This is a genomic window from Cupriavidus laharis (assembly GCF_914271435.1).
GTDB classification, from domain to species: domain Bacteria; phylum Pseudomonadota; class Gammaproteobacteria; order Burkholderiales; family Burkholderiaceae; genus Cupriavidus; species Cupriavidus laharis.
In genome coordinates this window covers 56,334-168,604 of the sequence record NZ_CAJZAI010000006.1, presented here as the reverse complement: position 1 = coordinate 168,604, position 112,271 = coordinate 56,334, and the positions used below count along the sequence as shown (strand labels likewise).

Genomic DNA, 112,271 nt, shown 5'->3' with positions numbered 1-112,271 from the left:
TGGCCGGCCAGCTCCTGGTTTTCGTCCACATTCACTTTGACGAGCTTCCACTGGCCGCCGGCTTCCGCCTCGAGCTTCTCCAGCATCGGGCCAAGCGTGCGGCAGGGGCCGCACCACGGTGCCCAGAAATCCACGAGGACCGGAGCCTGGCGCGAGGCCTCGATCACTTCCAATTCAAAATTCTGCAGGGTGACATCGCTCATGGCGGCAGGCCTGGCGGGGCAGGCCTTGGAGTTCGGGAATACAGCAATTGTGAGGGCAAAGGCGCCAATTGCAACCGGGCTGTCCTACATCCGATGCGAGATTCGGGAAAGCCACCGATTGAAAATAGAACGATCGTTCGGTTATAGTCACTGACACCCGTACACACAGGTCGCCCAAGACCGCACAGGAGACTCTTCGATGCAGAACCCCGCTCGCCCGCATTTCCAGTTCTGGCCAAAGCGCGTGCCGACTTCGGTCGTGCTGCCGGAGACTTCGCTCTGGTACAACCTGGAGGTCTCCGCGCATCGCTATGCGGACAAGGCGGCCATTCGCTATTTCGGCAAGGCGATCACCTTCCGCGAACTGGAGGCGCAGGCCACGGCACTGGCGGGCTGGCTGCAGCAGAAGGCCGGTGTGAAGAAGGGCGACCGTGTGCTGCTGTACATGCAGAACTGCCCGCAGTTCATCATCAGCTATTACGCGATCCTGCGTGCGGACGCGGTGGTGGTGCCGGTCAACCCGATGAACCGTGTCGAAGAGTTCAAGCACTACGTCACCGACGCCGGCGCGCGCGTGGCCATCTGCACCGCGGACCTGGGTGCCGGTGTCGAGCAGGCGCTGTCCGAACTGGCGCCGGCAGATCGTCTGCAGCACCTGCTGGTGACGCAATATTCGGACGCGCTGCCGGCCACTCACGAGCACCCCGAAGACGCCCCGGCCGCCTGGCTGACCGCGCAACATCCGCTGCCGGCCGGCGCCACGGCGTGGGCCGAAGCGCTCGGCGCCGGCTTGCAGCCGGGGCCGCACACGGCCGGCCCCGACGACATGGCGGTGATGCCCTATACCTCCGGCACCACCGGCTTCCCGAAGGGCTGCATCCACACGCACCGCTCGGTGATGCACAACATCGTCGGCGGCTCGACCTGGTCGGGCAGCGGCGCGGAATCGGTGATCCTGTCAGTGCTGCCGCTGTTCCATGTCACCGGTATGCAGTACGGCATGAACGGCCCGATCTACAGCGGCGCCACGGTCGTGATGTTGCCGCGCTGGGACCGCGAGGTGGCCGGCCGCCTGATCTCGCGCTACCAGGTCACGCACTGGACCAATATCCCGACCATGGTGATCGACTTCCTGGCCAGCCCCAATCTGCCGGAGTTCGACCTGACCAGCCTGCGCTACATCGGCGGCGGCGGAGCGGCCATGCCGCAGGCCATTGCCGAGCGGCTGCGCGACCAGTTCGGGCTGAACTACCTGGAAGGCTACGGTTTGTCCGAGACCATGGCGCCGACGCACGGCAACCCTGCTGATCGTCCCAAGCTGCAATGCCTGGGCGTGCCGACCTTCAATACCGACGCGCGCGTGGTCGACCCGGTCACGCTCAAGGAACTGCCGCCCAACGAGGTGGGCGAGATCATCGTGTCCGGCCCGCAGGTGTTCAAGGGCTACTGGGGCAAGGAGGACGCCACGCGCGACGCCTTCATCGAGTTCGAGGGCAAGACCTTCTTCCGCACCGGCGACCTCGGGCGTATGGACGAAGAGGGCTACTACTTCATCACCGACCGCCTGAAGCGGATGATCAATGCGTCCGGCTTCAAGGTGTGGCCGGCCGAGGTGGAAAACCTGCTGTACAAGCACCCGGACGTGCAGGAAGCGTGCATCATCGGCACGCGCGACCCGTACCGCGGCGAGACCGTCAAGGCCGTGGTGGTGCTGCGCGCGCATGCCAGGGGCAAGACGAAGGCCGACGACATCATCGAATGGGCCAAGGAAAACATGGCCGCGTACAAGTATCCGCGCGTGGTGGAGTTCGTTGATGCGTTGCCCAAGTCCGGCACGGGCAAGGTGATGTGGCGCCAACTGCAGGAGACGGAAAACGCGCGCAACGCCGGCGCGCAAAAGCCTGCAGTGGCCTGAGGCGGCAGGATCGGCGCGCGGTCAGTGACCGCGCGCGCGCATGAGAATCTTCACGATCGACTTGTAGCTGCGCTCGCGCGCATGGCGCGTGGGCGTCACGCCTTCGCGGTCAGCCAGGTTGGCGTCGGCACCGGCGTCGATCAGCAGTTGCACGATTTCTTCGTAGCGCGTGCTGCCGTCGCCGAGGATCACCGCTTCCAGCAGGGCAGTCCAGCCTAGCTGGTTCACATGGTCGACGGCGATGCCCTTCTGCAGCAGCAGCTTCACCACTTCCACATTGCCATGCTGGCTTGCCGCGATCAGCGCGGTGCCGTCGTAGCGGTCCGTGCTTGCCAGGTCCGCGCCGTGCGACAGCATGAGCCGCACCACATCGACCTGGCCCGTTGCGGCCGCCAGCAGGAACGGACTGTTGAATTCCGCGTCCTTGCGGTTGACGTCTGCGCCGGCCAGGACCAGCGCCTTCGCGACCTCGCCGCGCCGGTTGTAGACCGCTGTCAGCAGCGCACTGCGGCCCCGTTCGTCGACGGCCTGCGCCGAGGCGCCGGCTGCCAGCAGGCGGCTGACCAGCTCCAGGTCACCCGCCGCGGCGGCAGTGATCAGGTTGCGGTCCAGGGCACTGATTCCCTCGGAACGGGGCGGCACGTGCGCGCTGTCGCCGCGCGTGCGTGAAGAACTGGCGCCATCCGTTGTCCCGGCGGGCCGTGCGGCCAGCGTCTGGCCACCCTGGCCGGCCAGCAATGCACCGCAGGTCAGCAACCCCATCAGTCCCAGCATTTCGGAAAGCGCCTGGCGGCGAGTGCGGACAAAGGGGCGCGTCATGGCGTTCGCTCCTGGGTCAGACGGTCTCGTGCGGGCTGGCCGGAGCGGGCAACGGCGCTTCATCGCCAGCGGGCCGTGGCGGATCGGCCGGCCCGCTATCGCTATCACTATGGCCGTGGACCGCATCGGCGGCATCATGGGCCTGGAGCTGGCGCCACAGGCGGCCAAGGTAGGGGTCGTCGACGCCGTTGGTGGCCAGGCCCAGCAGGGTCTGCTGCAGGTATTCGCGCGCTGGGCCATAGAGGCCGACGGCATGGCGCAGCCGCTCCACCACGCTGGCATCGGGCAGGCGCCCCGCGTAGCCCTCATGTTCGCGGTTCATGACGAAGGCGAGCGCGCGCTGCTCCGGGCCGCCGTAGCCGTCAGCCGTGCCGGTGCGGATGCGCAGCCAGCGCGGATGGTAGGCGCCTGTCAGCATCTCGCGGCGCCACAGCAGCCGGAATTCCTGTTCCACCATATGGCTCGGGATGCGGAACACCATGCCGTGGCAACAGCCGCCGCGGTCGAGGCCCAGCACCAGTCCCGGGTTGTCCCAGGTGCCGCGGTTGATGCGTGAGTACAGGTAGAAGCCGCGATGGTAGCCATGCACCGTAGCGCGCTGGCGCTCGGTATGCACCACCATCGGATTCCAGATCAGCGAGCCGTAGCCGAACACCCAGACATCGCCATGGAGCGCGCAGTCGTCCGGCCGGCTGGCCAGCGCATCGCGCAGGGATCGCTCGAAGGCTTCTTCAGGCAACAGGGCGGACGCGACCGGCGTGCTGCACAGCGAGGTGCGCAGCCGATCCGTTTCGAGGTCCTGTCGGGTGATGGCCATGTTGCCAGCATAATGCAAAGCGGGGCAACGGGCAGGGGCCGGAAGCGGCACGGCCGCCATATTTCGCCGCTGGCGGGCAAGGGTGTGGGCGCCAGGCAACGGTCGGACCGCAACGGCCAGCTTGTCGGCGATCAGGCCGGCGTGTGTTCGGGCTGGTTCGGACTGGCTCTGGCTGCCACCTTGTCCTTACAATGGCAGCATCATCCCGATCTTGGAGAACCGGCAATGGCGCGTACGCTTACGGTGGTGTTCGGCAGCGGCAAGGAGTTCGAATTCACGATCAGCCAGGCCGAACTGGCATCGATCGGCGAAGAGGCGGCGTGGCGCTGGTTCGACAAGGAATACACCGAGCTGGACTGCCAGGCTTCGAGCCCGGTCGGCAAGGTGCTCGTGATCGACAAGATCCTGAACGTGGCCAAATTCTCGGGAGAGTCGCGCTTTGCCGGCGATACCGCCTGGGCACAGGACTATGCCCGCCATGCGGCGCGCCTGCTGGACCGCGACAAGGTCCGCGTTGATGTCGGCAACGCCGCCATCGGGTTCTGAGGGCATCCGGCAGCAGAGCGGGCGGTGCCCGCTCCGGAGACGGCATCAGACGGCCAGCAGTTCCACTTCGAACAGCAGCGTGGCGTTGGGCGGAATCACGCCGCCGGCGCCGCGCGCACCATAGCCCAGGTCAGCCGGGATCACCAGGCGGCGCACGCCGCCGACCTTCATGCCCTGCACGCCTTCATCCCAGCCGCGGATGACATGGCCGGCGCCCAGCGGAAACACGAACGGATCGTTGCGGTCCTTGCTCGAATCGAACTTGCGGCCGGCCTGGCCGTTTTCGTACAGCCAGCCGGTGTAGTGCACGGTCACGTGCTTGCCGGCAACGGCTTCGGCGCCGGAGCCAACGGTGGTGTCTTCATACTGCAGGCCAGACGGGGTGGTTTGCATGGTGTTATTCCTTCCGGTTGGTGCAAAAAGATGCGGTTGGATCGGGGGAGCAGGGCAGTCCGGTACGCGGTACGCGGTGCGTAGTGCGGATACGAACTGCTCGGACTGCTCAGCTTGCGGCGCGCTGGAGCACGTCCAGCGTCAGTTGCACGTTGCGGTCGTCGTCGCTGACCCAGATTTCGCCGTCCTGGATCGTCACGGACAGGCGCATGGCGCGTTGCGTCAGCGCGGCCAGCGCGTCGACAGCGTCAGCCGGCACATTGTAGACCGTCACATTGCGCAGCTTGCCCGCCTTGCCGGCCATGCTCTTCCACCACTCGCGCGCGCTGGCGCCGCTGTAGGCATAGACCGTGACGCGATCCGAGCGGGCGGCCGCGCGCTTCAGGCGCGCTTCGTCGGGCTGGCCGAGTTCGACCCAGTGCTCGATGTCGCCGGTCAGCTTGCGGTCCCACAGGTCGGGTTCGTCAGGTTCGTCCAGGCCGCGTGTGAAGGCGAGGGTCTCGCTTGCCTCGCAGGCAAAGGCAAGCAGCCGGACCATCATGCGCGCGTCGTTCTCGGATGGATGCTGGGCGATGGTCAGCGTATGGCTGCCGTAGTAGGGCCGGTCCATGTCGGACACGGACAGTTCGGCTTTGAAAATGGTGGATTTAAGCGCCATGGGGAAAGGTGGGCGGCACGCGTCGTGCGACGCGAAAGGCCGCATCATACGTGATTCAGGTGGCCGACCACATATGACCGGCTCCGTCGCGCGCTGGCCGGCGCGTAGCCAGCCGGTCGGGGGTCAGCGCTTGCGGTATTCGCTGAGATAGAAGCGCAGCAGCGCCGACATCAGCACGGTTGCCAGGAAGGCTGCCGCCACCACCATCGCATTTCCCGCGGGGCTGTCCAGCTGGCCGGCGACCGTGAGCCGGAACAGCCAGGTTCCGACCGTCATGGCCAGGAACGGCAGCAGCAGCGCGCCGCGCCCATAGGTGCGCACAGCCCAGAGCGGGAAGCGCCGCAGGAAATCGCCGGGGATGGCGCACAGCAGGCAGGCACCGGACGCGGCCAGCGCAGCGGCCACGATGTCGCCGGAATGGATATCGATCATTGTCTGTCTCGCTATCGCCGGCACGCAGGACGCGACGCGCGGCAGGCAATTGTGGAAAAGCAAACCAGCAATTTTACAAAAGAATCCCGCTGCAAAGGTGATCGGATGCCGTCACGGGGCGGCCGACTCCGCGGGCGATGCCTCGACCGAGATCTGCAGGGTCACGTTGTCGCTCACCTCCGGCAGGAACCGCGTCATGCCGAAGGCACTACGCGCCAGCGTGGCGTGGAAGTCACCGCCGCAGACCTTGCGGCGAATGCCGAACAGCGAGATCTCGCCGCAACTGAAGCGATCGACCTCCAGCTGCAGCGGCCGTGTCGTACCGAGCAGGCTCAGTTCACCTTCCACCGCTACCAGCTTGCCGTTCTCGACGACAAAGCGGTCTGCCCGCAGCCTGGCCACGGGCGAATTGGCGGCATCCAGAAATTGTGGCGAGCGAAGCACGCCGTCGAGGCTGCGGTTGCCGGTATCGACCGATGCCGTTTCCACCGTGAAGTCGATGCCACCGGCGCCGGTGGCGGGGTCGTAGACGATCCGCCCGTCGATCTTGCCGAACCGTCCGCGTACCGTGGTGCGGTCGAAGTGGCTGGCGGCGAAGTAGACGGTTGTGTGCGTCGGGTCGACGGTGTACGAGACCGGGGCAGCGGCCGCCGCGCTGCCGACGGCGGCGAGCAGCCATGCAAGGCAAGGCAAGCGCATGGCCGGTCGCTCCTAGTTATGCACGAAGACCGGCAGCAGGAAGATGCCGACCACCGACAGGAAGCCGATCGTCCAGCACAGCGTACGCAGGGTAGCGCGGTCGGTCAGGTAGCAAACCGTGTAGAGCACGCGCGCGATGATGAAGACCACCGCCAGTTCGTTGATGCGTGCCTGGGGCGCCTGCAGGTACGTGGCCGTCAGCACCGCAGCGGCAAAGAACGGGAAGGCCTCGAAATGGTTGCGGTGCGCCATGTCGGCGCGGCGCGCGCGGCCGCTCTGGCGCTCCAGCCAGCCGCGCGGGTCATGGTTGTCGAAGGCCTTCCCGCCGGCCTTGGCAATGGCCACGGTCACGACGGGCAGGATGCCTGCCACGAGGACACACCAGAATGCGATCGGCATGGTTCCGTCCTTCCCTGAAGCTGAATTCTTCGCAGCGGCCGTGCCGCTGCCGTACGCCCAGCGTCAGGCTGCGACCACCCGGATGTCGACACCGGTCAGGCTGACTACCTGGCCGGCGCGAATCTTCGCAGTCTTGCGCGATTCGGGCTCGCCGTCCACCGAGACTTCGCCGGCTGCGACCAGCGCCTTGCCGGCGCCGCCGCTGTCGCACACGCCGGCCAGCTTGAGCAGGTCATTGAGCGCGATGAACTCGCGATCGAGCGGGAATGTGATGACCTGAACCTGGGGTTTTCCTGCCTTTGCCATCACTTGCCCCAGCTGTCCTTCAGCCCGACGATGCGGTTGAAGACCGGCTTGCCCGGCTGCGAATCGACGCGGTCGGCCACGAAGTAACCGTGGCGCTCGAACTGGAAGCGGTCTTCCGGCTTTGCGTTGCGCAGGCTCGGCTCCAGGTAGGCCGTGATCACCTTCTTCGAATCCGGGTTCAGCGCTTCCAGGAAGTTCTTGCCGCCGGCATCCGGGTTCGGGTCGTTGAACAGGCGGTCGTACAGGCACACTTCGCATTCGTAGGCCGCGGCGGCGCTGACCCAGTGGATCACGCCCTTGACCTTGACGCTGTCTGCGCCCGGGGTGCCGCTCTTGGTGTCGGGCAGGTAGCTGGCATGCACGGCCACGATGTTGCCGTCGGCATCCTTGTCCACGCCGGTGCACTCGATCACGTAGCCGTACTTCAGGCGCACCTTGTTGCCCGGGAACAGGCGGAAATAGCCCTTCGGCGGGTTCTCGTTGAAGTCCTCGCGCTCGATCCACAGCTCGCGCGAGATCGGGAACACGCGCTTGCCCAGCTCCGGCTTCTTCGGGTGGACGGGCGCCGAGCATTCCTCGGTCTGGCCTTCGGGGTAGTTGTCGAGGATCAGCTTGAGCGGGTCCAGCACAGCTACGCCGCGCGCGGCACGGGCGTCCAGGTCGTCGCGCACGGCGCCTTCAAGCGTGCTCATGTCGATCCAGCTGTCGGCCTTGGCCACGCCCACGCGGTCGCAGAACAGCTGGATCGATTCCGGCGTGTAGCCGCGGCGGCGGATACCGACGATGGTCGGCATGCGCGGATCGTCCCAGCCGTCCACGCGCTGCTCGTCCACAAGCTGCTTGAGCTTGCGCTTGCTGGTGATCGCGTAGGTCAGGTTCAGGCGCGCGAATTCATACTGGTGCGGCAGCGGGTCGCGGAACACGCCGCAATCGCGCAGGTGTTCGAGCACCCAGTCGTACAGTGGGCGGTTGTTCTCGAACTCCAGCGTGCACAGCGAATGCGTGATGTTCTCGATCGCATCCGAAATGCAGTGCGTGAAGTCGTACATCGGGTAGATGCACCACTTGTCGCCGGTGCGGTGGTGGTGCGCATGGCGGATGCGGTACAGCACCGGATCGCGCATCACGATGTTCGGCGCGGCCATGTCGATCTTCGCGCGCAGCACGTGCTGGCCGTCCTGGTACTTGCCGTCGCGCATGTCGCGGAACAGCTGCAGGTTTTCCTCGGCGCTGCGGTCGCGGAACGGCGACGGCTTGCCCGGCTCCGAGAAATTGCCGCGGTTGGCGGCGATCTGCTCGGCGCTCTGGCTGTCGATGTAGGCGGCGCCGCGCTCGATCAGCTTCTCGGCGAAGGCGTAGAGCTGGTCGAAGTAGTCGCTCGCGTAGTGCAGGTGCGGCTGGCCGCCCGGGATCCTGTTGTCCCAGGAGAAGCCCAGCCAGTGCACCGCGTCGATGATCGAGTCGACGTATTCGGTGTCTTCCTTGACCGGGTTGGTGTCGTCGAAGCGCAGGTGGCAGCGGCCGCCGTAGTCGCGCGCCAGGCCGAAGTTCAGGCAGATGCTCTTGGCGTGGCCGATATGCAGGTAGCCGTTCGGCTCCGGCGGAAAGCGGGTGATGACGGTCGGCAGCGGCTCGCCCTGGCTGTCCTGGCGGCCGGCGTAGGTGCCGGCGGCGAGGTCCTGGTCGATGATGCTTCGCAGAAAATTGGAAGCGGCGGGCGTGCTGTCGGTAGGCTTGTTGTCGTGGCTCATGGTGGCGCCGGCTGGCGGCTGGATGGACCGCTTGGTCTTCAGTGTTGCGTGGCGGATTGCCAATTCCGTGATTTTACCGTGCCAGCGGCGCCACTCGGCGGGAGCACGGCGGATTTGTGCCTGCTTTTGTGGCTGGCGTTGCCCGGCTGGCGTGGGCGGGCGTGATGGGGGCTACGGAAAGTGACGTCCGGGAGTAGCATGGAGGCCGAACGCTTACCGGCCGGCTGGCCTCGCGCCATCCGCCGCATTTCCCGGGGTTTGCCGCCATGACTGCCAGTCTCGATACCTCCACCGTTCCCGCCGCGCCCGCCAGTGTCGTCTCTGCCCTGTGGCAGGGTGCCGGGCTGCCTGCCGATGCACTGGGCCACCTTGATCTCACCGGCGCCGAGCCGGTGCTTCCGTCCAGCTTTGCCGTGGGCACGGCGGCGCAGGCCAGCCTGGCGGCCTCGGCCCTGGCTGCCGCGGCGCTATGGCAGCAGCGCACCGGCCGCTGGCAGCAGGTCGGCGTGGACATGCGCCACGCCATCACCGAGTTCCGCAGCGAGCGCTACCTGCGCGTGGACGGCGGCCCGGCACCGGAACTGTGGGACAAGATTGCCGGCGTCTACCGCTGCGGCGATGGCCGCTGGATCCGCCTGCATACCAATTTCCCGCACCATCGCGACGGCGTGCTGCGCCTGCTCGGCTGTGCCCACGACAAGGCCGCCGTGCAGGCGGGGCTAGGCAAGTGGGAGGCCGAGGCGTTCGAGGCCACGGCTTCCGATGCCGGACTGGTGGTCGCCGCCATGCGCAGCTTCGACGAATGGGACCGGCACCCGCAAGCCGAGGCACTGCGCGGCCTGCCGCCGGTGACACTGGAGCGGATCGGCGAAGCGCCGCCGCAACCCTTGCCCCCACTGTCTTCGGCCGAGGGTCGGCCGCTTTCCGGTGTCAGGGTCCTCGATTTCACGCGGATCATCGCCGGGCCAGTGGCCGGGCGCACGCTCGCGGCGCACGGCGCCGACGTGCTCCTGGTCACGGCAGCGCACCTTCCGTCGATTGCCCCACTGGTGATCGACACCGGCCGCGGCAAGCGCACCTGCCAGCTCGACCTGCGCGATCCCGACGACAAGCGCACGCTGCACAAGCTGCTGCACGGCGCTGATGTGATGGTCCAGGGCTACCGGCCTGGCGGGCTGGCAGAACTCGGCGTTGGCCCGGAGGCGGCGGTGCGTGCCCGTCCTGGCCTTGTCTATGTGTCGCTAAGTGCCTATGGCCATGTCGGGCCATGGTCGGGCAAACGGGGATTCGATTCGCTCGTGCAGACGGCCACGGGCTTCAACCATGCCGAGGCCCAGGCCGCCGGCGAAGATGTACCGCACCCGCTGCCGGCGCAGGTGCTCGACCACGCGGCCGGCTATCTGCTGGCGTTCGGCGCCATGGCTGCATTGCATCGGCGCGCCACGGAGGGTGGCAGCTGGCATGTGCGGGTGTCGCTGGCGCAGGTGGGGCAGTGGCTGAGGGGACTGGGACGCGTGCCGGCCGGATTGCAGGCCCCCGAGCAGAAAATCGATGACGTGGCCGACCTGCTGGAGGTGTTGCCGTCCGGCTTCGGCATGCTGACCGTGGTGCGCCATGCGGCGCAATTGTCCGGGACGCCAGCGCACTGGGCGCTGCCGTCGGAACCGCTAGGCACGCACGCGCCGGAGTGGCTGCCGCGAGGCTGATGCCGGATCAGGCTGCGCCAGTCAGCCGCGCCATCCAGTCGGCCATGTCGCGCTCAGTCTCATTGCCTTCGCGCTGCGCGGCGAGGATGCGCGAACGGTCCGCGGCCGGCCGGTTCTGGCTCAGCTTGAACTTGGCCTCGACGCGCACGGGCACCATGCGCAGGCCGACGATGGCCGCCAGCATCTTCTGCTGGAAGTCTTCCGGCAGGCCGCGCCATTGTTCGGCGTAGCCGGGCTCGTTGCGGCCGATCAGGCGTTTGAGCAGCGCGTCTTTTTCCCCGGCATCATGGACGGTGCTGACCTCCGCATACACGTGCACGGCGACGTAGTTCCAGGTCGGCACCGACAACTTCTGCTCGTACAGCGAAGGCGACACATAGCCGTGCGGGCCCTGGAACACCAGCAGCGCTTGCGGCGTCTGCTCGAGCCAGCGCCAGTGCGGGTTCGCGCGCGCGACGTGTCCTTCGATGCGCCAAGTCTGCCCATCGCGCTCAGCCACGACGGGAAGGTGCGTGGCGAACGGCTGGTTGTCCGCATTGTTGCCCGCCAGGGTCGCGAACGGGTAGCGGCGCATGACCTCGTCGATGATTTCGGGGTCGTCGCTGGAAAAGTGGGAGGGCGTGTACATGGGATCCGATCCTATTGGAGCGTGGTGATGGCGTGCGGGTCCATGGGGCGATCTTGCCGGGGATAGAGCCGGCGCTACAGCGTGACGGTACCGCGGCCGATTTCTATCACGCGGCCACCTACCCGGATGGCGCCCGCAGTGGTCACGGCAAGCCGCAGCGTACAGGGACGATCCACGGTGGCACCCTGGTCGACTTCGTATTCGGCCGGCAGCACATGCGCGTTGGCCAGCAGCCAGCCACCGAGATTGGCGCATGCGGACCCCGTGCCCGGGTCTTCCGCCACGCCACCACCTTGCTTGCTGAAGAAATACCGTGCGAGCACGCGTCCGGGCTGGGTCGGATCAAAGGCGAACACATAGGCGGTCTTGCGGCCCAGGCTGCTCTGCGGCCACTGGTCCAGGCGCGACGTATCCGGGCGAGCCCTTTGCACGGCATCCGTGCTGCGGACGGCCACCAGCAACTGGTCGGCACCGGTGTCGACCCACATCGGCGAGGTCAGCAGGTCGCGCGCTTCCAGGCCCAGCAGCGCCGCCATTTCCGCATCGGGCAGGTCAACCGCGGCCGTCTTGGGCGGGCCGGCGTGCGGAGCGGTGAAGATCCAGACGTCGCCGCTGGCCTCGACTGGCACGACTCCGGCCTTGAATTCGAGCGTCAGCCGGTTGCCACTTGTGGTCAGGTCGCGTACGACATGCGCCGTGCCGAGCGTGGGATGTCCTGCAAAGCGCATTTCGTAGCCGGGCGTGAAGATGCGAACCTGCGCATGCGCCCGGTCCGAAGGCAGGATGAAGGTGGTTTCGGACAGGTTGAACTGCAGCGCCAGCGCCTGCATGGTGGCGTCGTCCATGCCGCGGGCATCCTCGAAAACGCACAACGGGTTGCCGCCGAACGTGGATTCGGCGAAGACGTTGAGCAGGCGGAACGCGTAGGCAGTCATGGCGGCATCGGAAGGCAGGATCGTTCCACAGTGTAGCGACCTGCCATCGCGGTGCCATGGACAATTTCGCTGCCGATCGGCGGGCCAGTTCCCGTCGGCGGCGCCGGCTCAGTTCAGTGGCACTGCACCTCGATCACATCGATTCGTGTGCCGCGCCGGCCGGTGGCCGGCAGCGCGTAGTCGAGCCGGCAGGTGTCCTGCGCCGTCTTGCCCCAGCGGGCGGTCAGTTGTCCCTGGTCGGCCCTGAGGCCGCGGGCAACGATGCGGCCGCCTTGCCCCACCGTGCCGATATTCGCACCCTGGTCGTCCCGTACTTCGGCGCCAAACGGTAGCGGCTTGCCGTCGACCGTGCTGGTGCGGATCACCGCGGGTCGTCCGCGGTCGGCTGTCTCGAACCGGACCGCCACCACCGCGCCGGCTGTCGGCGCGACCTGCTGGAGGGTCGAATCGAGGTCGACGTTCACCGGCAGGCCCTTCGGGTCGATCTCGACCTGGTTCCGCGAGAACGGCACGAGTGCCGGCACGACGGCGCGTCCCCAGGGATCAACGCGCAAGCCGCTGCCGTTGACCAGCCGGGCGCCCGCCGCGTCGGCGGCCTCCACGATGGCCAGCGTCTCGCCCATCGTGGGCGTGAAGCTCACCCCGCCAGCGTATGCCACGATGCCGCCCGAGATGCCCGCCGATACCTGCGAATAGTTGCTGCCCTTGCCGGCACTTGCCGTCAATGCGGCCACGGGCGACAGATAGGCTGCGTTGGCTGCCAGGCTTGCGGCAGGCCGGCCACCGCTCGCATACCCGGCATTGACGCCATAGCTGAAGGCGTTGTCCACCCCGAGCGATCCGGTCACCGATTGCTGCAGGTTGACCGTTCCCGACGCGTCGCGCTCGATACCGGTCATAGCATACGGCGCATGCTGCCCCTTGCCCAGCGGGATACCGATATTCAGCATGATGCGGTTCTCCCAGCGCCTGCCCGACAGGCTGAACTGGCGCGAGGCCGCGACCCCATAGTTCAGCGACTTGTAGCTGTTGTTGTAGCCCAGCTGGAATTGCGTGTCCGTGCCGCCGCGGTTCCAGTAGCCCTGTACCGCGCCCGAAAGATAGAAGGATCCATATCCGGGGCGCAGCCTCTGGTTGAGCGTGAGCTGGAGCTGGCTACGCAGGATACCCCGCATCGCCGATTGCATGCCGCGCCGCTCAAGCTCGCGCAGGGTCATGGCGTCGGTCATGCCCAGGTAGCCGCTGCTCGAATAGCGGTAGGCTGCCACCGATACGTTCGTGCCGGTGGGCTCCACCAGCTTGCTGTAGCTGAGCCGCGCGCTGTATCCGTTCCGGTCCGGCTGCGTAGCCAGCCGCGTGCCGGCGTGAGTCAGGTCCGCACCGAATGCGCCGTACGCGGTATTGAGCGCTGCGCCGCCCACCGCCGCCAGGTAGCCTTCAGCCACCACAATGCCGCCGTAGCCGGTCACCATATTGGTGAATCCATGCTGCACCGTGGCCTGGAGCATGGCGGGACGGCCTTGCAGGCCTGCGTTGCGGTACTGGCCCGCCGTGACGCCATAGCGCGTGACGCCAGGGCGCAAGGCATTGACGGCGGCGGCATAAGGGACTCGCGAAACATGCACGCTGCCATCGGCTTCCGTCACCACCACTTCCAGGTCTCCGCCATAGCCGGTGGGATAAAGGTCGTCGATCTCGAACGGTCCGGCGGCAACCGTGGTTTCATAGATGAGGTTGCCGTTCTGGCGGACCTGTACGCGGGCGTTGCTGTTGGCGATGCCGTGCACGCGCGGCGCATAGCCGCGCTGCGATTCCGGCTGCATGCGGTCGTCGCTGGCGAGCTGCACGCCGCGGAAGCCGACGCTGTCGAACACGGTGCCGTCGGTGAATGCATCCCCCAGCACCAGCTGGCTGCGCAGCGAAATGACGGAGCGCTGCAGGCTTGTCTGCACGCTCTGGTACCTGGCCGTGCCTTGGTCGGAGCTGAGGCTGCCTTTGTGCCGGAAGCGCCAGGGCCCCGTATTGAAGCCGGCGCCGAGGCCAAGATAGCCCTGCGTGGCGGTATAGCCTGCCGTGCGAGTCTGGTAGACGCTGCCGTTGTACTGCACCGTTGCTGCCGTCACACCGTCGTTCCAATAGCGCGGATCCACATAGCCCCGAGCCTGCCGGGACAGCGCGGCCTGGGGCACGCTGACATCGAGCCGCTGTTCGCCGCTGTCGAAGCTCGCGGTGGCGCCATGGATGATGGCATGCAGTGGCACGCAGGCTTCGGGCATGCGGACTCTGGCTATCGTTTCCGGTGCGAGCCTGCCGAGATCGGCGCCGACCCGATCGAGCAACGCCTCGTCGAAGCAGGGCAATACCTCGCTGTCCTTTCCGGCGATCTCGCGCATTTGCACGTCAATCCGGCCCAGCCACGCCTGGTTGACGTAGAGCTCTGCGCGGTAACTGCCCGGCATCACCACATTGCCCTTGTTGAAGCGGCTGAAGTCGATGGGGCTTCCGCCAGGCTGGTGCAGGAACAGGTCGTTGAATTCCACCTCGGCTGCGGCACCCGCCTTGGGAGAGTCCGAGTTGGCAGCAAGCGCGCCTGCGCTGACCAGCATGATGACTACGGCACTGAGCGGCCGTATGCGGGGATAGGGTGGGTGCGCTGTTGTGTTCTGCATGGCTTGTGTGGCGCTGGAGGCTTGAGGCAAGACGCGTCCCTGCCGTCGGGCGGCATCTTCAGCGCGAATCGGGAGGGGTCGGGAGTGCCGGACTGCGCCTGCGCTTGATGGAGGGGCTATCGGGTGATAGCAGGCAGGCCCGGGCTGGCTTTACCGTCTATGGGGCCGCCGTGGTCGTTGATGGCCTGGTACCGGATGGTGGTGGCTTTGCCCGGATCCACTTTGCCGGCAAGCGGAAACGTAGTGGTCTTCCCTGGCGCCACCATGCCGCCGGCCTCGTTGGTGGCACTGTGCGCACCGTCCAGCAATTCCATGCTGGAGAACGAGACGTGATAGGCAGTCGGGTTGCTGGCTTCCAGCGCCAGTCCATGGTCGGATTTCACGATGCGCCATGCAATGCGGGCCGGCGCTTCGCCGGCATCGCCCTGAAGGCCCGCCGGACGGAAGAAGAGCTTGATGCGCGAACGAAAGGCAAGTTGCAGCTTGTTGGCGTCCATCTCCTCGGCGGTCGGCTTGGGCGGGATTTCGAGCACGCTGAGCCAGAAGACCGATTCCTTGTCGGCGGACAAGGGCTCGCCCGTGTAGTGGATGCGCAGCGTCTGTGCCTTTCCCGGGTCAATCCGCGCGATAGGCGGCGTCACCGTGAACGGTACGTCAATGCCGGCCGGGGGTGCCGCCGCGTCGCCCGTATCAAGCCATGCCTGAGTCAGTGCCGGGGATTTCCCTTCATTGCTGAGCTTGATGGTGGCTTCGCGATCCTCGGCGTTGACGATGACGCGTGTGCCGGCAATGACAACGGACGCGTACGCATGGGGGATAAGTGCCAGGGTCATCGCGCATGCGCTGGCGCGAAGGACCGTCCTGATCGATCGGTTCATGATGGGCGTGCAACACGCTGGGGCAGGGGCCGGGTGCCGCGACGGACGGCCGCTCACCCGGGTGCTGCATGCTTACTGATAGACGATGGTGTACATCACGCTGGAATTGGCTGCGCCGGCGGTGGCGGCGCCCGTCGCCACGTACTCGGCGTAGTACGGCAGCACCGCGGAGCCGGAGTCGATGGCGGCCGTCTTCGAGCCCTGCGAGGCTTCGTCAAAGCCCGCCTTGATCGATGTGAAGTCCGAGTTCAGCAGGCCGATCTGCACATTGCTTGCACCGCCTGCGTTGAGGTTGAGGCGGCCGGTTGCGGTATCGGTGGTCGGGCCGGGTTCGAAATAGGCCTTGACGGCGCCGGAGTTGGGCGTGCAGTCACTCAGCGAAATGTTGAAGGGCGTACGGCCGGCGGTCTGGCCAGCCGTGGCCAGGGTGGATGCCGACACCTTCGGCAGAGTGACCGTGAAGTCCTTGGATCCTGTGCCGTTGCCGTTGATGGTGCAGGTCTGTGCGGTGATGGTGCCGTTGAAGGTGATGGTGCCGTCGGCGGCAAATGCGGATGGGGCGGAGAAGGCGGAAACGGCAGCAATAGCGGCAATGGCCGCGCCAAGGAATTTCTGGTTCATTGTTCTCTGGAGGTCGATCAATATTTGTGGCGATATCCGGAGCCGGCCATGACATTTCGTCGACCGGCTTCGACGTTGTAACTCTTGCCGTGTGCGCACCGTGCAGCGAGTGAGCGGAAATATATCGATCGGCCTGAACCGGAAAAATGGCCGATTGCTTAATCTGATCCTATGGCGTTCAGGTCGTACAGATGTGTTTCGGACAGCAAACAAAATGGGCGCTTCCCGTTCAGGAAGCGCCCATTTCTTGCTGCAGGGGACGGTGGGTCAGTAGCCGACGGCCTGCCCGTCGCGCCGGCTGTCGCTGGCCGCGACGTAGCCGTGTTCCGGGTCGTCCGACAGGCGCCAGATGAACTGGCCCGAGCCAAAGTCCATGTAGGGGTCAGCTACGGACTTGAGCTGGTGGCCGCGTGCCTTCAGGCCCTCCACCGTTGCTGGATTCATGGTGCTCTCCACGTCCAGCGTGAAATCGCGGTTGACCTTCCACCGCGGCGCGCAGCATGCCGCCTGCGGCTGCTGCTTGTAGTCGAGCATGCGGACCACGGTCTGCAGGTGGCCCTGCGGCTGCATGTCGCCGCCCATCACGCCGAAGCTCATCACCGGCTGGCCGCCGCGTGTCAGGAACGCCGGGATGATGGTGTGGAACGGCCGCTTGCCGCCCGCCACCACGTTGGCGGACTTCGGATCCATCGAGAAACCCACGCCACGGTTCTGCAGGCTGATGCCGGTGTCCGGCACCACCACGCCCGAGCCGAAGCCCATGTAGTTGGACTGGATAAACGAGATCATCATGCCGTTCTCGTCGGCCGCGGTCAGGTAGATGGTGCCACCGACCTTGGGCATGCCGAAGCTGAAGTGCGTGGCGCGCTGCATATCGATCAGCTTGGCGCGGGACTTCAGGTAGGCCTCGTCGAGCATTTGCTCGGGCGTGACCTCCATGCTGCGCGGGTCGGCCACGTAGCGGTAGAGGTCGGCGAAAGCCAGCTTCATGGCCTCGATCTGCAGGTGCTGCGAATCCACCGAGTCGACCGGCAGCGCACCCACATCGAACTGGTCGAGGATCCCCAGCGCGATCAACGCGGCGATGCCCTGGCCGTTCGGCGGGATTTCATTCAGCTCGTACCCGCGATAGGACTTGCTGATCGGCTTGACCCAGTCGGGCCGGTAGTTGCGCAGGTCGTCCAGGGTCATGGCGCCGCCGCACTGCTTGCTGAAGGCAGCGATCTTTTCGGCAATCTCGCCCTCATAGTAGGCGCGGCCGCGCGTTGCGCCGATCTTGCGCAGCGTGTCGGCGGCGGCCTTCATCATGAACTTCTCGCCCACCAGCGGCGCGCGGCCGTTGGGCATGAACGTGTCGGCAAAGCCGGGCTGGTTCTTCAGTTCGGGGACAGCCGCAGCCCACTTGTGCGCGACCACGGGCGGCACCGCGTAGCCGCGCTCCGCGATCTCGACGGCGGGCTCCATCAAATCCGCGAACGGCAGCTTGCCGAAACGCTCGTGCAGTGCCGCCCAGCCGGCAACGACGCCCGGCACGGTGACCGCATCCCAGCCGCGCACCGGGCGATTGGCCAGGCCGTTGGCGTCGGCGCCGTACTTGCCGCGGAAATACTCGGGACTCCAGGCCGCCGGTGCCACGCCCGACGAATTCAGGCCATGCAACTCCTTGCCATCCCACAGGATGGCGAAGGCATCGCTGCCCAGTCCGCAGGACACGGGCTCGACGATGGTGATGGCCGCTGCCGCCGCAATCGCCGCATCCACGGCATTGCCGCCCTTGAGCAGCATGCGCAGGCCGGCCTGTGCTGCCAGCGGGTGCGAGGTCGACACGATGTTGCGCGCAAACAGCGGGATGCGCACGGAAGGGTAGGGGTTGGTCCAGTTGAAGTTCTGCATGGTCTTGTCCGGTGTGTCGTGGCAGCCGGTTTGATAAGGATAAGGGCCGGCTGCGGTATCACATTATTCTGCCGTGATCTTGCGATCCTTGATGAGCTTGCCCCAGCGGGCACTGTCCTTCTTCACCATCGCCGCGAACTGCGCCGGCGTGCCGCCGACCGGCTCCGCGCCCAGCTTGGCGAGGCGGTCCTTCACGTCCTGCGACTGGATGGCCTTGTTGAATTCGGCGTTAAGCCGGTTGACGATGTCGGCCGGCATGCTTTTCGGGCCGTAGATGCCGAACCAGGTGTCGGACTCGAAGCCGGGCAGGCCCGATTCGCTGGCCGTCGGGATTTCCGGCGCCAGCGGCGAGCGCTTCATGCTGGTCACGGCCAGCGCCTTGAGCTTGCCGTCCTTCACGTGCGGCAGGCCGGACACGATGCTGTCGAACAGCACCTGCACCTTGCCCGAGATCAGGTCCGGCACCGCGAGCGCTGTGCCACGGTACGGGATGTGCGTGATGAACACGCCGGCCTGGGCCTTGAATGCCTCGGCGGTCAGATGTACGACGGTGCCATTGCCGCTGGAGGCATAGTTCAGTTCGCCGGGATGCTTCTTCGCGTAGTCGATCAGTTCGCGCACGTTCCTGACAGGCAGGCTGTTGGGCACCACCAGCACGTTGGTGGCAATCGCAACCTCGCTGACCGGCGTGAAATCGGTCTCGGTGTTGTAAGGCAGGCGGGTATTGATGTACGGGCCGATCGAATGCGTGCTGGTCGTGGCGATCAGCAGCGTGTAGCCGTCCGGCGCGGCCTTGGCCGCCATGTCCGAGCCGATGGCGCCGCCGGCGCCTGGCCGGTTGTCCACCACGATCTGCTGGCCGATGTTGGCGCCCACCTTCTGGGCAATGGCGCGTGCCAGCAGGTCGGTAGCGCCGCTGGCAGGGAAGGGCACGATCAGGCGGATCGGCTTGCCGGGATAGTTGTCGGCCATGGCCGGCGTGGCGGCCAGGCAAAGGCCAGAGGCAAGGCCGAAGCCGAGCAGGCGCAGCCAGGATTTCATTCGGTTCTCCGGAATCGGGCGAATCAGGTCAGCGGAACAGCGTCAGGCCGGCAGACCGGGATGCGCGCGGCTTCGCGGGTGCCTGCGCATTATTATTCCGCGCCCGCTATCACAAAGAAAGCTAATATTTCTTTTCCTTGACACAAGTTTTTCTTGTGAGTCGCAGCCACCCGATGGCCATTTTCCTGGTGTCCCGATGAGCACAATCCGATTCCTGCGTACCTTTGTTGCCGTGGCCGAACATGGATCCTTCGCCGCCGCCGCTGGCTATGTGGCGCTGACGCAGGCAGCGGTGAGCCTGCAAATGCGTTCGCTGGAAACCGAGATGCGCCGCGAACTGTTCGACCGCAACGGTCGCGTCGCGGTCCTCAATGCCGACGGGCGCGAGCTGCTACCCCGCGCGCGCCGCCTGCTCGCGCTATATGACGAAATGCGCCTGCCGCCGGCGCAGCCCGAAGCCATGGCCGGCGCGGTGGCCGTGGGCGCGGTGGTGTCGGTGATGGGCGGCCTGTCGCATGTCGTGGCGCGCATGAAGCGCGCCTATCCTGCGCTGGAGGTCCGGCTGGTCGGGGCCAAGTCCATCGAGCTCACGGCGATGGTGGAGTCGGGCGAGCTCGATGCGGCCATCCTGGTCGAGGGCACGGTCCGGCTGCCTGGCATGCTGCGCTGGACGCCGCTCTACCAGGAACCGCTGGTCGCGATTGCGGCGCAGGGCAGCGCCGGCCACGATGCGCGCGAGGCGCTGGCGGCCAATCCTTACCTGCGTTTCGACCGCAGCCAGCGTACCGGGGTGCTGGTGGAGCGCGCGTTGCGGCGCGCACATCTGCGGGTCAATGAATTCCTGGAGCTGAACTCGATCGAGGCGCTCGTGGAACTGGTCCGGCAGGAGGTGGGGGTGACCGTGGCGCCGCTGCTGCAGCGCGCCGGCTGGCGCAACGACGCGGCGCTGCGCATCCTGCCGCTGCTGGTCAACGGCGAGCCGGTGATGCGGACCATCGGCATGCTGGAGCGGCGCGACCATGGCAGGGGACATGTGACCGGCGCGGTCAGGACTGCCTGCGCGGAGTTGTTTGGCGGCTGAGGCCCGGCACAGCAGGCGGTGCGGTCCAACAAAAAAGGGGGCGTCTCGCGACGCCCCCAGTCTTGTTTTGCGTTGCCGGCCAGCGGCCGGCGGTCTTGCCTTCTTACTCTTCCTGGAACGCTTCCTCGCGCTTGGCCTTGATCGACGGCATGGCCACGATCAGCACCAGCACCGCGGCGGCGATCAGCAGGCCGAGCGACAGCGGGCGAGTCACGAACACGCTGAAGTCACCACGCGACAGCAGCAGCGAGCGGCGGAAGTTCTCTTCCATCATCGGCCCCAGCACGAAGCCCAGCAGCAGCGGAGCCGGTTCGCACTTGAGCTTCAGGAACAGGTAGCCGACCACGCCGAAGGCCGCAGTCTGGAACACGTCGAAGGTGGTGTTCTGGACCGAATACACGCCGATGCAGCAGAACGTCAGGATGGCCGGGTACAGGTAGCGGTAGGGTACCTTCAGCAGCTTCACCCAGATGCCGATCAGCGGCAGGTTCAGCACGATCAGCATGAAGTTGCCGATCCACATCGAAGCGATCAGGCCCCAGAACAGCGCCGGGTTGCTCGACATCACCTGCGGGCCGGGCTGGATGTTGTGGATGGTCATCGCACCGACCATCAGCGCCATCACGGCGTTGGGCGGAATGCCCAGCGTCAGCAGCGGGATGAACGAGGTTTGGGCCGCGGCGTTGTTGGCCGATTCCGGACCAGCGACGCCTTCGATCGCGCCCTTGCCGAATTCATGCGCGTGCTTCGAGGTCTTCTTCTCCAGCGAGTAGGCCGCGAACGAGGCCAGCGACGCACCACCGCCCGGCAGGATGCCCAGCGCCGAGCCCAGCACCGTGCCACGCAGCACGGCCGGGATCATGCGCTTGAAATCTTCCTTGTTCGGGAACAGGTTGGTGATGTGGTCGGTGAAGGTTTCGCGGTTTTCCTTCTGCTCCAGGTTCGCGATGATTTCCGCGAAGCCGAACATGCCCATGGCCACCGAGACGAAGTTCAGCCCGTCGGTCAGTTCGGGCACGTCGAACGAGAAGCGCGCCGCGCCCGAGTTCACGTCGGTACCCACCAGGCCCAGCAGCAGGCCCAGCACGATCATGGCGATGGCCTTGACCAGCGAACCCGAAGCCAGCACCACGGCACCGATCAGGCCGAGCACCATCAGCGAGAAGTACTCGGAGGGACCGAACTTGAAGGCCAGTTCCGACAGCGGGGCGGCAAAGGCGGCCAGGATCAGCGTGGCCACGCAGCCGGCGAAGAACGAGCCCAGGCCGGCGGTGGCCAGTGCCACCCCCGCTCGCCCTCGTCTTGCCATCTGGTAGCCATCGATAGTGGTCACCACCGACGACGATTCACCGGGCAGGTTCACCAGGATGGCGGTGGTCGAGCCGCCGTACTGGGCGCCGTAGTAGATGCCGGCCAGCATGATCAGCGCGGCCACCGGCGGCAGCGTGTAGGTCACCGGCAGCAGCATGGCGATGGTCGCCAGCGGCCCCAGGCCCGGCAGCACGCCGATCAGTGTACCCAGCACGCAGCCCAGGAAGGCGTAGGCGAGGTTCTGGAAGGAGAGGGCGGTAGCGAAGCCCAGTCCCAGGTTAGAGAGTAGTTCCATGTTGGCGGCCTCCTTAGCTTGCCAGGAAAGCCGGCCACACCGGCATCTGCAGGTTGATGCCGTACACGAACGCGCCCAGGCTGATCAGCACGAGGATGATCGAGTTGAGGATGGCGCCTTTCCAGCTGAACTCGTGGCTCGCCATCGACGACACCAGCACCAGTACCAGCACCGACAGCACCATGCCCAGCGGCTTGAGCAGCAAGCCGAAGAGAATGACGGCGCCGAGGATCCACAGCAGCGTCTTGATGTCCCAGCGGGACAGCTGGTCTTCTTCTGCCTTGGATGACAGCGAACCCCACAACACCAGCGCGCCCAGCAGGGCGAGCACGATCCCGAGCCAGAACGGGAAGTATCCCGGCCCCATCTTGGCGGCAGTTCCCATGGAATAGCCGCGTGCGACCCAGGAAAAGCCGAATCCGACCAGGATGAACATCAGGCCGGAGGCAAAGTCCTTTTGGCTACGTATGCGCAAAATGATTCTCCTCGATAAGACTGCTTGAAATCTGCCGGGCGCCGGCTGTTGCGGTGCAAAAAAAATGCGCGCTTGGCCGGCCCTGTTTGTGGGCAGGGTGCAAGGTAAGGGGGCGACCTTTCAGCTACCTTTCAGATGTCTGCAAACTTGGTCATGCTGAGGGTATCCCCTAGTGAGATCGCGTTTAAAAGCTGCGAAGCGAGACTGGAGGCGGGTTGGCGGGGGATCGAAGGGGGCGCGGCGTACAGGCTGGCCGGGTGCTGCGCTATCATCAGGCAGGTTCTGCCCGGCGTCGCCGGGTGGCTGTGGCGGCACTGGCTGTAAGGTACCGAAAGGTAGAAAGGGCACCGATTGGAGAGCGTCGACCACGTCATCCTGATCGGCGCCGTCGTGATGTCGCTGGGCATCGTGGTGGGCGCCTTCTCCGCACGCGCGGGCGTGCCGTTCCTGCTCGTGTTCCTGGCGGTCGGCATGCTGGCCGGCGTCGATGGCCCGGGCGGCATCCGCTTCTCCAATACGTGGCTCAGCTTCCTGGTCGGCAACCTCGCGCTTGCCGTCATTCTGCTCGACGGCGGCCTGCGGACCAGCTATGCGACGTTCCGCGTGGCCTTGCGGCCTTCCCTGGCGCTGGCCACCGTGGGGGTCCTGGTGACGGCCGGACTGGTGGGCCTGTTCGCGGCGTGGATCCTGGGCATCGACTGGAAGCTCGGCCTGCTGCTGGGCGCCATCGTGGGCTCCACCGATGCTGCGGCCGTCTTTTCGCTGCTGCACAGCAGCGGTATCCGCCTGAAGGATCGCGTGGCGAGCGTGCTCGAAATTGAATCGGGCATCAACGATCCGATGGCCATCTTCTTGACGCTGACCTTGATGGAGTGGATCGCTTCGCCCGACGGGCTGACGCCGGTGGCGCTTGCCATGCGGCTGGCCGTGCAGTTCGGCGTCGGCGCGGCGCTGGGGCTCGGGCTGGGCTACTGCCTGGCCAATGTGCTCGAGCGCATCGAGGTGGCGGAAGGCCTGCACGCCATCCTGATCTGTTCCGGCGGCGCCATGATCTTTGCCATCACGCAGAGCCTGGACGGCAGCGGCTTCCTGGCGGTGTACCTGACCGGCATGCTGGTCGGCAACCGCGACCGGGCCGTGACTTCCGACACCATGCGCGCGATGGATGGCATGGCCTGGCTGGCCCAGTCGGCAATGTTCCTGCTGCTCGGCTTGCTGGTGGCGCCGCACCGGATCTGGGAAATCGCGCTGCCCGCGGTTGCCGTGGCCGCGTTCCTGATGGTGGTGGCCCGGCCGGTTGCCGTGTTCCTTGCCCTGCTGCCGTTCCGGCTGAGCGCGGGCGAGAAGGGCTTCATCGCCTGGATGGGGCTGCGCGGCGCGGTGCCCATCGTGCTGTCGCTGTTCCCGCTGCTGCGCGGATTGCCGGAGTCCGGCCTGATCTTCCGTGTGGCGTTTGCGGTGGTGCTGGCCAGCCTGCTGCTGCAGGGGACAACCGTGGCGCCGGCCGCGCGGCTGGCCCGCGTGCTGCGCCCGGGGTTTCCGGAGCCGCTCGCGCGCTCGCGGCTGCGCGGCACCCACGGCCCAGCGCTGGAGGTCATGCAGTTCAAGGTGGGAGCCAACGCGCCGGTCGAGAATGTACGGGCCGATCAACTGGAGATGCCGCCCAGATGCAGGCTGCTGACCGTGGCGCGCGACGATGCGCTGGCGCCGCATGGGCAGACCGTACTGCGTGCCGGAGACATTGTGTCGGTCCTGGCGCCGGCCACGGTGCTGCCCAGGCTTGCGGCGCTGTTCCAGGCGCCGGGGCCCGCCCCGGCGTGGGAGCAGGCGACGCACGATTTCCTGCTTTCCGGTGATGCGTTCCTGCGCGACATTGCGGCGCTCTACGGCGAGCGGGCACTGACGGCCGCCGAGTACCCGCTGACGCTCGCCGATGCCATGCAGGCCGCCTTTACGTCGCCGCCAGTGGAAGGCGACAGCGTCGAGATCGCCGGTCTGCGCCTGACCGCGGCGCGCATGGAAGGGCCGCGCATCGTCCAGGTCGGCCTGCTGCTGCCGCGCACCGAGAGCGCCACGGGCATCCGGCGCTGGGGCATCCGCCGGAAACGCCAGTCTTAGTCGACCTTCGCGCCCGATACGCGCACGATCTGCGCGTACTTCTTCAGCTCGCGCTGCACCAGCGCGCCGAACTGTTCGGGCGTGGTGGGGGCGGGCTGGGCGCCGATGCGGGCCAGCCGCGCCTTCATGTCTTCCGTCTTGAGGATGGCGACGATGTCGTGGTTGAGCCGGTCGACGATCTCGCGCGGCGTATTGGCCGGCGCGAACACGCCGAACCACGTGGAGATATCGAAGCCTTCCAGTCCCAGGCCCTTGCCGGCTTCGGCGATGGTCGGCAGTTCCGGGAAAGCCGTCGCGCGGCTTGCCGTGGTCACCGCGAACGCTTTCAGCTTGCCTGCCTTGATATTGGCGGAGGCCGAAGCCAGGTTGTCGAAGATCAGGTCGGTCTGGCCCGACAGCACCGACAACTGGGCCGGCGACGCGCCGTTGTACGGGATATGGACCATGCTGATCTTCGCCATGCTCTTGAACAGCTCGCCCGACAGGTGGCCGGCGCTGCCGTTGCCGCCGGACGCATAGTCCAGCTTGCCGGGATGCTTGCGCGCGTACTCGACGAGTTCGCGTACGCTGCTGATATGCAGCTCCGCAGCCTTGCCCGGGTGCATCACCAGCACGTTGGGGACATCCGCCACCAGCGTGATCGGCGCGAAATCCTTCACGGGGTCATACGGCATCTTGCTGAACAGCGTCGGGTTGATGGCATGCGTGGCCACCGCGCCCATGACGATGGTGTAGCCGTCGGCCGGCTGCTTCGCGACATAGTCCGCGCCAAGGTTGCCGCCGGCGCCAGGCTTGTTCTCGACCACGACCGGCTGGCCGAGGCTGTCGCGCAGTTTCTCGCCGATGGCGCGCGCGACGGTGTCCAGCGGGCCGCCGGCCGGGTAGGGCACCACGAATTTGACCGGCTTGGTCGGGTAGGCAGTGGCTGCATTGGCTGCAATAGCGGACGTGGCGGGAAGCATGGCCGCCAGCAGGGCGGTGGCGAGCAGTTTCTTCAGCATTGGAACTTCAGGGAATGGAGGGAATGGAAATGGGATGGCGGCGCCTCACCTTGCCCCGATGCCGCGCGCCATCATCACGGCGCACAGAGGCAGCAGGATCACCAGGTGCGCTTCGATCATGACCCAGCGGCGGGCTTTCTTCACCTCTGACGGGGGCGGGACGTAGTCCGGCAGCCTGCGGCTCTGCTTGCGCCAGCGCGCGATGGTGAAGGTCGGCGGCAGCGAGCACAGTGCGATGATGACGAACACGGCCATCTTCGCGTGGAACCAGGGGTTGTGCAGGTAGAAGTCCGCGCCCTTGGCGCCATAGAACAGGCGCAGCAGGCCGCTAGCCAGCACCGCCAGCGCGGACAGGAAGTAGACGCCGTCATAGACCGACAGGCGGCGCACCGTGGCCGGCGTGAGATCGGGGCGCAGCGCCACGGCCTCGGCGGCCATTAGTGTGATCAGGACGAAGATGGCAAGGAAGTGGAAGAAGGCCAGCAGGGCATCGGTCAGCATGGAATCTCCTGGTGGGCCCGACGGCGCGATATGCCGGGCCTGCCTCGTTCGGGGCGTCAGGCGCAGGCAGTGCGGGCCGTACGGAACAGCTTCGGGGGACGACTGAGCAACAACTGCATACTTGCGCCGGAACCGGCGCAAGTGGCTCTTATACCACGCCCTTGGCGCGCAGGGCGGCGATCTGTTCAGCGCTGTAGCCCAGCGTCTCGGCCAGCACCGTGTCGGTGTGCTCGCCCAGCAGCGGCGGATGCCGCAGCGCCTGGGGTGGCGTGGCGCTCATCTTGATCGGGCTGCCTACCAGCTTGACCTCGCCGGCGCTTGGGTGGGGCAGGTTCACGCGCAGGCCGCGCGCCTTGACCTGCTCGTCCTCGAAGACCTCGTCGAGCGAGTTGATCGGGCCGCACGGCACGCCGGCCGCTTCCAGGTCGCGGATCCACTGGGCGCGCGTGCGCGTGCGGACCATCTCGGCCAGGATCGGCACCAGCACGTCGCGGTTGGACACGCGCTGCGGGTTGGTGGCAAAGCGCGGGTCGTCGGCCAGTTCCGGCTGGCCGCCGTCGGTGACGAACTTGCGGAACTGCCCGTCATTGCCGACCGCGACGATCAGCCAGCCGTCGGCCGCCTGAAAGGTCTGGTAGGGCACGATGTTCGGGTGCGCATTGCCCCAGCGGCGGGGTGCCTGGCCGCTGGCCAGGTAGTTGGTGTTCATGTTGGCGAGCATCGCCACCTGCACGTCGAGCAGGGCCATGTCGATGTACTGGCCTTCGCCCGTGCGCTCGCGGTGCGCCAGCGCGGCCAGCACGGCGATGGTGGCGTACTGGCCGGTCATCAGGTCGGAAATGGCCACGCCGGCCTTCTGCGGACCGCCGCCCGGCAGGTCGTCGCGCTCGCCGGTCAGGCTCATGAAGCCGCCCATGCCCTGGATGATGAAGTCGTAGCCGGGCCGGGCCGCATACGGGCCACTCTGGCCAAAGCCGGTTACCGAGCAGTAGATGATGTCCGGCTTGACCGCCTTCAGCGATTCATAGTCCAGGCCGTACTTCTTCAACTGGCCGACCTTGTAGTTCTCCAGCACCACATCGCTCTGCGCGGCAAGCTCCCGCACGAGTTGCTGGCCCTCGGGCGAGGAGATGTCGCACGTCACCGAGCGCTTGTTGCGGTTCGCGGCGAGGTAATACGCGGCTTCCGCGGTGTCGCTGCCGTCGGAGGCCTTGAGCCAGGGCGGGCCCCAGGTGCGGGTGTCGTCCCCGGCGCCGGGCCGCTCGATCTTGATGACGTCGGCGCCGAAATCGGCAAGGTTCTGGGCGCACCATGGCCCGGCAAGGACGCGGGTCAGGTCGAGGACGCGGAGATGGCTTAAGGCTCCCATGGCAGTGAGGCAGTTCCGGATGCGGGGGTGTAAGGGGAGACGCCGAAGGCCGGCAGCGCGGCTGGCGTTGGACTGGCTGCACTGTACCACCGGGGCTCATGGACGGCGCTTTTGAGTGGCTTATGCGCCGCTTATCAACGCGGGATTTGGGCGATAACCGACCGCTCGCGCGACGCTGTGGCCGGCCGGCCAGCCATGCGCTCTTGGGGCTGGCTTGCCCGTATAATCAACGGTTTGCAAATCCAAAACTGATTCGTCGCGCCCTGCCTGCCGCGGGAAGCGTCCGCCATCCCATGAAAGTCTCAGACATTCGCAGCAAGTTCCTGCAGTTCTTCGAATCGAAGGGCCATACCGTGGTCCGCTCGTCCAGCCTAGTGCCGGCGAACGACCCGACGCTGCTGTTCACCAACTCCGGCATGGTGCAGTTCAAGGACGTGTTCCTGGGCACCGACAAGCGCCCGTACACCCGTGCCACCTCGGCGCAGCGCTCGGTGCGCGCCGGCGGCAAGCACAACGATCTCGAGAACGTGGGCTACACCGCCCGCCACCATACGTTCTTCGAGATGCTGGGCAACTTCTCGTTCGGCGACTACTTCAAGCGCGAAGCCATCCAGTACGCGTGGGAACTGCTGACCAAGGTCTACCAGCTGCCGGCGGACAAGCTGTGGGTGACGGTCTACGCCGAGGACGACGAAGCCTACGACATCTGGGCCAAGGAAGTCGGCGTGCCGGCCGAGCGCATCGTGCGCATCGGTGACAACAAGGGCGCGCGCTACGCCTCGGACAACTTCTGGCAGATGGCCGACACCGGCCCGTGCGGCCCGTGCTCGGAAATCTTCTACGACCATGGCCCGGACGTGTGGGGCGGCCCCCCGGGATCGCCCGAGGAAGATGGCGACCGCTACATCGAGGTGTGGAACCTCGTGTTCATGCAGTTCAACCGCGACGAGCAGGGCACCATGACGCCGCTGCCCAAGCCGTGCGTGGACACCGGCATGGGCCTGGAGCGCATTGCCGCGGTGCTGCAGCACGTGCACAGCAACTACGAGATCGACCTGTTCCAGGCGCTGATCAAGGCGGCCGGGCGTGAAACGCATTGCGACAACCTGAACCAGAACTCGCTGAAGGTCATCGCCGACCATATCCGCGCGTGCTCGTTCCTGATCGTCGACGGCGTGATCCCCGGCAACGAAGGCCGCGGCTACGTGCTGCGCCGCATTGTTCGCCGCGCCATCCGCCACGGCTACAAGCTGGGCCGGAAGACGCCGTTCTTCCACAAGCTGGTGGCGGACCTCGTCGCACAGATGGGCGAGGCGTACCCGGAACTGGCTGAAGCCCAGGGCCGCGTGACCGAAGTGCTGAAGGCCGAGGAAGAGCGCTTCTTCGAAACCATCGAGAACGGCATGTCGATCCTCGACGCCGCGCTGGCCGACCTGAAGCTCAAGGGCGGCAAGACGCTCGACGGCGAACTGGCCTTCAAGCTGCACGACACCTTCGGTTTCCCGCTGGACCTGACGCAGGACGTCTGCCGTGAGCAGGAAATCGCCGTTGACGAGGCCGCGTTCGACGCCGCCATGAACCGCCAGCGCGAGCAGGCCCGCGCCGCCGGCAAGTTCAAGATGGCCGCCGGCCTGGAGTACTCCGGCGACAAGACCGTGTTCCATGGCTACGAGAAGCTGGAACTGCCGCAGGCCAAGGTCACCGCGCTGTACGTGGACGGTGCCGCTGTCGACGCCATGCAGCCGGGCCAGACCGGCGTGGTGGTGCTCGACAACACCCCGTTCTACGCCGAGTCCGGCGGCCAGGCAGGCGACCAGGGCGTGCTGAAGGCTGGCAATGCCGTGTTCGCCGTGGCCGATACCACCAAGATCCAGGCCGAAGTGTTCGGCCACCAGGGTACGCTTGAAGGCGGCGCCCTGAAGGTCGGAGACGCCGTGCAGCCGCAAGTGGACGCACAGCGCCGCTCGCGCACCGTGCGCAACCACTCGGCCACCCACCTGATGCACAAGGCCCTGCGCGAAGTGCTGGGCAGCCACGTGCAGCAGAAGGGCTCGCTGGTCGATGCCGACAAGACCCGCTTCGACTTCTCGCACAACGCGCCGATGACGGACGAGCAGATCCGCCGCGTTGAAGAGATCGTCAACGCCGAGATCCTGCGCAACGAAGACACGCACGCCGAGATCATGCCGTTCGATGACGCGGTCAAGAGCGGCGCCATGGCGCTGTTCGGCGAAAAGTACGCCGACGACGTGCGCGTGCTGTCGATCGGTACCTCCAAGGAACTGTGCGGCGGCACCCACGTGCACCGTACCGGCGACATCGGCCTGTTCAAGATCGTGATGGAAGGCGGCGTGGCCGCCGGCATCCGCCGCGTGGAGGCGATCACCGGCGACAATGCGCTGCACTACCTGCAGAAGCTCGACGCCAGGCTGAACGAAGCCGCCGCCGCGCTGAAGGCCCAGCCTTCGGAACTGGTGCCGCGCATCGGCCAGGTGCAGGAGCAGGTCCGCGCGCTCGAGAAGGAGCTGGAGCGCCTGAAGAGCAAGCTGGCTTCCTCGCAGGGCGACGAACTGGCCGCGCAGGCGGTCGACGTAAAGGGCCTCAAGGTGCTGGCTGCCCAACTCGACGGCGCCGACGTGAAGACGCTGCGCGAGACCATGGACAAGCTCAAGGACAAGCTGCAGAGCGCGGCTATCGTGCTGGCTGCCGTGGCCGATGGCAGGGTCAGCCTGATCGCCGGCGTGACTGCCGATGCCACGGGCAAGGTCAAGGCTGGCGAGCTGGTCAACTTTGTCGCGCAGCAAGTGGGCGGCAAGGGTGGTGGCCGTCCTGATATGGCCCAGGCTGGCGGCACCGAGCCGGCCAAGCTGCCGCAGGCGCTGTCCGGCGTGGCGGAGTGGGTGTCGGCGAAGGTTTGAGTTTTTTCCGACCTTGACGAAAGGGCGCTTCGGCGCCCTTTATTCTTTATCCCCTACCCCTTTCCCTCCGAATCCCCCACCGCCTTATTCAAAAGCGTCGAGAGCAAGTCCACCGGCAACGGAAAAACGATCGTCGAACTCTTGTCCCCCGCGATCTGCGTCAGCGTCTGCATATACCGCAACTGCATGGCCTGAGGCTGCCGCGCCAGCATCTGCGCGGCTTCCAGCAGCTTCACTGAAGCCTGCAATTCACCTTCCGCATGGATGACCTTGGCGCGGCGTTCCCGCTCCGCCTCGGCCTGGCGCGCGATGGCCCGCACCATCGACTCGTTCAGGTCCACGTGCTTGATCTCCACGTTCGACACCTTGATGCCCCAGGCATCGGTCTGCGCGTCGAGCACCTTCTGGATGTCGAGGTTGAGCCGTTCGCGCTCGGCCAGCATCTCGTCCAACTCATGCTTGCCGAGCACGGCGCGCAGCGTGGTCTGCGCGAGCTGGCTGGTGGCCTCCAGGAAGTTGGCCACCTGGATGATGGCGCGTTCGGGATCGACCACGCGGAAGTAGACCACGGCGTTGACCTTGACCGACACGTTGTCGTGCGAGATCACGTCCTGCGGCGGCACGTCCATGACCACGGTGCGCAGGTCCACCCTGACCATCTGCTGTACGATCGGAATGATCAGCACCAGGCCCGGGCCCTTCACTTTCCAGAAGCGCCCCAGCATGAACACCACGCCGCGTTCGTATTCGCGCAGGACCCGGAACGCGGTGATGACGAGCAGGGCCAGCAGGAAGATCAAACCGCCGAAGCTGAATCCAAAGGCCATGGTCAGGCTCCCTCATGTTGGTTGGGGTGGTGGCGGGGCGATGTCGTGGTCTCTGGCTGGCTGGCCACGACATCCAGCAGCAGGCCCTGGCGCCCGGTGACAATGACCGGCGTGCCGCGTGCCAGCGGCCGGGCGCTGCGGACGCGCCACTGTTCCCCGCGGACCATGGCCCAGCCTTCGTCCCGCAGGTCGTCGAGCACTTCGCCGCGGCTGCCCACCAGCGTGTCGGCGCCGCTGACCACCGGCCGCTTGCGCGCGCGCAGCAGCAGCGCCGACATGCCGAACAGGAACAGCGCCGACATGGCCGACAGCGCGGCGATCAGCCCGATCGGCACGCCGAAGCCGGGCACGTCGGTATCGATCAGCATGACCGCGCCAAACGCGAACGCGACAATGCCGCCCACGCCGAGCGTGCCGAACGAGGGCAGGAACAACTCGGCCACCATGCAGCCGATGCCCAGCGCGATCAGCGCCAGCCCCGCATAGTTGACCGGCAGCATCTGCAGCGCGAACAACCCCAGCAGCAGGCAGATGGCACCGACCACGCCGGGCACGACCATGCCGGGCGTGGAGAACTCGAAGATCAGGCCGTAGATGCCGATCATCATCAGGATCAGCGCCACGCTCGGTTCGGTGATGACGGCCAGGAAGCGGCTGCGCCAGTCCGGCTCGAGCGTGACGACCGTGGCATGCCCGGTCTGCAGCACGCGCTCGACGCCGGCCGCCGTCACGCGCTTGCCGTTCACCTTGCGCAGCAGGTCCGGCAGGTCCGTGGCGACCACGTCCACCACATGCTGCGCCGCAGCTTCGGTTGCGGACAGGCTGACCGCTTCGCGCACCGCGCGCTCGGCCCATTCGGCATTGCGGCCGCGCAGCTGTGCCAGGCCGCGGATGTAGGCCGAGGCGTCGTGCATCTGCTTGCGCGCCATGGTGTCCTGTGCCGCCGGCTCGCTGGCGGGCGCCGAGGCCGGTGAGGCTTCGGGCTTCTGCGGTCCGCCTATGCCGATCTGCACGGGGCTGGCGGCGCCCAGGTTGGTGCCGGGCGCCATTGCGGCGATATGGCTCGCGTACAGGATGTAGGTGCCGGCGCTTGCGGCGCGCGCACCACCCGGGAAGACGTAGCTGGCCACGGGCACGGGCGAGGCCAGGATGGCCTGGATGATCTCGCGCATCGACAGGTCGAGCCCGCCGGGGGTGTCCATTTCCAGCACCACGAGCTGGGCACCGCCTTCGCGCGCGCGCTCCATGCTGCGCAGCACGAAGCCCGCGCTGGCCGGGCCGATGGCGCCCTTGAGCGGAATCACATAGACCGGGGCGGTGCCTGCTCCGGCACCGGCCGGCACAGAGGTGGCCGGGACGGCTGCCAGCACCGCGAGCGTGAAGCCGGCCAGCAGCAGTCCGCAATACAGCCATGGGTGCGCGAGGCGCGCAATGGCGAATCTCATCGCAAAGGGCGGGGCACAGGAAGTGCAGTGGTGACGCCACTTCCAGTGTAGGCGACCGGGCACATCCTGCACGCTCCCGGTGCCTGCGATGCTCAGGCCGCGGCGGGCAGCGGCGGGTTGCTGGCGGGCGCGTCGGGGGGCGGCAGCGCCTGGACGAGGGCCTCCAGCGCCGCGCTGGCCATGGCCGGATGCCAGGCCAGCAGCGTGCATACGCGCCCGGCCTCGCCAAGGCTGTGCAGGCTGATGGCGGGCAGGTCGCGGTACAGGCCAAGCACCGAACGGGGCACAATCGCGGCGCCGATGCCGGCCGCCGCGCAGGCCACGATGGCGTGATAGGAGTTCAGCTCCAGCACGCGCGGCGGCGATCCGCCGCCGGCCGCGTGCCACGCTTCGAGCCGCGCGCGATAGTTGCAGCCCGGCTCGAAGCCGAGCAGCGTGCCGGTCTCGAGGTCCGCCGCACTGCGGATCGGGCGGTGCCCGGCCCGCGCAATCACCACCAGCTCTTCCTCGAACGCGGGCCGTGATGCCAGCACGGGATTGCCGAGCGGCTCGGCGACGAACGCGCAGTCGGCCTCGAAACGCTCCAGCGCCTCCATGGCCTGCCGGGTCGGCAGCGTGACCAGTTCGAGCTGGACGTCCGGCCAGGCCTGGTGATAGGCCGCCAGCATCGCCGGCAGCCGGCTGGCCGCGGTACTTTCCATCGAGGCGATGCGCAGACGGCCGTGCGGCCGCGACGGCAGCACGGCGTGGCGCGCTTCTTCGGCGAGGCGCAGCATGCGGCACGCGTAGTCGAACAGCGTCTGGCCCGCCGGCGTCAGCACCATGCGTTTGCCGTCCCGCAGGAACAGCTCGACGCCGAGCGATTCCTCGAGCTGTCGGATGCGTGTGGTGACGTTGGACTGCACGCGGTGCAGTCGTTCGGCGGCGCGGGTGACGCCGCCTGCCTCCACCACCGTGCGGAAGATTTCGAGTGTGGCCAGATCCATGTCAGTTCCAGTCGGCAGTTTCAGATCATCTCCACCCAAGATGCATGGCATCTTAATTATTCATTTATAAGGATGATCGCTACGGCGTAGCATAGGTGAAACCACGCCGGTTCGCCACCGGCCGAGACGAAGAGGGAACCACGATATGCCGTACGTGAACGTCAGGATTACCCGGGAAGGCACAGCCGCCGAGCAGAAGGCCCGGCGGGAGCCGGGAGCATGGGCAATTGCGCTGGCCGGCCTCGCTTCGCTGGCCGTTGTGATGGGTATCGGTCGCTTCGCGTTCACGCCGCTACTGCCGATGATGCTGCACGATGGTACCGTCAACCTGCACGAGGGCGGCTGGCTGGCGACGCTGAACTACATCGGGTACTTCGTGGGAGCCGCCGCCTGCCTGTTCATCCGCCCGGAGCCGGCACGCATGGTGCGGCTGGGTCTCGTGGCGACGGTGTTGCTGACGCTTGGCATGGCGCTGCCCGGAGGCATGATGGCCTGGTCGCTCTGGCGCGCGGCCGCGGGCGTGGCCAGTGCTCTTGTGATGGTTTATACCGCGGGCTGGTGCATGCAGCGGCTCGCCGAGCTGGGCCAGCCGGCGCTGGGCGGGCTGATTTTCTGCGGCCCGGGCATCGGCATCGTGGCGACGGGCGTTTCGGCGTTCGCCATGGTCGGTGCCGGCTGGGATGCCGTGGCGGGCTGGCTTGTCTTCACCGTCATGGCCGCCGTGCTGGTGCTGGTGGTCTGGCGCGTTTTTGCGTCGGACGACGGCCCGGCCCGTTCAGACGCGCCCCGGCAGGAAGCGCAGCCTGACCAGGGCGTGCGGCTCGACGGCGAGGCGTGGGCGCTGACGCTCGCCTACGGCCTGGCGGGCTTCGGCTACATCATCACCGCGACTTTCCTGCCCGTGATTGCGCGGCAGGCGATGCCGGGCTCGGTCTGGGCCGACCTGTTCTGGCCGGTCTTTGGCGTTGGCGTGACGATCGGCGCCTTTCTCGCCACGCGCGTTGGCATGGCGCACGACAACCGCCGGCTGCTGACGTGGTCCTACGCCATGCAGGCGCTGGGTGTGGGCATCGCCGTGGTCTTCCCGACCGTAACGGGGTTTGCCGTCAGCAGCCTGCTCGCCGGGCTGCCGTTCACTGCACTGGTGTCCTTTGCCATGCGCGAGGCGCGCCGGTTATGGGGGCCGCAGGCACCGCGCCTGATGGGCCTGATGACGGCCTCCTATGGGTTCGGCCAGATCATCGGGCCGCCGCTGGCCACCGCGCTGGTGACGCGTTCGGGCGGCTTTGCGAGCTCGCTGGCTTGTGCCGCCGCAGCCCTGCTGGCTGGCGCCGTAATGTTTGCCTGGATGCGACGCACCTGGCCGATGCCGAACGCGCGGCAGACTGCGCTACAGTAACGCCTTCGCCGCCCCTTTGCGGACCCCAGATGTGAGAAGCCGGGACTGACACCGGCACCAGACACCGGGCGGCGCAGGAGCGACCCCATGTCTTTTTCCCTGCAACCGGCGCGTGCCACCGGTGCACCCAGCCCCGTCACGCCGCAAGAGCAGCTTGTCCGTGTGGACCTGGCAGCCGCCTACCGGCTATCGGCACTCCAGGGCTGGGATGACCTGATCTATACCCATATCTCGGCGACCGTTCCCGGCGAGCCGGACCATTTCCTGATCAATCCTTTCGGCTTTGCCTTCGAGGAAATCCGCGCGTCGGACCTCGTCAAGATCAATGGCCGCGGCGAGGTGGTCGGCGAGATCGTCCATCCGGTCAACGTGACCGGCTTCGCGCTGCATGCCGCCGTGCACGCGGCGCGCGCCGACGCCATGTGCGTCATGCACCTGCACAACACAGCGGGCATTGCGGTGTCCGCGCAAGCGGAAGGCCTGCTGCCGTTGTCCCAGCATGCCATGCGCTTCCATGGGCGCATGGCGTACCACGACTATGAAGGGTTGGCATTCACACCCGCCGAGGGTACGCGGCTGACGGCTTCGCTGGGCGCGCACCAGGCCATGCTGCTGCGCAACCACGGCACGCTGACTGTGGGGCGCACGGTTGCCGAGGCCTATGTGCTGATGGCGACGCTGATCAAGGCCTGCGAGATCCAGATCGGCGCGCAGGCGGGCGGGCGGCTGGTGCGGCCTGCGCCGGGCGTGGCGGACAAGGCGTCCGAGCAGCTCCATGACGATGGCGCCGTCGAAGGCGTACTGGAGTGGCCGGCGCTGCTGCGCAAACTCGATAGAATCGATCCTTCGTACCGGGACTGAAGCCCCCGACTCACAGACAAAGACAACACAAACAACACAAGGAGCCACGCATGCCGACTTTCCACGTAGAGATGTTTGAAGGCCGCACCGTCGAGCAGAAGCGCAAGTTCGTCGAAGAAGTGACACGCGTCACTTGCGAGACGCTGGGCTGTACCCCTTCGGCCGTCGACATCATCATCACCGACGTCAAGCGCGAGAACTGGGCCACCGGCGGCGAGCTGTGGGCCGACAAGAAGTAATCACGCCAGACGCACACCGCCAGACCAGCAGATGACCATGCAGCATTTCGCCTCGGACAACTACGCCGGCTTTTGCCCGGAATCGCTGAAGTACTTTCTGGAGGCCAACGGCACGGGCCACGAACAGGCCTATGGCGACGATTCCTGGACGCAGAAGGTCTGCGACCGGATCCGCGATCTGTTCCAGACCGATTGCGAAGTGTTCTTCGTCTTCAACGGCACCGCGGCCAATTCGCTGGCGCTGTCGGCACTGTGCCAGTCGTACCACTCGGTCATCTGCCACGAGCTCGCGCATATCGAGACCGACGAGTGCGGCGGGCCTGAATTCTTTTCCAACGGCTCGAAGCTGCTGACCGCGCCGGGCGAGAATGGCAAGCTCACGCCCGACGCGGTCGAGGCGCTGGTGACGCGGCGTTCGGACATCCACTACCCGAAGCCCAAGGTGGTGTCGCTGACGCAGTCCACCGAGGTCGGCACGGTCTATACGGTGGAAGAGGTGCGCGCGATTGCCGCGATCGCCAAGCGCCGGCAGCTTCGCGTGCACATGGACGGCGCGCGTTTCGCCAACGCGGTGGCCTCGCTGGGCGTGCATCCGTCCGAGATCACGTGGCGAGCCGGGGTGGACGTGCTGTGCTTCGGCGGCACCAAGAACGGCCTGCCGGTGGGCGAGGCGGTGGTCTTCTTCGACTGCCGCCTGGCCGAGGACTTCGCCTACCGCGTCAAGCAGGCCGGCCAGCTCGCGTCGAAGATGCGCTTTATCTCGGCACCATGGCTCGGGCTGCTGGAGAACGATGTCTGGCTGTCCAACGCGCGGCACGCCAATGCCATGGCGCAGCTGCTGCAGGCGCGTATTGCCGACATTCCCGGCGTGCGCATCATGTTCCCGACAGAATCCAATGCGGTGTTCGCCGAGCTGCCGCTGCCGGCGATCGAGGCGCTGCGCGCGAAGGGCTGGCGCTTCTATACCTTCATCGGCGCGGGCGGCTGCCGCTTCATGTGCGCGTGGGACCTGCAGCCGGAGACGGTCGAGGCCCTGGCGGCCGACATGCGAGCGGCCTGCGGCGCCTGCTGAAATATGCCGGCAGGCGTAAGATACCGGGCGGTAGCAGAACATAACGAGACACCCAGGAGCCTCCCATGCAATACCGATTCTGCCCGCAATGCGGCGCGCCGCTAGAGGTGCTCCCGTTGTCGGGGCGTGAACGCCACGCCTGCATCCAGCCGGAATGTGGCTTCGTGCACTGGAACAACCCGCTGCCCGTGCTCGCCGCAGTGGTCGAGTACGAAGGCAAGCTGCTGCTGGCGCGCAACGCGGCCTGGCCGCAGAAGATGTTCGCCCTCGTCACCGGCTTCCTGGAGCGTGACGAGACGCCGGAACTGGGTGTGGCGCGCGAACTGAAGGAGGAAACCAATCTCGATACCGAGGCCGTGTCGCTGATCGGCGTCTACGAGTTCATGCGCAAGAACGAGCTGATCATCGCCTACCACGTGCAGGCAAGCGGCAGCATCGCGCTGTCCGAGGAGCTGGCCGAATACAAGCTGGTGGCGCCCGAGGACATGCGCATCTGGTCGGCCGGCACCGGCTTCGCAGTAGCCGACTGGCTGCAGTCGCGCGGCTACCCCGTGCGCTTCTTCGACCGCCAGACCGGCGAGGACATCCCCGACCCGCGCCGGCCAAGTGACTTCAGCGTCCTGAGGGCTTCGCTACAATACCGGGTCTGAAGACTGAAAAAAGCAAGGAAGAGAGGAATGGAGTTCCAGAAAGAAGTGGATGCGCGCGGCCTGAACTGCCCGCTGCCGATCCTGCGTACCAAGAAGGCGCTGGCTGACATGGTCAGCGGCGAAGTGCTCAAGGTGCTGGCCACCGACCCGGGCGCTACGCGCGATTTCCAGGCCTTTGCCAAGCAGACCGGCAACGAGCTGCTGTCGCACCAGGAAATCGACAAGGTGTTCGTGTTCTACATGCGCCGGCGCTGATCGCCTCAGCCAGGCGTCCAGAGAGCAGAAAAGCCGCCCGATGGCGGCTTTTCTCATGGTTCTGCAGGAGACCTTCTGGTCAGGCCAACGTACCGTCGGCCAGGTAGGTGCCGCGCTGTTCCAGGTACTCGCGGAAGCCTGCGCCGACTTCGGGGTGCTTCAGCGCATATTCGACCGTTGCCTTCAGGTACCCGAGCTTGCTGCCGCAGTCATAGCGCGTGCCCTGGTAGCGGTAGGCCAGAACCTGCTCCTGGCCGAGCAGCGACTGGATCGCGTCGGTGAGCTGGAACTCGCCGCCGGCGCCGGGCTTGAGTTCGCGCAGGTGACTGAAGATGCGCGGCGTCAGGATGTAGCGGCCGACCACACCCAGGTTGGAGGGGGCATCCTCCGGCGCAGGCTTTTCGACGATGCCCGACATCTTGATCACGCCCTCTTCCCATTCGCGCCCGTCCACCACGCCATAGGACCTGGTCTGTTCCGGCGAGATTTCTTCCACGCCGAGCACCGAGCAGTTGTAGTGGTTGTAGATATCCACCATCTGCTTCATCACCGGCGGGGTGCCGTCGATCAGGTCGTCGGCCAGCATCACCGCGAACGGGCTCTCGCCGACCAGCTTGGCGGCGCACAGCACGGCATGGCCCAGGCCCAGTGCTTCCGGCTGGCGCACGTAGTAGCACTCCACGTTGGCTGGCTTGATCGAACGCACCACATCGAGCAGCGCCTGCTTGTTCTTGGCCTCCAGCTCCACTTCCAGTTCGAAGGCCTTGTCGAAATGATCCTCGATGGCGCGCTTGGAACGGCCAGTGACGAAGATCATCTCGGTAATGCCGGCGGCCATGGCTTCTTCCACCGCGTACTGGATCAGCGGCTTGTCGACCACTGGCAGCATTTCCTTGGGGCTGGCCTTGGTGGCCGGCAGAAAGCGGGTGCCCAGGCCCGCGACCGGGAAGACGGCCTTGGTAACGCGATTTTCCATGTCTGCTATTCCTTCGGATTCGATTTGTAACCCTGCCGGATACTGTGGGGGCCGTCTGTCAGGTTCCGTCCGACGCCAGCCGGGCGGAAACCGATATACCCACGGTAGTTCAGGCCGGCAGGCGCTGCAGTTGGTCCTGCAGCTTGGCCAGCGTCTGCTCGAAATCGGACAGGCGTTGGGTCTCCTGCGCCACCACGGCGGGCGGCGCCTTGGCGACAAAGCTCTCGTTCGACAGCTTGCCACGGCACTTGCCGATCTCACCGCCGATGCGCTCGATTTCCTTCGACAGGCGCGCACGTTCCGCGGCCACGTCGATCTCGATCTTGAGCAGCAGGTGGTTGCCGCCGACGATGGCCACCGGCGCGCCGGCGCCTTCGGTCTGCAAGGTGGCGTCGTCTTCGAAGACGCGCACCTCGGACAGCTTCGCCAGCGCCTGGATATGCGCGCTGGCCTCACGCAGGAAGGCGTTGTCGCCATGCGCATAGAGCGGGATGCGCTGCGCCGGCGAGATGTTCATTTCGCCGCGCAGGTTGCGGCAGGCATCCACCATGGCCTTGAGCTGCGCCACCCATTGCTCGGCGGCCTCATCGATCTTGGCCATGGCCGGGAGCGGGTACGCCTGCTGCGCGAGGCTTTCGCTGCCGTCGCCCTTGGCGCGTCCAGCCAGCGGCGCAACCTTCTGCCAGAGCTCTTCGGTGATGAACGGAATGATCGGGTGCGCCAGGCGCAATACCGTTTCCAGCACGCGCAGCAGCGTGCGGCGCGTGGCGCGCTGCTGGGCCTCGGTGCCGGTCTGGATCTGCACCTTGGCCAGCTCCAGGTACCAGTCGCAGTACTCGTCCCAGACGAACTTGTAGATTGCGTTGGCGATGTTGTCGAAGCGGTACTCGGCAAAGCCCTTCTCGACGTCGGCTTCCGCGCGCTGCAGCAGCGAGACGATCCAGCGGTCGGCCTGCGAGAAGTGCAGGTAGCCGTCCGGGCCGCAATCGTGGTTGCACGGGCCCATGCCGCAGTCATGGCCCTCGGTGTTCATCAGCACGAAGCGCGTCGCATTCCACAGCTTGTTGCAGAAATTGCGGTAGCCCTCGCAGCGGCCGGTGTCGAAGTTGATGTTGCGGCCGAGCGTCGCCAGCGAGGCGAACGTGAAGCGCAGCGCGTCGGCGCCGAAGGCGGGAATGCCCTCGGGGAATTCCTTCTTCGTCTTCTTCTCGATCTTGGGCGCGTCCTTCGGGCGGCGCAGGCCGGTGGTGCGCTTCTTCAGCAGCGTGTCGAGGTCGATGCCGTCGATCAGGTCCACCGGGTCCAGCGTGTTGCCCTCGGACTTGCTCATCTTCTTGCCTTCCGAATCGCGCACCAGGCCGTGCACGTAGACAGTATGGAAAGGCACCTTGCCGGTGAAGTGCTTGGTCATCATGACCATGCGCGCCACCCAGAAGAAGATGATGTCGTAGCCGGTGACCAGCACCGACGACGGCAGGAAGTGCTTGAGCTCGGGCGTTTCCTCCGGCCAGCCCAGCGAGGAGAAGGGCACCAGCGCCGACGAGAACCACGTGTCGAGCACGTCTTCTTCGCGGCGCAGCGCGCCGGTGCTGCCGGCGGCCTTCGCCTTGGCCAGGGCTTCTTCCTCTGTGCGGGCGACGAAGCAGTTGCCGGCATCGTCGTACCAGGCCGGGATCTGGTGGCCCCACCAGAGCTGGCGCGAGATGCACCAGTCCTGGATGTTGGCCAGCCACTGGTTGTAGGTGCTGATCCAGTTCTCGGGCACCAGCTTGATCTCGCCGCTCTGCACGGCTTCGAGCGCGACCTCGGCGATCGAGCGGCCGGGGTAGAAGGTGCCTTCCGGCGCCGGCTTGCTCATGGCGACGAACCACTGGTCGGTCAGCATCGGCTCGATCGCGCTGCCGGTGCGCTCGCTGCGCGGCGTCATCAGCTTGTGCTTCTTGACCTCGGCCAGCAGGCCTTGGGCGTCCAGGTCCATCACGATCTGCTTGCGGGCCTCGAAACGGTCCAGGCCGGCGTAGGCGGCGGGGGCATCGGCGACGATCTTCGCGTCGAGCGTCAGGATCGACAGCTGCGGCAGGTTGTGGCGCTGGCCGACGGCGTAGTCGTTGAAGTCATGGCCCGGCGTTACCTTGACCACGCCCGTGCCGAATTCGCGGTCGACGTATTCGTCGGCGATCACGGGGATCTGGCGGCCGGTCAGCGGCAGGTGCACCGACTTGCCGATCAGGTGCGCATAGCGTTCGTCTTCCGGGTGGACCATTACGGCGACATCGCCGAGCATGGTTTCCGGGCGCGTGGTGGCCACGGTCAGGTGCGTGAGGCCTGTCTTGGTGTCCGCTTCCACCAGCGGGTAGCGGATGTGCCACAGCGAACCTTCTTCCTCGACGCTTTCGACTTCCAGGTCCGACACGGCTGTGCCCAGCACCGGGTCCCAGTTCACCAGGCGCTTGCCGCGGTAGATCAGGCCCTGCTCATGCAGGCGCACGAACACCTCGGTGACCGCCTTCGACATGTCGGGCGACATCGTGAAGTACTCGCGGCTCCAGTCGATCGACGCGCCCATGCGGCGCACCTGGCGCGTGATGGTCGAGCCCGACTCTTCCTTCCAGGCCCAGACCTTCTCGGTGAACTTCTCGCGGCCGAGGTCGTGGCGCGACACGCGCTGGGCTTCGAGCTGGCGCTCCACCACGATCTGCGTGGCAATGCCCGCGTGGTCCGTGCCCGGCACCCACAGCGTGTTCGCGCCCGCCATGCGCGCATGGCGGGTCAGGCCATCCATGATGGTCTGGTTGAAGGCATGGCCCATGTGCAGCGTGCCGGTCACATTGGGCGGCGGCAGCTGGATAGCGAAATCGGGCCTGGCCGGGTCGAATGTCGGCTTGGCGATGCCGCGCTTCTCCCACTCTGGGCCCCATTTCGCCTCGATGGCGGCGGGTTCGAAGCTCTTGGCAAGGGATTGGTCTTGGGCGGTCATGCTGGGATGTCGATGTTTTGGCGTCGGGGCTGTCGCAGGCGGAGTGCTTCGGCCTGCGCCTGGCGCGGCCGTGGGTGCGTTGGGCCAGTAAAACCTCAAATTATACGGAACGTCGGGAGGCGGGGAGGAAATCGTTCGCTTCGCGGGGTGGCGGGTCGGTATAATTTGGGGTTTGGTTTTGGTTTGATGGGGTGTTGTGCCTGGCGGGCGCTGCTGTTTCGCCGGCGTAGCCGACGAGTCACTTTTTGTCCGAGCGACAAAAAGTAACCAAAAAACGCGTCGCCTGGCGGCTGGCCATCAACGGTGCGCTTCTTGTGTTCGAGAGGCTTTGGTCTCGCGATGCTCGACTATTGTTCCAGCCTGCTAACGCCCAGTGAGTCAGTGATAGTGCCTGGCGCCCAACGGCTTTTGAACGATCCCCAAGTTGGACTCGGGTACAGCGTTCCAACAAGGTCAGTGGTGGGACGCCTTCGGCTGCGCTGCGCGCACGTCCTGGTCGGTTGGCGAGGGGCATCAACGTTGCTGGCCTTCGGGGGCTCGTCAAATTCGCGCATGGTCATGCGCGCGGGGCATCGTCGCTGGGGCGCGGTTCGGGCTACGGCCTGTACTCAGACTACGACTCTGCGCGTAGCGCAGCCGAAGGCGATTACACGATATCGCTGGCAGCAGGGGCCACGGACAGTTTCGGGGCTCGTTCAATCAGCGCTGTATTCCTTCCGCGGTCGCGCACCACGCGGCAGGCAGCCGGAAACACTCTGAAGCTCATACCCGTACAACACCCTCAGCACACTACGATCAATATTCGCCCGCTAGGGCAAGCAAACGCGCTTTTTGGTTACTTTTTGTCGCTCGGACAAAAAGTGACTCGCCGGCTACGCCGGCGAAACAGCAGGCGCCCGCCAAGCACCCGACAAATCGAACCCATCAATGTCCGACCTGCTCGCCAACCTGAACGCCGAACAACTCGCCGCCGTCACGCTGCCTGACGAGCCGGCCCTGATCCTGGCCGGCGCGGGCAGCGGCAAGACGCGCGTGCTGACCACGCGCATTGCGTGGCTGATCCAGAACGGACGAGTGTCACCGGCGGGCATCCTGGCGGTGACCTTCACCAACAAGGCTGCCAAGGAGATGCAGACGCGCCTGTCGTCGATGCTGCCGATCAACACACGTGGCATGTGGATCGGCACCTTCCACGGCCTGTGCAACCGCATGCTGCGCGCCCATTTTCGCGATGCGGGCCTGCCGCAGACGTTTGCCATCCTCGACAGCCAGGACCAGCTCTCGGCCATCAAGCGCCTGCTGAAAGCGCTCAATGTCGACGACGAGAAGTACCCGGCCAAGAACCTGCAGTACTTCATCAACAACGCGAAGGAGCAGGGCCTGCGTCCAGCCGACGTGGAGGCCAACGACGACTTCAACCGCCGTTTCGTCGACCTGTACGCCGCCTACGACGAGCAGTGCCAGCGCGAGGGCGTGGTGGACTTCGCCGAACTCCTGCTGCGCTGCTATGAGTTGCTGCGCTACAACGACGCCATCCGCCAGCATTACCAGCACCGCTTCCGCCATGTGCTGGTGGACGAGTTCCAGGACACCAACGTGCTGCAGTACCAGTGGCTCAAGCTGCTGGCCGGTCATGGCACGCAGAACCCGGCGGCGGTGTTCGCGGTCGGCGACGACGACCAGAGCATTTACGCATTCCGTGGCGCGAACGTCGGCAATATGCGCGACTTCGAGCACGAGTTCCGCGTGCGCAAGCTGATCAAGCTCGAGCAGAACTACCGCTCGCACGGCCATATCCTCGATTCGGCCAACCTGCTGATCTCACACAACGCGCGCCGCCTGGGCAAGAACCTGCGCACCGATGCCGGCCACGGCGAGCCGGTGCGCGTGTTCCAGGCCGGCTCCGACGGGCAGGAGGCATCGTGGCTGGTCGAGGAGATCCGCGACCAGATAGCGCAGGGCATGAGCCGCTCGGAGATTGCCATCCTGTATCGCAGCAACGCGCAGTCGCGCGTGATCGAGCACGCGCTGTTCTCCGCCGGCATTGCCTACCGCGTGTATGGCGGCCTGCGCTTCTTCGAGCGCGCCGAAATCAAGCACGCGCTGGCCTACCTGCAACTGCTGGAGAACCCGCGCAACGATGCGGCCTTCGGCCGCGTGGTGAACTTCCCGGCGCGCGGCATCGGCGCGCGCTCGCTGGAGCAGCTCCAGGATGCCGCGCGCCAGTACAACTGCTCGCTGGCCGAGGCCGTGGCCTATGTGGCCGGCGCAGCGGGCAGCAAGCTGGCGGCGTTCGTCCGCCTGATTGAGCAGATGCGCGCGGAGTCGCGCCGCATGACGCTGGCCGAGGTGGTCGAGTACGTGACCAATACCAGCGGCCTGATCACGCATTACAGCGGCGAGAAGGAAGGCCAGGACCGCATCGAGAACTTGCAGGAACTGGTGACCGCGGCGCAGGCTTTTGTCACGGAAGAGGGCTACGGGCTCGAGGCGCTGGCCTCGGTGATCCCGGTCGGCTTCGAATCGCGCGCGGCGCAGGCCGTGCCGCAGCTCGCAGAGGGCGACCAGGCCCAGCAGGTGCTGGACCCGGAGGCCTTGCCGGTGGTGATGACCCCGCTGGTGGCTTTCCTCACGCACGCCTCGCTGGAGGCTGGCGACAACCAGGCGCAGGCGGGCCAGGACGCGGTGCAGATGATGACCGTGCACGCCGCCAAGGGCCTGGAGTTCAACGTGGTGTTCATCACCGGGCTGGAAGAGGGACTGTTCCCGCACGAGAACAGCGCGATGGAGCAGGACGGCCTTGAGGAAGAGCGCCGGCTGATGTACGTGGCGATCACGCGAGCGCGCGAGCGGCTGTACCTGTCGTTCGCGCAGAGCCGCGTGCTGCACGGCCAGATGCGCTACCACCTGCGCTCGCGCTTCTTCGAGGAACTGCCCGAGGGCGCGCTGAAGTGGCTGACGCCGCAGCAGCAGAGCTATGGCGGCGTCCGTCGCCAGGAACGCGACAGCGCATGGGGCCGAGACTGGTTCCGCAAGCCCGAGGACGTGCCGTATTCCGGCAACAAGCCGACCGGCGGCATGGACACCGGCAACGGCTATGCCGATGCCAAGCGCGAGGCCGGTACGGGCTTCCGCGTCGGCCAGCAGGTATTCCACAACAAGTTCGGCGAAGGCGTGATCAAGGCGCTCGAAGGCGATGGCGCGGATGCCCGCGCCCAGATCGACTTCAAGCGCCACGGCGCCAAGTGGCTCGCGCTCTCGGTGGCGAAGCTGGACCCGATCAACTGATCGGACCCGGCTTCGCAGGCCGGATCAGGGGAAGGCCGGCCGGACTTCGGCGGCCTTTTCCTCGGGCGTGTCGACGGTCTTCAGCGGGTTGATGAACAGCGCGGCCACCGCGCCCACGCCGAGCAGCGCCGCCGAGATCATGAACGGCACGTTGTAGCTGCCGGTGGTCTCGATCAGGTAGCCGAACGCCACCGGCGAGATCATGCCAGCCAGGCCGAAGCCCGTGTTCATCATGCCGCCCGCGGTGCCGGCGTACTTGCCGGCGATGTCGAGCGGCAGGCTCCACAGCACGGCGTTGGTCAGCTCCAGGAAGAAGAACGACAGCGACAGCAGGATCACCGCGTTGACGGCATCGGCCGTGTACGTCATCGGCACGATGAACATCAGCGAGCCGGCCAGCCCCACGAACAGGATCGCGCCGCGCGCCAGGCGCAGGTTGCCGGTGCGCTTGTAGATGCGGTCCGACAGTACGCCGCCGAGGGTGTCGCCGACCACGCCCGCCATCAGCGGTAGTGCGGTGAACAGGGCGAGCTGCTTCAGGTCGAAGCCGCGTGCCTCCTTCAGGTACGACGGCAGCCAGGTCAGGTAGACCCACAGCGACCAGCCGTAGCAGAAGTCCACGAACGTCACCAGCCACATGCGCCGGAACAGGCGTCGCCACGGCGTGGCGGCCTTGGCCGAGCGCTGGCATTCGCCGCGCCGGTAGCCGATTTCCTGCAGCTCCTGAGGCGTCACGCGCTTGTGCTCGTCGGGCGAGTCCTTGAACACGCCGGCGTAGAGCAGCGTCCAGCCGAGGCTGATTGCGCCCAGCACGATGAACGCCTCGCGCCAGCCGGAGGTCGCCACGATGGCGAGCACGATCGGCGGCGTGATCGCACCGCCCAGCCGGGCGAAGCTGTGCGTAATGCCCTGCGCGAAGCCACGCTCGGCCACCGGCATCCAGTACGTGAAGGCGCGCGTCGCCGTCGGGAACGCGCCGCCTTCGCCGATGCCCAGCACGAAGCGCAGCACCACCAGCATCAGCACGCTGCCCGCGAAGCCGGTCATCACGGTGGCCACGCCCCAGATCAGCGACAGCACGATCAGCACCTTCTTGGGCCCGAACTTGTCGGAGAGCCAGCCGCCGAGGATCTGCATGGCGGCATAAGGATAGGCAAAGGCCGAGAACACCAGGCCGAGTTGCGAAGACGTCAGTCCCATTTCTTCGCGGATCAGCGGGGCGGCGACCGAGATGTTGACGCGGTCGATATAGGCGATGAAATACATCAGGCACATGACGCCGAGGATCATATGCCGGGTCTTGATGCGTTGCTTCATACCACCTCCTTTGCGCGGCTGGCGCGCGTGGCGTTAACGGGGCGGCCGTCCGGCGCATCGGTCCATAGCCATGCACTCGGTTGGCCAGGGCGCGGCGTGTGCCGTGCTGCCCCGTCCTTGAGCAATCTGCTGTCTGTCGGGTTACCGGTTGAGTCTTGTCTCCTGTTCCGGTGCGATGTCGGTCGATGGTCTCCTTGGCGAGGGTTGCGGACCAGGACGCCGCAACGCGGATGTCCCGGGGAATCAGGGATTCAGGCGTTCAGGCGGGGTCGAGCAGCTTGAGCCGCTGCACCTTGCCGGACGGGCCGCGCGGCAACTCCGCGATGAAGCGGAATTCCTTCGGCGTCTTGTAGCGGCCCAGCTCGCGCAGGCAGTGCGCGCGCAGTGCGGCGTCATCGCAGGGCGTGGCGTCGCGCATGACGACGAACGCGACGATCTCCTGCCCGTAGGCGGGGTCCGGCACGCCGACTGCGGCCGCTTCGAGCACCGAGGGGTGGCGCAGCAGCGCCTCGTCGATCTCGCGCGGGGCGATGTTCTCGCCACCCTTGATGATCAGTTCCTTGGCGCGGCCCGTGATGTAGAAGTAGCCATCGGCATCGCGGTAGCCGAGATCGCCCGTGCGCAGCCAGCCGTCGTGCGTGAAGGCGTCGCGCGTGACGTCGGGCGCCTTGTAGTAGCCGGCCATCACGTTCTCGCCCTGCAGCACGATTTCGCCGATCTGCCCGTCGCGCAGAGGCTTGCCGTCGCGTCCGAGTACGCGCGCGCGCGTTCCCGAAGGGCGGCCGATGCTGCCGATGCGCCGGTGCTGCGGATCCAGCGGATTGCTGAACGCGGGCGCGGCGGTCTCGGTCATGCCCATGGTCTCGATCACGCCGATGCCGAACCGCTCCTCGAACGCGCGGTGGTGCTCGGGCGGCAGCGCGGCCGATGCCGAGCGGCAGAAGCGCACGCCTTCGGGGGCCTTGCCGTCCGGGTCGTTCAGCAGGTAGGCGATGATGGTCGGTACCACGTTGAGCCAGGTGCAGCCGTGGCGCGTGATGTCCTTCCAGAACGAGCTTGCGGAAAAGCGCATCGGCATCACGACCGATCCGCCGTGGACCAGTGGCGCGATCGCGGTCACGACGAGGCCGTTGATGTGATAAAGCGGCAGCGTCGCCAGCACGCGGTCGGCCGGGCCGAGGTCATGCTCGCGGCTGACGTTGGCGCCGTTCGTGGCGAGATTGTGGTGCGTGAGCAGGACGCCCTTGGGCGTACCTGTGGTACCCGACGTGTACATCAGCAGTGCCGGCGCATGGGGATCGGCGGGCGGTAGCGCGCTTGCATCCGGCCGCACCTTGGGCAATGCCGGCAGGCTCGCGGCATCGGGCGTGGTGACCACCACCGGCACGTCGAGGCCGGCTGCGCGCAACGCCTCGCGGATCGCGGCTTCGCCACCGGGCCAGGTGAAGATCAGCCGCGTGTCCGAATGCGACAGGATGTAGCGCAACTGCGCCGGCTGGCATAGCAGGTTGATCGGGTTGATGACCAGCCCGCACGCCATGGAGCCGAGCAGCAGGCGCGCCGTCTGTTCGCCGTTGGGCAGGTAGACCGACACCGTCTGACCGTTTTCCAGGCCGGCCGCCGCATAGTGTTGGCTGAGCGCGTCAGCGTCGGCGGCGAGTGAGCCGAACGTGAGCGCGTGGCCGCTGTCGGGCGCCAGCAGGTAGGGTTTGTCGGGCCATTGCACCGCTCGCGTTGCCATCAGCGTGGCCAGGCTCTCGAAGGCTTGGGGTTCCGCGCGCGCGTTCATTTGCCGACCCTCGCAAAGTAGTCGCCGAGCAGGTCGGCTTCGTCGGGCACGCGCTCGGCGATGGGCACCGCAATGCGCGTGATGTTCAGGTACTGGCGCCAGCCAAGGTTGTCCGAGAAGTTGTTGCCGCCCCAGGTGCCGCAGCCCATCGACAGCGAGAACGGCAGGCCATTGTCGAAATTTCCGCCCGTGGCGAAGCAGTGCGCTTGGTTGACGATCACGCGCGCCACCGGTAGTTCCAGCCCGAGCTGCAGTGCCTGGCGCGGGTTGGCCGTGTGCAGGCTGACCGAATGCCCGGCGCCCATGTAGTCATAGAGGCGCGCGACGCAATCGACTGCCGCAGCAAAGTCGGCGGCGCGGTACAGCGTCAGCACGGGCGAGAGTTTTTCGCCCGAGAACGGGAATTCGCTGCCCACGCCGGCTTCCTCGACCAGCAGCATGGTCGGCTGCTGGTCGCGCACGCGTTCGAGTCCGGCAAGCTCGGCAATGCGTCGTGCGCTCTGCCCCGTGGCCTTGCCGGCGAGCTTGCCGTCCTGCCACATCAGCGCCTGCAGCCGCGCTTTTTCCGTCGAAGTGAGCAGCACGCCACCAACCGCGGCCAGCGCCTTGAGCATGGGTTTGTAGGCCGCGTCGAGCACGACCAGGCTGTTTTCCGACGAGCAGCTCGTGGCGTTGTCGAAGGTCTTGGAGCGCACGATCTTCGCGGCGGCATCATCCGGTGCGGCGCTGGTGTCGATGATCGAGGCCACGTTGCCGGCGCCGACGCCGAATGCGGGTGTGCCGCAGGTGTAGGCCATGCGCACATTGGCCTGAGAGCCCGTGGCGACCACCAGATCGGCTTGCCGCATCAGCTCCGCCGTAGCCGTCTTCGAGACCGGCGCAGGCAGCATTTGCACAAGGTCCGCCGACAGGCCCGCCCGAGCAAATTCGGCGTGGATGAACGACAGCAGCAGCTCGCACGTGCCCTGGCCCTTCGGCGATGGCGCGACGATCACACTGTTGCCGCACTTGAGCGCGTTGAGGATCTTGTTGGCCGGCGTGGCCGCCGGGTTGGTGGACGGTGTGATGGCCGCCACCACGCCCACTGGGCGCGCGATCTCGGTGATGCCCGTTTCTGCATCCTGAGAGATCACACCTACCGTCTTGCGGCCGTGCAGGTCGCGCAGCAGCCCGAGCGTCTTGCGGTGGTTCTTGCGGATCTTGTCCTCGACATTGCCGAGCCCGGTGTCGGCCACGGCGCATTCCGCGAGCTGCCGGTTGCGCGCGGGCTCCATGATGGCCCACGCGGCCGCGGCCACGGCCGTGTCGATGGTGGCCTGGTCGGCCCGCGCGAACTCGCGCTGTGCCTGCCTGGCCCGCGCCACGATCACGGCAACGGTCTGCGCCGTCTGGTCGGGCTCGAACGCTGCCGCTTGGGGCAAATCGGGATTGTTGGACTGCCGGTGACGCAGTATTTGCACACTCATGGATCGACTCCGCGGTTTGGACAGTGGGGTCCGCGGCTTGTCGCGTGGCTCGCTACGCGATGGATGGCGCTGGCCCCGGATCGAATCTAGTGAAGCCGGCGGGGCAGCTCGTCCCAATTTGTGCGCTTTCGCGAGCGTGGAAACGGGGTGAAACGCAGAACGCAGTTTTCGGGACGTCTGGGCGTCCCGGAATCCTATAAATTGAATCCATGAGCAATCACTCGAACGCCGCCGCGGTGCGCGCCTTCCGCATCCTCGAGATCCTGTCCATGGCAGAAGGGCCGCTTTCGCTCGCGGCCATCGTGCAGGAGATCGGGCTGCCCAAGCAGACCGTGCACCGCCTCCTCAAGCAGCTCGAAAGCACCTGGCTGGTGTCGCGCACGGCGGGCAGCCGGTACTACGAGTGCTCGTCACGCGTGCGCCAGTTCGCGGTCAATGTGCTGATGCAGGCGGGGCCGGCGGCGGCGCGCCACGCGATCCTGCAGCAGCTCGTCGACAAGGTTGGCGAGACCTGCAACCTGACCATGCTGTCCGGCGACGATGTTGTCTATCTGGACCGTGTGGAAACGCAGTGGCCGCTGCGGATGCACCTGCAGCCGGGGTCGCGGGTGCCGCTGCATTGCTCGGCCAGCGGCAAATTGCTGCTCGCGTTCCTGCCGTGTGCGCAGCGGGAACGGGTGATTGCAAGTCTGCCGCTGCGGGCGCAGTCGGCGAATACCATTACCGATGTCGAGATACTGCGCTCGGAACTCGCCGAGACGCGCCGCCGCCGTCTGGGTGTCAACAACCAGGAAAACCTTCAGGGCATGATCGCAGTCGCGGTGCCGGTGATGCTCAACCGCAATCGCGCCTGTGCCGCGATTGCGGTGCAGGCGCCGCTGGCGCGGATGTCGATGGATCGGTTGTATGAGTTCGTGCCGGATTTGAGGGCGGCAGCGGAGGAGATGGGGAGGACGTTCGGGGAATGAAAGGGGGCTGAGCGATTGTTTGCTGCCCTCTCCTGCAAGCGAGAGAGGGGAACTAACAATCCGATATTCCGCCTTTGTGTCTGCCGCTCAGGTCGGTGTGCCCTGTTCCGCGGGAACGACGTTGAAGCAGCCGCGGTAGGTCGCGTAGAACGAGCAGTACAGGATGGCCAGCATCAGCAGCGAATACGGCGTGACCAGGAACGACAGCACGGTCTCTGCGCCGAACGCGCTGAAGATCGTTTCCAGGAAGAACGGGATCGCCACCAGCAGCACGGCGAACAGCAACACGTAGGTGAAGAAGGCCCCGCGGTTGCGCCAGCATGCGGTCCAGCTGAAGAACATTGCCTTGACGGGCGGCACGCCGTGCCACGCCGCCAGCAGCGGCGCGAACCAGAACATCATCGCGATGGGCGTGTAGAGCAGCGCGCCGATCAGCAGCGCGTAGTAGAGCTGGCGCACGGCCTCGGCCGTCAGCGTCTCTTCCTTCAGCAGGATCGGCAGCAGCGCGCTCATGTCCACCAGCGCGCCCGCGATCAGGCTCAGCAGGAATACCAGTGCCGCATAGATGCCGCCCAGCACCAGCAGGTTGCGCGTGGCTTCCTTGCCGTTGGTACGGAATCCGGCTAACAGCACGGTCGGCAGGACGCGCTTGTTCTGGATGACTTCGCGGCAGGCCGTCATGACGCCGACCGACAGGCCGGGCGTGACCACCAGCAGCGCGATGATGCCGATCAGCGGCACCACGATGGCCAGCTGCGCCGCGATCAGGTAGATGAACAGCAGCATCAGGAACGCGAGCGGATTCTTGCGGAACAGCCAGATGCCCTGGCGGAACCAGACGTAGCCTTCCTTGGCGGGAACTTCCAGTAGTTGCATACCAATCAGATCCAGGCAAGCGCGGCGGCGTCCGCTGTCATGGCAAGGCGCCGGCGCAGGATGCGTTCGAAATGGGTCGGATCATGCGGCTGGAGCATGTCGGCTTCGCGCGGCAGGTAGAAATCCCACAGGCGCGACACCCAGAAGCGCAGGGCGCCCGCACGCAGCATGTCGCGCCAATGCGCGGTTTCGGTGACGGTGAGCGGCCTGACCGCATGATATGCCCGCACCAAGGCCTGAGCACGAGCGTTGTCGAGCTCGCCGCTGGCCAGGTCGATGCACCAGTCGTTGACGGTTACGGCCAGGTCGAACAGCCACTTGTCGTTGCCGGCGAAGTAGAAATCGAAGAAGCCGCCCAGGCGGTGGTGGCCCTTGCCGTCTTCTTCGAACAGCGCGTTGTCGCGGAACAGGTCGCAGTGGCACGGGCCACCCTGCAGAGCCGCGTAGTCCGCGCTGCCGAAGAAGGCCGCCTGGTGCGCGATCTCCTGCTGCAGCAGCGTGCGCTGCTGCGCGTCGAGGAAGGGCACGATCTCCGCTTCGGTCTGCTGCCACCACGGCAGGCTGCGCAGGTTGGGCTGGCTGCGCGGATAGTCCTGGCCGGCCACGTGCATGCGCGCCAGCATGTCGCCGACCTGCGCGCAGTGCTCGGCATCCGGCGCCAGTTGCGAAGCGCCCGGCAGGCGCGTGACGATGGTGGCAGGCTTGCCCTTGAGCGCACGCAGGATCTCGCCGTCGCGCGCCGGGATCGGCGCGGGCACGGTGATGCCGCGCGCGGCAAGGTGTGCCATCAGGTGCAGGTAGTAGGGCAGCTGCGCGAACGTGAGCCGCTCGAAGATGGTCAGCACGTACTCGCGCGTGCGGCCATCCTGCTCCATGGTCAGAAAGAAATTGCTGTTCTCGATGCCGGAGGCGATGCCGCGCAATTCGCGGACTTCGCCAAGGTCGTAGTCAAGCAGCCAGCGGGCGATCTCGTCGTGCGAGACCGTGGTGAATACGGCCATACTCGTTGTGTGATGCGAAACGGAAAGCGGCGGCACAAAGGTGGCCGCCGCCGCGGCAATACTGCCGGAGGACCGGCGCGGCCCGGGCGTGCCCGGGGCCGTGGGTAGTCGGAATCAGAACTGCAGGTTGACCGAAGGCACGCGGTTGACGTCATGCTCGCGGATCTTGGGCGAGCTGTCTTCCGGCTTGCTCATCTGGTACTTGGTGCCGAACCCGGACTTTACCTGGATATCGGTGGCCCGGCCCTTGTCGCGGTATTCGCGCACCTGCGTGCCGTCGCGCTCGTTGAGCTGGAAGCTCGGCTGGCGCGGCTGGTTGATCTGCGACTTGGCGGCCGGGGCGATCGGCTGGTTGTTGATCCGGTTCAGTTCCTGCTGGGTGAGGGCGTTGCTTTCCTCGGCGGGTTGCGCCAGCGCCAGGCCGGGCAGGGCCAGCGCCAGCACGGCGGCGGCCAGGGCCAGGCGCGGCGTGCGGGCGGTTGCTGGCACTGCGCCAGCAGGCACGGCGAACCGGAGTGAGGGGGAGGTCATCTGGGGCTCCTGTGCGGCACAGCAGTCGATGCGGCTGCTGCGCGGCGGAATGCGGCGTTGGCTGCTACCCGGCGGCGCCGGGCTTGGCAAGCGGATACTTTCCATTCTAGCAATTCCTGCCGCGAACGGGCCGCTGCCGTGGCCTGTGGGGCACCCCGGCAACGCCGCGGCAAAAGGGCTCTCCAGCGCGTGACGCCGGTCTCCCTTGAACCCAGTCTTGTATTACAGATAGAACATTTCTTCCTTCGGCGGGATCGGCTTGTCGCCGCCGCGGCGCTCGTAGTACTCGTAGACGGCTTCCAGCACTTCATGCGGCTCGTCGACGATCTTCATCAGGTCGAGGTCGTGCTCGGCGATCAGGCCCATGGGCAGCAGCGTGAAGCGGAACCAGTCGAGCAGGCCCTTCCAGAAGCGGCTGCCGAACATCACCACGGGCACCGAACGCGACTTGCCGGTCTGCACCAGCGTCAGCACTTCGGCGAGTTCATCGAGCGTGCCGAAGCCGCCCGGCATGACGATGAAGGCATCGGAGTTCTTGACGAACGTGACCTTGCGCGTAAAGAAATGGCGGAACCGCATGGCAATGTCCTGGTACGGGTTGCCCTGCTGTTCGTGCGGCAGCTCGATATTGAGGCCGACGCTGGCCGACTTGCCGGCGTGCGCCCCCTTGTTGGCCGCTTCCATGATGCCGGGGCCGCCGCCCGAGATCACCGCAAAGCCGGCATCCGAGAATAGCCGCGCGATTTCGATTGTGCGCTGGTAATAGGGGGAATCTTCGCGCAGGCGAGCGCTGCCGTAGATCGAGACCGCCGGGCGGATCTCCGACAGGTACTCGGTGGCCTCGATGAACTCTGCCATAATCGTGAACATTTGCCACGAGGCGCGCGCCTTCTTCGCGGTTGCGCGGTCTTCGTCGGCCAGCGCACGCAGGCTGGGAATCATCTTGCGCGGGTTCGCGCGCGAACCCGCCGCGCCATCGGCCGGCGCTTGCGCGGGGTTGCCAGCGGCGGCGGCATCGGCCGCACGGGCGACGGCAGCCGCGTGTTCAGCAGCAGCTTCCGGCGGGGGTTGTACGGTATCGCCGGAGATATCGGAAACATCCGGGTCGGCAAGGGGGGCGGTCGAGGCACCGCCTGCTGCAGCACCAGTCAATTTAGAGTCCATGGGAATGTCGGATAGTCCAAAAACACTCTTGCTCGTCGATGGATCGAGCTATTTGTATCGCGCTTATCACGCGCTGCCGGACCTGAGGAATGGTGAGGGTCTGCCCACAGGGGCAATCTACGGCATGATCAACATGCTGCGCAAGCTGCGCAACGATTACCCGGCAGAGTATAGCGCCTGCGTGTTCGACGCCAAGGGCAAGACGTTCCGCGACGAACTGTATCCGGCCTACAAGGAGCACCGCCCGTCGATGCCGGAGGACCTGGCCCGGCAGATCGAGCCGATCCACGAAGCGGTGCGCGCGCTGGGCTGGCCGATTGTCGTGGTCGACGGTGTGGAAGCCGACGACGTGATCGGCACGCTGGCCCGGCAGGCCAGCGGGCAGGGCGTGCGCACGGTGGTCTCCACCGGCGACAAGGACCTGGCGCAGCTGGTCAATGACGACGTTACGCTGGTCAACACCATGAGCGGCGAAGTGCTCGACCCGGCCGGCGTGAACACCAAGTTCGGCGTGCCGCCCGAGCGCATTGTCGACTACCTGTCGCTGATCGGCGACGCGGTCGACAACGTTCCCGGCGTGCCCAAGGTGGGCCCCAAGACCGCCGTGAAATGGCTGGCCGAACATGGCACGCTCGACGCCATCATGGCGAACGCCGCCGGCATCAAGGGCGTGGTCGGCGAGAACCTGCGCAATACGCTGGACTGGCTGCCCAAGGCGCGCGAGCTGGTCACCGTCAAGACCGATTGCGACCTGAGCGCCGCGGTGGCGGATTTTCATTCGCTCAAGGAGGTTGGCGAGGACAAGGAAAAGCTGGTGGCCTTCTTCACGCGCTATGGCTTCAAGACCTGGCTGCGCGAACTGAGCGGCGAAAGCTTGCCCGACCCGCGCGCGCAGGCACGCGCGCGCGCCGCGGCAGTGCCCGCGCAGGGCGGGCTGTTCGACGCACCGGCAGCTACGCCGTCCGCGTCGGACGCTGATGCCGCGCCCGCGCAGGACGATACGGCGCCGACCGCAATCCGCTACGAGATGGTGACGACCGAGGCCGCACTCGAAGCGTGGATGCAGCGCATCGAAAGCGCGCCGCTGACGGCGATCGATACCGAGACCACGTCGCTCGATCCGATGCAGGCGCAGCTGGTCGGCATCTCGTTGTCCGTGGAGCCGGGCGAGGCCTGCTATATCCCGGTGGGACACCGCGGCCCGGATGTGGCTGGCATGGACAACCACGGCCAGCTGTCGCGCGAGGCAGTGCTGGCGCGCATGCGTGCATGGCTGGAAGACGAGAGCAAGCCCAAGCTCGGCCAGAACATCAAGTACGACATGCATGTGTTTGCCAACCATGGCGTGACCATGCGCGGCATCGCGCAGGACACCATGCTGGAGAGCTACGTGCTGGCCTCGCACCGCAACCACGGCATGGACAGCCTGGCGGAGCGCCTGCTGAGCCTGAAGACCATCACGTACGAGGAAGTCTGCGGCAAGGGCGCGAGCCAGATCGGCTTCGACCAGATCGACCTGGCGCGTGCAACCGAATATGCGGCCGAGGATGCCGACGTGACGCTGCGCCTGCATCGCAAGATGTTCCCGCAGGTGCAGGCCGCGCCGGGCCTGCGCCGCGTGTATGAGGAAATCGAGATCCCGGTGTCGGTGGTGCTGCAGAAGATCGAACGCAACGGCGTGCTGATCGATGCCGGGCGGCTGGCCGCACAGAGCGCCGAACTGGGCCAGCGCATGCTTGCGCTGGAGCAGGCCGCGTACGCCGCTGCGGGGCAGCCGTTCAACCTGGGCTCGCCCAAGCAGATCGGCGAGATCCTGTTCAACCAGATGAAGCTGCCGGTGGTCAAGAAGACCGCGAGCGGCGCGCCGTCGACCGACGAAGAGGTGCTGCAGAAGCTGGCCGAGGACTACCCGCTGCCCAAGCTGCTGCTGGACTACCGCGGCCTGTCCAAGCTCAAGTCCACGTACACGGACAAGCTGCCGAAGATGGTCAACCCGAACACCGGCCGCGTGCACACCAGCTACGGGCAGGCCACGGCGGTGACGGGCCGGCTGGCGTCAACGGACCCGAACCTGCAGAACATCCCCGTGCGCACGGAGGAAGGCCGGCGCATTCGCGAAGCGTTCATCGCGCCGCCGGGCAGCGTGATCGTGTCGGCCGACTATTCGCAGATCGAGCTGCGCATCATGGCCCACATATCGGGCGACGAGAACCTGCTGCGCGCGTTTGCCAATGGCGAGGACATCCACCGCGCCACCGCTTCCGAGATTTTCGGCGTGGAGCGCGAGGCCGTCAGCAGCGAGCAGCGCCGCTATGCCAAGGTGATCAACTTCGGCCTGATCTACGGCATGAGCGCGTTCGGGCTGGCCAGCAACCTGGGCATCGAGCGCGAGGCCGCCAAGCACTATATCGACCGCTATTTCATGCGCTACCCGGGCGTGGCGCACTACATGGAAGAGACGCGGCAGACAGCACGCAAACAGGGCTATGTCGAAACCGTGTTCGGCCGGCGCCTGTGGCTGCCGGACATCAACGGCGGCAGCGGCCCGCGCCGCCAGGCGGCTGAACGCGCGGCCATCAACGCGCCCATGCAGGGCACGGCTGCGGACCTGATCAAGCTGTCGATGATCGCGGTACAGGGCTGGCTGGAACGCGACCGGTTGCAGACGCGCCAGATCATGCAGGTGCACGATGAACTGGTGCTCGAAGTGCCGCAGGGTGAACTGGAGGCGGTCAAGGCCGGATTGCCCGAGCTGATGTGTTCGGTGGCGCAGTTGCGGGTGCCACTGGTTGCAGAAGTCGGCAGCGGTGCGAACTGGGAAGAAGCCCACTGAAGCCGCGTTGAGCACGCAATAAGAATACGGCCGGGGAGTACCCGGCCGTATTCCTTTGCATGCCTTTGAGGCCTTGGAAATACGACACCTGACGTATTCAATGAAGCGACCGCTGAATCGGTAATTGCCGTCTTGCCTGCGGTGTTGCGATGCAGCAAACTGGGGGCAAATGCCATTTGGCAAGCGTTTCTCAGCAATAAAAGCATCGGGTAGACCATGACCACAGGAGCAGACGGCAGGGCGCATCGCATCATCGTTGTCGGGGGCGGAGCAGGCGGACTGGAGCTGGTGACACGGCTGGGCGACAAGCTCGGCAAGAAGGGTGTCGCCGAGGTGGTGCTCGTGGACCGCTTGCCCACGCATATCTGGAAACCGCTGCTGCATGAAGTTGCCGCGGGCAGCATGGATCCCAATACGCATCAGCTCGAATATGCGGCGCAGGCGCGCTGGCACCACTTCGAGTTCCAGCAGGGCGAGCTGACCGGCATCGACCGCGCGCGCAAGACGATCTCGGTCGCGGCGTGCCTGGACCCGGACGGCGTGGAACTGCTGCCGGCGCGGGAGCTGCCGTACGACACGCTGGTGCTGGCCATCGGCTGCGTGACGCATTTCTTCGGCGTGCCCGGCGCGGCCGAGAACGCGATCGCGCTCGATACCGTCGCACAGGCCGAGCGCTTCCGCCGCCGGCTGATCGCGGCCTGCGTGCGTGCGCAGAACGGGCGCGGGCGTGTCGGCGAAGACGGCCGGCCGCGCGTGGACGTGGCCATCATCGGCGCCGGCGCGACCGGCGTGGAGCTGTCGGCTGAACTGCGCAACACCGCGCATGTGCTCAATGCCTACGGGCTGCACCAGCTCGATCCGCGCCGCGATGTGCGCATCCACGTGATCGAGGCCGGCCCGCGCATCCTGCCCGCGCTGTCCGAGCGGGTCTCGGCCGAGACCACCAAACTGCTGCGCAAGCTCGATGTCGACGTCTTCACCAGCGAGCGCGTGACCGAGGTGACGACCGAAGCGGTGCTGACCGCCAGCGGCAAGCGCATCGATGCTGACCTGACCGTGTGGGCGGCGGGCATCACGGCGCCGCCGGTGCTGGCGAAGCTGGGCCTGCCGGTCAGCCGCCAGGGCCAGATCCTGGTGGGCCCGACGCTGCAGAGCGAAGGGGACCCGGACATATTTGCCTTCGGCGATTGCGCAAGCTGCCCGTGGCCGGAAAAGCAGACCGCGGTGCCACCGCGTGCCCAGGCCGCGCACCAGCAGGCTACCTTCCTGTTCGAGGCGCTGCGCGCCCGGCTGGTCGGCAAGCCGCTGCCGGCATTCACGTTCAAGGATTTCGGCTCGCTGGTGTCGCTCGGGCATTTCAGCGCGGTGGGCAGCCTGATGGGCGGGTTGATCGGCGGCTCGATGTTTATCGAGGGACTGATGGCGCGCTTCATGTACACCTCGCTCTACCGCATGCACGTGCTGGCGCTGCACGGCGCGGTGGGTATGGGACTGGATACGGTGACGCACTGGCTGCGCAGCAAGACCAGCCCGCGCGTGAAACTGCACTGAGCGGCCCCTGCGTGAAGGCGGGTGCACGTGCCTGCATGTTTGCTTAGAATCGGCGGTTGGCGTCCCCGGCATCTGCCGGCGGGCGCCGTCCCGCAACGACCTGGAGACACGCATGCTGAAACCCGAAGTGGAGAGCCTGGTACCCGGGCAGACTTTCAATCGCCGCGGCTTCGTCAAGACTGCGCTGGGCTCGGCGTTCGCGGCGGCCGCGCTGCCGGTGATGGCGCAGGCGATCAAGACCGATTTCGCGGGCCTGACCGCCGGCGAGGTGACGATTCCGTCCGGCGGGTTTGGCATGCCGGCCTACCGCGCCATGCCGGAGGGCAAGAAGAGCCTGCCGGTGGTGCTGGTGGTGAGCGAAATCTTCGGCGTGCACGAATACATTGCGGACGTGTGCCGCCGCTTTGCCAAGCTCGGCTATCTTGCGATCGCGCCTGAGTTGTTCGCGCGCCAGGGCGACCCGCAGAGCTTCGGCACTATCCAGGAACTGCAGGCGAACATCATCTCCAAGGTTCCGGACGCACAGGTCATGGGCGATCTCGATGCCGCCGTCGCCTGGGCTGGCGCCAACGGCGGCGACCCGTCGCGGCTGGCCATTACCGGCTTTTGCTGGGGCGGGCGCATCACCTGGCTGTACGCGGCGCACAATGAGCGGCTGAAGGCAGCGGTGGCCTGGTACGGGCAACTCACCGGCGAGCCGACGCCGCTGAAGCCGAAGAACCCGCTGGACCTGGTCGGCGAACTCGACGCGCCGGTGCTTGGCCTGTATGGGGGCAAAGACACCGGCATCACCCAGGAACAGGTGGGAAAGATGAAGGCGGCACTGTCGGCGTCGTCCGATCCGGATGCCAAGGCATCCAGGCTGATCGTCTATCCGGATTCCGGTCATGCCTTCCATGCCGACTACCGCCCCAGCTACCGCGAAGCGGATGCCAGGGACGGCTGGAAGAAGTGCCTGGACTGGCTCAGGCAACACGGAGTCGCCTGACGGGTTCCGCCGGTGCCGCGGCAGGCGAGGATTGCAAAGTCAGCGCCGGAATACGTACAATGCGGCCTTCCAGTAGTTGCAACATTGTTGCGTTTGCCGTCCGCTTAGCGCCGGGCGGATCCGGCATGCCGCCGACGCGGCACGGCCGCCCCGGGAGCCCATCATCCACTCGACCCTTCTGTATATCCTGCTCGCCGCCACCATTTCCGGCGTGGGCAGCATTTTCGGCGCGGCGCTGCTGTCGCTGACAATGGCCTCGCGCGTGGTCGAGCGCATGGTCAGCTTCTCGGTCGGCGTGCTGCTGGCCACGGCCTTGCTCCACTCGTTGCCGGAGGCGTTCGAGTCCGGTGCCGATCCGCGTGCCTTGTTCGGCACGCTGCTGGCCGGCCTGCTGGGCTTCTTCCTGCTGGAAAAGATCTCGCTGCTGCGCCATTCGCACCACCACGAGGGCGATGGGCATCACCATCACCACGGCCATGACCGCGAAGAGGCCGGCCGCAGCGGCCTGACTATCTTGGTCGGCGACACCTTCCACAACTTTGCCGATGGCATCGTGATCGCGGCGGCCTTCCTGGCCGACCCGCGCATCGGCATCGTCACGGCGCTGGCCATCGCAGCCCACGAAATTCCGCAGGAAGTCGGGGATTTCATCGTGCTGCTCAACGCAGGGTTCTCGAAGGCGCGGGCCTTTGCGTTCAACCTGCTGTCGAGCGTCGCCGCCATCGCGGGCGGGCTGGTGGGGTACTTCCTGCTGGACCAGATGAGCGGCTGGATCCCCTATGTGCTGGTGATCGCGTCCAGCAGCTTCCTCTACATTGCTGTCAGCGATCTGATGCCGCAGATGCAGCGCAAGCCGCGCTGGCGCGAATCGGCCATCCAGGTGGTGCTAGTGGCCGCCGGCATCTCGGCGATCGTTTTCATCACCAACGGAGTCCATGAGCGCCATGCCCATGGACACCGCCACGCTGCGCCGGCGGTGGCCTCCGACTGAACGGTCGGACCCGATTCGGACCAGACTCAGCCGGCGGCGCCTGTCGCAACCGGGCGCGCTGGGTCGGCGCACCATTCGCTCCACGAGCCCGGGTACAGCGCGGCGCCTTCCAGGCCCGCAACTTCCAGCGCCAGCAGGTTGTGGCAGGCGGTGACGCCCGAGCCGCATTGCATCACGGCGTTTGCCGCCGCATTCCGACCCAGCACTGCCGAAAGCTCGGCACGCAGCTCGGGGGCCGGCTTGAAATGGCCTTCCGGCGTCAGGTTGTCCTTGAAGAAGCGGTTGACCGCGCCGGGGATGTGTCCGCCCACCGGGTCAAGGGTCTCGTTCTCGCCGCGGAAGCGGTCGGGCGCACGGGCATCCACGACCAGCCGTGTCGGCCGGTCCAGGTTTTCCAGCAGTGCGGCAGCGTCCACGGTGGCGACCAGCGGCTGGCCGCGCTCCAGCTTGCCCGGCGTCTCGGGGTCCGGCGTCGTGCCATGTTCCAGCGGCAGTCCGGCCTTGACCCACGCGGGCTTGCCGCCGTCGAGCACGGTGGCTGCGGCATGGCCGATCCAGCGCAGCATCCACCACAGCCGGGCGGCGTACATGCCGCCTTGAGCGTCGTAGGCGACAACTTCAGTGTCCTGGTTCACGCCGAGCGCGCGCAGGCGGGCCGTGAAGGCGTCGGGATCGGGCAGTGGATGGCGGCCGTTGCGGCCAGTCTTCGGGCCTGACAGCTCATTGTCGAGGTGCAGGTAGAAAGCGCCGGGCAGATGGCCCTGGCGGTAGGCCTCGCGGCCGGCGGCCGGGTCGGCCAGGTCAAAGCTGCAATCGATGACGACAACGTCGCGCGCGGGAGTGGCCAGCAGGGCTTGCAGCGCGGCGACGGAGATCAGCGGGTTCGGCATGGGACTCCTGTGGCAATCGTGTTCCGGAAAATGCTACACCTCCGGGTGCACTTCCGCTTCCGGCGATTTGACCGGCGTATCCGGCGTCGCCTTGTGTCCGGAATCCTGGCGTGCGCGGGCGAGCGTGGTGGCGATGCCGCTGGCCACGATCAGCCCCATGCCCAGCCATGAGATCCAGTTGAGCCGGTCTGACCAGATCAGCATGCCCCAGATGCTCGAGAACACGATGCCGGCGTACTGCAGGTTGGCGGTGAGCAGCGTATTGCCGCGCTTGTAGGCGCGCGTCATGGCCGTCTGGCCGAGCGTTGCCAGGATGCCGATGGCAGCAAGCAGGCCCACGCCGTGCCAGGTATGCGCAGTGGGGCCCGAATACAGCATCCAGACCAGGCCCACCACCAGGCCCACGGCCGAGAAGTAGAAGACGATGCGGTGCTCGGGTTCGCCGAGCTGGCCGAGTTGCCTGACCTCGACATAGGCCAGGGCCGTGAACATCCCGGAAATCAGGCCGACGAGGCCGCCGGTCAGCTGGTCTTTGCCCACCGAGGGCTGCAGCAGGAACAGCACCCCGGCGAACGACATCAGGATGGCCACGATCAGCTTGCGGTCCGCGTTACCGGCGGTGCCTGCCAGCGCTGCGCTGGCGCCCAGGATCAGCGCAATCCACACCGGCGACATGTAGTTCAGCGTCATGGCCGTGGCCAGCGGCAGCAGGGTGATGGACGTGAACCATAGCAACAGCGCGGTCACGCCGAACACGCTGCGCTTGATGTGCGTAAGCATGTGCGGCGTACGTACCGAGACGCCGGACGCTGTCATCAGTGCCCACATGATGGCCACGCCGATCACGCTGCGGTAGAAGACGATCTCGCCCGTGGTGTAGAACTTGGATGCCAGCTTGACGCCCACCCCCATCAACGAAAACGAGAAGGCGGCAAACAACATCCAGAGCGATTGCATGGCGAGGGAGGAGGCGGATCGAAATGGCGCGCGAGCAGGGCTTCATGGTGCAGCGGCCCCGCGTCGCGAATCGGGGCGGTGGGGCGCTGTGGCCCGACCGAGCAGGCATTGTAGCGTGCGTTGTGGCGCCGCCAACGCAAAACGGACCGCTTGGGCGGTCCGTTCATGCTTGCCTTGTGCGGTAATCGCCCGCGGCTCCGTGGCGTTCAGTCCGCGCCGTTCAGCCTTGGTAGGCCATGGCGCGCCGGTACCACTCGTGGAAGTGCTGCATGCCATCTTCCATCGGCGACTGGTACGGGCCGACCTCGCTGGTGCCGCGCTTGAGCAGGGCCAGGCGGCCGGCATCCATGCGTTCGGCGATCTCGTCGTCCTCGATGCAGGTCTCCATATACGCAGCGCGCTCGGCCTCGATGAATTCGCGCTCGAACAGCGTGATTTCCTCGGGGTAGTAGAACTCGACCACGTTGCGGGTCTTGCGCGGCCCCATCGGGTGCAGCGTGGAGACCACCAGCACGTTGGGGTACCACTCCACCATGATGTTGGGGTAGTACGTGAGCCAGATCGCGCCGTGCCTGGGCAGTACGCCGTTGTTGAAGCGCAGGACCTCGTCGTGCCATTTCTGGTACGTCGGGCTGCCCGGCCGCTTCAGGTCGGCGTGCAGGCCCACGGTCTGGACGCTGTGCCACTCGCCGAACTCCCACTTCAGGTCGTCGCACGAGACAAAGCTGCCCAGTCCCGGGTGGAACGGCACGACGTGGTAGTCCTCCAGGTAGACCTCGATGAAGGTCTTCCAGTTGTAGTTGCACTCGTGGACCTCGACATGGTCGAGCATGTAGCCTTCGAAGTTCAGGTCCTCGGCCACGCCCAGCCTGGCAAGGTCGGCGCGCACGTCGCGCTTGCCGTCGAACAGCAGGCCGTTCCAGTTCTGCAGGGGCGAACGCTTCAGGTGCAGGCAGGGCTGCTGGTCGAAATGCGGCGCGCCGAGCAGTTCGCCTTTCAGGTCGTAGGTCCAGCGGTGCAGCGGGCAGACGATGTTCTTCGCGTTGCCCTTGCCGTTGAGCATGATGGCCTGGCGGTGGCGGCAGACGTTGGACATGAGCTCCACGCCGGCGGCGTTGCGGACCAGCATGCGGCCCTCGTCCTCCGCCTTGAGGGTGTGGTAGTCGCCTACCTCCGGGACCATCAGTTCGTGGCCGACATAGCCCGGACCCTTCCTGAACAGCAGTTCTAGTTCTTGTTGATGCAGCGCCTCGTCGAAGTAGACATCAACGGGCAGTTGCGTATCAGCCGGCGCCAGTTTGAGCGCGGTGCTGAGATTGGACATTATCCCCACTCCCAGATAACAGGTGAAAGCAGTGAACAACCCAACCATCGAAAAATGAATCGATTTGGGAAACACTGTCGACCGGCTTTGCGGGCCTGGCAGGGCCTGCGCTGACTGCGGCGACGAGCCGGGGATTGTACCCCACCCCAAAAAGTTAAGGGCCTGATTTTTTTGCCTTTTTAGCGAAAAAGTCGACCCGGGTCGTCATCGGGGTGCCGTACCGGGCGCATTCGGAAAGACGACCCGAGCGCACAAGTCACATTCCATGCAACGGGCGGTTCCGAGTGGCGCATGCGCCAAGCACCGGGGTGGGGCGGGGGCCGGGTTTGGCGTAAAATCCGGGCTTCCCATTGTTCCAAGGCCTGAGATGCCAAAAACCACGACCGATCCGGTCCAGACCGAAGACACTGCGGCAGGCCCCACACCGCCTGCTTCGTACGAAGCGGCAATGGCCGAGCTCGAAACGCTGGTGGCCAGCATGGAAAGTGGCGAGTTGCCGCTGGAAGCCTCGCTGGCGGCATACCGCCGTGGCGCCGAGCTGGTCCGCTACTGCCAGCAGAAGCTCGAGCGGGTGGAGCAGCAGGTCAGGGTGCTCGAAGGCGACGTGCTGAAGCCCATGGCCGCAGACGCCGGAAATGCCGGAAACACCAACGGCCTGGAGCAGGAATGACCGATTTCGCAAGCTGGATGCGGGCGCAGGGCGCCCGGACCGAGGCCGCGCTGGACCAGGCGTTGCCAAATGCCGACACCGTGCCGCATACACTGCACGAGGCCATGCGTTATGCTGTGCTCGGCGGCGGCAAGCGCGTACGGCCGCTGCTGGTGCATGCCGCCGGTGAAGTGACGGGTGCGAGCGCCGAGGCCTGCGATGCCGCGGCCTGCGCGGTGGAAATGATCCACGCTTACTCGCTCGTGCACGACGACATGCCTTGCATGGACGACGACGACCTGCGCCGCGGCCGCCCGACGGTGCACAAGGCCTATGACGAGGCCACCGCACTGTTGGTGGGCGATGCGCTGCAGACCCAGGCCTTCATCTTGCTGGCCCGGGCTCAGGCGGTGCAGCCTGAGGCGCGGCTGAAGCTGGTGGCTGAGCTGGCCGTGGCATCGGGCTCGGTCGGCATGGCCGGCGGCCAGGCCATCGACCTGCAGAACGTGGGCAAGGCCATGTCGCGCGATGCGCTCGAAGCCATGCACCGCATGAAGACCGGTGCGCTGCTGCGCGCGAGCGTGCGCATGGGCGCGCTGTGTGGCGACATCGACGCGCAAGGCCTGGCGGCGCTGGACCGGTACGCGGCAGCCGTGGGATTGGCGTTCCAGGTGGTAGACGATATTCTGGACGTCACCGCAGATACCGCCACGCTTGGCAAGACCGCGGGCAAGGACGCCGCGCACGACAAGCCGACCTATGTCTCGCTGATGGGGCTGGACGCGGCGCGTGCGCTGGCTGCCGAACTGCGCCAGTCGGCGCACGACGCGCTGGCTGGCTTTGGCGCAAGGGCGGGCCGCCTGGCCGATCTGGCTGACCTGATCGTGCTGCGCTCACATTGAACTGAAAAGCCGGGCAGCAGAAACCGGCGGCCGAACGGACATCATGACCTACGCACTGCTCAAAAAGATTGACGCCCCCGCAGACCTGCGCAAGCTGGACCGGCGCGAATTGCGGACACTGGCCGATGAACTTCGCGCCTACGTGCTGGAGTCTGTCTCGCAGACTGGCGGCCACCTCTCGTCGAACCTCGGCACGGTGGAACTGACCATCGCGCTGCACTACGTTTTCCATACCCCCGACGACCGCGTCGTCTGGGACGTGGGCCACCAGAGCTATCCGCACAAGATCCTGACCGGCCGGCGCGACCGCATGAACACGCTGCGCCAGTTCGGCGGCATCTCGGGCTTCCCGCGCCGCAGCGAAAGCGAGTACGACACTTTCGGCACGGCGCATTCGTCGACCTCGATCTCGGCCGCGCTGGGCATGGCCCTGGGCGCGCGCACGCTCGGCGAGAAGCGTGTGTCGATCGCCGTGATCGGTGACGGCGCGATGACCGCGGGCATGGCCTTCGAGGCGCTGAACAATGCTGGCGTCTACAAGGACCTGCCGCTCGTGGTGGTGCTGAACGACAACGACATGTCGATCTCGCCGCCAGTGGGCGCGCTCAACAAGCACCTGGCACGGCTGCTGAGCGGCCAGTTCTACGCGGCCACCAAGAAAGGCCTCGAGAAGGTGCTGTCGGTGGCGCCGCCAGTGCTGGAATTCGCCAAGCGCTTCGAGGAACACGCCAAGGGCATGATGGTGCCGGCGACGCTGTTCGAGGAGTTCGGCTTCAACTACATCGGGCCGATCGACGGGCACGACCTCGATTCGCTGGTGCCCACGCTGCAGAACATCCGCAAGCGCGCGCTCGAAGGCGCGGGGCCGCAGTTCCTGCACGTGGTGACCAAGAAGGGCCAGGGCTACAAGCTGGCCGAGGCCGACCCGATCCTCTATCACGGCCCGGGCAAGTTCAACCCGGCCGAAGGCATCCGCCCGGCCGCCAAGCCGGCGCGCAAGACCTATACGCAGGTCTTCGGCGAATGGCTGTGCGACATGGCCGCCGCCGACAAGCGCCTGATCGGCATCACGCCGGCGATGCGCGAGGGCTCGGGCATGGTCGAGTTCGAGAAGCGCTTCCCGGATCGCTACTACGACGTCGGCATCGCGGAACAGCACGCGGTGACGTTCGCGGGCGGCATGGCCTGCGAAGGCCTGAAACCGGTCGTGGCGATCTACTCCACGTTCCTGCAGCGCGGCTATGACCAGCTGATCCATGACGTGGCGCTGCAGAACCTGCCGGTGGTATTCGCGCTGGACCGCGCGGGCCTGGTCGGCGCCGACGGTGCCACGCACGCCGGCGCCTACGACATTGCCTACCTGCGCTGCATCCCCAACATGATGGTGATGACGCCGTCCGACGAGAGCGAATGCCGTCAACTGCTGACGACGGCGTTCCGCCAGGACTGCCCGACCGCGGTACGTTACCCGCGCGGTGCTGGCCAGGGCGTGGCCACCGCGGCCGCGCTGACGGACGTGCCGGTCGGCAAGGGCGTGATGCGCCGCACCGGCGGTGCGCGTGCGGGCCAGCGCGTGGCGTTCCTGGGCTTTGGCTCCATGGTGCACCCGGCGCTCGGCGCGGCGCAGGCGCTCGACGCGTCGGTGGCCGATATGCGCTTCGTCAAGCCGCTCGACGTCGAGCTGGTCAAGCGCCTGGCCAGCGAGCATGACTATCTGGTGACGGTGGAAGAGGGCAGTGTCATGGGCGGCGCCGGCAGCGCCGTGCTTGAGGCGCTGGCCGAAGCGGGCATCGACATCCCCGTGCTGGTGCTGGGCTTGCCCGACCGCTTCATCGACCATGGCGACCCGGCCCTGCTGCTGTCGCAGTGCGGGCTCGATGCCGCCGGTATCGAGCGCTCCGTACGCGAGCGCTTCGGCATTGGCCAGGCGCCCGTAGCGGTCGCTTCGCGCGTGGCCTGACACGATACGGGTGCCTTGCATCACCCGTACGCCGTGTAGGGGTACGGAGCCGCTTCCGGCGGCTCCGTGTGAATTCCCTTAAACTTCCCGTTTTTTGTGTTCGCAGCTGCGGGTCGGCGTGAGGTTTGCCGGCGCCGTGGTTTCACACTCGTTGCGCGGCATGGATGGACTGCGAAAATGCCGCGACCGTAAGGACTTGTGCCATCCCGTGGCGCAGCCCTGGAGGAAACCGTAGATGAATGACATCAATCCCGCCTTCGTGATGCCCGACGTCCAGTCGAGCCGTGACACCCGCCAGATCCCCATCCAGCGTGTCGGTGTCAAGGGCGTGCGCTACCCGGTCTCGCTGAAGACGCCGGCTGGCGTGGTCCCGAGCGTGGGCACCTTCAACCTCGATGTGCATCTGCCTGCTGAGGTCAAGGGCACGCACATGTCGCGCTTCGTCGCGCTGCTCGAGGAAGAGCGCGCCCCGCTGGAGCTGGCAAGCTTCCGCGTGCTGCTCGACAAGATGCTCGAAAAGCTCGAAGCCGAGGCCGGCCGCATCGAGGTCACGTTCCCGTACTTCATCAGCAAGATCGCTCCCGTGTCGGGCGTGGAGTCGCTGATGGACTACGAGGTGACGCTGGCCGGCGAGATCCGCAACGGCGTGACGCGCGTGTTCCTTAAAGCGCTGGTGCCGGTGACGAGCCTGTGCCCGTGCTCGAAGAAGATCTCGCAATACGGCGCGCACAATCAGCGTTCGCACATCACCATGAACGTGGAGCTTGCCGGCGAGCTTCCGGTGGAAGCGCTGGTACGCATGGCGGAAGAAGAGGCCTCGTGCGAGCTGTGGGGCCTGCTCAAGCGGCCCGACGAGAAGTTCGTGACCGAGCGTGCCTACGAGAACCCGAAGTTCGTGGAAGACCTGGTGCGCGACATCGCCATGCGGCTCAATGCCGATGACCGCATCGTGGCTTACGTGCTCGAAGCCGAGAACTTCGAGTCGATCCACAACCACAGCGCCTATGCGGTGATCGAGCGCGACAAGCGGCTGGAACCGACGGCGTAAGCCAGTCAGGGCCCAAACGGAAAGGCCACCTTCGCGGTGGCCTTTCTGCATTCTGCGATGGGAAACCGCTCAGGCGGCGGAAGGCAGCCGGATGTCCGACAGGTCCCAGCGCGGCGTCACGCCGTAGCCGTAGTTGCGCTGCGCGAGCTGCGGCGCCGCCTGCAGACGCATGGCGCCGGCGAAAGCGATCATCGCGCCGTTGTCGGTGCAGAAGGCCAGGTCCGGGTAATAGACGTCGATCCTGCGCTGCTTGCCGAGCTGGTTCAGGCGCTCGCGCAACTGCTGGTTGGCGCCGACGCCGCCGGCCACCACCAGCCGCTTGTGACCAGTCTGCTTGAGGGCGGCCATGGATTTTGCAGCCAGCACATCGACGATGGCATCGACGAAGGACCGTGCCAGGTTGGCGCGGTCCTGTTCGCAGGTGTTGGCCAGCTTGCGCGTCTGCGTCAGCACGGCGGTCTTGAGGCCGGCAAACGAGAAATCGAGATTGCCCGAATGCAGCATCGGCCGGGGCAGCTCGAACGCGCCGGGCGTGCCGAATTCGGCCAGGCGCGACACCTCGGGGCCGCCGGGATAGCCCAGGCCGAGCAGCTTGGCGGTCTTGTCGAAGGCTTCGCCGGCGGCGTCGTCCAGCGTCTCGCCGAGCAGGGCATAGTCGCCGATGCCGTTCACTTCCATCAGCTGGGTATGGCCGCCGGAGACCAGCAGCGCCACGAACGGGAAGGGCGGCGGCTCGCGCGTGAGCAGCGGCGACAGCAGGTGGCCTTCCAGATGATGCACGCCGATCATCGGCACGTTCAGCGCGAAGCCCAGCGCGTTGGCCACCGAGGCGCCGACGAGCAGCGCGCCGGCGAGTCCCGGGCCCTGCGTGAACGCAATGGCATCGATGTCGGCGCGGGTGCGGCTGGCGTCGTCCAACACCTGCTCCAGCAGCGGCAATACGCGGCGGATATGGTCGCGCGAGGCCAGTTCGGGTACCACGCCGCCGTAGTCGCGGTGCATGGCGATCTGCGAATGCAGGGCGTGCGACAGCAGGCCGGCTTCGGTGTCGTAGAGGGCCAGGCCGGTTTCGTCGCAGGAGGATTCGATGCCGAGGACAAGCATGAGGGAGTGGAGTGGGCGGTCTGATTCGGTCGAAACAGCCGTCAAAACAACAGGTTGCGTGAAGGGTAGAGGCCAGCAGGGTAGCACACCGGCGGCTGGCGCGCTTTTCGCTACAATCTGCGCTTTCCTGCGTGGCAGGGTTTGGATTGGCGAGGGTTGGGATGAGCGGTTCGGCGGGCTTGCAGGCGGGCCGGTATGACGTGGCCGTGCTGGGCGCGGGCGCGGCCGGCATGATGTGTGCCGCCGTGGCGGGCCAGGGCGGCGCGCGCGTGGTGCTGATCGACCACGCCAAGCGGCTGGCCGAGAAGATCCGCATTTCCGGCGGCGGCCGCTGCAATTTCACCAACCTGCAGGCGGGGCCGGCCAATTACCTGTCGGCCAACCCGCACTTCTGCCGCTCGGCGCTGGCGCGCTACACGCCGCAGCACTTCCTGGACCTGATGCGGCGCTATCGCATCGACTGGCATGAAAAGCATCGCGGCCAGCTGTTCTGCAACAACAGCGCGGAAGACGTCATTGCCATGCTGCGCGCCGAGTGCGATGCCGGCCATGTGCGCTGGCAGACCGGCTGCAGCATCGCCGAGATCCGCCGCGAGGGCGACGACTACCTGCTGCTGACGTCCCAGGGCACCGTGCGCGCAGGCGCGCTTGTGGTGGCCACCGGAGGCCTTTCGATCCCGAAGATCGGCGCCACGGACCTCGGCTACCGGATTGCCCGCCAGTTCGGCCTGAAGATCGTCGAAACCCGGCCGGCGCTCGTGCCGCTGACCTTCGACGGCCAGGCCTGGCAGCCGTTCGTGCCGCTGGCCGGGGTGTCGCTCGAAGTGGATATCTCGACCGGCACCGGCAAGACGGCCGGCGCGTTCCGTGAAGACCTGCTGTGGACGCACCGCGGCCTGTCTGGTCCGGCCGTGCTGCAGATCTCGAGCTTCTGGCGCCCGGACGCGCCCATCAAGATCGACCTGTTCGACGGCGAGGATGCCGCCGACTGGCTGCTGGAGCAGAAGGCGGGCAGCCGCAAGCACCTGGCCAACCTGCTGGCGCAACGCCTGCCCGCGCGGCTGGCAGACGCGTGGTGCATGGCGGCCGGCGTCGACGGCAGTCTGCCGCTGCATGACATTGCCGACAAGGCGCTGCGGCGACTTGGGGCGGCGCTGAACGACTGGCGCCTGGTGCCATCCGGCACGGAAGGCTACCGCAAGGCCGAAGTGACGCTGGGCGGGGTGGATACACGCGGACTGTCTTCCGCCACCATGATGGCGCGCGAGGTGCAGGGCCTGTATTTCATCGGCGAGGTGGTCGACGTGACCGGCTGGCTCGGCGGCTACAACTTTCAGTGGGCCTGGGCGTCGGCGGTCGCGGCCGGACAGGCCCTGGCCGAGGCCGCGCGCAATGGCCGCGCGGTGGCGTGAATGCGACGCCGGCCGCACGGCGCGGGCGTCTTCCGCTGCTAAGGCGTGGTGCTACAATCGACAGCTCTGCATAACTGGCTGTAGAAAAGCTGACTGCGCCACGAAAAGCGCATTCGTAGCCAGATGCCGCCAAAAATTGCTGTACTGATGGCGCCCGCCAATGCGTGCAGGCCCGCTGTGGCCAGGTCGCGGCGGGTTTTTGCGTTTCTGGTTTGCAGGCAGCCGCCCGCCAACCCGTTTCCGGAAGATCACGATGTCCCTCAAAGCCCAAATCAGCGATGACATGAAGGCCGCCATGCGCGCCCGCGAAACCGAGCGCCTCGGCACCATCCGCTTGCTGCTGGCGGCTATCAAGCAGCGTGAAGTCGACGAGCGCATCGAACTGGACGACACCGCCGTGCTGGCCGTGGTGGAAAAGCTGATCAAGCAGCGCAAGGACTCCATCAGCCAGTTCCAGCAGGCTGGCCGGGACGACCTGGTCCAGAAGGAGCAGGCCGAAGTCGAAGTGCTGAAGGTCTACATGCCGGCCGCGCTGTCGGATGCCGAGGTGGCGGCCGAAGTCCAGCAGGCCGTGGCGCAGACCGGTGCCGCCGGCCCGCAGGACATGGGCAAGGTCATGGGCGTGCTCAAGTCGAAGCTGGCCGGCCGTGCCGACATGACCGCTGTCTCCGCGCTGGTCAAGGCCGTGCTGGCCAAGTAAGTGTACGTTTAATACAATTGATCGAAGATCGCTGGCTGATGGTCGGGATTGGCCGGCGTTGCAGATAGTTCGGGCGTACTGTCGCGCCTACACTACAATAATTCGATAGCAACCGGGAGCATTTCCGGTCACGCATTCCTAAAAAAGCGGCTGCCCGGCCACGGGACGGCCATGCCATCAGGACGGTCAGTCGGGTGATTCCGCAATCCTTCATTCAGGACCTGCTCAACCGTGTCGACATTGTCGATGTGGTGGGCAAGTATGTGCAGTTGAAGAAGGGCGGCGCCAATTTCATGGGGCTGTGCCCCTTCCATAACGAGAAATCGCCGTCTTTCACGGTGTCGCCGACCAAGCAGTTCTACCACTGCTTCGGCTGCGGCGCACATGGCTCGGCCATCGGTTTCCTGATGGAATATTCCGGCCAGTCCTATCCGGAAGCTGTGCGGGAACTGGCCCAGTCGGTCGGCATGACCGTGCCCGAGGAGCGCGACCGCCTGCCGCCAGGCCAGCGTGCCGAGCAGCAGGCGCGCTCGGTGGCCTTGTCCGACGCCATGACCCGCGCCACCGAGTTCTACCGCAAGCAACTGCGCGGCGCGCCACAGGCCATCCAGTACCTGAAAGGGCGCGGCCTGACCGGCGAGATCGCGGCGCAGTTCGGACTTGGCTACGCGCCGGACGACTGGCAAGGCCTGGAGGCGGTCTTTGGCAGCTATCGCGACGACACCATCGCCGCCCCGCTCGTGGAAGCTGGCCTGCTGATCGAAAGCAGCGAGAAGCGCGATGCGGACGGCAAGCCACGCCGCTATGACCGCTTCCGTGACCGCATCATGTTCCCCATCCGTAACACCAAAGGGGCCGTGATCGGCTTCGGCGGGCGCGTCATGGGGCAGGGCGAGCCAAAGTACCTCAATTCGCCCGAGACGCCGCTGTTCAGCAAGGGCACCGAGCTGTATGGGCTGTTCGAGGCGCGCCATGCCATTCGGGAAACCGGCTACGTTCTTGTGGTCGAAGGGTATATGGATGTCGTGGCGCTGGCGCAACTCGGGTTTGCCAATGCCGTGGCCACGCTTGGCACGGCGTGCACGCCTGTGCACGTGCAGAAGCTGCTGCGGCAGACCGATTCCGTGGTGTTCTCGTTCGATGGAGACGCTGCGGGGCGGCGTGCCGCGCGGCGCGCGCTCGAAGCCTGCCTGCCCCATGTGGCCGACAACAAGGCCATTCGGTTCCTGTTCCTGCCGGCAGAGCACGATCCCGACAGCTATGTGCGCGAAGAGGGCACCGAGGCATTTGCCGCACAGGTTCGCGACGCCATGCCGCTGTCGCGCTTCCTGTTGCAGTCGGTGACGGAAGAGTTGGACATGCGCCAGCCTGAGGGCCGTGCCCGTGCGCAATACGAGGCCAAGCCGCTGTTACAGGCCATGCCTGCGGGCGGCCTGCGGCTACAGATCATCCGCGAACTTGCCGATGCTACGGGTACGACGCCGGCGGAGATCGAGGCGATCTGCGGCCTGCGCAGCGATCCGGCCCGCGCCGGCCGCTTTGCGCAGCCGCGTCCGCGCGCACGGCGCCAGGCGCCGACCGGCTTGGAGCAGCGCGTGCTGCAGCTGCTGATGTGCTATCCGTCACTGTCGGCGCGGCTCGATGAAGATAGCCGTGCACTGCTGCTTGACGCGGAAAGTGGAAATACCGAGGTGCTGGCGCACCTGGTTGCCGCTTGCGACGAGGTGCAGGGACAGGTGAATTTTGCGGGATTCAGCGAGCACCTGGCGCAATCGCCCTATGCCGAGGCATATGCCTCGGCGCGCACGGCGGTGCTGCGCGAAGAGATTGAAGAGGAGCCCGCGACGCACGAGTTCGATGCCGCCGTCACAAAGCTGCTGGCCGAACCGCTGAGCCGGGAGCTGGACAGGCTTCAGGCCGCCGTGGTGGCGGGCACCGCGGACGAGGCGGCCAAGCAGCGCATGCGCTGGCTGGTTGGAGAAATCCATCGCCGGCGGCGGCTTGGCTAGCCTGCAGGGGCGTGCAGCCAATGGTGCATTTGGAGGTGGCGGCAACGAGGATGTAAGGGCCTGAGCCGGCGCAGTATCGAGCTTAAGCCTTGATTTTTCAGGTGAAACCCATACCTGACAGGAAGCTGGCTATCTGTGGCGTGCTACAATAGCCGGTTTGGATTGCGAAATCTTTCTCTCCAGATCTGGTGAAAGTGAGCGTGCCAATGGCAAAGGCCAAAGCAACCGAAAAGGTTTCCGTGAAAGCTCCCCAATCAGGGAGCGGCAAGGCGTCTGTGAAATCAACGGCGGCGAAGACATCGACCGCGTCAGTCAAGACTCCGGCCCGGTCTGCGCCATCAAAGTCAACGCGAGGCGTCGAATCGCCCGCCGTGACCACTGCCACCAGGCATCGCACATCCGAAACGACAAAGGCCTCGACTTCGGCACGCGAGAGCGGCAAGAGCGCCAGTACGAGCGGCAAGGTTGCCGCATCTGCACCAGTGAAAGGCAAGAGTATCACCGTGGCGAAACAGCAGAATACCGAAGTCGAGAGCAAGCAGGCGGCAGCAGCCGGTGCCAAGAGCGGAGGCGCCAAGGCGGGCGCTGCTGCGCCGGCGTCCAAGGCACGCGCCGCTTCTCCTGCAGCCGTTGCATCCGAGCGTCCCGCTGCGCCGGCAATCAAGCCGGAGCCGAAAAAGCGCGGCCGCAAGCCCAAGGCCGGGATGCAGCACGACGACAGCACTACAGACGACGTGACCGAAGAGTCTTACGAGAACGACATGCGTGCGGCGACCCCCGCCGCGGCGCCGAAGACCGAAAAACAGAAGGCCAAGGACCGCAAGGCCAAGGAAAAAGCCCTGCTCAAGGAGTTCGCCTCGACCCAGCAGGGCACGGAGGAAGAGCTCGAGCTGCGTCGCCAGAAGCTCAAGGCGCTGATCAAGCTCGGCAAGTCGCGCGGCTACCTGACCTACGCCGAAATCAACGATCACCTGCCGGACGACATGGTCGATTCGGAGACGATCGACACCCTCGTCGCCACCCTGAACGACATCGGCATTGCCGTGTACGAACAGGCCCCGGACGCCGAAACGCTGCTGCTGAACGACAACGCCCCGTCGGCCACCAGCGAGGAAGAAGCCGAGGAAGAAGCTGAAGCCGCGCTGTCGACCGTGGATTCGGAATTCGGCCGCACCACCGACCCCGTGCGTATGTACATGCGCGAAATGGGCACGGTGGAGCTGTTGACGCGTGAAGGCGAAATCGTGATCGCCAAGCGTATCGAGGCGGGACTGAAGGACATGGTGATGGCCATTTCCGCCTGCCCGGTCACGATCTCGGAGATCCTCGCCAATGCCGAGCGCGTCGCGAGCGACGAGATCAAGATCGACGAATTCGTCGATGGCCTGATCGACCCGAACGCCGATGAAGTGGCCGCAGAGGCCGCTGGCGCGTCGGCGTCGGACGATGAAGACCTGGAGTCGGATGAGGAAGAGGAATCCGACGAGGAAGAGGAAGACGACGACGCTGCCGGCGCCGGTGCCTCGGCACGCCAGCTCGAGGAGCTGAAGCAGTCCGCGCTGGAGAAGTTCCGCATCATTGCCGAGCAGTTCGACAAGATGCGCCGCGCCTTCGAGAAGGAAGGCTACAAGTCCAAGCCTTACGTGAAGGCGCAGGAAGCGATCCAGGCCGAGCTGATGGGCATCCGCTTCACCGCGCGCAGCGTAGAGCGCCTGTGCGACACCCTGCGTGGCCAGGTGGACGAAGTGCGCAAGCTCGAACGCTCGATCCTGAACATCGTGGTCGACAAGTGCGGCATGCCGCGCGCAGACTTCGTCGCCCGCTTCCCGGGCAACGAAACCAACCTCGAGTGGGTCGGCACCGTGGTGGCTGACGGCAAGCCCTACAGCGCCATCGTCGAACGCAACGTGCCGGCCGTGCATGAGCTGCAGCAGAAGCTGATCGATCTGCAGGCGCGCGTGGTGCTGCCGCTGAAGGAACTGAAGGGCGTCAACCGCAAGATGGCCGAAGGCGAGAAGCGCGCCCGCGAAGCCAAGCGCGAGATGACCGAGGCCAACCTGCGCCTGGTGATCTCGATCGCCAAGAAGTACACCAACCGCGGCCTGCAGTTCCTCGACCTGATCCAGGAAGGCAACATCGGCCTGATGAAGGCGGTGGACAAGTTCGAATACCGCCGCGGCTACAAGTTCTCGACGTATGCGACGTGGTGGATCCGCCAGGCCATCACGCGCTCGATCGCCGACCAGGCGCGCACCATCCGCATCCCGGTGCACATGATCGAGACGATCAACAAGATGAACCGCATCTCGCGCCAGATCCTGCAGGAAACCGGCAACGAGCCGGATCCGGCAACGCTGGCCGAGAAGATGGAGATGCCGGAAGACAAGATCCGCAAGATCATGAAGATCGCCAAGGAGCCGATCTCCATGGAAACGCCGATCGGTGACGACGACGACTCCCATCTGGGCGACTTCATCGAGGACACCAACACGCTGGCCCCGGCCGAAGCAGCGCTGCATGGCTCCATGCGCGACGTCGTCAAGGACGTGCTGGACTCGCTCACGCCGCGCGAAGCCAAGGTGCTGCGCATGCGATTCGGCATCGAAATGAGCACCGACCACACGCTGGAAGAGGTCGGCAAGCAGTTCGACGTCACGCGTGAACGGATCCGCCAGATCGAGGCCAAGGCACTGCGCAAGCTGCGCCACCCGAGCCGCTCTGATAAGCTCAAGAGTTTCCTGGAAGGCAACTAAACGCTTCCACGGGCCTCTAGCTCATGCCTGGTTAGAGCAGCGGACTCATAATCCGTTGGTGCCGTGTTCGACTCACGGGAGGCCCACCAATGCTGAAAAGGGTTTGCGGGAGATTTCCTGCAAACCCTTTTTTTCATCTTGAGTAGTTCCTGTTTGGTTTGCGACCACTACAACGCAATAGATGCACGACACCGACGACGCACTTTCGGAGCAAGAATCCTCTGCCATCCATGAGCCCCGACTTTGGCGAGACAAGGGCTGGACGGCCCGGGTGATCAAGAACGAGGACGGCGATGGCTGGGCGGTCGAGATGATCCGCGATGGCAGTGCCGAGCCAGCGCTGGTCGGCCCCTGGACCATGGGAAGAAACAAGGTCGATCCCAAGCCGCTCGACGCCACGGCTCACCAGACGCTGGTCAAGACTGCAACGGAAGTCATCCGGCGGCATGAGCAGCAATTGCACGCCCAACTCAACAAGCAGTGCAATATCGAGACCGGATCCGGAGCGCTGACGGTCAGGCTTGTTGTCACCCCAGATGAATTCGAGCCTTTCGGCACGCTCACGGCCGTGGATTCGTTCGGGGATGTGATTGCCACCGTGAAGGTGCGGCCGGATTTTCGTCTGACGCGCGACAGCGCTGCTCGTTGGGCGGCGGATGGCTTTGGCAAGATCCGCTAGAGCCTCGCTCGATTGAGGCCGCCGCGCTCGGCTGCTTGCAATCGTAGCCCTGCCCGGGCCGATCTCCGAAAGCTTCAATACCCGGCAGCCCGATCTACCAGATTCACCAGCTCCCGCCCATCCCGCATCCGGCGCACGTTCTCGACACACTGCTGCGCCACCAGTTCATACGACGGATCGCATGCGATATGCGGCGTGGCTTCGATGCGCGGATGGTTCCACACCGGATCGCCGGGCTCGGGCGGCTCCTTCGAAAACACATCGAGCGCCGCACCGGCCAGATGGCCTGCGTCGATCAGCGCGATCAGATCGGGTTCGACCAGATGCTCGCCCCGGCCGACGTTGATGAAGAACGCGCCGGCGGGCAGTTGCGACAACGTTTCCCGATTGAGCAGGCCGTGGGTCTGCGGCGTGAGCGGCAGCGTGCAGACGAGGATGTCGGTCTGCGCGAGCATGGCCGACAGACCTTCGGCGCCGGTGTAGTCGGTCACGCCTGGAATGCCTTTGCCGCTGCGGCTCCATCCAGCCACCGGAAAGCCGATGGTCGCGAACGTGCGCGCGACGGCGCTGCCAATCTCGCCCATGCCAAGCACGCCTACGCGGCAGCGCGCGAGGTCCGGGGCCGGGTGGCGCTTCCATTCGCCGCGGCGCTGTTGCTCGGCATAAGTGCCGAGGCGGCGGGCATGGCGCAAGGCCATGGCGAGCACGTAGTGCGCGATGCCGGTCTGTTGGCCCGGATCGACGACGCGCGTGACGGGCATGCTTTCCGGCAGGTCGGGCGCGCTCACGAGCTTGTCGACGCCGGCCGCGGCGCTGCAGATCAGGCGCAGGTTGCGGTAGGCGGGCAGCACGCCGGGCTTCAGGCCCCAGGCGATGATCGCTTCGACTTCGTCGGCCGGCGCGTTCTCGCGGCCGTTCCAGACAGGGATGTCGGGCGCGGCTTCGCGCAGCGCGTTGGTGATGGGGCCCGCCATGAACGACGGAAGATGTACGAGGATGCCCATGTCAGTTGCGGAAGTCGGGTTGAATACGGTCGAGGCGGCGCAGCAGGCCCGGCCATGCCAGGCCCGAGCCCTTGCCCTTGGTGGCCTGGCGCGCCTGCTCGCCCACGCCGGTGCTGACGGCTTCCGGCACCAGCGTCAGCGGCGTGCCGCCGCTTTGCGCGAGAATCTGGACGCGGCAGGCCGACTCCAGCGTGTACATCGTCAGGAACGCGTCGGACACCGTGCGCCCGCAGGTCAGCAGGCCGTGGTTGCGCAGGATCATCTGCTTGCTGCGGCCCAGATCGGCCACCAGCCGCACCTTTTCGTCCTCGCGCAACGCCACGCCTTCGTAGTCGTGGTAGGCCAGGCCCATGCGCGCGAACATGGCCTGCTGCGAGAGCGGCAGCAGGCCGGCCTGCTGGGCCGACACTGCCACCCCGTGCGGCGTGTGCGTATGCATGACGCAGCCGATTTCCGGGCGCGCTTCGTGCACGGCGCTGTGGATGATGAAGCCAGCCGGGTTGACGTCATACGGCGTGTCCATCACGGGCTGGCCGTGATGGTCGACCTTGACCAGGCTGGACGCCGTGATCTCGTCGAACAGCATGCCGTAGGGGTTGATCAGGAACTGGTCCGGTGCGTCGGGCACGCGCGCCGAGATGTGCGTGAAGATCAGGTCGTCCCAGCCGAAATGCGCGACCAGGCGATAGGCCGCCGCCAGGTCTATGCGCATCTGCCATTCCGCGTCGGAAACGCGGTCCCTGACGGAATCGACGAGTTGTACTTGCGCCATTTGAATGCCTCCGGGGGGTGCTTTCTGTATCGTGAGTGCTGCGGCATTCTGCGCCCAGGCGCCAGCGCAAGTCTGTTAAGTATTGGACAATCTCGCTTTGGCCAGCGGGAGGGGTGATGTGAAAGGCGTGGAATCCGGCAGGACGCTGCCGCGCAGCGTGGTGGCGAGCGGCTGGCTGCGCAATGCGCCGGCCCGCGTGCTCGATGCGGTGCAGAAGGCCGCACGCCGCCAGCGTTTTGGCGACGGCGATATGGTCTTCGCGCGCGGAGATCCGCCCACCTATTTCTGCATGGTGCTGTCGGGCCGCGTGCGCATGAGCCGCGTCAGCAAGAGCGGACGCGAGTCGGTCTATTCGGTGATCGGCCGCGGCCGTTGGTTCGGCGAGATTTCGCTGCTCGACGGCAAGCCGCGCACGCATGATGCGTTCGCCGTGGGCAGCACCGAACTGCTGGTGCTGGGTCGGCGCGACTTCGACCGCATCCTGGCTGCACACCCGGAAGGCATGCAACTGATCGTCCAGCAGATCTGCGCCCGCCTGCGCGTCGCGTTCGACCACGCCGACCGCGCCCAGCAGGCGCCTGTCGATGCGCGGATGGCCGCGCGACTGCTCGAGCTGGCCGACCGTACCGACCACGTAGTGCGCGTTTCCGCCGAAGACCTCGGCGACATGGTCAATCGCTCGCGCCAGACCGTGGCCAAATACCTGCAGGCGTGGGAGGACGCTGGCTGGATACGCCGGCACTACCGGCAGGTGGAACTGCTGCAGCCCGCGGCGCTGCGGCGGCTGGCGACTGGCTGACAGGGGTGCGCCGCGTGGTACATTCGGCGATGATGTAAACACCGCTCTATACAAGTCCGGCGGGCGCCCTGGCAGCATTGCCGGCGGCGCCAGCCTCCACAGGGAAACCGTTTTGTCTCAAGCCTCCGCACAGCCGGGCCGGCCCGCCGCCGGGCTGTCCGATACGCTGCCCGCACCGCTCTATGCGCGCGTCAAGCAGTTCATCAGCAGCAGGATCGCCGATGGCAGCTGGCCGCCGCATCATCGCGTGCCGTCCGAAACCGAACTGGTCGAAGAGCTCGGCGTGAGCCGCATGACGGTCAATCGCGCATTGCGTGAGCTGACCGCCGATGGCTTGCTGGTGCGCATGCAAGGCGTCGGCACCTTCGTCGCGGAGCCCAAGCGCAACTCCGCGCTGTACGCAGTCAACAATATCGCCGAGGAAATCGCGGCGCGTGGCCACCGCCACCATGCCAGGGTGGTGAAGAGCAGCGAAGAGGTGGCGGGCGCCGCGCGGGCCGCCGCGCTCGATGTGGGCGAGAGCCAGCGCGTGTTCCACACGGTGATCGTGCACTACGAGGACGATGTGCCGATCCAGCTCGAGGACCGCTACGTCAATCCGACGGTTGCGCCCGACTACCTGCAGCAGGACTTTACCCGCCAGACCCCATACGAATACCTGTCGCGCGTGGCGCCGCTGACCGAGGGCGAGCACGTGGTCGAAGCCGTGCTGGCCACGCCCGACGAATGCGCGCTGCTGCAGATCGACCGCGGCGAGCCCTGCCTGCTGATCCGCCGCCGTACCTGGTCCGGCAATCGCGTGGTGACGTCGGTGCGCCTGTTGCATCCGGGCTCGATGCACCGGCTCGAAGGGCGATTCACGTCCTGACCTTGCGTTACTGATTCGACACTCGCGCCCGGCAAAGTCCGGGCGCAGTCACTTCAGGGTCTCGATTCTTCTTCGATCCCCGGGAATACCCCAATACATCTGTGCTTGTATATACAACACTATACACCACTATCAGATGACGTTTCCCGGCGTGGCCGGGCCAGTGAATCCCGAAGGAGCTGCCGTGAGTGAAAACCCCCGTTTCCGCGATGTTGAGATCCGTGCCCCGCGTGGCAACAAGCTGACCGCCAGGAGCTGGCTGACCGAAGCGCCGCTGCGCATGCTGATGAACAACCTCGATCCCGAGGTCGCGGAGAACCCGAAGGAGCTGGTGGTCTATGGCGGCATCGGCCGCGCCGCGCGCAACTGGGAATGCTATGACCGCATCGTCGAGGTGCTGACGCGCCTGGAAGACGACGAAACCCTGCTGGTCCAGTCGGGCAAGCCGGTCGGTGTGTTCCGCACCCACCGCGACGCCCCGCGCGTGCTGATCGCCAACTCCAACCTGGTGCCGCACTGGGCCAACTGGGAACACTTCAACGAACTCGACGCCAAGGGCCTGGCCATGTACGGCCAGATGACCGCCGGCTCGTGGATCTACATCGGCAGCCAGGGCATTGTGCAGGGCACGTATGAGACCTTCGTCGAGGCCGGCCGCCAGCATTACGGCGGCAACCTGAAGGGCCGCTGGGTGCTGACCGCGGGCCTGGGCGGCATGGGCGGCGCGCAGCCGCTGGCCGCCACGCTGGCCGGTGCGTGCTCGCTGAACATCGAATGCCAGCAGAGCCGCATCGATTTCCGCCTGAAGACGCGCTATGTCGACGAACAGGCCACCGACCTCGACGACGCGCTGGCCCGCATCGACCGCTACACCTCGCAAGGCAAGTCGATCTCGATCGCGCTGTGCGCCAACGCCGCCGAAGTGCTGCCCGAACTCGTGCGCCGCGGCGTGCGCCCCGACATGGTCACCGACCAGACCAGCGCGCACGATCCGCTCAACGGCTACCTGCCGGCAGGCTGGGGCTGGGACGAGTACCGCGAGCGTGCCCAGCGCGAGCCGGCCGTGGTGGTGAAGGCCGCCAAGGCGTCGATGGCCGTGCATGTGCGCGCCATGCTGGCCTTCCAGAAGATGGGCGTGCCGACCTTCGACTACGGCAACAACATCCGCCAGATGGCGCAGGAAGAGGGCGTCGACAATGCGTTCGACTTCCCGGGCTTCGTGCCGGCCTATATCCGCCCGCTGTTCTGCCGCGGCATTGGCCCGTTCCGCTGGGCCGCGCTGTCGGGCGATCCGCAGGACATCTACAAGACCGACGCCAAGGTCAAGGAACTGATCCCCGACGACGCTCACCTGCATCGCTGGCTCGACATGGCGCGCGAGCGCATCAGCTTCCAGGGCCTGCCGGCGCGCATCTGCTGGGTCGGCCTGGGCCTGCGCGCGAAGCTCGGCCTGGCGTTTAACGAGATGGTGCGCAGCGGGGAGCTGTCGGCGCCGATCGTGATCGGCCGCGACCACCTCGATTCGGGCTCGGTCGCCAGCCCGAACCGCGAGACCGAGTCCATGCAGGACGGCTCGGACGCCGTTTCCGACTGGCCGCTGCTCAACGCGCTGCTCAACACCGCGAGCGGCGCCACCTGGGTGAGCCTGCACCACGGCGGCGGTGTCGGTATGGGCTTCTCGCAGCATTCTGGCGTGGTGATCGTCTGCGACGGTACCGATGAAGCCGCCGCACGCATTGCCCGCGTGCTCAACAACGACCCTGCCACGGGCGTGATGCGCCATGCCGATGCCGGCTACCAGATTGCCGTCGACTGCGCGCGCGAGCAGGGCCTGGACCTGCCGATGCTGCGCGACTGATCGGCCAGCAAGAGCCGCTGCCATCCCATTCACGGAGACACCCATGTCCATCGACACCACCGCCGGCGTGGCGGTCGCGGCGCCGCAGCCGCAGCTGTCACGCGCGCGCGCCATTGCCGCGATCACCATCGGCAACGGCCTGGAGTTCTACGATTTCGTGGTCTACAGCTTCTTTGCGACGCTGATCGGCCGGCTGTATTTCCCCGTCGACAACCCGACCGGCCAGTTGCTGATGTCGTTCGCCACCTTCGGCGTCGGCTTCCTGATGCGCCCGCTCGGCGGCCTGCTGATCGGCATGTACGCGGACCGCGCAGGCCGCAAGCCGGCCGTGGCGCTGACGCTGTGGCTGATGGGCCTGAGCTCGCTGATCTTCGTGGTGACGCCGCCGTACGCGCAGATCGGCATTCTTGCGCCGGTGATGGTGGTGGTGGCCCGGCTGGTGCAGGGCTTTGCCATCGGCGGCGAAATGGGCGCGTCCACCGCGCTGCTGCTCGAATATGCGGATGACCGCACGCGCGGCTTCTACACCGCGTGGCAGCCGTTCAGCCAGGGCCTGGCGGCACTGCTGGGCGCGGTGACCGGCCTGGTGCTCAGCAACGTGCTGGCGCCAGCCGAACTGGAAGCATGGGGCTGGCGCCTGGCCTTCCTGATCGGCATTCTCGTCATTCCGGTCGGCCTGGTGATCCGCCGCCGGCTGGAAGAGACCGCCGAGCCCGTGCATCACGGCCAGCACGCCGCGCAATGGCCGCTGCTGCGCCGGCATGCACGCGAGGTGCTCGCCAGCATCCTGCTGATGATTGGCCTGGCCTCGTCGACCTATATCGTCGTCTACTACCTCAGCAACTACGCCGTGAGCGTGCTGAAGATGCCACTGTCGCTGAGCATCTGGGCCGGATGCATTGCGGCGCTGGTGCAGGTGGTGCTGTCGCCGTTCGCCGGCCGGCTGGCCGACCGCATCGGCCGCAAGACGGTGGTGCTGTGGTCGCGCGTGGCCCTGCTGGTGATGGTCTACCCGGCGTTCGTGCTGATCAACGCCGAGCCTTCGCTGGCCCGGTTGCTGGTGGTGGTGGCCTGCCTGTCGGTGCCGATGTCGATGACCGCGCCGGCCTCGATGGTGCTGGTCAGCGAAGTGCTGCCGCTGCGGCTGCGCGCCACTGGCCTGTCGATTGCATACTGCGTGGCGATTGCCATCTTCGGTGGCTTTGCGCAGTACTTCTCGACCCGCCTGATCCAGATCACCGGTGACGCCAATGCCCCGGCGCTCTACGTGATCGGCTGCGGGCTGGTGTCGCTGATCGGTCTCGCGCTGGTGCCCGAGACGCTGGGACGGCGCCTGAAATGAATGCTGCAGTAGTGCGTGACGGCCAGCCCGTGCAAGCCGTCTGGCGCGGGCGCGTCGATCATGACGAAGCCGGCGACACTCGGCGCCTGTTCAATGTAGTGCGCGGGGACGTGCGCCGCGAGCCCGGCGCGCCGGTGCTGATCGGCTTCTGCTGCGATGCCGGCGTGCTGCGCAACCAGGGGCGCCCGGGCGCGGCAGCCGGTCCGCAGGAGATCCGGCGCGCGCTGGCGGGCGTGCCGGCCCACGACGTACAGGCGCTGTACGATGCCGGCGACATCCCTTGTGAAGGCGATCAACTCGAAGCCGCCCAGCAGGCGCTGGGACAGGCGGTCGCCTCGGAGTTGGCGGCGGGCGCCCGTCCGCTGGTGCTGGGCGGCGGCCACGAAGTGGCGTGGGGCACGTGGCAAGGCCTGCGTGCGCACTTGGACGCGCGTGATGACCATGGCCGCGTGCTGGTGATCAACCTTGACGCGCATTTCGACCTGCGAACGAGCCGTCCGGCCAGTTCCGGTACGCCGTTCGACCAGATCGCCGCCGACTGCCGTGAACGCGGCCTGCGCTTCGACTACGCCTGTCTTGGCGTCAGCCGCCTCGGCAATACAGCAGCACTGTTCGCGCGCGCCCGGCAACTGAATGTGCGCTGCGTCGAAGACGTGCTGATGCAGGAGCGCCATCTCGAGGCGCGCCTTGCCGAATTGCAGGGCTGGATCGACGAAGCCGCGCATGTGTACCTGAGCATCGATCTCGATGTATTGCCCGCGGCGGTGATGCCTGCGGTGTCGGCGCCCGCCGCCTATGGCGTGCCACTAACGGTGGTCGAGGCCGTGGTGGAAGTGGTCAAGGCCAGCGGCAAGCTGCGCGTGGCCGACCTGGCCGAGTTCAACCCCGCCTATGATCGCGACGGTTGCGGTGCGCGCGTTGCCGCGCGGCTGGCGTACCGGCTGCTCAGCTGACCGGTAGCGGAGGAGGGGGCAGGCAACTTGCCTCCGGGCAGACCCTGTCGCGCCGGGCCGATGCGCCTCTGAGCGTGCCAGAATTGTCAGGCAACTGTCGGCAGGCTGTGCTGTGCAAACGGCCACGCCGGCAGCTGCGGGCCGGAGCTGTCTGGCTGGCCAGCGGGGCAGCCGGACGGCACGGCCGGGCCCGGCCCGCCCGGCAGTCCCAGGAAAACGGTGGAAGTCTGCAGGAAGCGGTTACGCGCCTGGCGAAGGAAGTCCAGATCCATGTCGATGCTCTTGTCGTATTCTGCGGTGGGCCGGCTGCCATCGCCGGCGGATTGGCGAGCATGATCGCAGCGCCATGTGACACGTTGTTGAAATTCGTGATGCCCATACTGGTTCGCGAAATCTGCTGCGCACGCAGTGCCGCGTTGCCCACCTGTTCAGTGCGGCGGCAGAGGTGCTAAAATGTAAGTCTTTGATTCGCTTGGGCAAATGCCGTTGACGGCATAGCCGCGCCAGGATCCACCCCGGATCCGGCCTCCAGCAAGGCGAGATGAGTTCCAGACGCGTATCCGTTTGTGCCGGGTTCGCCTCCCGCCACACCCCGATACCATGACGACTACGACCCTACCTGACCAGAACGCAGCCGAGCAGACGTTCGAGAGCTTTGGCCTGGACGCGCGCATCCTGCGCGCCCTGTCCGAGCAAGGCTATACCAAGCCGACGCCGATCCAGGCGCAGGCCATCCCCGTGGTACTGCTCGGCAAGGACGTGATGGGCGCGGCCCAGACCGGCACCGGCAAGACTGCCGGCTTTGCGCTGCCGATCATCCAGCGCCTGCTGCCCATGGCCAACGCGAGTGCCTCGCCGGCACGCCACCCCGTGCGTGCGCTGATGCTCACGCCCACGCGCGAGCTGGCCGACCAGGTCTATGACAACGTCGCGCGCTACGCCAAGCACACCGACCTGCGCAGCACCGTGGTGTTCGGCGGCGTGGACATGAACCCGCAGACCGACGCCCTGCGCCGCGGCGTGGAAATCCTGGTGGCCACGCCGGGCCGCCTGCTGGACCACGTGCAGCAGAAGTCGGTGAACCTGTCGCAGGTGCAGATGCTGGTGCTGGACGAAGCCGACCGCATGCTCGACATGGGCTTCCTGCCCGACCTGCAGCGCATCATCAACCTGCTGCCGGCGCAGCGGCAGACGCTGCTGTTCTCGGCGACGTTCTCGCCCGAGATCAAGCGCCTGGCCGCGAGCTACCTGAAGCAGCCGGTCACCATCGAAGTGGCACGCAGCAACTCTACCAACGAGAACGTGCGCCAGATGGTGTACCAGGTGGAAGACGGCCAGAAGCAGACCGCCGTGGTGCACCTGCTGCGCCAGCGCGCCGCGCAGGGCCTGTCGCGCCAGTGCATCGTGTTCGTCAACAGCAAGATCGGCTGCTCGCGCCTGGCGCGCCATCTGGAGCGCGAGGGCATCAACGCCGCAGCGATCCACGGCGACAAGACCCAGACCGAGCGCATGCAGACGCTGGAAGGCTTCAAGAACGGCACCATCGACGCGCTGGTGGCCACCGACGTGGCGGCACGCGGCCTGGATATTGCCGACATGCCGTGCGTGATCAACTTCGACCTGCCGTTCAGTGCCGAAGACTATGTGCACCGCATTGGCCGTACTGGCCGCGCCGGTGCCAGCGGCGACGCGCTGTCGATCTTCGTGCCGGGCGACGAGCGCCTGCTGGCCGATATCGAGAAACTGATCAAGCGCAGCGTCCCGCGCGGCACGCTGGAAGGTTTCGATCCCACCGGCGAAAAGGCCCGCCAGGAAGAGTCCGACCGCCGCCGCCAGCGCGCGGACGTGCGCCGTGCGCGCGGCAATGGTGATGGCGAAGGAGATGACCGCCGTCGCCGCCATGATCACGGCGGTGGCCGCACCGCGTTCCGGCCGTCGGATGACCCGTTCTTCTCGCGTCCTTACGAGCCGAGCCCGAACAGCGCCCCGGCCAAGCCTGCCGAGGAGATGATTGCGGCGGCGCTGTCGCGTGGCCGCCAGGCGCCCAAGCGCCCCGTCGCCGCCCTGCTGGGTGGCGCGCCGCGCAAGTCCTGATCCGCTTTGCCGCGAGGCCGGCGCTGCCCGTCAGTGCCCGGCCACGGCTGGCAGCGTCGCCAGGCGCTGCAGCCAGTCCGCGGTGGCTCGTTCGAGCCAATCCTCCACGTCCTTCCCCTCATTCCGCAGCCCGAGATGCTCGCCGGCCACGCGCAGGGCGTCGAGCGGTGCGCTCGTGTCGATGGCCTGCGCGCCGCTCTGCTTGCTCAGCTTTTCCCCGACAGCGTTGACCACCACGGGCACATGCAGGTAGGCGGGCGTCGGCAGGCCGAGCAGATGCTGCAGGTGAATCTGGCGCGGCGTGGAGTCGAGCAGGTCGGCGCCGCGCACAATATGTGTGATGCCCTGCAGGCCGTCGTCAACCACCACCGCCAACTGGTAGGCCCATAGCCCGTCGGCGCGGCGCAGCACGAAGTCGCCCACCTCGGTTTCCAGGTCCTGGCATTGCCGCCTCTGCCAGCGGTCGTCGAAGCAGATGGTGGCCGCCGGGCCGTCCGGCACGCGCACGCGCCAGGCGCGCGGCAGCTTGCCGTTGAGCCCGTTGCGGCAGGTGCCCGGATAGCCCAGCGTCTGGTGCCGTTCGCGCACATGCAGCAACGAATCTGCGATCTCCTTGCGCGAGCAGCCGCACGGGTAGAGCTGCCCGGCGGCATCCAGGCGGTGCAGCGCGTCGGCGTACAGCGCCTCGCGACGGCTCTGCCAGACCGGCGGCTCGTCCGGCACCAGGCCCAGCCGTTCCAGCGTTTGCAGGATGTCGGTGTCGGCGCCGCGCATGCAGCGCGGATAGTCGATGTCCTCGATCCGTACCAGCCACCGGCCGCCATGCGCGCGCGCGTCCAGCCAGCTGGCCAGCGCGGTCACCAGCGAACCCATGTGCAGCGGGCCGGTGGGCGAGGGGGCGAAGCGGCCGCGATAGCCGCTGGCGGGTACTGCCATGCGCGTATCTCCGCCTCAGCTTCAGCCGCCCTGATCGGGTTGCTGCTGCAGCAGCGCCTGCGCCAGCCGCGGGTCTTCGAGCTTGCCGGCCCACCATTGCAGCGCCTTGCCGCGGTTGCTGGTGCGCCAGGCCACCTTGAAGTTGCCGGGCGCGCGCACCTCGATGGTCTCGCGCGCCTGCAATACACCGCTTTCGATGTGCGGCTGCGCCATCGGCGCCGGCAGCCAGCCGCAGCCGAGGCCGCGGATCTGTGCCTCGAGCTTGTCGCGCATGGTCGGCACGACCAGCACGTCCTGTCCGGCCAGCACGCCGTGCGTACGCGCCGGCAGGTTGCGCGAGGTGTCGCCCACGGCCACGATCCGGTGCCTGGCGATCTGGATCGTTGTCAGCGGCCCTTCCTCGGTCGCGAGCGGATGGTGCGCGGCCACGGCAAACACGAAGGGCATGCTGCCCAGTGGCCGGATCTGGAAGCCCTGCGTGCTGGGGGCGTCATAGGCGCCGCCGATCACCAGGTCGGCGCGGTTGCTGACCAGCGCATCCCAGGCACCGCCGAGCACTTCCTTGGCAAAGCGCAGCCGCGTGGCCGTGTTCTCGGCGTAGAAGTCCTGGATGACGGGCAGCAGCGCGCGGAAATTGATCAGGTCATCGACCACGATGGTCAGCGTGGCTTCCCAGCCAGTGGCCAGCCGCTTGACGCGGCGCGCCAGGTCATCCGCCGCGTGCAGCAGGTGACGACCTTCGTCCAGCAGTGCGCGCCCGGCCGGCGTCAGTTCGGCGCGGTGGCGGCGGCGGTCGAACAGCAGCACGTCCAGGTCTTCTTCAAGCTTGCGCACCACGTAGGTCAGCGCGGAGGGCACCTTGCCCATCTCGTGGGCGGCGGCGGCAAAGCTGCCTTTGCGCTCGATGGCGTCCAGGACTTCGAGGGATTCGAGGGAGAGTGGCATATTCAGAAATTCTGAACGATTGCTTCTAAGGCGATGCCGTCCAATATACGCCACCAGGCTTAAACTTCCTAGCATCGTAAGCAAACGCCATACCCTGCAGCGCCATGCAGCAAGGAACGGCAAGCCAGGGCCACAAGGAGGGCCATCAAAATGATTGAAATCAGAAGGTCTGAAGAGCGCGGCTACGCGGATCATGGCTGGCTGAGGTCGTATCACTCGTTCTCCTTCGCCGACTACTACGATCCACAGCACATCCAGTTCGGCCCGCTGCGCGTGATCAATGAGGACCGCGTCGCGCCGGGCATGGGCTTTGGCACCCACGGCCATCGTGACATGGAGATCATCAGCTATGTGCTGGAAGGCGAGCTGGCGCACAAGGACAGCATGGGCAACGGCAGCGTGATCCGCCCGGGTGACGTGCAGCGCATGAGTGCCGGCACCGGCGTGCGGCATTCGGAGTACAACCATGCCGCCCACGACACCACGCACTTCCTGCAGATCTGGATCATGCCGAACCAGACCGGCATCGAGCCGGGCTACGAGGAAAAGCGCTTCGACGCGGCGGACAAGCGCGGCCAGCTGCGCCTTGTTGCCAGTGCCGATGGCGCCGACGGCTCAGTGCTCGTGCACCAGGACGTTCGCCTCTATGCGGGTTTGTTCGACGGTGATGAGTCCGCCACGCTGGCGCTGGCGCCCGGACGCCGCGCGTACGTGTATGTGGCGCGTGGCAGGGTCGTCGTCAACGGCCAGCCGCTCGAGGCCGGTGATGCGGCCAAGCTGGAGTCCGAGGATGCCGTGGCGCTGACGCAGGGCGAAGGCGCCGAAGTGCTGGTGTTCGACCTGCCCTGACCGAAGGGCCTCGCCGGCGCGGCGCATGCAGTCGCCGCGTCGTCACTCTCGTCGTCACCCCATGACAGCCCGCCGGCCTGCGCCGGCGGGCTGTCCGTCTTTTGCGGCGGTACGGTCGTCGGGCATGTACCGCTGTGCTATCTTCTCGCTATGCATTTGCGACCGGCCCGGCACATCGCCGGCAGGTTGCCGCCCCCCTTGTTATCCGGCCTGGCTGACACCGGGCCCGTCACCCAGTACCGAGATGACCTTCGTATCCGTTCTCCTGGCGCTGATCGCAGAGCAGTTCCGCGCCCTGGGTCGCAACAACCCGATCCATGAGATCGTGCGCGCGCTCGGCGACCGTGCCGAGCACGCGTTCGACACCGGCCGCCCGCGCGATGCGGCGCTGGCCTGGCTCACCGTGGTGTTGCCGCTCACGCTTGCCGTGATGGTCGTGCACTACCTGCTGGCTTCGATCAGCATCGCGCTTACGCTCGCGTGGAATGTGCTGGTGCTGTACATGACGCTGGGCTTCCGCCAGTTCAGCCACTATTTCACCGACATCCACGAGGCGCTGAACCGCGATGACCTGCTCGCGGCACGCGCGCTGCTGCACGAATGGACCGGCATCGACACCATCGAGATGCCGGTGACGGAAATCGTGCGCCACACGCTCGAAGCCGCGATCGTGGCCGTGCACCGCCATGTGTTCGGCGTGTTCTTCTGGTTCCTGGTGCCGATCGGGCCGGGCGGGGTGGTCCTGTACCGCACCGCCGAATTCCTGAGCCGCCAGTGGAACCTGCCGTCGACCGAGCGCAGCCCGGCGCTGGGACGCTTCGCCGCGCGCGCGTTCTACTTGCTCGACTGGGTGCCGTCGCGGCTGACAGCGATCGGGTTCGCCATCGTCGGCAACTTCGAGGATGCGGTCTACGCGTGGCGCAACCACGCCCGCAAGTGGAACGATGCGGTCAACGGCATCCTGCTGGCAAGCGGTGGCGGGGCGCTGGGCGTGCGGCTCGGGACGCCGCTGCCCGAAGACGACTCCAGCGTGGTGCTGCGCACCAGCATGGCGGCAGGCCCGGCCATCGACTACGCGCCGGGCATGGAAGACGACAATGGCCCCGAGCCCGCGGCGCCGGAGTTCGGCGCCGAGCCTGGCATCCGCACGCTGCAATCGGCGGTGGGGCTGGTCTGGCGCGCCGTTGTGCTCTGGATGCTGCTGCTGGCGATGCTGTCGCTGGCGCTGTGGGTGGGCTGATCGGCGGGGCTGATCTAATCGCGGGACCTGCCGCAGCGCCAGCAGGCGCCGAACTGCGGCTCATGCCATTCGTGGCAGTGGCGGCACTGCCAGAGTGGTCCCGGCGGCGGTTCGGCCGCTGCCTTCAGCGCGGCCCAGGCCTGCGCCTCCATGTGGTCATCGAGAATCCAGACCTGCGGCGCGCTTTCGCGGAACGGGATTTCGCCGATCGCGCCTGAGAGCCACGTATTGCGCAGTTCGGCGCGGATGCCAGCAGCCCGCAGCACGTTCCGGCAATGCGCGGCATGGACGAGCGAGGTGGCGGACAGCAGCAGTTTCATCGGCAGCGCACCGGCAATCCAGGTGCAGCCACCTTACCACGGCTACCAGGGCTTTTGCTGGCTGGATTCGTGCAGGAGCTGCGCGTAGAGATCGTGGCGGCGCCCGGCGATGCCACCGTTCTCCACGGCGGCCAGTACGCCGCAGCCCGGCTCGTTGATGTGGTGGCAGTTGTAGAAGCGGCATTCGGTCAGCAGCGGCCGGAACTCGGGGAACGCGCGCTCCAGCATGCCTTCGCTCAGGTGGTGCAGGCCGAATTCCTGGAAACCCGGCGAATCGATCAGGTAGCCCTGGCGGCCGTCCACATTGCCCCACTCGAACGGCAGGTGGTACAGCCGCGTGAAGGTGGTGGTGTGCTTGCCGGAGTCGAGCTTGGCCGAGATCTCGCGCGTCTGTGCCTCCACGCCCGGTATCAGCAGGTTGAGCAGCGACGACTTGCCCATGCCCGACTGGCCGATCAGGATGCTGGCAAGCCCTGCCAGGCGCGGCTGCAGCGCGGCCAACGCATGGGCCGGGTCGCCGTGGACCGACAGCTCGACCGTGTCGTAGCCCAGGTTCCGGTACAGCGCGAGCCGGCGACGGGCCTCGTCGAGGCGGTCGGGCAGGTCGGTCTTGTTGAGCAGGATCAGTGGCCGGATCTCCATGGCCTCGGCCGAGACCAGCGCGCGCCCGAGCAGGTCCTCGGAAAAGCCGGGCTCCGTCGCCAGCACGATGATGACCTGGTCGATATTGGCGGCCAGCAGCTTGGACTTGAACTGGTCCGAGCGGTACAGCAGGTTCTTGCGCGGGCTGACAGAGGTGATCACGCACTGGTCGACCGCGGTGCGTTCCACGCGGACATGGTCGCCCACCGCGGTGTCGCTCTTCTTGCCGCGCGGGAACGCATGCATGTGCGTGCCATCTGCCAGTTCCACCACATAGTGGCGGCCATGCGCGGCAATGACCAGGGCGCCTTCGGCGGCGTTGCCAGTGCCGGGGTTGCCGCCGGCAGTGCGGTGTCGGCTGGTGCGGCTCATGCGTGCGCCAGCAGCCGGTCGATCCGCTGCGCGGCGGGCGGGTGCGAGTAGTAGAAGGCGCTGTAGAGCGGGTCGGGCGTCAGCGTGGAGGCGTTGTCCTTGTACAGCTTGACCAGCGCCGAGACCAGGTGGCTCGCGTTGGTCTGGTCGGCCGCAAAGGCATCGGCCTCGAATTCATGGCGGCGCGACGACTGGCTGGACAGCGGCCCCAGCAGGAACGTGAAGACCGGCAGCGTGAGGAAGAACAGCACCAGCGCCAGCGCGCTGTTGGAGACGCCCAGGTTCGGCACCACGCCCAGCCCCGTGTAGAACCACGTACGCGTCGACAGCCAGCCGAGCAGCGCCAGGAAGACCAGGCTCAGCGCGAACGTCACGGCGATACGCTTGGCCACGTGGCGGCGCTTGAAGTGGCCGAGTTCGTGGGCCAGCACGGCCTCGATCTCGTCGCCCGACAGGCGCGCGAGCAGCGTGTCGAAGAACACGATGCGCTTGGCCGCGCCAAAGCCGGTGAAGTAGGCATTGCCGTGCGCGCTGCGCTTGCTGCCGTCCATGACGAACAGGCCTTTGCTGGCAAAGCCGCATTTCTTCATCAGTGCCTCGATGCGCTGGCGCAGCGACTCATCGTTGAGCGGCTCGAACTTGTTGAACAGCGGCGCGATGAAGGTGGGGAACACCACGAGCAGCAGCAGGTTGAAGGCCATCCACACCAGCCAGGTCCAGACCCACCACAGGCTGCCGGTGCGGTCCATCAGCCACAGCACCGCCAGCAGGAGCGGCAGCCCCAGCACGCAGGCGACCAGCAGCATCTTGACCATGTCGGCAAGCCACAGGCCCAGCGTCATCTTGTTGAAGCCGAAGCGCTCCTCGATGCCGAACTGGCCATACAGCGAGAAGGGCAGGTCCACCAGCCCGCCGATCAGCGCCACGCTCGCGATCAGCGCCACGCCGTAGGCGTAGCCAGGGCCGAACATGTCGAGCCAGAACTGGTTCAGCCACTGCAGCCCGCCGAGCATGGTGAAGCCGATCAGCACCGCGGCGCCGGCCAGCACCTCGAGCATCGACAGGCGCGTGCGGGCGATGGTGTAGTCGGCCGCCTTCTGGTGTGACGACAGCGCGATGGTGTCGGCAAAGCGCGGCGGCACGGCGTTGCGGTGCAGGCCTACATAGCGGACCTGGCGGGCGGCCAGCCACAGCTTGGTCAGCACCATGACCATCAGCGCGGCGAGGAATATGAAAGTGAACATCGGCAAGAGCCTTGTCGGCGAAGGCAGTGGCGGCCACATGTGGCCGACGCTGCGCAGGTTCTCCGCATGGACGCCGCAGGTGCGCTGCGGCGGACACGACGGACGGATATGCGAGAATTATAAATTGTTCGCGCGCGCGGGCCTTCCGCAGCGCTTTTCCCCACAGTCAGACACCGCAGTCCATAGTTCTCCAGATGACAAGCCAATCCGCCACCAAATCCGTCAAGAGTGAAAACAACCTGGTCTGGTTGGACATGGAAATGACCGGTCTGTCCCCGGAAAACGACCGCATCATCGAGGTGGCGGTCGTGGTGACCGATTCCGAACTCAACATCCTGACCGAGGGTCCCGTGCTGGTGATCCACCAGTCCGACGCCGTGCTCGACGGCATGGACAACTGGAACAAGGGCACCCACGGCCGCTCGGGCCTGATCGACAAGGTCAAGGCCTCCACGCTGACCGAAGAGCAGGCCGAGGCCGAGCTGCTGGCCTTCCTCAAGCGCTGGGTGCCGGCCGGCAAGTCGCCGATGTGCGGCAACTCGATCTGCCAGGACCGCCGTTTCATGGCGCGCTACATGCCCAAGCTGGAATCGTTCTTCCACTACCGCAACCTTGACGTGTCGACGCTCAAGGAGCTGTGCAAGCGCTGGGAGCCGGCCATCCACAAGGGCTTCGTCAAGCGCCAGCTGCACACGGCGCTGGCCGACATCCTCGAATCGGTCGAGGAACTGCGCTACTACCGCACGCACTTCATCCGCCACACACCTGCAGCGCCGGCCGCGGCCGAAGCACCCACTGCCCCTGCCGGCGACAGCACCGCGCAATAAACAACAAGAACCGGCGGACCCGCCCGCAGCCGGTCACGCCGTCCGCCTGCGACGCGCAGGCTGCCCGACCTCTGTCCCGTACGCTTCATGTTCGTCCGCATCGTTTCCATCATCACGCCGGTCATCCTGATCATCCTGGTGGGCTGGCTGTACGGGCGCAAGGCTCAACCGGACATGGCGGGCATCAACCGCGCCACGCTGGACGTGATCGCGCCGCTGCTGGTGGTGTCGGCTTTTGTCAGCAAGGACTTCGTGCTGGCCGACCAGCTCGTGCTGCTGGCCTGCGCGATTGCCGTGGTGCTGGGCTCGGGCGTGCTGGCGTGGATCGCGGCGCGCGCGCTGCGCGTCGATCCGCGCACCTTCGTGCCGCCGATGATGTTCAACAACTGCGGCAACATGGGGCTGCCGCTGTCGGTCTTCGCCTTCGGGCCGGCCGGCCTGGCTCCCGCGGTGGCGCTGTTCGCCGCGTCCAACCTGATGCATTTCACGATCGGCATGAAGATCGTCAACCGCCATGCCTCGATCGCGCAGATCGCGCGCAACCCGATGGTGCTGGCCACGGTGGCCGGGGTCGGGCTGTCGCTGGCAAAGCCGTGGTTCGCGTTGCCGGAGCCGGTCTACCAGTCCATCAAGCTGCTGGGCGATGCCACCGTGCCGCTGATGCTGTTCGCACTTGGCGTGCGCATGAAGGACGTGAGCCTGCGCAACTGGGGCATGGGAGTAGTGGGCGCGGCGGCTTGCCCGCTCACGGGCATTGCCGTGGCGCTGCCGCTCGCGCACTGGGTGCCGTTGACCGAGCTGCAGCGCGGGCTGCTGTTCGTCTTTGCCGCGCTGCCGCCGGCCGTGCTGAATTTCCTGGTGGCCGATCACTTCCGGCAGGAGCCGGACCAGGTGGCGTCGATCGTGCTGCTGGGCAACATCGCCGCCGTGCTGTTCATCCCGGTGGGGCTCTTCCTGGGGCTGCGCTGAGCCCCGGTTTTGCTGCCGCTCAGGCGGCGGGCTTGCTGCGGACCGCGTGCTTGGGCCGCCAGGCCTTGACCACGCTCTCGTCGGTCTCGATGTACGGGCCGCCGATCAGGTCGATGCAATAGGGCACTGCAGCAAAGATCCCCTGGACGACCGGCTTGCCGGTATCGTCGCGCAGGCCTTCCAGCGTTTCGCGGATCGCGCGCGGCTGGCCGGGCAGGTTGATGATCAGCGCGGCGCGGCTCGGCGTTTCGCGGATCACCGCCACCTGGCGCGACAGGATCGCCGTCGGCACGAAATGCAGGCTGACCTGGCGCATCTGCTCGCCGAAGCCCGGCATCTCCTTGGTACCCACCGCCAGCGTGGCTTCGGGCGTGACATCGCGGCGCGCCGGGCCGGTGCCGCCGGTGGTCAGGACCAGGTCGCAACCGGCCACGTCCACCAGTTCGATCAGCGTGTGCGAGATCAGCGCCAGCTCATCCGGGATCAACCTGTCGACACCCTGCCATGGCGAGGTCAGCGTGCGGCCGAACCATTCGCGCAGCGCCGGGATGCCTTCGTCCTGATAGGTGCCGGCCGAAGCGCGGTCGGAAATGGAGACGAAACCCACCACCAGTTCGTCGGGGTGGGTGCGGGCGATCGGTTGCGTGGTCTGCGTCATGCCTCGGGCTCCGGGGTCGGGGATTGTTCGCCGGCCGCGTTGTCCTTCTCCTCCAGCGCGGTCTTGATGGCCTGGAACAGCTCGCGGAAGTAGCGCGGCGGCTTGGCCAGCTCCTTTTCCTTGCGGGCGCTGCGGATGATGTTGCGCAGCGTCTGCACGTCGATGCCGGGGTGCTCGGCCAGGAAGCGGGTCAGCGCGTCGTCGTCGGCCAGCAGCAGTTCGCGCCAGCGCTCGATCAGGTGCAGGCGCGCGGTCTCGGCCTTGCTGGTGCCCTTGAAGCCTTCGAGCGCGCGGCGGATGGCGTCAACCTCGTCGTCTTCCAGGCCGCGCATGACCTTGCCCACGAACTGCATCTGGCGGCGCTTGCCTTCATGGCTGGTGGTGCGCCGCGCCTCGTGGATGGCGTCGGCCAGCGCCTCGGGCATCGGCACGCGGGCGAGGCGGTCCTTGGGCAGGGCTTCGAGCTCGGCGCCAAGGTCCTGCAGGGCGGTCATGTCACGCTTCTTCTGTGACTTGCTCTTGGGCTCGTCCATGTCGGGTTCCGGCGCAAACGCGCCAGGAAAGCGGGAGCCGGGGGAATTACGGGAATTTCGCGTCATGGGCGGCATTTTATCTTGCTATGATTCCCGCTTGGACTTTTGATGACACCACCGCCCAGCATGGACTCCATCGCCGAACAGACCGCGCATTTCACCTATACCCAGGCCCAGCTCAGCGAGATGGCCGCCGATGTGCTGCGTGTGGCACGCGAGCTCGGTGCGACCGATGCGGCGACCGAGATCTCGGAGGGTAGCGGCCTGTCGGTGTCGGTGCGCAAGGGGCAGGTGGAAACCATCGAGCAGAACCGCGACAAGGTGGTCGGCGTGACGGTCCTGATCGGCAAGCGCCGCGGCAACGCCAGCACCTCGGACTTCTCGCCGGCCGCGCTGCGCGCCACGGCCGAGGCGGCCTACAACATCGCCCGCTTCACGGCCGAAGACGACTGCGCAGGCCTGGCAGAGGAAGAACTGCTCGAGCGCGACCCGCGCGACCTGGACCTGTTCCATCCGTGGACGATCGATGCCGAGGGTGCCATCGATATCGCGTGCCGCGCCGAAGCGGCCGCATTCGCGGTGTCGCCGCGTATCAAGAACAGCGATGGCGCGAGCGTGTCGGCGCAGCATTCGCAATTCGTGCTGGCCACCACGCGCGGTTTCATGGGTGGCTATCCGTACTCGCGCCACTTCATTTCCTGCGCGCCGATTGCCGGCACCGGCAGCGGCATGCAGCGCGACGACTGGTACTCGTCCAAGCGATCGCCGCTGGCACTGGCCGCGCCCGAAGACATCGGCCGCTATGCCGCCGAGCGCGCGCTGGCCCGCCTGAACGCGCGCAAGCTGTCCACGCGCCGCTGCCCCGTGCTGTTCGAGGCACCGCTGGCCGCCGGCCTGCTCGGCGCCTTCGTGCAGGCGGTTTCGGGTGGTGCCCTGTATCGCAAGTCAACCTTCCTGCATGACTCGCTGGGCAAGGCGGTGTTCGCCCCGCATATCCAGATCCATGAGCGGCCGCACGTACCGGGCGCAATGGGCAGCGCGCCGTTCGATGAAGAGGGGGTGCGCACGCGCGAGCGCGACGTGGTGCGCGACGGCGTGGTGGAAGGCTACTTCCTGTCGACCTACTCGGCGCGCAAGCTCGGCATGCAGACCACAGGCAACGCCGGCGGCTCGCACAACCTGACGCTCACCAGCAGCCTGGCAGTTGCCGGCGACGATTTCCGCGCCATGCTGAAGAAGCTGGGCACCGGCCTGCTGGTGACGGAACTGATGGGGCAGGGCGTCAACTACGTGACCGGCGACTATTCGCGCGGCGCGTCGGGCTACTGGGTCGAGAACGGCGAGATCCAGTATCCGGTCGAAGAGATCACCATTGCCGGCAACATGGCCGAGATGTTCCGCCAGATCGTTGCCATCGGCGCGGACTCGCTGGTGCGCGGCACCAAGGAGACCGGTTCGATCCTGATCGAGCAGATGACGATTGCTGGCAACTGACGGCACGCTCGCCGTCCAGAACGAAAAAAAGCCGCCCGAAGATCGGGCGGTTTTTTTTGCGCCCGGCGTACGGCTGCCGGGCCGGCATGGGACGGATAGCGCGAACTGGCGCCGGCTTCTCCGTCCCTTTCCTCCGTTCCTGCCGCGCGGCTCAGTGCTGCAGGGCCGCGACGACGCCCCCCACATTGTTGATCGTATTCATCACGGTCTTCATGTCGACATTGGTGCGGGTCGACGCATCGGCCTGCGTGACCGGCGCGAAGATGGTGTTCGGGCTGGCGAACGAGACACCTGCGCCATTGGCAATGGCGTTGACGCCGGAGTTCACGAAGACGCTGCCGCCGCGGACGGCGCCCATCTTGGCATGGTCGAGGTCTTGTTCGAGCGGCAGGTTTTGGATGGTCAAGGACATGATGGTCTCCTGGGTAGGCTGAATGAATGGAATGGTCTGGATTAGTGCTGCAGCGCCTGGACGATGCCGCCGACGTTGTTGAGCATGTTGTTGACGGTCTTCACGTCAACATTGGTGCGGGTCGACGCATCCACCTGCGTGACCGGGGCCACGATGGTGTTGGGGCTGGCGAACGAGACGCCCGCGCCGCCGGTGATGGCATTGATGCCGGAATTCACGAAGACGCTGCCGCCGCGCACGGCGCTCATCTTGGCGTGATCGAGGTCTTGTTCGACGGGCAGGTTCTGGATGGTCAGGGACATGATGGACTCCTGGGGTTTGCTGGCTTGGTTGGGTGGTAGAGCACGTTTGCTGCGCTCGCAGGGATATACGCATAGGGTGTGCCAAGGTTGGTCCAAACCGTTGCCCTGCGGCTTAACTCCGTGAAATAAAAGGTGAAATCTGATTTTCTGCGGGCCATAGGCCCTGGCCGGATGGCAAGGCTGTGTTCGATGGCAGCCAACATCTTTCGGGCACCTGTTTGCGCATCGGCGACACATCGGTACTCACCCGGTCCGGACCTTTAAAAAGGACGCTGACGCCCGGTGATGGACCAAAAAAGGTTCTTCATCGAATTGGGGGGCTGTGGGGAGGATTTGGGATGTCGCTCTTGGCAGGCGTGGCTGTTTCGCCGGCGTAGCCGGCGACCTACTTTTCCCCGAGCGGTAAAAGTAGGCAAAAGCGCGTTTTCGTGGTGGACGAACGGCTCGATGAGGTGAAGACGGTCCAGTGGCATAACCAGACTGCCTGCCGCGTAGATGATTAGGATGGGACAGGGCGTACGAGCGAACCCGGATTACGGAGTGGACCCTTCTAACAGCGATATCGCAGGGACGCCTGCGGCTGCGCTGCGCGCACTCAGCAGTCTGGGTTTCTGGGCCACTGCCCGAACCAAGGGGTAGTGACGAAGCCCTTGGCGCATGTGCCATGCGCGACGTAAAGAAAAAAATGAAGAAGAGTGAAGCGTCAGCGCCAGCGACGTTGATATCAGTCGCTCTGCCGACTAGGGCGCCGCGCGCAGCGCAGCCGAAGGCGTTCCCGCGATACCGGTAGCAGCAGGGGCCACGGACAGTTTCGGGGCTCGTTCAATCAGCGCTTGAAAGCCTACCCACGGCCGCGCACCACGCGGCAGGCAGCCAGAAACACTCTGAAGCCCGTACCCGTACAACACCCTCGGCACACTACGATCAATATTCGCCCGTTAGGGCAAGTAAACGCGTTTCTTGGTCACTTCTTGTCGCTCGGACAAGAAGTGACTCGCCGGCTACGCCGGCGAAACAGCGGCGCTCGCCAAGCACGCCAACCCAATCGCACCTGCTTTCATGGTTGCCTTGTCAGTGGCTCCTACTCTTCACCCGAAGCCGGCCGGTCATAGGTCACGAACGCATAGTCGAAGCCATTGGCTTCCGAGTGATGCGTTTCGCGCGATGTTTCGATCCACTGTGTGCGGTCGATCGCGGGAAAGAACGCATCGCCTTCGATATCGGCATCGATCTCCGTCACCACGAGCCGGTCCGCGCTGGGCATCGCTTCGGCATAGAGCTGGGCACCGCCAATCAGGAATACCTGTTCCACACCCACGCACAGCAATTGCGCTTCTTCGAGCGAGGCGGCCACTTCCGCGCCTTCCAGCTTCAGTGCTGCATTGCGGCTCACCACGATATTGCGCCGCCCCGGCAGCGGACGGCTGATCGAATCCCAGGTCTTGCGGCCCATGATGATCGGCGCGCCCATGGTGGTGCGCTTGAAGTGCGCTAGGTCTTCCGGCAGGCGCCACGGCAGCGCATTGTTGCGGCCGATGGTGCCGTTGCGGGCGCGAGCGACGACGAGAGTCAGCAGCGTCATACGGCCACCGGCGCCTTGATGGCGGGATGCGACTGGTAGCCGACCAGCTCGAAGTCTTCGTAGCGGTAGTCGAAGATGCTGTCCGGCTTGCGCACGATCTTCAGCGCCGGCAGCGGCAGCGGCTCACGCGAAAGCTGCGTCTGCACCTGTTCGTAGTGGTTGCTGTAGATATGGCAGTCGCCGCCGGTCCAGATGAAGTCGCCCACGTCCAGCCCGGTCTGCTGCGCGATCATGTGCGTGAGCAGGGCGTAGCTCGCGATGTTGAACGGCACGCCCAGGAAGATGTCGGCGCTGCGCTGGTAGAGCTGGCAGGACAGCCGGCCGTCGGCCACGTAGAACTGGAAGAACGCGTGGCACGGCGGCAGCTTCATGCGCGGGATGTCGGCCACGTTCCAGGCCGAGACGATCAGGCGGCGCGAATCCGGATTGGCGCGGATCTGGTTCAGCAGGTCGGTGATCTGGTCGATGTGGCGGCCGTCCGGCGTCGGCCACGATCGCCACTGGGAGCCGTAGACCGGGCCCAGTTCTCCGTTCTCGTCGGCCCACTCGTCCCAGATCGAGACACCGTTTTCCTGCAGCCAGCGCACGTTGGTCGAGCCCTGCAGGAACCACAGCAGTTCCAGGATGATCGACTTCAGGTGCAGCTTCTTGGTGGTGACCACCGGGAAGCCTTCGCGCAGGTCGAAGCGCATCTGGTAGCCGAACACCGAGCGCGTGCCGGTGCCGGTGCGGTCGGCCTTTTCGGTGCCATGCTCGGACACATGGCGCATGAAGTCGAGATACTGTTTCATCGGCGCGGGGCGGGATGGGAAGTGACGCGGGCGCGGGCCCGCAAACCTGGCATTCTAAAGCAAGAAGGGCCACCCCTTCGGGCGGCCCTTCCGGCAGGTGGCCAGGGCGGCTGCCCTGGCGTGGCGGCAAGCCTCAGTGGCTGCCGGCCGGTTGCTGTTGCTGGTGTTGCTCGCGGCGCTTCTGCACCAGGTAGCCGGCGCCCAGCACGCCGCCGACGATCAGCACGTACAGGCCCCAGTTGATCACCGGGTTGGCTTCGAAGAACGCCTTGATGAGCGGCTCATGCACGATCATCTTCACCGCCGTGAAGGCCAGCACGCCGGCGCCGATGTAGATGATCGCCGGGAAGCGGGACATCAGCTTGAGTACCAGGCTCGAGCCCCACACCACGATGGGGATGCTGATCAGCAGGCCCAGCACCACCAGGAGGAAGCTGCCGTGCGCGGCGCCGGCCACGGCCAGCACGTTGTCGATGCCCATCACGGCATCGGCGATGACGATGGTCTTCATGGCGCCGAACAGCGTGGTGGCGGCGGCACCGTGCCCGTCGCCGTCGCCTTCCTCGGACAGCAGCTTGTAGGCGATCCACACCAGCGCCAGGCCGCCGATCAGCATCAGGCCCGGAATCTTGAGCAGCCAGACCACGCCGATCGTCATGGCCGAGCGCACCACCACGGCACCGATGGTGCCCCAGACGATGGCTTTCTTCTGCAGGTGCGGCGGCAGGTTGCGCGCCGCCAGGGCGATCACGATGGCATTGTCGCCGGCCAGCACCAGGTCAATGACAACGATGGACAACAGCGCCGTCAGGAACTGCATCGTGAACAGATCGGTAAACCACTCCATGAACTCTCCTCAAGTCGAATAGCCGCAAACGTGCGTTTGGTTCGCCTGGAGTCATGGAGTGAAACGGGGGACCGGAGGTCGCCTTTGCAAACCATGATTCCAGGTTGCAAAGGTCTTGCTCGACGTCTGGTGCGGTCTGCGCACCAGTGTCAGCACAACCGGAGACGTCCGTCTCGGAATGACGATTGTGCTAAGGGCATGGCCCCGGAGCTACTCCCCTTTGAAGGGACGCGGACCAGAGTGCGTCCACGCTGGGCGGGATTATAAACGAATTGTTGTGCCGTGGCGGCATTGGGGAAGATACGGAGATGAGCCGCCTGTGTCGTATGCCCCAGAGGACGCCGCACTCCCATTGTGCATTGCAGCAAGCGCAATCGCCGTGTGGCGCCTATCCTTGAAGATCGGCTTTCGGTCGATGCGTCCCGGACAGCACAGCGGCGCATCCCGGATCCGGCGCGCCCACACATGCAGGGGCGCGTCCGCCTTGGGGGAATAAGAAGTGGATCCATAACCACACAAGGAAACGACATGCCGGCTGTCCCGACCCCGCTCAACCGTTCCCGCTCCGCCAACCCATCCGGCTTCGGCCATCGCAACGGAAACAACGCAAACGAAGCCAACGACGCGCACGACGGCCATCCCTCGCTGGTGAGCGTGGCCAATGGCCATGCGCCCAGGGCCGTACTGCCGCAGCCGGAGTTCATCCAGCAGTACCACGAAGACAGCCGCGCCCTGCGCGAGCAGGTACTGGCCGGTCTGCGCCAGACCGATGCGAGCATCAGCCCGAAGTTCTTCTACGATGTGCTGGGCTCGCGCCTGTTCGAAGCGATCACCGACCTGCCCGAGTACTACCCGACGCGCACCGAGGCGGCGATCTTTGCCAGTGCCGCGCCCGCCATTGCCGCGCGCGCGGGCAGCGGCTGCGTGCTGATCGACCTGGGCGCGGGCAACTGCGAGAAGGCCGCGCGGCTGTTCGGCAGCCTGCAGCCGGCCCAGTATGTGGCGCTGGACATCTCGGTGGAGTTCCTGCGCGGCACGCTGTCGTGCCTGCAGCAGCAGAACCCGGACATTCCCATGCTCGGGCTCGGTGCGGACTTGTGCGGCAGCTTCGACCTGCCGCGCAGCGTCAGGCGAAGCAGGCGGTTGTTCTTCTATCCGGGCTCGAGCATCGGCAATTTCTCGCCCATGGACGCGCTCGCGCTACTGCAGCGGCTGCGTGGCGCGGCCGGGCGTGGCGACGGAGTACTGATCGGCGTGGACCTGCTCAAGGACGAAGCCACGCTGGTCGCCGCCTATGACGACCCGCTGGGCGTCACCGCGGCGTTCAACCGTAACGTGCTGCGCAACGTGAACCGCATCGTCGCGACGGATTTCGATGTCGACGACTGGAGCCATGTCGCGAGCTTCGATCGCCAGGCCTCGCGGATCCAGATGCACCTGCAGGCGCGCCGGCAGGTCAGGGTGCGCTGGGACGGCGGCGAGCGCAGGTTCGGCGAAGGCGAGCGCATCCATACCGAGGATTCCTACAAATACCGGCCTGGCGATTTCACCATGCTGCTCGAAGCTGCCGGCTTCGACGACCCGGTGTACTGGACCGACCCGCTGGGCTGGTTCGCGGTGTTTCACGCGCGCGCCTGAAGCGTCTCCCCGCCCGGTGTCATAATGGCCGCTGCCATGGCGGGCGGCGGCCCGTCTTCGTCGTTCCCCGAACGGATGTCTTCCCGATGAGCGGCTTCACCATGCTTCCCGATCTCTACTTCGGTGGCGGCCACGCTGGCTGGTCCGACGCCCGCCGCCTGCCGCGCGAAGGGCTGGCCCAGGCGCTGGTCGATGCGCGCAGCCGCACCCTGGCCTGGCTGGCCGCATTCGGGCAGACCCGCAAGGGCTGGGACGTGCCGCGGCAGTACGACGCGAATCCGCCGCTATGGACGCTTGGGCATATCGCCTGGCATGCCGAGTGGTGGTGCCTGCGCGGCGTACGCCAGCTCGACCGTGGCGGCGTGCCGGTGCCCGTGGCCGGCGAGCCGTCGCGGCTGGATGGCGCAGACGAGTGGTTCGACCCGGAGCGTATCGGCCCGGACGAGCGTTGGGAAATCGTTCTGCCCGACGTGGCCGTGGTCAAGCAATACGCTTCCGATGTGCTCGATGGCCTGCTGCGCCGTCTGGCCCTGTTGCCTGACGATGGCGACCTCACGCTCTATCCCTTCCGCCGTGCGCTGTTCCTGGAGGACGCGCAGGCGGAAAATCTCGCAGCCTTGCTGCAGGCGCTCGGCCTGGCACCCGCCGCGCCGGTTGCGCCCGGACCTGGCGTGCCGGTCGGGCATGCCGGCACGCTGCATTTCCCCGGTGGCCGCTTCACGCAAGGCTGGTCGGATCCGGACGGCTATGCGCAGCCGGACGAACTGCCGCCGCAGCCCACCTATGTGCCGGCATTCGAAATCGACGCCGCGCTGGTCAGCAACGCGCAGTTCCTGGAGTTTGTCGGAGACGGCGGCTATGAACACCCGGCCTGGTGGTCGGCCGCGGGCCGGCAGTGGTTGATGACGCAGGAGCGCTCCGCACCGCGCTACTGGTCGCGGCACCCGGAATCGCGCAACTGGATGGTGGAGCGCTTTGGCACGCTGCGCACGCTCAACCCCGACGAGGCTGTGAGGCATGTCACGCTGTATGAAGCGCAGGCCTGGTGCGCGTGGGCAGGGCGGCGCCTGCCGATGGAAGCCGAATGGGAGCTTGCCGCCTTGCAGAATCGTGGCCTGCAATGGGGCACATTGCGCGAGTGGACCGCTTCTCCATACGAGCCGTATGCGGGGTTTGCAGCGTCGCCATCGGATGGCGAGCTGGTGGCACGATTCGGGACGCACCAGGCGGTGCGAGGCACGACGTTTGTCAGTGCTTCGCGCCAGCGACATGTGCGGGCGCGGTTGGCGTTGCTGCCGGAGGAGGATTTTGTGTTGGTGGGGTTTCGGACGTGTGGGATTTAGGGGGGGGCGTTGTCACCCATCCCTCCAATCACTCAAAAAAAAAGAGCACCCCCCAGGGTGCCCTCCATCACAACACCAGCGCGCGCAGCGCCACCATTGCCTTACCGCTCGTAACGCGAACGGCTATTGCCATTGCCATTGCGCTGGCCACCGAAACCACCTTCACGGTTGCCGAAGCTACGGCCGCCATCACGGCCGCCGCGGTCACCGAAGCTGCGGCTTTCGCCGCCGAACTTGCGATCCCCGAAGCTGCGGTCGCCAAAGCTGCGCTCGCCACCACGGTAGCCGCCGCTGCCTTCACGGTTGCCAAAGCCACGGTTGTCGTCACCGAAGCTGCGGCCGCCTTCCTGGCCGCCACGATTGCCGAACCCACGGTTTTCGCCACCGAACTTGCGCTCACCAAAGTTGCGATCGCCGCGATCGCTGAAATTGCGCTCGCCACCGCGGTAGCCGCCTTCGCGGTTGCCACGGTTGTCGTCGCCGAAGCTGCGGCCACCTTCCTGGCTGCCACGATTGCCGAAGCCACGGCTTTCGCCGCCGAACTTGCGTTCGCCGAAATTGCGATCACCGAAGCTGCGCTCGCCGCCGCGATAGCCGCCGCCATTGCCACGGCCGCCCGGCTTGCCGCCGAAGTTCGAGCGCGGCTTGGGCGAGCGGCGCGGCTCCAGCCCTTCGATCACCGAGGCGTCGATACGATGGTTGGTGAAGCGCTCGATGCGGCGCCACTGGAACATGTCGCCGTGGTTGACCAGGTTGATGGCGATGCCCGAGCGGCCCGCGCGGCCGGTACGGCCGATACGGTGCACATAGTCCTCTGCCTGCTTGGGCAGGTCGAAGTTCACCACGTGGGTGATGTCGGGCACATCGATGCCGCGCGCGGCTACGTCGGTGGCTACCAGCACGCGCAGGTTGCCACGGCGCAGCGCGGTCAGGGTACGGTTGCGCGCGCCCTGGGTCATGTCGCCGTGCAGTGCGCCGGCGGCGAAGCCGGTGTCAGACAGTCGCTCGGCCAACGAGTCGGCGTCGCGCTTCGTGGCCGTGAACACGATGGCCTGCTTGAGCGAGGCATCGCGCAGCAGGTGGTCGAGCAGGCGCTCCTTGTGCGACATGTCGTCGGTGAAGTGCAGGCGCTGTTCGATATGGCTCTGGTCGGCGCGGGCCGCGGCGATCTCGATGCGCTGCGGATCCTTCAGCTGGCGCGAGGCAAGCTGTGCGATGCGCGCGTCCAGCGTGGCCGAGAACATCAGCGTCTGGCGGCTGGCCGGGGTGGCGTCGACGATCGCGTCGATGTCATCGGCAAAGCCCATGTCCAGCATGCGGTCGGCTTCGTCGAACACCAGCATGTCGAGTGCCGACAGGTCGATGCGGCCGGCCGAGATATGGTCGAGCAGGCGGCCCGGCGTAGCGACCAGGATGTCCGGCATCTTCGCCAGCATGGCGAGCTGCTTGGGGTAGGGCATGCCGCCCAGGATGCTGGCGCAGACGATGCGGCGCAGGTGGCGGCCGTACTTGGCGGCGGCTTCGGTCACCTGCAGCGCCAGTTCGCGCGTCGGCGTCAGCACCAGCAGCGAAGGCTGAGCCGGGGCCGGGCGGGGTCGCTTGCCTTTCATGCGCTTGGCGGGTTCGGTCGGGCGGTTCGTTGCCGGCTTTTCGCTGATGCGCTGGATGGCGGGCAGCATGAAGGCCGCCGTCTTGCCCGAGCCGGTCTGGCTCGATACCAGCAGGTCGCGGCCTGCCAGGAAGGCGGGAATGGCCTGCGCCTGGACGGGCGTCGGGTTGTTGTAGTTCAGTTCGGAGAGTGCGCGCAGGATGGCCGCATCGAGGCCAAGCGTGGCAAAACCGTTCTCCGCTGCGGCGGCGCCAGTCACTTCCTCGGGGCCGTTGAGCATGGCGTCGAGCTTGTCGAGCGGGCTTTGGGCGGCGGAAGTGATCGAAGCGTCGGTAGCGGAGGCAATAGCTTGCTCCGCACGAATGTCGTGCTGGGTCATGTCGTCGTGATAAAAAATGCATGGCACCCCTGTCACGCAAAAGAAATAGGGGTGGGCGCAGTGCAAAGTCTTTAAAAAGGCTTCGGCGCCAATCGGTGAGGCCGTTACGACAGACTCAGCTGACAGTACGGCGGCAGGCAGGGTGTCGGCAGGCGCTAGGCCAGCCGCATGGTCCCTGGCAGGCAAACAGCTCAGTTCAGGCTGTTCAACAGGATCGGAGACGAGGCTACGTCGGTGAGCGGTGCGTTCTGTCGGCCACTGATACAGCAAAACAAACGCGATCGGCGGCGGAGAAACAGAGCTTGGGAGGGCAGCGGATTCGCCTTGGCGGGATGTGCCTGGCGGGTGGCGGAACTCACAGTTGCGAAACTCACGGCGCGGATTATAGCAGAACCATCAAAATTTGTTGCGCTGCGAAAAAGTAACCAGATATGTCAGGCCGCCGGCACATCGGACACTGGCGTTGGCACTCACATCCGCGCGGTGCCAATTCCGGGTTGAAAGCAGGAGAGGCCAGCCTATACTCAAGGCGCGAGCAAAGGATTGCTCGCTCGGGGCGGACAATAGAGTTCCCGTATTGGCCTTCTACAACGATACTGGTTCGCTGCTCGCCGTGAGCATTGCGGTCATTGTCGCCACTGCCAGAATTCCCGCGACTCTCCGGGTGGTCCGGTGGGGCGTCCGCGTCATGGGCGGAATCATGGGAAACCTGCTTGGCAAGGAATGACCGAACTGCTGATGGCGTTGACCCAGAAGGTCCGGGGCCGTCCGCAACCAGCCCGCCACGTCATGGCGGGCTTTCTATTTCGGTGGTGCGTCCGGGGCCAGCGTCACTTGCGAGGCAGCTTGCCCTCAATGCGCTCCAGCGGGCGGACGTGCGGGTTTGCCGGCCAACCTTGCGGATACGCGACCAGGCGGGACGGTCCGCGCTGCCGCAGTCCGTGCCAGCCACGTCCACCTGTGCCACCGCTGCGGCTGCCACCGAGGATGGCGGTCATGGCCTCCCGGTCCAGGTCGATGTTTTCAGTCAAGTCCTTGATGACGATCACTGCCATGGCTTTCTCCGGTCGTGCGGCGCCGCGTCCGCGCGGGGGCGGCGCCGATTCAGTATAGGCGTGCGGTCCGATGCGCAAGCAGGCCGCTGCGCCACACGTCGCGCAGCAACGGGACTGCACCGATCGCGCCGCGCACCGTCTCGATGCAGTCACTATTCGCTGCGACGCATTCCGGTCGACGTCTCAGGCGTCTCCCGAAAGGCAGGAACACGCAGGAGCCATGCCAGGTTTCGGACTGCGGGCATGTGGAATTCGCGGGCGCCAATCGCCAGGCGGGTTTGCGGGATGGGAACACGTTGCGTGCTGCGATCGTGCCGATACCGGACCAGCCAGACTGACGGGAATTCGCCAACAGATCGATGTTCGTTGTTGGCGCGGCACCGACAGCGGCTTGCCTCGATGTGACCCGTCCGGGCACTAGGTGGCAATCGCGCCGCGGCACGCGCACGCGCGGTTTGCGGATGCCAAGAGTGCGCACTAGTATCCATCGTGGACGGGGCGTTTGCGTGAGTGCGTTCCGCTTGCATCGACTTCGGGGCAACGCCGGTGGCCAGTGTCAAAGACCTGATTCGGAAGTTCCAGAACGGTGGGCTGTCCGACGACGAGTTCGTCGCGTCATTCGACATGGCGCTGGCGCAGGAGCACACCACGCCGAGCCAGCTGGCACGGGTGATCGTCGAAGAGAACACCCGTTTCCCGTTCCCCCCCGCGGTGTACGCCGAGGTCATGCGCCGCATCGAGCGGCGCGGCACGACGCAGTACGATCCGGCGGGCGAGTCGACCCACATGGAAACCGGGCCTGTGACCGGCTCGCTCTATGCCACCTCGCCGGCAGTCGGCACCGTGCCGCCGGCCTCGCGGCCGAAGGGCGTCGGCGATACGCTGAACGGGCGCTTCGTGCTGGAAGAGTGCCTTGGCGTCGGCGGCATGGGGACGGTGTACAAGGCCCTGGACCTGCGCAAGCTGGAGGCCTCCGACCGCAAGCCGTATATCGCGATCAAGGTGCTCAACCTGCAGTTCAGCGGCCACCCCAAGTCGCTGATTGCCCTGCAGCGCGAAGCGCGCAAGGCGCAGACGCTGGCGCACCGGAATATCGTCACCGTCTACGATTTCGACCGCGATGGCCCGGTGGTCTTCCTCACCATGGAATACCTGTCGGGCAAGCCGCTCAGCCAGATTCTCAAGGCGCCCGGCTTCACCGGCATGCCTATGGCCAAGGCCATGCCCATCATCGCCGGCATGGGCCATGCGCTGGCCTATGCGCATGAGCGCGGCTTCGTGCATTGCGACTTCAAGCCCGCCAACGTCTTCCTCACCGACAGCAGCGAAGTGAAGGTGATCGATTTCGGCATCGCGCGCGGTTTCCTGCCGCCTGCGGACGAATCCGACAAGACCGTATTCGATCCCGGCTCGCTCGGCGGCATGACACCGGCGTACGCGAGTCCGGAGATGTTCGAGCACCGCGAGCCCGATCCGCGCGACGACATCTATGCGCTGGCCTGCGTCACCTACGAGCTGCTGACCGGCCGGCACCCCTATGAACGCATGTCGGCGAACCAGGCGCGTGCGGCGGGGCTCAAGCCGGCGCAGCCGCGCGAGCTGTCGCGCACACAGTGGAAGACGCTGCGAGAGGCACTGTCGCTGGACCGCGAGACCCGCACGCCTACGGTCGAACGCTTCCTGGCGGGCATGAGCGCGGCGTCGGCGGTGCCGCAGCGGCCGGCGTTGCTGGCGGGCGTTGCCGTGGCCGCTGTGGTGGGCGTGTCGGCGGTCGGCTACTTCGCATGGCGTACCAGCCGGCCGGCACAGACGCCGCCGGTGGTGGCGCAGGCCGGCAGTTCGCCGACCGCACCGTCCACGACGCCCCCTGCGCCATCCACGTCGACAACACCGCCTGCTCCTGCCGCGCGCCCGCCGGCCGAGGCGTTCTCCATGCCAGCGGTGTTGCGTGTGACGGCCGCAGTGCCATGCTCGCTGCTGGCGGCGACCTCGCCGGAGAACGGCAGGGTCCACGTGCGTGGCTACCTGGCCGAGAGCGTGGGCGTGTCGCGCCTGCGCGAGCAGCTCAACGCGCTGCCGGGCGTGAAATCGCTGGACGTGGATACGCAACCGCTCAGCGCCGACAAGTGCGATATCGCACGCATGATCGCGCCATACTGGTCCGGTCGCCGCGAGGGCGCAGCCGCATCGTCGCTGCGCACGCGCGGCAACCATACACAACTGACCGAAGGCACGCCGCTGGTGCTGGAGCTGCGCACGCCCGCGCAGGATTCGTATGTGTACGTCGACTACTTCGCCGCCGACGGCAATGTGGCCCACCTGGTGCCGAGCGCGCGCGTGCCCGGCCACCAGGCGCCGGCCAGCTACAGCGCCACCATCGGCGACGGCGGCGACTGGGTGATCTCGCGGCCGTTCGGCACGGAACTGGTGGTGTTGCTGACGACGCCGGCGCCGCTGTTCGACGGGCGGCGCACCGAGGTGGAGTCGAGGCAGGACTACCTGAAGGCGCTGGAAAAGCCGCTCGGGCAGATGGCCCACAAATACGGGCAGGACCGCATCAGCGCGGACCTCGTGGAGATCTCCACGCGCGCGAAATGAGCGTCATGGTGCCATGAGCGTCGATGGGTCGGGTGGCTACTTGATGTCGCGCGCGACGCGGAAGCCGTTCTGGGACTGCCGCACGCTTGCGCTGTACTTGAATCGCGTGGAAGACACCATGTAGCTGGTGCCCTCGCGCCATGAACCGCCGCGGATCACGCGCGCGCCGCAACTCGCTTCGTCCCAGCTCCGGCCATCGGTTGGCGCATTCTTGTAGCTGCTGTGCCAGCAGTCGCTGACCCATTCCCACACGCTGCCGTTGACGTCGTAGAGGCCGAAGGGGTTGGCCGCGAACGATCCCACGTTGGCCGGCGCATCCTGGCTCCACGGGTCGCCGCAGTCCTTGCAGTTGGCCGTGCCCTTGCGCATCTGGTCGCCCCACCAGAATGCCGAGGCCGTGCCGCCACGCGCCGCGTATTCCCATTCCGCTTCAGTGGGCAGGCGGTAGGTCTTGCCGGTGGTCTTGCTCAGCCAGCCGACGTACTGCTGCGCATCGTCCCAGCTGACATCGCGTATTGGCGCGGTCTTGGCGCTGTTCGCCACGGTGGCGATGCGGTCGCATCCGCCCGTATCCACGCAGGCGTTCCATTGCTCGACGGTCACCTCGTAACGCCCGATCGCGAACGGCTGGCTGATCGTGACATGGTGCGGCGGCTTTTCCGCCGGGTCGCTGGCATTGCTGCCCATTGTGAAGCTGCCGGCAGGCAGACTGACGAGCACGGGGCAGGCCGGGCAGTCGTGGATCTCGCCCTTGACTTCGACCGGCTTGCGCTCGCCGCCAACGCTGACCGGGCCGGAGACCGTGGTGCCCGGGCGCGAGGATGGTGCTGCCGCGGTGGCCGGTGGTGCGGACCGCTGCTGTGCCGGCGGCGCAGGTGCGGGTTTTGCTGGCGGTGTCGCGGCGGCGGGTGGCTGGGCCGGCTTGGCGCGCTCCGGCGGCGGGCTCTTGGCGGCCGGCGCGCTGGCCGCGCTCAGGCGCTCGATGCGCGCCCTGGCAAGCGCCGCGAAGCGGCCGTTCGGATACTGCTTGAGGTAGGCCTCGTAGTCGCCGGCGTAGTTGCTGTTCTTGATCGATTCCCAGAACGTCAGCTCGTACTGCTCATCGCTGTTCTTGGGCAGGATGCCGGCCAGCAGCATAGGTGCCGCATCCGGTGCGGCGGACATTTCGCCGGCGGTTGCCGGGCCGGCCATGCCACCGAGGAGCGCGCTGGTGCCCAGCACGGATGCAAGCAGAACGACAGGAGGTTTGCGCCACATATTCGGACCCTGTTGGAACTGCGGCCAGCCCGATGCGCGCGCTTGGGCGGCGCCTCGGCGCATTGTGGTGTTGCCGTGACGTTGGCTTGCTTCAAGATAGCACAGCGATTGTGAATCCGGAGGTGCTTGCATGAGGCGCCGTGGCGCGCTGCCCATCCGCGCCGCGGAAAAGCGGGGCGGCGATGTCATGGCGAGTTCGCTTTTTGCCGGGTTCCGTTCTAACCTGAATACCGAATCGCCGAGCGCTGGCCAATAGCAACCAGAAGAACCACGGGCTTGCGGGACAACGTGATCGGGTTTCGGACACTCTCCGGGAGGCGCCGCGTATGTCCAGACGATTCCTGCTCCGCCTGCTGGCGGCCATGGCCGTTGCCGTTGTGCCGTCTGTCTCGATGCCGACTTCGGCGCCGCCGAATGCGGAGGTCTACATCATCTGGCCCCCTGACGGCGCGGTCATCACGGGCGGCAAGTTCTGGATCCGCATGGGGCTGCGCAACATGGGCGTCTGTCCCAAGGGCATCGAG

100 protein-coding genes and 1 tRNA gene (2 of these 101 cut by a window edge) are annotated in these 112,271 nt (G+C 66.3%); 44 read left to right on the top strand and 57 right to left on the bottom strand.

What is annotated here, in order from left to right; translation table 11 throughout:
- Positions 1 to 203, bottom strand: the beginning of a protein-coding gene (trxA, locus tag LDO29_RS14495; protein WP_224080485.1) for a thioredoxin. Its footprint begins 643 nt before the window's first position; only the first 203 of its 846 coding nucleotides appear in the window; it begins with the start codon at positions 201 to 203; its stop codon lies off the left edge, out of view.
- Positions 204 to 402: 199 nt separating this feature from the next.
- On the opposite strand from trxA, the gene LDO29_RS14490 reads away from it, so the two are divergent.
- On the top strand, positions 403 to 2,118 hold the full coding sequence (locus LDO29_RS14490) for a long-chain fatty acid--CoA ligase (protein WP_224080484.1): 1,716 nt from the start codon (positions 403 to 405) through the stop codon (positions 2,116 to 2,118).
- A 21-nt stretch (positions 2,119 to 2,139) separates the two neighbouring features.
- On the opposite strand, the gene LDO29_RS14485 is transcribed toward LDO29_RS14490, so the two are convergent.
- Together LDO29_RS14485 and LDO29_RS14480 are read right to left on the bottom strand one after the other, a co-directional pair.
- On the bottom strand, positions 2,140 to 2,937 hold the full coding sequence (locus LDO29_RS14485; protein ID WP_224080483.1) for an ankyrin repeat domain-containing protein: 798 nt from the start codon (positions 2,935 to 2,937) through the stop codon (positions 2,140 to 2,142).
- Between the two features lie 16 nt (positions 2,938 to 2,953).
- Positions 2,954 to 3,754, bottom strand: a complete 801-nt coding sequence (locus LDO29_RS14480) for a gamma-glutamylcyclotransferase (protein ID WP_224080482.1) — start codon at positions 3,752 to 3,754, stop codon at positions 2,954 to 2,956.
- A 225-nt stretch (positions 3,755 to 3,979) separates the two neighbouring features.
- Between LDO29_RS14480 and LDO29_RS14475 the strand changes: the two genes are divergently transcribed.
- The gene (locus tag LDO29_RS14475; protein ID WP_224080481.1) at positions 3,980 to 4,300 is read left to right on the top strand and encodes a hypothetical protein; all 321 of its coding nucleotides are present in this window, start codon (positions 3,980 to 3,982) and stop codon (positions 4,298 to 4,300) included.
- Positions 4,301 to 4,345: 45 nt separating this feature from the next.
- Here the strand turns inward: LDO29_RS14475 and LDO29_RS14470 are convergent, their stop codons facing one another.
- From LDO29_RS14470 to LDO29_RS14440, 7 genes are all read right to left on the bottom strand, one after another.
- Complete coding sequence (locus tag LDO29_RS14470) at positions 4,346 to 4,693, bottom strand: FKBP-type peptidyl-prolyl cis-trans isomerase (protein ID WP_224080480.1); 348 nt, start codon at positions 4,691 to 4,693, stop codon at positions 4,346 to 4,348.
- 109 nt (positions 4,694 to 4,802) lie between these two features.
- Complete coding sequence (locus LDO29_RS14465) at positions 4,803 to 5,351, bottom strand: YaeQ family protein (RefSeq protein WP_224080479.1); 549 nt, start codon at positions 5,349 to 5,351, stop codon at positions 4,803 to 4,805.
- A gap of 123 nt (positions 5,352 to 5,474) precedes the next feature.
- A complete protein-coding gene (locus tag LDO29_RS14460) occupies positions 5,475 to 5,783 on the bottom strand; it encodes a hypothetical protein (protein ID WP_224080478.1) in 309 nt (102 codons plus the stop codon).
- A gap of 111 nt (positions 5,784 to 5,894) precedes the next feature.
- Positions 5,895 to 6,482 (bottom strand): YceI family protein, encoded by a 588-nt coding sequence (locus LDO29_RS14455; protein ID WP_224080477.1) that lies wholly within the window; start codon positions 6,480 to 6,482, stop codon positions 5,895 to 5,897.
- Positions 6,483 to 6,494: 12 nt separating this feature from the next.
- Positions 6,495 to 6,881: an MAPEG family protein gene (locus tag LDO29_RS14450; RefSeq protein ID WP_224080476.1), complete on the bottom strand. Its 387-nt coding sequence runs from the start codon at positions 6,879 to 6,881 to the stop codon at positions 6,495 to 6,497.
- Between the two features lie 63 nt (positions 6,882 to 6,944).
- The gene (locus tag LDO29_RS14445; RefSeq protein ID WP_224080475.1) at positions 6,945 to 7,187 is read right to left on the bottom strand and encodes an RNA-binding S4 domain-containing protein; all 243 of its coding nucleotides are present in this window, start codon (positions 7,185 to 7,187) and stop codon (positions 6,945 to 6,947) included.
- On the bottom strand, positions 7,187 to 8,938 hold the full coding sequence (locus LDO29_RS14440) for a glutamine--tRNA ligase/YqeY domain fusion protein (protein WP_224080474.1): 1,752 nt from the start codon (positions 8,936 to 8,938) through the stop codon (positions 7,187 to 7,189). The genes LDO29_RS14445 and LDO29_RS14440 overlap by 1 nt, the downstream gene beginning before the upstream one ends.
- 266 nt (positions 8,939 to 9,204) lie before the next feature.
- On the opposite strand from LDO29_RS14440, the gene LDO29_RS14435 reads away from it, so the two are divergent.
- Positions 9,205 to 10,644, top strand: coding sequence for a CoA transferase (locus LDO29_RS14435; RefSeq protein ID WP_224080473.1), 1,440 nt, complete (start codon positions 9,205 to 9,207; stop codon positions 10,642 to 10,644).
- 7 nt (positions 10,645 to 10,651) lie between these two features.
- Here the strand turns inward: LDO29_RS14435 and LDO29_RS14430 are convergent, their stop codons facing one another.
- The 7 genes from LDO29_RS14430 to LDO29_RS14400 all read right to left on the bottom strand — a co-directional run bounded on the left by LDO29_RS14430 (position 10,652) and on the right by LDO29_RS14400 (position 19,309).
- Positions 10,652 to 11,272 (bottom strand): FMN-binding negative transcriptional regulator, encoded by a 621-nt coding sequence (locus tag LDO29_RS14430; protein WP_224080472.1) that lies wholly within the window; start codon positions 11,270 to 11,272, stop codon positions 10,652 to 10,654.
- 74 nt (positions 11,273 to 11,346) lie between these two features.
- On the bottom strand, positions 11,347 to 12,207 hold the full coding sequence (locus LDO29_RS14425; protein ID WP_224080471.1) for a PhzF family phenazine biosynthesis protein: 861 nt from the start codon (positions 12,205 to 12,207) through the stop codon (positions 11,347 to 11,349).
- A 113-nt stretch (positions 12,208 to 12,320) separates the two neighbouring features.
- Complete coding sequence (locus LDO29_RS14420) at positions 12,321 to 14,876, bottom strand: fimbria/pilus outer membrane usher protein (RefSeq protein ID WP_224080470.1); 2,556 nt, start codon at positions 14,874 to 14,876, stop codon at positions 12,321 to 12,323.
- Positions 14,877 to 14,992: 116 nt separating this feature from the next.
- A complete protein-coding gene (locus tag LDO29_RS14415; protein ID WP_224080469.1) occupies positions 14,993 to 15,754 on the bottom strand; it encodes a fimbria/pilus periplasmic chaperone in 762 nt (253 codons plus the stop codon).
- A gap of 72 nt (positions 15,755 to 15,826) precedes the next feature.
- On the bottom strand, positions 15,827 to 16,375 hold the full coding sequence (locus tag LDO29_RS14410; protein WP_224080468.1) for a fimbrial protein: 549 nt from the start codon (positions 16,373 to 16,375) through the stop codon (positions 15,827 to 15,829).
- A 267-nt stretch (positions 16,376 to 16,642) separates the two neighbouring features.
- Entirely contained in the window at positions 16,643 to 18,268 is a 1,626-nt protein-coding gene (gene ggt, locus LDO29_RS14405) for a gamma-glutamyltransferase (RefSeq protein WP_224080467.1), read from the bottom strand.
- Between the two features lie 63 nt (positions 18,269 to 18,331).
- Positions 18,332 to 19,309, bottom strand: a complete 978-nt coding sequence (locus LDO29_RS14400) for a Bug family tripartite tricarboxylate transporter substrate binding protein (RefSeq protein WP_224080466.1) — start codon at positions 19,307 to 19,309, stop codon at positions 18,332 to 18,334.
- A 196-nt stretch (positions 19,310 to 19,505) separates the two neighbouring features.
- On the opposite strand from LDO29_RS14400, the gene LDO29_RS14395 reads away from it, so the two are divergent.
- Positions 19,506 to 20,390, top strand: coding sequence for a LysR substrate-binding domain-containing protein (locus LDO29_RS14395; protein ID WP_224080465.1), 885 nt, complete (start codon positions 19,506 to 19,508; stop codon positions 20,388 to 20,390).
- A gap of 103 nt (positions 20,391 to 20,493) precedes the next feature.
- On the opposite strand, the gene LDO29_RS14390 is transcribed toward LDO29_RS14395, so the two are convergent.
- Together LDO29_RS14390 and LDO29_RS14385 are read right to left on the bottom strand one after the other, a co-directional pair.
- Positions 20,494 to 21,996, bottom strand: a complete 1,503-nt coding sequence (locus LDO29_RS14390) for a tripartite tricarboxylate transporter permease (protein ID WP_224080464.1) — start codon at positions 21,994 to 21,996, stop codon at positions 20,494 to 20,496.
- A 13-nt stretch (positions 21,997 to 22,009) separates the two neighbouring features.
- On the bottom strand, positions 22,010 to 22,471 hold the full coding sequence (locus LDO29_RS14385; RefSeq protein WP_224080463.1) for a tripartite tricarboxylate transporter TctB family protein: 462 nt from the start codon (positions 22,469 to 22,471) through the stop codon (positions 22,010 to 22,012).
- A 351-nt stretch (positions 22,472 to 22,822) separates the two neighbouring features.
- Here LDO29_RS14385 and LDO29_RS14380 point away from each other — a divergent pair, with 351 nt between their 5' ends.
- Positions 22,823 to 24,589 carry a potassium/proton antiporter gene (locus tag LDO29_RS14380; protein WP_224080462.1) on the top strand — a complete coding sequence of 589 codons (1,767 nt, stop codon included), beginning with the start codon at positions 22,823 to 22,825 and terminating at the stop codon, positions 24,587 to 24,589.
- Here LDO29_RS14380 and LDO29_RS14375 read toward each other — a convergent pair.
- From LDO29_RS14375 to LDO29_RS14365, 3 genes are all read right to left on the bottom strand, one after another.
- Positions 24,586 to 25,590: a tripartite tricarboxylate transporter substrate binding protein gene (locus tag LDO29_RS14375; protein WP_224080461.1), complete on the bottom strand. Its 1,005-nt coding sequence runs from the start codon at positions 25,588 to 25,590 to the stop codon at positions 24,586 to 24,588. The two genes, LDO29_RS14380 and LDO29_RS14375, sit on opposite strands and share 4 nt — an antisense overlap.
- A 45-nt stretch (positions 25,591 to 25,635) precedes the next feature.
- Positions 25,636 to 26,091: a DUF2214 family protein gene (locus LDO29_RS14370; RefSeq protein ID WP_224080460.1), complete on the bottom strand. Its 456-nt coding sequence runs from the start codon at positions 26,089 to 26,091 to the stop codon at positions 25,636 to 25,638.
- Between the two features lie 148 nt (positions 26,092 to 26,239).
- Positions 26,240 to 27,460 (bottom strand): CaiB/BaiF CoA transferase family protein, encoded by a 1,221-nt coding sequence (locus LDO29_RS14365; RefSeq protein ID WP_224080459.1) that lies wholly within the window; start codon positions 27,458 to 27,460, stop codon positions 26,240 to 26,242.
- A 293-nt stretch (positions 27,461 to 27,753) separates the two neighbouring features.
- Between LDO29_RS14365 and alaS the strand changes: the two genes are divergently transcribed.
- Entirely contained in the window at positions 27,754 to 30,378 is a 2,625-nt protein-coding gene (gene alaS / locus LDO29_RS14360; RefSeq protein WP_224080458.1) for an alanine--tRNA ligase, read from the top strand.
- Positions 30,379 to 30,431: 53 nt separating this feature from the next.
- Here the strand turns inward: alaS and LDO29_RS14355 are convergent, their stop codons facing one another.
- From LDO29_RS14355 to LDO29_RS14345, 3 genes are all read right to left on the bottom strand, one after another.
- Complete coding sequence (locus tag LDO29_RS14355) at positions 30,432 to 31,205, bottom strand: slipin family protein (RefSeq protein ID WP_224080457.1); 774 nt, start codon at positions 31,203 to 31,205, stop codon at positions 30,432 to 30,434.
- A 2-nt stretch (positions 31,206 to 31,207) separates the two neighbouring features.
- Entirely contained in the window at positions 31,208 to 32,650 is a 1,443-nt protein-coding gene (locus LDO29_RS14350; RefSeq protein WP_224080456.1) for an NfeD family protein, read from the bottom strand.
- Between the two features lie 92 nt (positions 32,651 to 32,742).
- The gene (locus tag LDO29_RS14345; protein ID WP_224080455.1) at positions 32,743 to 33,636 is read right to left on the bottom strand and encodes a LysR family transcriptional regulator; all 894 of its coding nucleotides are present in this window, start codon (positions 33,634 to 33,636) and stop codon (positions 32,743 to 32,745) included.
- Positions 33,637 to 33,781: 145 nt separating this feature from the next.
- Between LDO29_RS14345 and LDO29_RS14340 the strand changes: the two genes are divergently transcribed.
- The 6 genes from LDO29_RS14340 to LDO29_RS14315 all read left to right on the top strand — a co-directional run bounded on the left by LDO29_RS14340 (position 33,782) and on the right by LDO29_RS14315 (position 38,112).
- A complete protein-coding gene (locus LDO29_RS14340) occupies positions 33,782 to 35,035 on the top strand; it encodes a YbfB/YjiJ family MFS transporter (protein ID WP_396022666.1) in 1,254 nt (417 codons plus the stop codon).
- Positions 35,036 to 35,122: 87 nt separating this feature from the next.
- Entirely contained in the window at positions 35,123 to 35,896 is a 774-nt protein-coding gene (locus LDO29_RS14335) for a class II aldolase/adducin family protein (RefSeq protein ID WP_224080454.1), read from the top strand.
- 50 nt (positions 35,897 to 35,946) lie between these two features.
- Positions 35,947 to 36,135 carry a 4-oxalocrotonate tautomerase gene (locus LDO29_RS14330; protein WP_224080453.1) on the top strand — a complete coding sequence of 63 codons (189 nt, stop codon included), beginning with the start codon at positions 35,947 to 35,949 and terminating at the stop codon, positions 36,133 to 36,135.
- Between the two features lie 37 nt (positions 36,136 to 36,172).
- Positions 36,173 to 37,207 (top strand): threonine aldolase family protein, encoded by a 1,035-nt coding sequence (locus LDO29_RS14325; protein WP_224080452.1) that lies wholly within the window; start codon positions 36,173 to 36,175, stop codon positions 37,205 to 37,207.
- Between the two features lie 65 nt (positions 37,208 to 37,272).
- Positions 37,273 to 37,857 carry an NUDIX domain-containing protein gene (locus LDO29_RS14320; protein WP_224080451.1) on the top strand — a complete coding sequence of 195 codons (585 nt, stop codon included), beginning with the start codon at positions 37,273 to 37,275 and terminating at the stop codon, positions 37,855 to 37,857.
- A gap of 27 nt (positions 37,858 to 37,884) precedes the next feature.
- A complete protein-coding gene (locus LDO29_RS14315; RefSeq protein ID WP_224080450.1) occupies positions 37,885 to 38,112 on the top strand; it encodes a sulfurtransferase TusA family protein in 228 nt (75 codons plus the stop codon).
- A 79-nt stretch (positions 38,113 to 38,191) separates the two neighbouring features.
- Here the strand turns inward: LDO29_RS14315 and galU are convergent, their stop codons facing one another.
- The gene (gene galU, locus LDO29_RS14310; protein WP_224080449.1) at positions 38,192 to 39,088 is read right to left on the bottom strand and encodes a UTP--glucose-1-phosphate uridylyltransferase GalU; all 897 of its coding nucleotides are present in this window, start codon (positions 39,086 to 39,088) and stop codon (positions 38,192 to 38,194) included.
- 109 nt (positions 39,089 to 39,197) lie between these two features.
- A complete protein-coding gene (locus LDO29_RS14305; RefSeq protein WP_224080448.1) occupies positions 39,198 to 42,065 on the bottom strand; it encodes a valine--tRNA ligase in 2,868 nt (955 codons plus the stop codon).
- 927 nt (positions 42,066 to 42,992) lie between these two features.
- On the opposite strand from LDO29_RS14305, the gene LDO29_RS14300 reads away from it, so the two are divergent.
- On the top strand, positions 42,993 to 45,353 hold the full coding sequence (locus tag LDO29_RS14300; RefSeq protein ID WP_224080447.1) for a UvrD-helicase domain-containing protein: 2,361 nt from the start codon (positions 42,993 to 42,995) through the stop codon (positions 45,351 to 45,353).
- Between the two features lie 24 nt (positions 45,354 to 45,377).
- On the opposite strand, the gene LDO29_RS14295 is transcribed toward LDO29_RS14300, so the two are convergent.
- The 3 genes from LDO29_RS14295 to sauS form a co-directional block, all read right to left on the bottom strand.
- Positions 45,378 to 46,670: an MFS transporter gene (locus LDO29_RS14295; protein WP_224080446.1), complete on the bottom strand. Its 1,293-nt coding sequence runs from the start codon at positions 46,668 to 46,670 to the stop codon at positions 45,378 to 45,380.
- A 259-nt stretch (positions 46,671 to 46,929) separates the two neighbouring features.
- A complete protein-coding gene (locus LDO29_RS14290) occupies positions 46,930 to 48,459 on the bottom strand; it encodes an acyl--CoA ligase (protein WP_224080445.1) in 1,530 nt (509 codons plus the stop codon).
- The gene (sauS, locus tag LDO29_RS14285; protein ID WP_224080444.1) at positions 48,456 to 49,925 is read right to left on the bottom strand and encodes an acylating sulfoacetaldehyde dehydrogenase; all 1,470 of its coding nucleotides are present in this window, start codon (positions 49,923 to 49,925) and stop codon (positions 48,456 to 48,458) included. Before sauS ends, LDO29_RS14290 begins: the two co-directional genes overlap by 4 nt.
- Before the next feature lie 209 nt (positions 49,926 to 50,134).
- Between sauS and LDO29_RS14280 the strand changes: the two genes are divergently transcribed.
- The gene (locus tag LDO29_RS14280; RefSeq protein ID WP_224080443.1) at positions 50,135 to 50,893 is read left to right on the top strand and encodes an IclR family transcriptional regulator; all 759 of its coding nucleotides are present in this window, start codon (positions 50,135 to 50,137) and stop codon (positions 50,891 to 50,893) included.
- Positions 50,894 to 50,980: 87 nt separating this feature from the next.
- Here LDO29_RS14280 and LDO29_RS14275 read toward each other — a convergent pair whose 3' ends face one another.
- The 4 genes from LDO29_RS14275 to LDO29_RS14260 form a co-directional block, all read right to left on the bottom strand.
- The gene (locus tag LDO29_RS14275; RefSeq protein ID WP_224080442.1) at positions 50,981 to 51,769 is read right to left on the bottom strand and encodes a BPSS1780 family membrane protein; all 789 of its coding nucleotides are present in this window, start codon (positions 51,767 to 51,769) and stop codon (positions 50,981 to 50,983) included.
- A 5-nt stretch (positions 51,770 to 51,774) separates the two neighbouring features.
- On the bottom strand, positions 51,775 to 52,770 hold the full coding sequence (locus LDO29_RS14270; protein WP_224080441.1) for a homoserine kinase: 996 nt from the start codon (positions 52,768 to 52,770) through the stop codon (positions 51,775 to 51,777).
- A 114-nt stretch (positions 52,771 to 52,884) separates the two neighbouring features.
- Positions 52,885 to 53,301, bottom strand: a complete 417-nt coding sequence (locus tag LDO29_RS14265) for a hypothetical protein (RefSeq protein WP_224080440.1) — start codon at positions 53,299 to 53,301, stop codon at positions 52,885 to 52,887.
- 222 nt (positions 53,302 to 53,523) lie between these two features.
- Positions 53,524 to 54,465 (bottom strand): LOG family protein, encoded by a 942-nt coding sequence (locus tag LDO29_RS14260; RefSeq protein ID WP_224080439.1) that lies wholly within the window; start codon positions 54,463 to 54,465, stop codon positions 53,524 to 53,526.
- 4 nt (positions 54,466 to 54,469) lie between these two features.
- On the opposite strand from LDO29_RS14260, the gene polA reads away from it, so the two are divergent.
- The 4 genes from polA to LDO29_RS14240 all read left to right on the top strand — a co-directional run bounded on the left by polA (position 54,470) and on the right by LDO29_RS14240 (position 60,828).
- Positions 54,470 to 57,298 carry a DNA polymerase I gene (gene polA, locus LDO29_RS14255; protein ID WP_224080438.1) on the top strand — a complete coding sequence of 943 codons (2,829 nt, stop codon included), beginning with the start codon at positions 54,470 to 54,472 and terminating at the stop codon, positions 57,296 to 57,298.
- A 216-nt stretch (positions 57,299 to 57,514) separates the two neighbouring features.
- Positions 57,515 to 58,849 carry an NAD(P)/FAD-dependent oxidoreductase gene (locus LDO29_RS14250; protein ID WP_224080437.1) on the top strand — a complete coding sequence of 445 codons (1,335 nt, stop codon included), beginning with the start codon at positions 57,515 to 57,517 and terminating at the stop codon, positions 58,847 to 58,849.
- Positions 58,850 to 58,961: 112 nt separating this feature from the next.
- Positions 58,962 to 59,837 (top strand): dienelactone hydrolase family protein, encoded by an 876-nt coding sequence (locus LDO29_RS14245; protein ID WP_224080436.1) that lies wholly within the window; start codon positions 58,962 to 58,964, stop codon positions 59,835 to 59,837.
- Between the two features lie 178 nt (positions 59,838 to 60,015).
- The gene (locus tag LDO29_RS14240; protein ID WP_224080621.1) at positions 60,016 to 60,828 is read left to right on the top strand and encodes a ZIP family metal transporter; all 813 of its coding nucleotides are present in this window, start codon (positions 60,016 to 60,018) and stop codon (positions 60,826 to 60,828) included.
- A 26-nt stretch (positions 60,829 to 60,854) separates the two neighbouring features.
- Here the strand turns inward: LDO29_RS14240 and LDO29_RS14235 are convergent, their stop codons facing one another.
- The 3 genes from LDO29_RS14235 to LDO29_RS14225 all read right to left on the bottom strand — a co-directional run bounded on the left by LDO29_RS14235 (position 60,855) and on the right by LDO29_RS14225 (position 63,999).
- Positions 60,855 to 61,718, bottom strand: a complete 864-nt coding sequence (locus LDO29_RS14235; RefSeq protein ID WP_224080435.1) for a sulfurtransferase — start codon at positions 61,716 to 61,718, stop codon at positions 60,855 to 60,857.
- A 33-nt stretch (positions 61,719 to 61,751) separates the two neighbouring features.
- Positions 61,752 to 62,675: a DMT family transporter gene (locus LDO29_RS14230; protein WP_224080434.1), complete on the bottom strand. Its 924-nt coding sequence runs from the start codon at positions 62,673 to 62,675 to the stop codon at positions 61,752 to 61,754.
- 220 nt (positions 62,676 to 62,895) lie between these two features.
- Positions 62,896 to 63,999, bottom strand: a complete 1,104-nt coding sequence (locus LDO29_RS14225; protein ID WP_224080433.1) for an aromatic ring-hydroxylating oxygenase subunit alpha — start codon at positions 63,997 to 63,999, stop codon at positions 62,896 to 62,898.
- A 367-nt stretch (positions 64,000 to 64,366) separates the two neighbouring features.
- Between LDO29_RS14225 and LDO29_RS14220 the strand changes: the two genes are divergently transcribed.
- From LDO29_RS14220 to folE2, 4 genes are all read left to right on the top strand, one after another.
- Positions 64,367 to 64,669 (top strand): exodeoxyribonuclease VII small subunit, encoded by a 303-nt coding sequence (locus LDO29_RS14220; RefSeq protein ID WP_224080432.1) that lies wholly within the window; start codon positions 64,367 to 64,369, stop codon positions 64,667 to 64,669.
- Entirely contained in the window at positions 64,666 to 65,550 is an 885-nt protein-coding gene (locus tag LDO29_RS14215; RefSeq protein WP_224080431.1) for a polyprenyl synthetase family protein, read from the top strand. Before LDO29_RS14220 ends, LDO29_RS14215 begins: the two co-directional genes overlap by 4 nt.
- A 43-nt stretch (positions 65,551 to 65,593) precedes the next feature.
- On the top strand, positions 65,594 to 67,510 hold the full coding sequence (gene dxs / locus LDO29_RS14210; RefSeq protein WP_224080430.1) for a 1-deoxy-D-xylulose-5-phosphate synthase: 1,917 nt from the start codon (positions 65,594 to 65,596) through the stop codon (positions 67,508 to 67,510).
- Between the two features lie 235 nt (positions 67,511 to 67,745).
- Positions 67,746 to 68,558, top strand: coding sequence for a GTP cyclohydrolase FolE2 (folE2, locus tag LDO29_RS14205; RefSeq protein ID WP_224080429.1), 813 nt, complete (start codon positions 67,746 to 67,748; stop codon positions 68,556 to 68,558).
- Between the two features lie 69 nt (positions 68,559 to 68,627).
- Here the strand turns inward: folE2 and tsaD are convergent, their stop codons facing one another.
- Positions 68,628 to 69,662, bottom strand: a complete 1,035-nt coding sequence (tsaD, locus tag LDO29_RS14200) for a tRNA (adenosine(37)-N6)-threonylcarbamoyltransferase complex transferase subunit TsaD (RefSeq protein WP_224080428.1) — start codon at positions 69,660 to 69,662, stop codon at positions 68,628 to 68,630.
- A 161-nt stretch (positions 69,663 to 69,823) separates the two neighbouring features.
- On the opposite strand from tsaD, the gene LDO29_RS14195 reads away from it, so the two are divergent.
- The 3 genes from LDO29_RS14195 to dnaG all read left to right on the top strand — a co-directional run bounded on the left by LDO29_RS14195 (position 69,824) and on the right by dnaG (position 73,783).
- Positions 69,824 to 71,074, top strand: coding sequence for a BaiN/RdsA family NAD(P)/FAD-dependent oxidoreductase (locus tag LDO29_RS14195; RefSeq protein ID WP_224080427.1), 1,251 nt, complete (start codon positions 69,824 to 69,826; stop codon positions 71,072 to 71,074).
- A gap of 253 nt (positions 71,075 to 71,327) precedes the next feature.
- Positions 71,328 to 71,774, top strand: a complete 447-nt coding sequence (locus LDO29_RS14190; RefSeq protein WP_224080426.1) for a GatB/YqeY domain-containing protein — start codon at positions 71,328 to 71,330, stop codon at positions 71,772 to 71,774.
- 194 nt (positions 71,775 to 71,968) lie between these two features.
- On the top strand, positions 71,969 to 73,783 hold the full coding sequence (gene dnaG, locus LDO29_RS14185; RefSeq protein ID WP_224080425.1) for a DNA primase: 1,815 nt from the start codon (positions 71,969 to 71,971) through the stop codon (positions 73,781 to 73,783).
- A gap of 97 nt (positions 73,784 to 73,880) precedes the next feature.
- Here the strand turns inward: dnaG and LDO29_RS14180 are convergent, their stop codons facing one another.
- Positions 73,881 to 74,276 carry a hypothetical protein gene (locus LDO29_RS14180; protein ID WP_224080424.1) on the bottom strand — a complete coding sequence of 132 codons (396 nt, stop codon included), beginning with the start codon at positions 74,274 to 74,276 and terminating at the stop codon, positions 73,881 to 73,883.
- On the opposite strand from LDO29_RS14180, the gene rpoD reads away from it, so the two are divergent.
- The 3 genes from rpoD (at position 74,266) to LDO29_RS14165 (ending at position 77,215) form a co-directional block, all read left to right on the top strand.
- A complete protein-coding gene (gene rpoD / locus LDO29_RS14175) occupies positions 74,266 to 76,536 on the top strand; it encodes an RNA polymerase sigma factor RpoD (RefSeq protein ID WP_224080423.1) in 2,271 nt (756 codons plus the stop codon). The genes LDO29_RS14180 and rpoD overlap by 11 nt on opposite strands.
- Before the next feature lie 10 nt (positions 76,537 to 76,546).
- Positions 76,547 to 76,625 (top strand) — tRNA-Ile (locus tag LDO29_RS14170).
- A gap of 92 nt (positions 76,626 to 76,717) precedes the next feature.
- Entirely contained in the window at positions 76,718 to 77,215 is a 498-nt protein-coding gene (locus LDO29_RS14165) for a hypothetical protein (protein WP_224080422.1), read from the top strand.
- A 74-nt stretch (positions 77,216 to 77,289) separates the two neighbouring features.
- Here LDO29_RS14165 and LDO29_RS14160 read toward each other — a convergent pair whose 3' ends face one another.
- Positions 77,290 to 78,219 carry a 2-hydroxyacid dehydrogenase gene (locus LDO29_RS14160; RefSeq protein WP_224080421.1) on the bottom strand — a complete coding sequence of 310 codons (930 nt, stop codon included), beginning with the start codon at positions 78,217 to 78,219 and terminating at the stop codon, positions 77,290 to 77,292.
- A gap of 1 nt (position 78,220) precedes the next feature.
- Positions 78,221 to 78,991, bottom strand: coding sequence for a class II aldolase/adducin family protein (locus LDO29_RS14155; protein ID WP_224080420.1), 771 nt, complete (start codon positions 78,989 to 78,991; stop codon positions 78,221 to 78,223).
- 118 nt (positions 78,992 to 79,109) lie between these two features.
- Here LDO29_RS14155 and LDO29_RS14150 point away from each other — a divergent pair, with 118 nt between their 5' ends.
- The 5 genes from LDO29_RS14150 (at position 79,110) to hutG (ending at position 84,811) form a co-directional block, all read left to right on the top strand.
- Positions 79,110 to 79,790 carry a Crp/Fnr family transcriptional regulator gene (locus LDO29_RS14150; protein WP_224080419.1) on the top strand — a complete coding sequence of 227 codons (681 nt, stop codon included), beginning with the start codon at positions 79,110 to 79,112 and terminating at the stop codon, positions 79,788 to 79,790.
- Positions 79,791 to 79,902: 112 nt separating this feature from the next.
- Positions 79,903 to 80,658 (top strand): histidine utilization repressor, encoded by a 756-nt coding sequence (gene hutC / locus LDO29_RS14145; protein ID WP_224080418.1) that lies wholly within the window; start codon positions 79,903 to 79,905, stop codon positions 80,656 to 80,658.
- Between the two features lie 184 nt (positions 80,659 to 80,842).
- Positions 80,843 to 82,516, top strand: a complete 1,674-nt coding sequence (hutU, locus tag LDO29_RS14140; protein ID WP_224080417.1) for a urocanate hydratase — start codon at positions 80,843 to 80,845, stop codon at positions 82,514 to 82,516.
- Between the two features lie 43 nt (positions 82,517 to 82,559).
- Entirely contained in the window at positions 82,560 to 83,858 is a 1,299-nt protein-coding gene (locus LDO29_RS14135) for an MFS transporter (RefSeq protein ID WP_224080416.1), read from the top strand.
- A complete protein-coding gene (gene hutG / locus LDO29_RS14130) occupies positions 83,855 to 84,811 on the top strand; it encodes a formimidoylglutamase (RefSeq protein ID WP_224080415.1) in 957 nt (318 codons plus the stop codon). The genes LDO29_RS14135 and hutG overlap by 4 nt, the downstream gene beginning before the upstream one ends.
- An 86-nt stretch (positions 84,812 to 84,897) precedes the next feature.
- Here hutG and LDO29_RS14125 read toward each other — a convergent pair whose 3' ends face one another.
- A complete protein-coding gene (locus tag LDO29_RS14125) occupies positions 84,898 to 85,083 on the bottom strand; it encodes a hypothetical protein (protein WP_224080414.1) in 186 nt (61 codons plus the stop codon).
- A gap of 328 nt (positions 85,084 to 85,411) precedes the next feature.
- Here LDO29_RS14125 and LDO29_RS14120 point away from each other — a divergent pair, with 328 nt between their 5' ends.
- Complete coding sequence (locus tag LDO29_RS14120) at positions 85,412 to 86,905, top strand: DEAD/DEAH box helicase (protein ID WP_224080413.1); 1,494 nt, start codon at positions 85,412 to 85,414, stop codon at positions 86,903 to 86,905.
- Between the two features lie 30 nt (positions 86,906 to 86,935).
- On the opposite strand, the gene gluQRS is transcribed toward LDO29_RS14120, so the two are convergent.
- A complete protein-coding gene (gene gluQRS / locus LDO29_RS14115) occupies positions 86,936 to 87,841 on the bottom strand; it encodes a tRNA glutamyl-Q(34) synthetase GluQRS (RefSeq protein ID WP_224080412.1) in 906 nt (301 codons plus the stop codon).
- 21 nt (positions 87,842 to 87,862) lie between these two features.
- Entirely contained in the window at positions 87,863 to 88,786 is a 924-nt protein-coding gene (locus LDO29_RS14110) for a LysR family transcriptional regulator (RefSeq protein ID WP_224080411.1), read from the bottom strand.
- A gap of 150 nt (positions 88,787 to 88,936) precedes the next feature.
- On the opposite strand from LDO29_RS14110, the gene LDO29_RS14105 reads away from it, so the two are divergent.
- Both LDO29_RS14105 and LDO29_RS14100 read left to right on the top strand, forming a co-directional pair.
- On the top strand, positions 88,937 to 89,635 hold the full coding sequence (locus LDO29_RS14105; RefSeq protein WP_224080410.1) for a pirin family protein: 699 nt from the start codon (positions 88,937 to 88,939) through the stop codon (positions 89,633 to 89,635).
- 244 nt (positions 89,636 to 89,879) lie between these two features.
- Positions 89,880 to 90,875 carry a CobD/CbiB family protein gene (locus LDO29_RS14100; RefSeq protein ID WP_224080409.1) on the top strand — a complete coding sequence of 332 codons (996 nt, stop codon included), beginning with the start codon at positions 89,880 to 89,882 and terminating at the stop codon, positions 90,873 to 90,875.
- Positions 90,876 to 90,889: 14 nt separating this feature from the next.
- Here the strand turns inward: LDO29_RS14100 and LDO29_RS14095 are convergent, their stop codons facing one another.
- From LDO29_RS14095 to LDO29_RS14085, 3 genes are read right to left on the bottom strand one after another with little or no spacing between them, the layout of a single operon-like run.
- A complete protein-coding gene (locus LDO29_RS14095) occupies positions 90,890 to 91,195 on the bottom strand; it encodes a putative signal transducing protein (protein WP_224080408.1) in 306 nt (101 codons plus the stop codon).
- A 42-nt stretch (positions 91,196 to 91,237) separates the two neighbouring features.
- A complete protein-coding gene (rsgA, locus tag LDO29_RS14090; RefSeq protein ID WP_224080407.1) occupies positions 91,238 to 92,209 on the bottom strand; it encodes a ribosome small subunit-dependent GTPase A in 972 nt (323 codons plus the stop codon).
- On the bottom strand, positions 92,206 to 93,453 hold the full coding sequence (locus LDO29_RS14085; protein WP_224080406.1) for a M48 family metallopeptidase: 1,248 nt from the start codon (positions 93,451 to 93,453) through the stop codon (positions 92,206 to 92,208). The genes rsgA and LDO29_RS14085 overlap by 4 nt, the downstream gene beginning before the upstream one ends.
- On the opposite strand from LDO29_RS14085, the gene LDO29_RS14080 reads away from it, so the two are divergent.
- The 3 genes from LDO29_RS14080 to LDO29_RS14070 all read left to right on the top strand — a co-directional run bounded on the left by LDO29_RS14080 (position 93,440) and on the right by LDO29_RS14070 (position 95,249).
- The gene (locus LDO29_RS14080; protein WP_224080405.1) at positions 93,440 to 93,685 is read left to right on the top strand and encodes a hypothetical protein; all 246 of its coding nucleotides are present in this window, start codon (positions 93,440 to 93,442) and stop codon (positions 93,683 to 93,685) included. The genes LDO29_RS14085 and LDO29_RS14080 overlap by 14 nt on opposite strands.
- Positions 93,648 to 94,280 (top strand): oligoribonuclease, encoded by a 633-nt coding sequence (gene orn, locus LDO29_RS14075; protein WP_224080404.1) that lies wholly within the window; start codon positions 93,648 to 93,650, stop codon positions 94,278 to 94,280. The genes LDO29_RS14080 and orn overlap by 38 nt, the downstream gene beginning before the upstream one ends.
- Before the next feature lie 87 nt (positions 94,281 to 94,367).
- A complete protein-coding gene (locus LDO29_RS14070) occupies positions 94,368 to 95,249 on the top strand; it encodes an AEC family transporter (protein ID WP_224080403.1) in 882 nt (293 codons plus the stop codon).
- A gap of 19 nt (positions 95,250 to 95,268) precedes the next feature.
- Here the strand turns inward: LDO29_RS14070 and mog are convergent, their stop codons facing one another.
- Complete coding sequence (gene mog, locus LDO29_RS14065; RefSeq protein ID WP_224080402.1) at positions 95,269 to 95,907, bottom strand: molybdopterin adenylyltransferase; 639 nt, start codon at positions 95,905 to 95,907, stop codon at positions 95,269 to 95,271.
- The gene (gene yjgA, locus LDO29_RS14060; RefSeq protein WP_290369573.1) at positions 95,904 to 96,506 is read right to left on the bottom strand and encodes a ribosome biogenesis factor YjgA; all 603 of its coding nucleotides are present in this window, start codon (positions 96,504 to 96,506) and stop codon (positions 95,904 to 95,906) included. The genes mog and yjgA overlap by 4 nt, the downstream gene beginning before the upstream one ends.
- A 60-nt stretch (positions 96,507 to 96,566) precedes the next feature.
- Between yjgA and pmbA the strand changes: the two genes are divergently transcribed.
- Complete coding sequence (pmbA, locus tag LDO29_RS14055) at positions 96,567 to 97,934, top strand: metalloprotease PmbA (protein ID WP_224080620.1); 1,368 nt, start codon at positions 96,567 to 96,569, stop codon at positions 97,932 to 97,934.
- A gap of 151 nt (positions 97,935 to 98,085) precedes the next feature.
- Here pmbA and LDO29_RS14050 read toward each other — a convergent pair whose 3' ends face one another.
- The 5 genes from LDO29_RS14050 to LDO29_RS14030 form a co-directional block, all read right to left on the bottom strand.
- Positions 98,086 to 98,346 carry a hypothetical protein gene (locus tag LDO29_RS14050; RefSeq protein WP_224078473.1) on the bottom strand — a complete coding sequence of 87 codons (261 nt, stop codon included), beginning with the start codon at positions 98,344 to 98,346 and terminating at the stop codon, positions 98,086 to 98,088.
- Between the two features lie 41 nt (positions 98,347 to 98,387).
- Complete coding sequence (locus LDO29_RS14045; RefSeq protein WP_224080400.1) at positions 98,388 to 98,648, bottom strand: hypothetical protein; 261 nt, start codon at positions 98,646 to 98,648, stop codon at positions 98,388 to 98,390.
- 1,081 nt (positions 98,649 to 99,729) lie between these two features.
- Positions 99,730 to 100,230: a dihydrofolate reductase gene (locus tag LDO29_RS14040; RefSeq protein WP_224080399.1), complete on the bottom strand. Its 501-nt coding sequence runs from the start codon at positions 100,228 to 100,230 to the stop codon at positions 99,730 to 99,732.
- A complete protein-coding gene (locus LDO29_RS14035; protein WP_224080398.1) occupies positions 100,227 to 101,021 on the bottom strand; it encodes a thymidylate synthase in 795 nt (264 codons plus the stop codon). The genes LDO29_RS14040 and LDO29_RS14035 overlap by 4 nt, the downstream gene beginning before the upstream one ends.
- Before the next feature lie 133 nt (positions 101,022 to 101,154).
- Entirely contained in the window at positions 101,155 to 101,868 is a 714-nt protein-coding gene (locus LDO29_RS14030; RefSeq protein WP_224080397.1) for a TerC family protein, read from the bottom strand.
- A 528-nt stretch (positions 101,869 to 102,396) separates the two neighbouring features.
- Here LDO29_RS14030 and egtD point away from each other — a divergent pair.
- Entirely contained in the window at positions 102,397 to 103,506 is a 1,110-nt protein-coding gene (gene egtD / locus LDO29_RS14025) for an L-histidine N(alpha)-methyltransferase (RefSeq protein ID WP_224080396.1), read from the top strand.
- Between the two features lie 86 nt (positions 103,507 to 103,592).
- Positions 103,593 to 104,849 (top strand): SUMF1/EgtB/PvdO family nonheme iron enzyme, encoded by a 1,257-nt coding sequence (locus LDO29_RS14020; RefSeq protein ID WP_224080395.1) that lies wholly within the window; start codon positions 103,593 to 103,595, stop codon positions 104,847 to 104,849.
- 101 nt (positions 104,850 to 104,950) lie between these two features.
- Here LDO29_RS14020 and LDO29_RS14015 read toward each other — a convergent pair whose 3' ends face one another.
- Both LDO29_RS14015 and LDO29_RS14010 read right to left on the bottom strand, forming a co-directional pair.
- The gene (locus LDO29_RS14015) at positions 104,951 to 106,837 is read right to left on the bottom strand and encodes a DEAD/DEAH box helicase (protein WP_224080394.1); all 1,887 of its coding nucleotides are present in this window, start codon (positions 106,835 to 106,837) and stop codon (positions 104,951 to 104,953) included.
- 830 nt (positions 106,838 to 107,667) lie between these two features.
- The gene (locus LDO29_RS14010; protein ID WP_224080393.1) at positions 107,668 to 107,892 is read right to left on the bottom strand and encodes a hypothetical protein; all 225 of its coding nucleotides are present in this window, start codon (positions 107,890 to 107,892) and stop codon (positions 107,668 to 107,670) included.
- Positions 107,893 to 108,438: 546 nt separating this feature from the next.
- Here LDO29_RS14010 and LDO29_RS14005 point away from each other — a divergent pair.
- A complete protein-coding gene (locus LDO29_RS14005; RefSeq protein ID WP_224080392.1) occupies positions 108,439 to 110,490 on the top strand; it encodes a serine/threonine protein kinase in 2,052 nt (683 codons plus the stop codon).
- Between the two features lie 36 nt (positions 110,491 to 110,526).
- Here the strand turns inward: LDO29_RS14005 and LDO29_RS14000 are convergent, their stop codons facing one another.
- Entirely contained in the window at positions 110,527 to 111,747 is a 1,221-nt protein-coding gene (locus LDO29_RS14000) for a formylglycine-generating enzyme family protein (RefSeq protein ID WP_224080391.1), read from the bottom strand.
- Between the two features lie 326 nt (positions 111,748 to 112,073).
- On the opposite strand from LDO29_RS14000, the gene LDO29_RS13995 reads away from it, so the two are divergent.
- Positions 112,074 to 112,271, top strand: partial view of a DUF4399 domain-containing protein gene (locus tag LDO29_RS13995; protein ID WP_224080390.1) — the beginning only. Its footprint extends 228 nt past the window's final position; 198 of the gene's 426 nt are visible here — the first part of the coding sequence; the start codon lies at positions 112,074 to 112,076; its stop codon lies beyond the right edge, outside the window.

What these genes read in the sequence shown, in the direction of transcription:
- LDO29_RS14305 (WP_224080448.1), bottom strand. Translation starts at nt 42,065, where the DNA reads ATGACCGCCCAAGACCAATCCCTTGCCAAGAGCTTCGAACCCGCCGCC.
- LDO29_RS14110 (WP_224080411.1), bottom strand. Translation starts at nt 88,786, where the DNA reads ATGCCACTCTCCCTCGAATCCCTCGAAGTCCTGGACGCCATCGAGCGC.
- LDO29_RS14410 (WP_224080468.1), bottom strand. Translation starts at nt 16,375, where the DNA reads ATGAACCAGAAATTCCTTGGCGCGGCCATTGCCGCTATTGCTGCCGTT.
- LDO29_RS14235 (WP_224080435.1), bottom strand. Translation starts at nt 61,718, where the DNA reads ATGCCGAACCCGCTGATCTCCGTCGCCGCGCTGCAAGCCCTGCTGGCC.
- LDO29_RS14125 (WP_224080414.1), bottom strand. Translation starts at nt 85,083, where the DNA reads ATGGATCTGGACTTCCTTCGCCAGGCGCGTAACCGCTTCCTGCAGACT.
- LDO29_RS14105 (WP_224080410.1), top strand. Translation starts at nt 88,937, where the DNA reads ATGATTGAAATCAGAAGGTCTGAAGAGCGCGGCTACGCGGATCATGGC.
- LDO29_RS14400 (WP_224080466.1), bottom strand. Translation starts at nt 19,309, where the DNA reads ATGAAATCCTGGCTGCGCCTGCTCGGCTTCGGCCTTGCCTCTGGCCTT.
- hutG (WP_224080415.1), top strand. Translation starts at nt 83,855, where the DNA reads ATGAATGCTGCAGTAGTGCGTGACGGCCAGCCCGTGCAAGCCGTCTGG.
- LDO29_RS14275 (WP_224080442.1), bottom strand. Translation starts at nt 51,769, where the DNA reads ATGCAACTACTGGAAGTTCCCGCCAAGGAAGGCTACGTCTGGTTCCGC.
- polA (WP_224080438.1), top strand. Translation starts at nt 54,470, where the DNA reads ATGTCGGATAGTCCAAAAACACTCTTGCTCGTCGATGGATCGAGCTAT.
- dxs (WP_224080430.1), top strand. Translation starts at nt 65,594, where the DNA reads ATGACCTACGCACTGCTCAAAAAGATTGACGCCCCCGCAGACCTGCGC.
- galU (WP_224080449.1), bottom strand. Translation starts at nt 39,088, where the DNA reads ATGGAAAATCGCGTTACCAAGGCCGTCTTCCCGGTCGCGGGCCTGGGC.
- LDO29_RS14335 (WP_224080454.1), top strand. Translation starts at nt 35,123, where the DNA reads ATGTCTTTTTCCCTGCAACCGGCGCGTGCCACCGGTGCACCCAGCCCC.
- LDO29_RS14320 (WP_224080451.1), top strand. Translation starts at nt 37,273, where the DNA reads ATGCAATACCGATTCTGCCCGCAATGCGGCGCGCCGCTAGAGGTGCTC.
- LDO29_RS14265 (WP_224080440.1), bottom strand. Translation starts at nt 53,301, where the DNA reads ATGACCTCCCCCTCACTCCGGTTCGCCGTGCCTGCTGGCGCAGTGCCA.
- LDO29_RS14230 (WP_224080434.1), bottom strand. Translation starts at nt 62,675, where the DNA reads ATGCAATCGCTCTGGATGTTGTTTGCCGCCTTCTCGTTTTCGTTGATG.
- LDO29_RS14095 (WP_224080408.1), bottom strand. Translation starts at nt 91,195, where the DNA reads ATGAAACTGCTGCTGTCCGCCACCTCGCTCGTCCATGCCGCGCATTGC.
- LDO29_RS14430 (WP_224080472.1), bottom strand. Translation starts at nt 11,272, where the DNA reads ATGTACACGCCCTCCCACTTTTCCAGCGACGACCCCGAAATCATCGAC.
- LDO29_RS14050 (WP_224078473.1), bottom strand. Translation starts at nt 98,346, where the DNA reads ATGTCCTTGACCATCCAAAACCTGCCGCTCGAACAAGACCTCGACCAT.
- LDO29_RS14215 (WP_224080431.1), top strand. Translation starts at nt 64,666, where the DNA reads ATGACCGATTTCGCAAGCTGGATGCGGGCGCAGGGCGCCCGGACCGAG.
- LDO29_RS14355 (WP_224080457.1), bottom strand. Translation starts at nt 31,205, where the DNA reads ATGGCCTTTGGATTCAGCTTCGGCGGTTTGATCTTCCTGCTGGCCCTG.
- egtD (WP_224080396.1), top strand. Translation starts at nt 102,397, where the DNA reads ATGCCGGCTGTCCCGACCCCGCTCAACCGTTCCCGCTCCGCCAACCCA.
- LDO29_RS14435 (WP_224080473.1), top strand. Translation starts at nt 9,205, where the DNA reads ATGACTGCCAGTCTCGATACCTCCACCGTTCCCGCCGCGCCCGCCAGT.
- LDO29_RS14325 (WP_224080452.1), top strand. Translation starts at nt 36,173, where the DNA reads ATGCAGCATTTCGCCTCGGACAACTACGCCGGCTTTTGCCCGGAATCG.
- LDO29_RS14470 (WP_224080480.1), bottom strand. Translation starts at nt 4,693, where the DNA reads ATGCAAACCACCCCGTCTGGCCTGCAGTATGAAGACACCACCGTTGGC.
- LDO29_RS14260 (WP_224080439.1), bottom strand. Translation starts at nt 54,465, where the DNA reads ATGGACTCTAAATTGACTGGTGCTGCAGCAGGCGGTGCCTCGACCGCC.
- ggt (WP_224080467.1), bottom strand. Translation starts at nt 18,268, where the DNA reads ATGCAGAACTTCAACTGGACCAACCCCTACCCTTCCGTGCGCATCCCG.
- LDO29_RS14190 (WP_224080426.1), top strand. Translation starts at nt 71,328, where the DNA reads ATGTCCCTCAAAGCCCAAATCAGCGATGACATGAAGGCCGCCATGCGC.
- LDO29_RS14155 (WP_224080420.1), bottom strand. Translation starts at nt 78,991, where the DNA reads ATGGCGCAAGTACAACTCGTCGATTCCGTCAGGGACCGCGTTTCCGAC.
- LDO29_RS14080 (WP_224080405.1), top strand. Translation starts at nt 93,440, where the DNA reads ATGAAAGTGAACATCGGCAAGAGCCTTGTCGGCGAAGGCAGTGGCGGC.
- LDO29_RS14045 (WP_224080400.1), bottom strand. Translation starts at nt 98,648, where the DNA reads ATGTCCCTGACCATCCAGAACCTGCCCGTCGAACAAGACCTCGATCAC.
- LDO29_RS14315 (WP_224080450.1), top strand. Translation starts at nt 37,885, where the DNA reads ATGGAGTTCCAGAAAGAAGTGGATGCGCGCGGCCTGAACTGCCCGCTG.
- gluQRS (WP_224080412.1), bottom strand. Translation starts at nt 87,841, where the DNA reads ATGGCAGTACCCGCCAGCGGCTATCGCGGCCGCTTCGCCCCCTCGCCC.
- folE2 (WP_224080429.1), top strand. Translation starts at nt 67,746, where the DNA reads ATGAATGACATCAATCCCGCCTTCGTGATGCCCGACGTCCAGTCGAGC.
- LDO29_RS14475 (WP_224080481.1), top strand. Translation starts at nt 3,980, where the DNA reads ATGGCGCGTACGCTTACGGTGGTGTTCGGCAGCGGCAAGGAGTTCGAA.
- LDO29_RS14440 (WP_224080474.1), bottom strand. Translation starts at nt 8,938, where the DNA reads ATGAGCCACGACAACAAGCCTACCGACAGCACGCCCGCCGCTTCCAAT.
- LDO29_RS14395 (WP_224080465.1), top strand. Translation starts at nt 19,506, where the DNA reads ATGAGCACAATCCGATTCCTGCGTACCTTTGTTGCCGTGGCCGAACAT.
- LDO29_RS14420 (WP_224080470.1), bottom strand. Translation starts at nt 14,876, where the DNA reads ATGCAGAACACAACAGCGCACCCACCCTATCCCCGCATACGGCCGCTC.
- LDO29_RS14485 (WP_224080483.1), bottom strand. Translation starts at nt 2,937, where the DNA reads ATGACGCGCCCCTTTGTCCGCACTCGCCGCCAGGCGCTTTCCGAAATG.
- alaS (WP_224080458.1), top strand. Translation starts at nt 27,754, where the DNA reads ATGAAAGTCTCAGACATTCGCAGCAAGTTCCTGCAGTTCTTCGAATCG.
- LDO29_RS14035 (WP_224080398.1), bottom strand. Translation starts at nt 101,021, where the DNA reads ATGAAACAGTATCTCGACTTCATGCGCCATGTGTCCGAGCATGGCACC.
- sauS (WP_224080444.1), bottom strand. Translation starts at nt 49,925, where the DNA reads ATGAGTGTGCAAATACTGCGTCACCGGCAGTCCAACAATCCCGATTTG.
- LDO29_RS14460 (WP_224080478.1), bottom strand. Translation starts at nt 5,783, where the DNA reads ATGATCGATATCCATTCCGGCGACATCGTGGCCGCTGCGCTGGCCGCG.
- LDO29_RS14490 (WP_224080484.1), top strand. Translation starts at nt 403, where the DNA reads ATGCAGAACCCCGCTCGCCCGCATTTCCAGTTCTGGCCAAAGCGCGTG.
- LDO29_RS14000 (WP_224080391.1), bottom strand. Translation starts at nt 111,747, where the DNA reads ATGTGGCGCAAACCTCCTGTCGTTCTGCTTGCATCCGTGCTGGGCACC.
- LDO29_RS14365 (WP_224080459.1), bottom strand. Translation starts at nt 27,460, where the DNA reads ATGGGAGCCTTAAGCCATCTCCGCGTCCTCGACCTGACCCGCGTCCTT.
- LDO29_RS14120 (WP_224080413.1), top strand. Translation starts at nt 85,412, where the DNA reads ATGACGACTACGACCCTACCTGACCAGAACGCAGCCGAGCAGACGTTC.
- LDO29_RS14480 (WP_224080482.1), bottom strand. Translation starts at nt 3,754, where the DNA reads ATGGCCATCACCCGACAGGACCTCGAAACGGATCGGCTGCGCACCTCG.
- LDO29_RS14415 (WP_224080469.1), bottom strand. Translation starts at nt 15,754, where the DNA reads ATGAACCGATCGATCAGGACGGTCCTTCGCGCCAGCGCATGCGCGATG.
- LDO29_RS14345 (WP_224080455.1), bottom strand. Translation starts at nt 33,636, where the DNA reads ATGGATCTGGCCACACTCGAAATCTTCCGCACGGTGGTGGAGGCAGGC.
- yjgA (WP_290369573.1), bottom strand. Translation starts at nt 96,506, where the DNA reads ATGACGCGAAATTCCCGTAATTCCCCCGGCTCCCGCTTTCCTGGCGCG.
- LDO29_RS14390 (WP_224080464.1), bottom strand. Translation starts at nt 21,996, where the DNA reads ATGGAACTACTCTCTAACCTGGGACTGGGCTTCGCTACCGCCCTCTCC.
- LDO29_RS14010 (WP_224080393.1), bottom strand. Translation starts at nt 107,892, where the DNA reads ATGGCAGTGATCGTCATCAAGGACTTGACTGAAAACATCGACCTGGAC.
- LDO29_RS14225 (WP_224080433.1), bottom strand. Translation starts at nt 63,999, where the DNA reads ATGTCCAATCTCAGCACCGCGCTCAAACTGGCGCCGGCTGATACGCAA.
- LDO29_RS14245 (WP_224080436.1), top strand. Translation starts at nt 58,962, where the DNA reads ATGCTGAAACCCGAAGTGGAGAGCCTGGTACCCGGGCAGACTTTCAAT.
- LDO29_RS14425 (WP_224080471.1), bottom strand. Translation starts at nt 12,207, where the DNA reads ATGACTGCCTACGCGTTCCGCCTGCTCAACGTCTTCGCCGAATCCACG.
- LDO29_RS14280 (WP_224080443.1), top strand. Translation starts at nt 50,135, where the DNA reads ATGAGCAATCACTCGAACGCCGCCGCGGTGCGCGCCTTCCGCATCCTC.
- LDO29_RS14220 (WP_224080432.1), top strand. Translation starts at nt 64,367, where the DNA reads ATGCCAAAAACCACGACCGATCCGGTCCAGACCGAAGACACTGCGGCA.
- mog (WP_224080402.1), bottom strand. Translation starts at nt 95,907, where the DNA reads ATGACGCAGACCACGCAACCGATCGCCCGCACCCACCCCGACGAACTG.
- LDO29_RS14030 (WP_224080397.1), bottom strand. Translation starts at nt 101,868, where the DNA reads ATGGAGTGGTTTACCGATCTGTTCACGATGCAGTTCCTGACGGCGCTG.
- LDO29_RS14330 (WP_224080453.1), top strand. Translation starts at nt 35,947, where the DNA reads ATGCCGACTTTCCACGTAGAGATGTTTGAAGGCCGCACCGTCGAGCAG.
- LDO29_RS14300 (WP_224080447.1), top strand. Translation starts at nt 42,993, where the DNA reads ATGTCCGACCTGCTCGCCAACCTGAACGCCGAACAACTCGCCGCCGTC.
- LDO29_RS14040 (WP_224080399.1), bottom strand. Translation starts at nt 100,230, where the DNA reads ATGACGCTGCTGACTCTCGTCGTCGCTCGCGCCCGCAACGGCACCATC.
- tsaD (WP_224080428.1), bottom strand. Translation starts at nt 69,662, where the DNA reads ATGCTTGTCCTCGGCATCGAATCCTCCTGCGACGAAACCGGCCTGGCC.
- LDO29_RS14165 (WP_224080422.1), top strand. Translation starts at nt 76,718, where the DNA reads ATGCACGACACCGACGACGCACTTTCGGAGCAAGAATCCTCTGCCATC.
- LDO29_RS14135 (WP_224080416.1), top strand. Translation starts at nt 82,560, where the DNA reads ATGTCCATCGACACCACCGCCGGCGTGGCGGTCGCGGCGCCGCAGCCG.
- LDO29_RS14270 (WP_224080441.1), bottom strand. Translation starts at nt 52,770, where the DNA reads ATGGCCGTATTCACCACGGTCTCGCACGACGAGATCGCCCGCTGGCTG.
- LDO29_RS14100 (WP_224080409.1), top strand. Translation starts at nt 89,880, where the DNA reads ATGACCTTCGTATCCGTTCTCCTGGCGCTGATCGCAGAGCAGTTCCGC.
- LDO29_RS14020 (WP_224080395.1), top strand. Translation starts at nt 103,593, where the DNA reads ATGAGCGGCTTCACCATGCTTCCCGATCTCTACTTCGGTGGCGGCCAC.
- LDO29_RS14445 (WP_224080475.1), bottom strand. Translation starts at nt 7,187, where the DNA reads ATGGCAAAGGCAGGAAAACCCCAGGTTCAGGTCATCACATTCCCGCTC.
- LDO29_RS14085 (WP_224080406.1), bottom strand. Translation starts at nt 93,453, where the DNA reads ATGTTCACTTTCATATTCCTCGCCGCGCTGATGGTCATGGTGCTGACC.
- LDO29_RS14160 (WP_224080421.1), bottom strand. Translation starts at nt 78,219, where the DNA reads ATGGGCATCCTCGTACATCTTCCGTCGTTCATGGCGGGCCCCATCACC.
- LDO29_RS14455 (WP_224080477.1), bottom strand. Translation starts at nt 6,482, where the DNA reads ATGCGCTTGCCTTGCCTTGCATGGCTGCTCGCCGCCGTCGGCAGCGCG.
- pmbA (WP_224080620.1), top strand. Translation starts at nt 96,567, where the DNA reads ATGGACTCCATCGCCGAACAGACCGCGCATTTCACCTATACCCAGGCC.
- LDO29_RS14015 (WP_224080394.1), bottom strand. Translation starts at nt 106,837, where the DNA reads ATGACCCAGCACGACATTCGTGCGGAGCAAGCTATTGCCTCCGCTACC.
- LDO29_RS14295 (WP_224080446.1), bottom strand. Translation starts at nt 46,670, where the DNA reads ATGAAGCAACGCATCAAGACCCGGCATATGATCCTCGGCGTCATGTGC.
- LDO29_RS14250 (WP_224080437.1), top strand. Translation starts at nt 57,515, where the DNA reads ATGACCACAGGAGCAGACGGCAGGGCGCATCGCATCATCGTTGTCGGG.
- LDO29_RS14195 (WP_224080427.1), top strand. Translation starts at nt 69,824, where the DNA reads ATGAGCGGTTCGGCGGGCTTGCAGGCGGGCCGGTATGACGTGGCCGTG.
- rsgA (WP_224080407.1), bottom strand. Translation starts at nt 92,209, where the DNA reads ATGAGCCGCACCAGCCGACACCGCACTGCCGGCGGCAACCCCGGCACT.
- LDO29_RS14290 (WP_224080445.1), bottom strand. Translation starts at nt 48,459, where the DNA reads ATGAACGCGCGCGCGGAACCCCAAGCCTTCGAGAGCCTGGCCACGCTG.
- LDO29_RS14070 (WP_224080403.1), top strand. Translation starts at nt 94,368, where the DNA reads ATGTTCGTCCGCATCGTTTCCATCATCACGCCGGTCATCCTGATCATC.
- LDO29_RS14340 (WP_396022666.1), top strand. Translation starts at nt 33,782, where the DNA reads ATGCCGTACGTGAACGTCAGGATTACCCGGGAAGGCACAGCCGCCGAG.
- LDO29_RS14370 (WP_224080460.1), bottom strand. Translation starts at nt 26,091, where the DNA reads ATGCTGACCGATGCCCTGCTGGCCTTCTTCCACTTCCTTGCCATCTTC.
- LDO29_RS14350 (WP_224080456.1), bottom strand. Translation starts at nt 32,650, where the DNA reads ATGAGATTCGCCATTGCGCGCCTCGCGCACCCATGGCTGTATTGCGGA.
- LDO29_RS14465 (WP_224080479.1), bottom strand. Translation starts at nt 5,351, where the DNA reads ATGGCGCTTAAATCCACCATTTTCAAAGCCGAACTGTCCGTGTCCGAC.
- LDO29_RS14375 (WP_224080461.1), bottom strand. Translation starts at nt 25,590, where the DNA reads ATGCTGAAGAAACTGCTCGCCACCGCCCTGCTGGCGGCCATGCTTCCC.
- orn (WP_224080404.1), top strand. Translation starts at nt 93,648, where the DNA reads ATGACAAGCCAATCCGCCACCAAATCCGTCAAGAGTGAAAACAACCTG.
- LDO29_RS14450 (WP_224080476.1), bottom strand. Translation starts at nt 6,881, where the DNA reads ATGCCGATCGCATTCTGGTGTGTCCTCGTGGCAGGCATCCTGCCCGTC.